Raw genomic sequence first — 114,173 nt, 5'->3', positions numbered from 1 at the left:
GTTAAAATATTCATTAATAAGGTCCAAGGCACCCTGCAGCGTATACTCATCTCGAACCACCTGATAGCCGCGGCCGATGCCGGCACGCTGAATATGCTCCACTTCATTGCGATTCAGCGGCTTCGCAAATTTGGCGTATTCTTCTTCCACCCGGCCCTCTGTCAGTTCTGCGTTGGCTAATCCGAGCAATTTGGTCCACCCCTGCATAATATCCAAGCCAAAATGGAAATTTTGCCCGCACAGCACGGTTTGATAGCCGTATTGGGCCAGCCTGCGCGCAAACGTCATATGTCCAGGCTGCAAATCTTGTCCCTGCACATCGCAGCCGCACGTACGGGGAAGCTGACCCGCCATCAAAGATTGCCGAGCAGGAACACATATGGGACTCGGGCAGTAAGCGTTCTGGAAGATAATGCCTGTTTCAGCCAGTTTGTCCAATGTCGGCGTCCTTACAACCGCATTGCCTGAATAGCCTGTTACATCCGCACGGTGCTGGTCGCTCATAAGATACAATATATTGGGACGGCGTGCCATCGCTTCTTCCCCCTTCCGCTAAGTTCTCCAAGAAAGATCAAATTCTTTGTAAATTTGAAAAGACTCATCATCGTTCATTTGCAGCAGCAGACAAACCGAACCGACGGTAAATTCCGTGAACGCGCCAAAAATTTGGTTAAGCTGAACGCTTAATTCGGCATATCGGCCACCGTTATATGGAGTGAGCAGCGTAAAATGCGGATGCCATTGGTCCAATATTTCTTTGTAATAAAACTTAAGCAGACGGTTTGCTGCAAACTGCTGACCTTCCGTTAAAACGGGATTTTGCAAATAACCTCTCAATTCCCGGGTGCCTGTTCCTAAAGGATTGAGACGGGCAATAACGAGTGTGTGAAACATTTTTAAGACATCATTTGCATCATAACGCAATACTGCGGATTGCCGGTTTTCTCCGAAAAAAGTAATAAAATTCTCTTCATTTTTTTGCAACTCGAAAGGAGTTTCAGGATTTAGACAGCCAATGATGTCTTGCAATTCGGTTTCAATGCGGTGAAGATCCCTCAAATGAAAATCAACGGCCGGTCCGATGGTAACATGCAGTCCGTATGGGCTTGAAAGCCGGGTCCAATTCGCATCAAAATCCTTTACGACGCTCTTTACTTCCTGTGCCAATTCTACGCTTGTGCCTGAGCGAACATCGTATCCTAACATGGACGAGCCCAACCGATAAAACAGTTCCTCTTGACGAGGAATAAAATAAACGGCAAATTTAGGCATGCGGTCCTCCTGAATCATGTCTTGTAACTTTGAGCGTCGTATTAAATGCATAAGCCGTCGTAAGCGACGGTAACGTTATAACCGGTTTGATGGAATGCCTCCTGCAGCTCATCATGCAAATAAGGCTGTTTGTGGTTTATATGTGTAGCATAAATTTTTGTATTTCCATCGATAAAACCGATAGCTGACATCTTGTCCAGCATCAGCACAAAATTGGGGATGTCCAAATGTTGATTGACATACAGCCCCCGGTCATCCCTTCCCCCATACGTGCATTCCATGATCAGAATATCCGTCTTTTTCCCTGTCAGAAACCCCCATGTTTGTTCTCCGTACCAACCCGTGTCACTTGCATAACACAAGTTCTTGCCATCATTTAATGTGATCAGATAGTTGTGGGCATATTCCCCAGCACCAAACGCGCGATGATTTCCTTTCAATGGCGTCACCGTCAAATCGCCGGCTTGAAAGGGTTGAAAAGGCTGCACTACTATGAAACGAAACATCTGCTCAACAGCTTTCTTATGCTCCGCCGTATAGTTAACGGAGTATCTCTCAAGCAGCGTTTCTGCCCAACCTGCGGCTTCCGGGCTTAAATAAATATTTAAAGGCTGCTCCTTCGTCTTAACAGCATATTCTTTCAGCAATATTTCCGCCAAATCAAAATGATCCTTATGCGTGTGTGTAATCAGAAGATGCTCGAGTTCGAATACGTCTAAGCCATGCTTCATCATTTGATAAAAGGAATCCGGACTGAAGTCGATCTGATGCTTGGCGTCAATCCGAAAAGAAGTGCGGCTGCGGATGTTTTTTCCACCGATCCTTCTCGCTTGCTGACAATAGTCACACCGGCAAAAAATACTGGGTATCGCCTCCCCGGCACTAGTGCCCAAGAACATAGATTTCACTCACTCATCCCCCCTTTTGTTAAAATGAAACGGCTGGCCCCCGCGCTCTCTGCATAATCAATCACTTCGACAAGCGCATTCTCATCATTACTTCGTACAGTGACCCACGCTGCCGCATTCTTCAATGTGGGATGGGCGTTACAGACCGCCACTCCGTGCCGAAGCATGCCGACCATCTCCAAATCGTTTAAATTGTCGCCGACAGCGATAAATTCATCGGGATTTCCATACACTAGATCAATGAGGTGAAGAAGAGCGATACCTTTGTTGATATTGGGCGGCAAAATTTCCAAATAGATCGGTTCTGACTGTACCGTATTGAGCTGCTCTGTATGCAGTTGAAACTGCGCTATCGCATCTGGCGGGCCAATGAGCATCAGTTTGTTCACCGCATCGGTAATTTCATAAAACCAGTTAAACGGTTTGACCGTGATTTCTACCTTATCTTTCATCATGTGGCGCTTTACCGCTTCGGACAATTCCGAACAATAAACGTGCTCCTTATAAAATACAAGCAGGTCCAGGCCAAGCGATTTTCCCAAGGACAAGTATATTTGCAATGCATGGGAGACCGATTCTGCAGGAAGAAAGTGTTCCATAATAAAAACATCTTTTACCGGGTCGTATATTTTGGCTCCATTGTACAAAATCAGCGGAGATGTCAGGTTGAGCGTGCGGATAAAAGGCAGCACTCCAGCTAAGGTTCTGCCGGTTGCGAAAGAGAAACGGCCCCCCCGCTGCGTAAATTGTTTGATGCGGCCAATTAAATCCTCTGAGATTTGCTGCTTTGAATCCAATAAGGTGCCATCGAGGTCGGAAAAAATCCAGCGGATTGGATTAGTCATCAAGCCTGCATTCTCCCTTTTTGAGGAAGGTCATCCCATTTAAGTTCACGATACAGGCTCTGTCCGGTTTCATAATCGAACAAATAACAGTTTCCGCTGACCTTGAACCAGACGTTCTGCCCCTCCCGTATTGCAGCATTTGCATCCGCATACCCTCTAACTACTGATTGTCCGACCTCAATATGAGCCATTTTTTCTCTTCCCGTGAACTCGGTAAAAATGACTTTCCCCTTTAGATATGCTTCTTGCGGATCAGGTTGTTCGGTGACAAGACGGACTTGATGGGGACGAAACGCCCAACGAATGCGCTGCTCTCTCTGAATAAATTCTCGATCCGTCCTCTCGCTCAAGGGCAGAGGTATGGTTTCACCGGTGTCCGTCAGTCTTATGCTCCGTCCGGTGGTCTCCCATTGGCACTGCAGCTCGTTCAGTACCGGCATGCCCAGAAATTGAGCAACAAACCAGTTCGCAGGAGCATTGTACAATTCCTCCGGAGTACCGAATTGCAGGAGCACGCCTGCGTTCATAACAGCGATTTTGTCTGACATCGTAAGAGCTTCTTCTTGATCATGGGTCACCATCACAGTAGTGATCCCCAGCTCCTTCTGCAGCCTGCGGATTTCTTCGCGCATGTTGATCCGCAAATTGGCGTCCAAACTGGAAAGCGGCTCATCCAGAAGCAGCAGCCCGGGCTTCTTGACGATCGCTCTGGCAATAGCGACACGCTGCTGCTGCCCACCTGACAGTTGGTTTGGTTTGCGTGTCAGGTATTCAGCCATTTGAACCCGCTTCGCGGCGTCCGCAGCATCGGCCAGTCTCTGCTTCTTTGGAACGCTTTTGTTCTTAAGAGGAAACGCGATGTTTTGCTGCACATTCATGTTCGGATAAAGGGCGGAGTTTTGAAAAACCATACCGATATTGCGGTCTTTGGGCGCTACGCCGTTCATAGGCTTTCCATCAAACAGTACCTCCCCTTCGCTCACCGGATAAATGCCCGCAATCATCAGCAGTGTGGTTGATTTACCGCAGCCGCTCGGTCCCAGAATGGTCACGAGCTCACCATCTGCGATGCTCAAATTCAATTGTTTTACTGTTGGCGTATCTATATCGTATTTCTTATATACATCGCGGAGCTCTACCCGCATCGATGTCACCTCTTACATTTTCATTTTCATTAATGCCTGCTGGGAGAACAAATAAAGAATAAGGCACGGAATCATATAAAATACGGCGAGAGCCATAACGATCCCGTAGCTGCCGGTGAATTCCTGCGTGAACAAACCTCTGAGAATGATGGACAGTGTATAGAAGCGATCGTCAAAAATGAACACCGACACCATTACATACTCACCCCAACCGCTTAAAAAAGCGAACAGCGAGATCGCTACAATTCCGGGCCAAACGTTTGGAATATAGATTTGAAAAAAAGCTTTCAGCCTGCCGCTGCCGTCGATGCTGGCTGCCCATTCCAACTGCTTTGGAACTTCATCAAAAAAACCTTTAATGATCCATGTCGACATCCCGATTCCGGCAAAAGCCTTGAGCAAAACGATTCCGATCAGGGTATTGAGCAACCCCACCGATTTCAAAATATAGAAAGCGGCGATCAGACCCGTAATCGCCGGGAAGGCATGCGTCAGCAAAGTGGATTGAAGCAAAAACTTGCTGCCCGGGAAATTTCCCCGCGACAGGACATAACCCGCCATCAAACTGGCTGTCACTTCAATGATCGACGTGCCCGCCGCAATGAGGAAGCTGTTTCCAAAAACATGCCATATGTTCGGATATTTGAAGCCGTTCACTTCAAAGTTGGACCAAAGAAAGCTCCAATTTTGTAAAGTAAAGCCTTTCGGAGTAATGCCCCCGGCCATCCCATCGCTAAACGAGATCAGCACCATCCATACGTAAAGAAACAATAACGGCAAGGAAGTGACCGTCATTAAGACGATGGACAAGGCGTTGGGCAAGCCCATCTTAAACCGGCTCATCCTGTTCAATGGATATACCTCTTTTCTTTCACCTATTTGATGCTGTTCATCAGCTTATGGAAGCCAAATACACGGTAAGCGAGGAACATAACGATAAACACGACAGGCAGTATAAACAAAGCAATGGCGGAACCATACCCGAAATCCGTGGTTGCAAATGCTTTATGAAATGCATATAACGCCCACGTCTCCGTCCGGTAGTTCGGACCGCCGTCCGTCAACAGAAGGATCGATTCGTAGCTCGTTAACAACGCAAGCCCCTGCCAAATCATCAAAAACATAATCGGCCAGCGTAAGAAAGGCACAATCAAATTTCGCAAAATACTCCATTCTGATGCACCGTCGACTTTAGCTACATAAAAATATGTTTTATCCACGGACTGCATAGCGGAAGAAAGCACGACCATCGATAAAGAAGAGCCCATAACTCCTGCCAACATGATATTGATCAGCAACGGGTACTTGTCCAGCCACGCCACAGGCGCTGAACCGTAGAACATATGCATTAGGCTGTTCAGCACACCGTATTCACTTGAGCTGAATATCCACGTCCACAATAATGCTTCTACCACGCCGGGCGAAACCCGGGGCAGCAGCCAAATCGTACGGAACCAGACTCCAAGCTTCTTGTTCTGAATATAGTAGGTCGTCGTAACGGCGATAATGAATCCCCATACCACTTTAAACAATAGCGTCATCACAACGAACAATGCTGTGTTCATTACTATGAGACCGATTTTGGGATCGATCAAGGCTTTGCGGAAATTGACAAGTCCATTGTAATTCCAGTTCATCGAAGCATCCATGGAAGTAAAAGCAATGACAATGACCATGACAGCCGTGGCGAGAAACAATACGTATTGATTAAACATGAATGGGATCAGCATGATCCCATTCATTCCGTGCTCTTTTATTTTGGTCCATAGTCCATTCATCGGTTATTTCACCGTAATCGTTCCAAGTTCAAGCTTCATCTGCTGTTCCATCCATTGCACGGCTTGCTCCGGCTGCATTGCGCCTGTTTCCACATTGCGGACAGCTTCTTTATATATTTTCTCTGTTTTCGGCTCATCCGGATGATTCGGAACGAACTGGGAATAATTTGTCATATAACTGACGGTATTTAACCAAGCGTTATCTTTAACAAGCTCCTGTCCTTCTTTCGTAAACGGAATATGAGAGCTTTGCACTGCATGTGCTTTTTGGAATTCCGGTGCGGAAACAGCAACCAAAAGACGTTTGGCTAAGTCAGGATGCTTGGTGCTCTTGCTGACCACGTAACTGTACGGACCGGAGACTGTGACTGGTTTGCCGCCATTTTTGCTTGGAGGCAGCAGCATAACGCCGATGTGCTGCATAATCCACTCGCTGGATACTTTACCGAGCTCTTTATGAAGGTCCTGTTGGCGCCATTTCGCCTCTTCCCAAATGCCTCCACCCATGAAAAGCGTCGTTCCATTCACCATCGCTTTAAGCCGGTCATCCGTGGAGATAGACATCATGGAAGACGGCAGTATTTTTTCATCAACCATCTGTTTTAATGATTGGAACGTAGCAAGTGTATTCGCTTTATCCAGGACATATTGATTTTTCTCAGCATCGTAAAACTGAGTGCCTTGGTTGAAAAATAGCATCGCCACATCGCGTTCTCCGGTATGATGCAAGAACCCATAAGTAACCAGCTTTTGATCCACGGCTTGTTTTGCAAGCTTGTTCATCTCTTCCAGCGTGAATTCTCCCGCTTCTACCTTTTTGGGGAGCTCGGCGATCTGCTGATCTTTCCAGCCCATTTTCTTGAGTACATCTTTGTTGTAGAATACAGGCCTTGCTTCCGTATCCTGAATCACACCCCAAATATGCTTGTCCCAAGTCACCGGATTCCAATAGCCGGGCATCAGGTTTTTAAACACGCTCTCCTTCTCAATGCCGTCCAACGGGAGAATGTAGCCGCTTTTTGCCAGCCAGCCGATATTTGTATATCCCACATCTACGATATCCGGTGCATTTCCGGACTTGGACGAGAAAGTGAAAAATTGGTTCAAGCTTTCGCTTGTCGGTTTGGAAACGGTGCTGACCTTGATGCGATATTTTGATTTTTCCTGCTCCAGCTGTTTATTCACATTGTCGGCGGCTTTTTCAATATTGCTTAAAGTGTACGGTGCAGTAGAAGCACGCCAGCCAGCGGCTTTAATGTCAACAGTCTCGATTGCAGAAGCTGTGTCCGCAGCTCCGGTCTTATCCTGGCTTTTTGAGCTTGCACAACCGGTCGTCGCGAGCGCCACCGCAACTACCAGTGAAAAGATCCCTTTGGTTTTACCAGAACGCATCATCTTTATCTCATCCACCTTATGTTAATTTTGGTTATTCAATAATTTCTTTATGTCATCGATACACCGGACCATATCCTGCTCATACCGAGGCTTAAGCTCAACCAAACAGATCACCGGCTTGCTCTCCATCTGGAATAGTTCGTCATACGGAATGGTTCCCCAGCCAACGGGCAGATGAAGGTCGCCTTCTCCATGATGATATTGGTCCATATACGAACGGTCCGTTTTGGAAACGACGCCGAAATTGTCATGAACGTGCAAATGATTCACTAAAGGCATAATTTGTCTGACCGACGACACGAAATCAAAGCCATTGTAGTTTGCGGATAAATAAGCATGGCCGTAATCGAGGCAGATTCCGACATTTGGATGGTTCACGCTTCTAACCTGTTCATACAACCGGTCCAGAAACATGCCGGAATTGTGTAATTGATCGGATTGGACATCCCTTAAAGTAGGATTCGAGTTTTCAACGGCAATGTTGACTCCCAGCTCTTTGGCCTTCTGCCCCAATCGGTATAACTCTTCGCGCTCTATTTCCAGTAGCTCATCCATAGGCCTGTGTTCATCCTGGGGCAAGCGGACGCCGGCATGATAGACCAGCACCTCCGCTCCGACCATATAAGCGAACTCCAAATTCCGGAGGAATATTTCACGCTGTTTGTCGAGTCCTTCCGTATCAAATAAATTCAGGTCGTTGAACGGATGAACCGCATAGTTGAAGTCGAACTTTTTTAAAATGTCCAATGTTTTGTCCAATCTGAACGAATTGAACTTTCCGTTTAAAATGATATCCAATCCGTGAGAGGGCAGTTCAACGTAATCGACTCCGATTTTTTGAAAATCGCTCAATCTTGCTTCAAATTTTTCAAGGTTTCCTTCCAAGCTCGGGCCGTGGCAGGTCATGCCGATGCCTTTAAACTCCACTAGAGCTCCATCCTTTCTGCTTCTGATGTTTCATCATTTTGTTCTCCGGACATAAAACCGGATCAAGTCGTTTCTCATATAGTCGTACGAAATGAAAATCGGATTCGCTTTGTCATCGTAATGCACTTGAATAAACTTCAGAAGCGGTGAACCGCTTTGTTTCAAACGGTACGGAAGCATATCCTCTTCCTGCACCGCTCGAATTTCCATTAGTGATTCGACAATACTGATGCCGTATTTGATTTCAAGGCATTTGGAAAGGGAGCCTGGCTCGAAACGGTCGGGAAAGTCTTGTCCCACGATACTCTGCGGCAAAATATTTTGCGAATACACAATCGATTCGCCGTCCGCCGTTCGGATCCGGTCAAGAATAAACACAGCATCCTGCTTATTAATATTCAACAAGCGGATCTCTTCCTCGTTCGGTCTTCTTTTAAAAATCTGAACCTCCAAATCCCCTTCATTCAAATTCGCGTTCCGGATCAGATCCGTAATGCTGGAATATTTATTTATCGTGCTTATCATATGAAAGCTGTCGCGGCGAACATAATAGCCCGAGCCCTGAACGCTGTTCACCTTGCCAATTTCGATCAGATGCTTAAGCGCTTTGCGAATGGTTTCACGGCTTACAAGAAAACGTGCTGCCAATTCTTTTTCCGTAGGCAATTTTTCTCCCTCAGCAAACACATTCTGATCAATTTCAGCCGCTATCGCTCTGCTGATCTCTTCATATTTGATCATTCAAACAACTTCAACACCTTTCAAAAGGTTTCTGTTCCATCGAGTTGATAATTTTATTGTAGGTGATATGTATTCGAACAATATTAATAAAAACGCAAAAAAAATCATTTGTACGTTAAAGTATTGTAAATTTGTCTAGTCAAATATTTAATTAGTTAGTGAATTGTAGTGGGGTATTGGTAAGAATTTCCCCTATTATCGTTGTAATCAGAGTCAAAACTACCTCATGTGCTGATTATTTTGTCTAGTTCAATTTAAGCAATGACTTTTTTTCTATAACAAATCAAAAAAAAAGGCTCCGCAGATGAACAGATCATCTTGAGAAGCCTTTTTTATATTTATGCAATAGGTTACGATTTGATAATGTCTGCAACGATTTCGTAGGAATCTCACCGCATTCAATTGCCGGAGCGCTCGTCTGTTTTAACTTTCGGCACGACAGGAAGTTTTATTCTGGTCTCTTAGGAAGATGAAGCCTCGTTAGCTGTAGCTCTTCACCTGCGCAATCGTTTGAATTGAATGCGGCTCCCGGAATCCGGATGCATCTTTATCCGGCCCATGGCAAGCCACGCGATGCAGGCGCTGCGATTATCGACTACCTGTTCGGCAGCAGAGAACAAGCCTCCATACCGATTATTGCCGTGACAGGAACGAACGGAAAAACCACAACGAGCCGACTCGTCGCACACTTTATGCGTCAGCCGGGAATCATTGTCGGCCAAACGGATTCGGACGGCGTGCGAATCGACGGCGAGTGGGTGGACCGTGGTGACTGCAGCGGCCCCAAGAGCGCCCGTAGGGTGCTGTCCGACCCGAGAGTCGACGTGGCCGTTTTGGAAACGGCCCGGGGCGGCATGTTGCGTGAAGGGCTGGCGTTCCAGCATTGCAATATTGGCATCGTGAATAATGTCAGTGATGACCATTTGGGTAAGGCCGAGGTCGAGAGTCTCGAGGATTTATGGCGGGTCAAACGTATCGTGGCAGAAGCGGTGCTGCCTGACGGCCATTGTATCCTCAATGCGGACGACCCCTGGTGCGTCCGAATGGCCTCGCACACGAAAGGAAAAGTCGTTTTCTTTTCTCTGAAAGCGGACAATCCGGTGATAAAGGAAGCCATCAGCAAAGGAAAGACAGTTTGGTTCATTTCTAATGGCGACATTGTTTGCCATCATAACGGATCCTTCACACGGTTCATGAAAGCGGCCGGCATTCCCATTACCCTTAATGGATTGGCCCAATATAATATTGCAAACGCGCTTGCTTCCCTTGCGGCAGCACATGCTGCCGGAAAGCCCCTTAAACAGCTGCGAACCGCCATCATGACCTTTCAACTTTCGGCGGAACAAAATAAAGGAAGGTTAAATGTGTATAGGAGTGAAGATCGTTGTGTCATCGTGGATTTTGCGCATAATCCGGCCGGGCTTCAAGCCATATATCAAACGCTTGCCCCGCTGGTTCGCAGACGGTTAATTACAGTGGCTTCCATGCCGGGAGACCGCCAGGATGATGCGATCCGGCAGTCGGCAAGAATAATGTCTCAATTCTCGGATGTTCTGGTGATCAAAGAAGACGCCGATTTAAGAGGCAGAAAACCCCGGGAGGTGGCTCATTTGATTCGGACTGAGGCCTTGGGCGCCGGACTTCCGGCAAGTTGGCTGCCCATTGTGTCCGAGGAATATGAGGCTTGCCGTAAAGCCTGGGAAATGAGCCAGCCGGGAGATATAGTGCTGTGTTTATATGATGAATTTGACAAAATCGAACAATTCTTGAAGGAAATCAACTGCAACACGACAGAGAAGGACTTAAGCAGCTTAATAGCAGAAGAGGGGAGAAACAAATGGGCTCAATGCTTGCCGTGGTTAAACGAGGAGCCGTCACAGAAAGCACGCATACAGGCTCCATAGTCATCGTGGACGCCCAGGGGAATTTGCTTTATAGCTATGACAATACGGAAGCCAAAGTTTTTACCCGCTCATCTCTGAAGCTTGTTCAGACCATTCCCCTCCTTCATTCGGGAATTACAAAGGGCAATGTACTTGCCAAGGCGGGGGCTGAAGGCGTATATGGAATGACTCCGTAAACAGGGAATAGGAATATGTATGCAGGTAGACGACGGCAATTCGAGGGCTGCCTATCCAGCGGCAGTGGAAATCCTGAAGCAGCTTGGCGTCTTGGAGAAAAACGAGTTGGCTGAGTTGGAATCATTCCGCCGCCCGGTGCAATACAACCATAGAGGAGAAGAGACAGGTGTAATAGAAACAACATTCGAGTTGATCAAACACTTTTAAAGCAGGCCTTCTTGAAAAAGTAAACCTATCATGTGATGATCATACTGGATAGCAAATAGGTGACCCGATTTGGTCTTTTTTGTTTGGTTGTCAATCAATTATAATTCAGATCAACAACGATATGCTGACATTGGTGAAAAATTTGACTCAAACTATTCACCAGTCACGCAGAACTCGGAAAATAAAAAGAAAGTGCCAGTTTCCCGGCACTTTCGCAAAATTCATTTGCATCACACTTTGATCTCCTTGATCTCAAATAGCCCTACATCATGTGTTAAAAGGACTTATTCCAAACTTTAATAACATTTGGTAAAGCAGGTTCAAAGGTAAACCCATAACACTATAAAAATCACCTTCGATTTTCTCAATAAAAAGAGCACCTAGCCCCTGTACGCCGTAACTTCCAGCTTTATCAAGTGGCTCGCCTGTATTTATATACGCCCTGATTTCTTCATCACTCATTGGTCTAAAAGTAACTTTACTTACAGTGTGTCCTACAATTACCTCGGGCATCCCGTTTTCCGACTCAGATAATACACGATACTGACCAATATCTCCAAGGTGCATTGTGGTGTCATAGTCCCCGGCTTTATCCATAGGTTCTCCGGTCTCAATATAGGCCTGTATTCGAGCAGGCGACAAAGCTCTCATATGTACGGTCGTTGCGCTGTGAGCCGTTTTCTCGATGCGCGATTCCACATCGATACAGCACACTCCCGTATATACGCTGTGGCTTCTTCCCTGCAGAGCGGACAGCATTATCACCGCATGCGCCCTGTCCTTCGGTTTGCCCAGCACCTCGCCGTCCAGCACGACAATGGTGTCCGAGCCGATCACCGCTCCCGGTTTGCCGAACCCGGCGGCTGCACCAAGAGAGGCTCTCGCCTTGCGCTGTGACAGCGTCTCCACAATTTGAGCGGGCTGAAGCGCTTCGCTGACCGTTTCATCCACATTCGAAGCCACCAATTCCACAGGCAGCTGGAAGGCACGGATCAATTCCCTGCGGCGGGGGGAGGCGGAAGCAAGATATAAAGTTGGGTTTACAGATTGGGATTCGTGCAACAAAGGGTTCCTCCAAGGAATTTTATTTGGGATAGACTGCCATCGCAGCTATACGTAGTTTGGCCTAAAACCAGAAAAAATCTCCAATGTTACAATATTTGCGGCACAGGCCGAAATAAGACCGAACACTACATTTTTCTATAAAGCCAGACAGCGATAACTATCCCCAGGATGGTGAGCAGATTCAGACGGATTTGCAAATCCACGTCATAATTGATGACTTGAAGGTCAGCCTTGGGATGCCAGGAAATTTGTGCGGAATGGGTAAGGAAAGAGACTGAGGGGACGGCAGCGAGCAGCTGGCCTGCAATAACGCCGGCTAACAATCCGATCAGGATAAAGATAATGAGCGTCAGGTTGGATTTTTTCATCGATGGGCCTCTCTGTTCTAAAACTTGGTTCCTCTCTCATTATACGGACTCGCAAAAACAGTTACAATCGAAAATGCTAGAAAATTGTCAAATGCTGCTAGAGTTTAAAGTTCCTGCAGTTTCCGCGGTGATTTTGCCTGTTCCTTGAAAGATAGTGAACGTTTGACAGCGGGCTTCGACAGCTTCTTTAGAGTAACCTTTGTACTATGAAACTAGGTTATGAAACTGTCATCCTGTCGCGCGGATTTCATTTTGATATAAGGAGGCACAATATGGCACGCAAGGTTGTGAATGAACACGAGCTAAAGGAACTGGTGTCCGCTGTTTGCCAAACGGAAGAGCAGGAAGAAGCAAGCAAAGGAAAACAAGCGGAGGAAGAAAAGGAGCAGCCGAACGAAGTGTCCAAAAAGCCGAAGCTTTCTTTGAAGCTCCATCAGCAGCTGATCGAAGAGCTCCGGCAGCAGAACCTTCAGCTTGCTGTGCGGGTGAATGAGCTGGAGCAGCAGCTGAATGAGCTGTATCAGGTGCGCGAGCAGGTAGCCATCGCCTCGGAGCTGCCGGATGAGGAAGATCAGGGTGCAGTGACCACAATGGCAACTGTCCCGCCCGCCGACTTGTCGCAGTATGTCCGAACCTCCCGCTCCCAGCGCCATCCGGCTTTGAAGAAGAAGCCCTTCTGGGCGGCATGGTTTCGGGTACCGTCACAAGCCGAGTAAAAGTGCAAACCGGATTTTCAAAGTGACTCTCCATTAGAAGTGTCAGGCTGCCTCAGGCGGCCTGTTTGCTTTTTCCAAGGTCTTGGAAGTATGTTCCCGTATACGGCCGTCTTTTTTCCTTGCCAAATTACAAATTGTGTACCAGAATAAAAGAAACTTACCCGAAAGAAGCGATCTTATGCCTGTCAACCTGTATTATTTCCTGTTCTTTTACGTGATTACTTATATGGGCAACGCAGTGTATTCGACATTCATCCCCGTTTATTTTCTGAATATCGGATTCAGCCCTTCTCAGATCGGTACTTTGCTCAGCCTCGGACCTTTAGTGGCAATTCTGGCGCAGCCAGTGTGGGGCGCTTTGGGGGACAGGGCCAGGACGAAAAACCGGATCCTGCAAATACTGATCGCCGGAAGCGGTGCTTCCATGCTGCTTTACCCGCTGTCCGACAGTTTTGCTTATTTGCTCGTGATGATCAGCGTCTTTACTTTTTTTCAAACGTCCGTTGCCGCCATCAGCGATGCGATTACACTGGAGGTGCTGGATAGACGGAAATCGGGGAATTACGGGACGATACGGCTCGGGGGAACGATTGGCTTCGCCATTATGTCCATCCTCTTCGGCATCATCGCAAAGCGGCATATCGATTTCATGTTCGTGGTCTACGCCTGCGTTATGGCGGCCAGCTTCATGCTCCTTTTGCGGTTTCCCGCCGTGGAGGGACATCAGTCGGAAGGCAGCAAAATGCGCATATGGGTGCTGTTCAAAAACCGCAAACTGGTGCTCTATCTGTCGATCAATTTCATCCTGCAGATTACGCTCGGGTACTATTACTCGTTTTTTCCATTATATTTCAAGGAGCTTGGCGGAGACAACGTGATGCTCGGCTGGTCTATGGTCATCTCGTCGCTGAGCGAAATTCCTTTCCTTCTGTTCTCGGGCAAAATTTTCAGCCGCTTCAAAATCCCCTACATCCTGCTGGGGGCGGCGATCGCTGCGGCATTGCGCTGGTACTTGTTCTCCGCCATCCACAATCCGTACTGGACACTTCCCATACAGGTCCTGCACGGCCTGATCTTCATCGTACTGTCCGTCACCATGGCGACTTTGATAAACAAGGAAGTGCCCAATGAGCTCAAAGCGAGCGGACAAACGCTGAACGGCCTGCTTAGCCTGGGAGCCGCCCGGATCATCGGGAGTTTTGCAGGCGGCATAGCCAGTCAAAGCTATGGGATGCGCACGGTATTTTTGTATAATTCAATGCTGACCATCGCCTGTATCGCCGTATTCGCCCTTGTCTTCTGGCTGCAAAAACAAAACAGCGCACAGCGGCACTCCCACACGGCTTGAACTGCAAAACAAAACAGAGCACAGCGGCACTCCCATCCGGCTTGAACTCATACGACACACATAAGGAGATAACAAAATGGCGCCAAACCGCAAACTAATCACCGACCGGGATTTTCAGGAAGCGATGGAGAAGCAAGTGAGTATCCGCGTGTTTCAGGACGACCATGTCGTCGATTCAGGGGGCACCATCATCCGTTTTGACGAACGGGACGTCGTGGTCCAAACCCGGGTCAGCCAGCTTGCTTATCACCGGAGAGAGCTGTGCGAGTTTTATGAAATGAGAAAACGCTGATCCGCCCGGTTAACGCAAAAGACTCGAACCCGCCAAGGACCGAGTCTTTTCATTGAGTGCATCGAACCGAAAGACTGAGGTAACAGTGTATTTCCCCAAGAGCGGTTCTGCCGGCGTGCGTTGCGCTCTTCACCTCGGGTGTTACGGCTGTACACTGCGGCTGGTCATATCCCACACTTCTTCTTACTGCGCCGCCGTTTTAAGCAGCTCTTTTTCGGCCAGCACATACTGGGTCAGCGATGCCTGCGCCTGCCACATGCCCGCTGTAGAAGGATTCTTTTTGTACTCATCCAGCGCACTCACCGCACCGTTCATTGATTGTTGGAGCTTGGGCAGCACCGCCTTCATCTCCTCGCCCGCCCCGTCGTTTACGGTGCCCTGGAGTGATGACCATGATTGATGCGCGGATTTTACCGCCTGCAGAAGCGCCGTATCCAGCGGGGTGGGCTTTGACTCTCTGAGGTGCATAACCGTGAGTCCGTCGATCATCTGCACCAGCTTAGCCCCTTGGGTAAAGTAAGACTGCATCGCATCCGTCTGCTTGCCGTTCCATTTCATCCTGCTGACGGCGGGAAGCTCCAGAGGCTTCACATACACCTCGACCTTCTTTTCCTTCAAAAGCTGGCTCACCTGCACCGCATCTTCCTTTTTTGAAGACATTCCTGCAAAAAGAACGAATTTGTCCGCGGATTCCAAAGCGGTGGGAAGGCCTTTTTTCTTCAAATTCGCCTGCTCCGCCTCGGCGCTGCTCTGAGTATTGAACACTCCCGCCTGCAGAAGGGAATAAGACCTCGCCGGCAGATTGACGGCAGCCGTCTGGCCGGTGACGTTGGCCGCGGCCGGAGCAGATTTGTTCGCTGCGGGTTCCTGTGCTTTCGCTTCGGCGGCGGATTTCACACCCGGAAGCTTGGCGTCTGCCGTCGCGTCCTGGGCCGCTTTGGTTTCTGCTTTTGGTGCGGTCACCGCTGTCGTCTCGGTCTTGCCCGAAGACTTTAAGCCGAACAAGTCCGGCGTGCCCGTGAACATGGTCAGCACCAAATACCCGCACCCTACGCCCGTTGCAATTGCCGCCGTTACGGAGGCCGCGACGCGCAGCCAAGGGGCGCGAGCCGATTTGGCATATCTGACCTCTGCGGAAGACGGTTCATGCCAAGGGACGATTGCACCGCGATGCTCCTGGAAACCTGTATCCTCATTGTCAAAATGCCCTGTTTCACCGTTTGACATGGACGGCTTGGCCGACGAGGAGCGAATCAATTCCTCCACTCTTTTCGTTTCAGCCTCGATCGGGCTGTTCCATGCCCCAAAATCACTCGTGTAATGATTCAAGGAACCGGTATCGAATAAAGACGGCTGAGCTTTGGGCGCGGTATCGCATAAAGGAGGCTGTGCGTTTGGCGCGGTATCGTAGAAAGAAGGCTGTGCGCCTGGCGAGTATTGTTTGTCGGATGGTTTTTTGGACTCTTCTCGCCCTGCTGCGACAATAGAACCATTCCACTCCGGAGCCTCGAGTTCCGCTCTTTCCTCCGGCTTATGGCGAGGACCGCTTTCCTGAACAGGGTTACGGCCGTTTTCGAATCTGTATGTGATTTTTGCTTTATTCATTGCTCCCTCTCCCTTGTCCGCTGATTTGTACTACCAGTGTATGAAAGAGGTATTTGAAATATGACTTCAGAAGCAGCATTCACTCTTCCCGCCCTAAACGCCCTCCACAGCAACGCAGAAAGAGCTGCCCCTGGTGGGTTCACCACTCAGGGCAGCTCTTTTATAACGTTTAAGAAACTTCGTTAAAGGCTTAAACCGAAAACTTTCTTTACCAAGAAACCCTACCTTTAAATCGCGGTCGCTCATCCTTGGACGTCCTCGGGTAGAGCTTTTCTTCTCGTCATGCGTACTTCTGTTCCAAAGCCTTGGCCAGACCGACGGCCGTCTTCCAGATGTCTCCGGCTCCCATCGTGATGACCAAGTCTCCGCTTTTGACATGGTCGGACAAATAAGCGAGCACTTCCTCTTTTGTGGGGATATATTCCACATTGGAGTTGCTGTTCTCGCGAATCATTTCGACCAGCCGCGCGGACGAGATGCCTTCAATTTGCTTTTCTCCGGCAGGGGAGTAGATATCGGTGATAATTACCGCATCGGCTTCGCCGAAAGCTTCGCTGAACTGGTCAAGCAGGAAAAAGGTCCTCGTATAACGCTGAGGCTGGAATACCGCGACGATTCTTTTTCCAGTCGCTTTGGCTGCGCTGATCGTCGCCTGAATCTCTGTCGGATGGTGGGCGTAATCGTCAATCACCAGAATGCCATTGACTTCGCCCTGCACCTGAAAGCGCCGCTTGGCGCCCCTGAATTCCTTGATCGCGCCTGCTACCTGCTGAAAGCTGAGTCCCGCCTCGAGACAGGTGATCAAGGTAGCCAAAGCGTTATACACATTATGCTTGCCTGGAATCGACAGCTCCATATTGCCCAGTTCCGCTCCATTATGGCGGACGATGAAAGATACCTTACGGTCTCCGAGCACGATATTCTCCGCCGTATAATCCGCCTGCCGGTCAATGCCGAACGTAACCACGTCGCTCTTCAGCCCAGGAAGCATTTCTCTCAAGTAAAGGTCGTCCATGCAGATGACGGCCTTGCCGTCTTCTTTCACCTGGCTGAGAAATTGGCTGTATGCCTTTTTCAAATTCTCGAAATTGCCGTCGTAATTTTCCAGGTGGTCCGCTTCTATATTGTTCACAATCGCAAGCTGCGGATGGTACTGGAGGAAGGAGCCGTCGCTTTCGTCGGCCTCCGCCACCACATACTCGCCTTTGCCCGCTTTGGCGTTGCTCCCCATATTCATGATTTCGCCGCCTATGATATAGGTCGGATCCAATTGGCAGCGTTCCATGACCAGAGCGATCATCGAAGAAGTCGTCGTCTTTCCGTGCGCTCCCGCCACCGCAATCCCTTTCTTGGCGTTCATCAGCCGGGCGAGCATTTGAGCACGGTGCAGAATCGGGATTTTCTGCTGTTCCGCCGCCAGCATTTCCACATTATCCTTTGAAAGCGCCGTCGAGTATACAACCAGATCCGCCCCGTTTACATTGCCGGCTTGATGCCCAATGTAGACGAGCGCGCCTTTGGCCGACAGCTTCTCGGTTAATTCCTGCTGTGCCAGATCGGATCCGGTTACCCGGTACCCCATTTCCAGCATAACTTTGGCAATAGCGCTCATGCCGTAGCCGCCTATACCTATAAAATGGACATGTTCAGATGTGTTCACTCGGTTTCTCACCAACCTTTTTCAGAATCGGATCCGTATAAAATCCAGGACCGGACATCAGAGATCAAGTATAACGTACCGGAAACGACCGCCAGATCCTCCTGCTCCGTACGGGATTTCAAGAGCTCCAGGGCAGTTTTCCAATCGGGTTCAACTATAACGTCAGCTTTATGTTCCGAATCTTTGAGAAGGCCGGATACAGCTTCGCCCAGCTTGGACGCATCGGCTTTTTTATGAAAATCGGGTTCCGTCAGAATCAAAGTATCCACTATTGGCAGTATATGCCTTAAATAGCCTGTATGATTCTTTGTCGACAGCATCCCCATCATCAGATGAAGCTTGCGGTACCGGTAAGTTTCCTTTAAAGCGGCCGCCAGAGCCTCCGCTCCCTCCGGATTGTGGGCCCCGTCAAGCAGGATCCGCGGACGCTCGGCCACCATCTCCAGCCTGCCCGCCCAGAACGTTTCCTTCATCCCTTGATAAAGATCCTCTTCCTCCACGATCAGCGCAAAATATTGGCGAAGCACCTCAATCGTCATTACAGCGGCTGCCGCATTCTGCAGCTGATGGGCGCCGTTCATGGAAATCTTCACATTGCGGATGCTCCGGAAAGGGTCTTCGAAATGGAACACCTGCTCATTCTCCCTGCTTGACACCGGCTCAACCATGAACTGACGGTTAACGGCATAAACAGAGCTTTTCTTTTCCTTCGCCTTATCCAAAAGCACTTCCAGCAGCTCCGGCTGATCGACGGTCGTGACCAAAGGAACCCCGGCTTTAATGATGCCGGCCTTCTCCAGAGCGACTTTCTCGAGGGAATTGCCCAGGATGTCCATATGGTCATGGCCGATATTCGTGATCACCGTCACTACCGGGTTGATGATATTCGTGCTGTCCAACCGCCCGCCCAAACCGGTTTCTAAAACGACATAGTCGGGAAAAGTAACTTTTGCAAAATACAGGATGGCGAGCGTCGTGCAAATTTCAAACATCGTCGGAGAGCCGAATTCCGTCTCTGCAATCTCATCTGCGAGCGGTTTGATCCGGTTCGCCAGCTGCAGCAGGTCGCCCTCCGGAATATCTTGCCCGTTATATTGGATCCGGTTGGTAAACCTGGTGATATAAGGAGACGTGAACGTCCCGACGTCATACCCGCATTTCAGCAGCACCTTAGTCAAATAAGCGCAGGTGGATCCCTTGCCGTTCGTGCCGGCCACATGGATGAATTTCAGCCTGCGATCCGGATGATCGAGCATATCCATCAGCATTTCCATCCGCTTCAGGCCCGGCTTGATTCCGAACGAAACCAGACCGACAATCCAATTTACCGCCTGTTCATAGGTTTGAAACGGCTGTACAGCCTCTTCTTCAATTTCCAGCATAGCGTCTCACCCTTATCCTTTCAGTTCAGCCAAACGGGCAACGACTTTATCGCGTTTTTCCGCATAGTCCGCGAGTTTCGCTTTTTCTTCCTCGATCACTTTAGCCGGCGCTTTGGCAACAAAGCCTTCGTTGGCCAGCTTCTTCTCAATCCGCTCCACCTCGCCGTGCAGCGTCTTGAGTTCCTTATCGAGCCGGGCAACCTCCTGAGCGATATCGATCAAGCCCGCCAGCGGCAGATACAGCTCGGCGCCCGTTACGATGGCCGTCATCGCTTTGTCCGGAACCGCAACAGCCGGATCGATTTCCAGTTTGGAGGTGTTGCAGAAGCGCGCGACATAGATTTCATTCTTCCGCAAAATTGCAAGCGCCTCGCCGCTGGCAGGCTTCACGAGCAGCTCGATCTTCTTGCTCATCGGCACGTTCACTTCAGCCCGGATATTGCGCACGGAACGGATGATATCCATGAGCAGCTCCATTTCGCGAACGGCGTCCGCCGCTTCCAGCTTCTCCTCGTACTCAGGCCACGGCGCCAAAGTGATAGTCTCGCCCTCGTGAGGCAGGTGCTGCCAGATTTCCTCGGAGATGAACGGCATGAAAGGATGGATTAACCGCAGCGTGCGGTCCAGTACATAAGCGATGACGGATTGCGTCTTGCTCTTGGCTTCGGCGTTGTCGCTGTAAAGGCTGAGCTTGCTGAACTCGATGTACCAGTCGCACAGGTCATCCCAGATGAAGTTATATAGAATCCGGCCGGTCTCGCCGAACTCATATTGATCGACCAGGCGCGTCACGTCGCGGACCGTCTCGTTCAGACGGTGCAGGATCCAGCGGTCGGCTGTACCTAGCGCTCCATTGATATCGATATCTTCCTTTGCCACGCCTTCCAGGTTCATAAGGGAAAACCGCGAAGCGTTCCATATTTTATTGGCAAAATTGCGTGCCTGCTCCACCCGCTCCCAACGGAACCGCAGATCCTGCCCCGGTGTGCTGGAAGTGGAAATCATATAGCGCATGGCGTCCGCCCCGTATTTCTCGATGACTTCCAGCGGATCGACGCCGTTGCCTAACGACTTGGACATTTTGCGCCCTTCGGAGTCGCGGACAAGACCGTGCATGAGGACATCCTTAAACGGAATCCGGCCGGTAAACTCAAGTCCTGTGAAGATCATCCGCGCTACCCAGAAGTATATAATGTCGTAGCCTGTGACCATTACATCGGTTGGATAGAAACGTTTCATGTCCTCCGTGTCGTCAGGCCAGCCGAGCGTAGAGAAAGGCCAGAGCGCCGAGGAGAACCAGGTGTCCAGGACATCGTTGTCCTGGTGGAGCGCCGCGCTTCCGCAGTGGGAGCAGGCCGATACGTCCTCCCTTGCCACGGTCAGTTCGCCGCACTCCTCGCAGTGCCAGGCAGGGATGCGATGCCCCCACCACAGCTGGCGGGAAATACACCAGTCACGGACGTTCTCGATCCATTGAAGATAAATTTTCTCAAAACGGTCAGGCACGAAGTTCACGCCTTTGCCGGTTTTCTGGGCTTCAATCGCTTTCTCCGCGAGCGGCTTCATCCGGACAAACCACTGCGTGGACAAATAAGGCTCGACTACGGCTCCGCTGCGTTCGCTGTGGCCCACTTGATGGACATGGTCCTCGATTTTGACAAGAACACCCTGCTCCTTCAAATCCGCGACAATCTGCTTTCTGCAGGCAAAACGGTCCATACCCTGGTATTTGCCCGCGTTGGCGTTCATCGTGCCGGACTCATCCATCACCAGAATTTGCGGCAGGTCATGGCGCTTGCCCACTTCAAAATCATTCGGATCGTGCGCCGGAGTAATCTTTACGACACCCGTCCCGAAATCTTTTTCCACATATTCGTCAGCAATTACGGGGATTTCCCTTCCGATGACAGGAAGCACGAGCGTTTTCCCGATCAGGTGCCGGTAACGCTCATCCTCCGGATGAACCGCAACGGCCGTATCCCCGAGCATCGTCTCAGGGCGGGTCGTGGCGACCACGATCGAATCTTCGCCGTCTTCAGTCGTATATTTAAGATGGTACAGGTGTCCCTGCACTTCCTTGTATTCCACTTCGATGTCGGATAACGCGGTTCTTGCCGCAGGATCCCAATTGATAATATAGCTGCCGCGATAGATCAGGCCTTTTTCATACAGGGAGACAAACACTTCCCGCACAGCCTTGGACAGTCCTTCATCCAGCGTAAAGCGTTCGCGGGAATAATCCAGCGAAAAACCCATTTTGGCCCACTGCTCGCGGATCGTTTTGGCATAAAGCTCCTTCCATTCCCATACTTTCTCCAGAAACTTCTCGCGTCCGAGATCGTAACGGGTCAGCCCTTCTTCACGAAGCTTTTGCTCCACTTTGGTTTGAGTAGCGATCCCCGCATGGTCCGAGCCCGGCAGCCACAGCGCGTCGTAACCCTGCATTCTTTTGGTGCGGACCAGAATATCCTGAAGGGTAAAATCAAGCGCATGCCCGATATGAAGCATCCCCGTCACGTTAGGCGGCGGAATGACGATCGTAAAAGTCTTTGCGTCTTTTCTTTGTCCCGCTTGAAAGTATTGGCCTTTCAGCCAGTAATCGTACCATTTCTTCTCGGCGTCGACCGGATTGTAAGTGGTAGGCATTGCTGTCGTCGTTTTCGTTTCGCTTGAATCTTGCATCGGTTGAGTTTCGCTTTGTTCGCTCATCCTATTGAAACCTCCTACTGTGTGGTGACTAACCCTAGGGACATCCCCGCCAAGTGTATGAACCTCCGGAGCTTACTCTCCGTACCTTGCGGCGAGCCCGAATAACCTATTTACCATGAAAAAAACAAAAAAATCCTTACGCCGCAAAGGACGAAAGGATCTGGCTTCCGTGGTACCACCTTCATTCCGCGCCTGGTAAAGGCACGGCACTCGAACAGATAACGGCTGCGGCCGGCGGCTGTCTCACAAGAAAAAACCGCAAACTCCGGGGCGACTTCGGCAATTACATCCTGCGGAACCTCACAGCGCTGTCGGCTCCACTCTCTGAAGGGCTCACTGCCTACTCCTCCCTTTCTACGCTTATTTTCTATTCAATTTTGGGGCAAAGTCCATATATCTCATCATATGATATAGCATATCGAGTTCCGCAGTCAATATTTTCAACCTATTCCCCTTTATTCTCAGCATATCCATGTCCATGCCTTTCATAAACTTGTATTAGCCTATTTTGAAAAAAAATTATGGCAAGGTGGTGTTACCATGCAGCGATGGTGGCTAAGCGTAAGGTACACGGTAAAAAACATGATGTTCCCCCTGCTGGTGATCCAGTTCGTCCGGACTCTGCTGCTTCCCAACCCGCTCGACGTGTTCATTCTGTTCGCACTGTTCCTCGTTTTTCTCGGCTTTTTGTTCGACGTGTATTGATAAAATCACCCTTCCCGCAGACCGTGAAAACTTAAAAGCCCCGGCTCCGTTGTTGAACGGGACCGGGGCTTTGGGGTTTCTTTTGAAGAGTAACGAAAGTATAAGCTTGGGGAGACTTAATCTATTTGCCCGCGATTAGCGGGGCAAATAGATGATCTGTCCTGCGCTGACATCCGAGCTTTCCAGCCGGTTATACAGCGCGATTTCACGGGGATTGAGCTGATAACGCTTCGCGATGCCGTCGAGTGTTTCATCTTTCTGGACGATGCACATCCTCAGCTTCTTGAACCCCTGCTCACCGGATTCCGACGAAAGGAACAGCTTCTTCCACTCAAGCACATCCAGCTTGTTTTCCGCCACAGCAGCAGCCGCCGTCGCAGACTCCGCCTTTTCCTTGCGGCCGCCGGACGGGACGGATTTGCCGGTCAGCTTATTCAGTAGGGACACGGAAGCGGCGGACTTGGCTTCTTCCTGCGCTTGCACGGTGCTGTCCCTGCCGGAAAAACCGATTTTCATATCAGCGGGCTCCGCAGCGGCTTCCGCTTCCTCCGCCTGTGAATTGCCGAACAAAGGAGCTTCGTTTAGCAGAGGAGGCGCTGCTTGCTGGGCTGCCTCAGGCTGCCGGTTCGCGGACTGCTGGGTGGCGGCCTCAGGTTCCTGCGGCTCTGCCTTAGGCTGCCGATAGACAGGCTCAGATATATTCCCGGGGTCTTCCTGAAAGAAAGCTCCTCTATTGAAGATCGGCTCTCTTACTGCATTCATTTGCGGCCCGGACAGGTCCCCATAAAATTGGCCGCTGTCCGGCGCTCGCTCAGGTTCATTGCCGGCTGGTTGCGCCTCAGGCAAGCCCTGGGGCTGCGCATACTGCGGACGGGCTTCCGGCTGGTTCTCGTGCACGAAGACGATCTCCTCTTCCTCCTGCCACTGCCCGCCGGGTGTCGAGATCATCTCCACACCGCTCAGGGAAAGGACACCGGTTACATTCAACCTTCTGGGCGATAAAACATCAATGTCAAAATTTTCGATTTCCACCGAGATTTCATCAATGCTCTGAATCCGGTTTAACGGAAGCGTTATTTCCACCGGAATGAAATGCTCCAGCGTACGGCTCCTATCCTCTCCTTCGGCCAGGTATGTACCCGCTAGCAGCAAATTTCCCCTAAGCACCGCCTGATCCTCCTGCGGATATACCTGGATATGGGGGAGCAGCTCGACTTCCTCCAATTCGCTGATGCTGACTGCCCCGTCCGCCAACTGCACTCTCTCATAGATATCGAATCTCAATCCCGTTTGCCGGTCCGTCATGGTGGTTCCTCCCTTCAAATCCATAGTCCAACCATCGGTAAGCTGCCTTGCCCAAGTATCTGTAAAATTATATGGATGTAAAGGAAGGTGCATGACTATATTTTTAGCAAACGGCCCGGTTTGCCGTTAATTCGCTTTCTGCGGAATAAATTCCGCCCGCCCGAAGCAGGCGGCACTGCTGCAGTACGTCCACTGATTCTTTCCAAGCTGTTCGTCGGCGTACCGGATCAATTGCTCCAAGTCGTTGCTGCAAACTTTTTGGATGGCGGTTCTTTTGCCCTTCATTTCTAGTCTTGAGCAGTTCACTTTATGGATCACATTGAGCTTGGGCTCGTTTCCGCGGAACAAATTCAGAATATAACCCTGTTTATTGCCGATGCACCAAATTTTATAGTAAAAATCAGCATTTTCGTTTTCCTTCTCATAGAAAATTTTCATTTTTTCACCTCATTGGCAATATATGGTATATATTGTTTCGTTGCGGGAACATAAAACCCTGCCCAAAACAAAAAACCGCAAAAATTTATTTGCGGTAGGATGCCGATAAACCATATGGGCTCGAGCGTTTCATATATGCTGCTCTCCCCCTGCCATGCAGCTAAGCTCTCAGCTTCTGCCAAAGGAGGGTGAGGTCTTCAGGCCAGGGAGCGTCGACGGTAATGCGCTCTCCGGTCCAAGGATGGATCCATTCCAGCGTCTCCCCATGGAGAGCCTGCCGGCTGAACAGCTTGACCGGCCCGCCATAAAGCTCGTCCCCCAGAATCGGATGGCCCAGATGACTCAGGTGCACCCGGATCTGGTGCGTTCTGCCGGTCTCCAGCCGCAGGCGCACCCATGACGCGTCCTCATAGCGCTCGATGACCTCGTAGTGCGTTATGGCCGGATCTCCGCCGGGAGATACACGGCGCCTCGATTTGTGGTGCCTGTCCTTTCCGATGGGAGCGTCGATCCGCCCCCTTTCGTCCTTCATGCGGCCCTTCACAAAAGCGATATAGGTCCGTTGAATCGCTTTTTCTCTCATCTGTTCATCCAGCAGAAGCTGGGCATATTCGTTTTTGGCGTAAAGCACCGGCCCGGTCGTATTCTCGTCCAGCCGGTGGATGTGCCGGACCCGCACCTGTTGTGAAGTCATCTCATAATAAAATGACACGGCGTTCGCCAAAGTGCCTGTCTGCCCTTCCGCCGCGGGGTGCACGGGCATTCCTGCCGGTTTGCTGACGGCAAGCGAGAAATCGTCTTCATAAAGCACGCCGATGTCATGCCACTGCGGAGGAAACTGCGCCGATTCCTTTGGGAACAGCTCGATCCGCAGGCGGTCCCCATGCTGCAGGATTCCACCACGGGACTTAAGCTTGTTGATCAACTTAGCCGGAAACCCCAGCTGTTCATGCATGTAGGCCTCGACGGCACTGTTGTCCACCGGACCCGTCAGAACCTCCATCCATTCGCCCTTGCGCCTGGCCGCCTTCATCGGTTTCTTCTGCCGTGACGATACAATATGACGATCAGCGCCGAACCGAAAAGAAATATGATAAACCACAATTCCACGGGTATGCCGTACAAATCGCTTGGAATTTTTTTCATTCGTATTCTCCTAATTAGAAGTAGATTCCCCTATTTTAACAAAAATGAAATACAAAAACCAAAGCTTCTATGGTAGAATAAGAATTGGCTTATTTTTCTATGTTTCCATCAAGTTAAGGAGAGGATTTTTTTTGACTGAAGCGGTACGACTGCTCAAAACGACAAGCAGCCAAATTCGCAACTGGGGCTGGATCAAGCGCATGCTGCTGGCTGCCGCCTTTATTCTGTTTCTCGCATCCAGCTTTTTTTATTTGACTCCTCCGGGCACAAACATCCGTGAAGCCCTCGCCAAATGGGTCATTATGACGCAGCACCGGGATTGGGCGTGGATCTTCGTAGGCGCTCAGCGAAGGGATGACCTGGTTGCGGCTATGCATGACACAATAAATTCGAACGGGCTTGAGAAAATCGACACCACTTTGATCAGCCATAATCAGACGAAGCGAAGCCGGGACAGTCTGATCAAGGTAGAAGATATTTCCGGCAAGCAGTGGAAAGGCAAGAAAATGACCGTGTACGACCCGAGGACGCTGAGAGTCGTGGTCCCTCACACCGCGGGACAAGGTGAAACGGTATCTTCGATGGTTAAGCGGACCGGAGCGGCTGCTGGAGTCAACGGAGGCGGCTTCGTCGATCCGGAAGGCCTGGGCAACGGCTTTGCGCCCATAGGTCCGATCATCTCCGGCGGCAAAATCCTGTACAATGACGAAGACGGTTCCGTACCTTTCCAAATGGTGGGCATAACCAAGGACGGCACGTTGATTATCGGCAAATACAGCATTACGGAATTAATGAAGCTGAACATATCCGAAGCGGTCATGTTCTACCCTCGCGTCATCGCCAACGGCAAGCCGCTGCCTGTCGTGGATGACGGGATGCAGCCGCGGACGGCTATTTGCCAGAAGCCGAACAGCGAGATCATTATCCTCGTCATTGACGGCCGCCAAACCCATAGCGTAGGCGCCAAAATCAAAGAAGTCCAGGATCTCTTCATGGAAGAGGGCTGTGTGAATGCCGGTTTCCTGGATGGAGGAGCTTCTTCGGAGATGGTCGTGGGCGATGAGGTCGTTACCAAACCGTCCAGCAGATACGGCGAAAGAAGATTGCCGTCGGCGTTTCTCGTTTTTGACGATCCGGCAAAAGTCAAGGTGGATGATGTATGGAACAACATTACCACGATCGACCCGGGCGGAAGCTATGACCATCCCGGATTCTTGAAGGAGCAGGAGCAGTTGAAGAGCAAGCCGAAGTCAACGCCTGTTTCGGCACCTGCCCCTAAGACTTCAGAGACGAAGACAGACACTGTCAGGGATAAACCAGCCTCGAGTAAAGAAAGCAGCTCGGACAAGAGCAGTCCGGACACTAAGTCAGGCTACGGCGATAAGGAACCGCCAGCCAAGCCTGCGACTGCTCCGGCAAGCAAGTCTTCCAAGCAGCCGGACGACTCCAGATCGGGCTCTTCCTCTGATAAGACCGCAGACAAACCCGCGGCTGAGAAGCCTGCTCCCGAGAAACCGCCCGCTGCTGATAAACCATCACAGCCTGCCAACACAAGTGCAGCCGGATCAGGCACTCCTGCACCTGCCCCGCAGCCGTCTCACAGCGCAGGTCAGGCGGCAACTCCGGCTCCTGTGACACAGCAAACGCCGGCTCAGCCTGAGCATCGTCCATCCGCTCCCGCTGCCGGTAGTGTATCTGTAGACGGATCGCTCAAAACTCCATAACCTCAAAAGAGCTCGGCCGAATCTGGATTCGGCCGAGCTCTTATTCTTTGACCGCAACATTGAACAACGTTTACAGCCGCTTCAAAGCATCGTGATGCGCTTCAATCGTCATCTCGATATCCTCTTCGGAATGAGCCGCCGAAACGAACATTCCTTCGAACTGGGACGGTGCAACGGAAACTCCCTGATCGAGCAGATTGGCAAAATAGCGGTTGAATTTCGTGAGATCGGAGGTTTTCGCGGTTTCATAGTTCACTACCCGCTCATCCGTGAAGAACGGACAGATCATAGAGCCGACACGGTTAATCGTCGAAGGGACTCCAGCTTCTTTGGCGTTTGCGGCAAAGCCTTCCTCCAACCTTGCCGACAGCTTCTCCACACGTTCGTACACACCTGGATGGCCGAGAAGCTGAAGCGTCGTATAGCCTGCCGCCATGGCAAGCGGATTGCCGGACAAGGTGCCCGCCTGATAGATCGGTCCGCTTGGAGCGATCTGCTCCATGATGTCTCTTCTGCCGCCGTATGCCCCTACAGGCAGTCCTCCGCCGATGACTTTGCCGAGACAGGTCAGGTCGGGTGTAATCCCGTAAAGGCCTTGGGCGCAATGATAGTGCACACGGAAGCCCGTCATCACTTCATCGAAAATAAGCAGGCTGCCGTATTTCGTCGTGATGTCTCTCAAGCCCTGCAGAAATCCCGGCTCCGGAGGAACGACGCCCATGTTGCCCGCCACAGGCTCCACGATAATAGCTGCCAGCTCTTCCCCGAACTTCTCGAAGGCAAGCTTGACGGCGTCCAGATCATTGTAAGGCACGGTGATGGTGTTCACCGCTACATTCTCGGGTACACCTGGGCTGTCGGGCAATCCCAGTGTAGCGACCCCGGAACCCGCTTTTATGAGCAGGGAATCCGCATGGCCGTGGTAAGAGCCCTCGAATTTCATAATTTTATTCCGTCCTGTAAAACCCCGCGCCAGCCTCAGAGCGCTCATAGTCGCTTCCGTTCCAGAGTTGACCATCCTGACCATTTCCATGGACGGGACCCGTTCGCAGACCAATTTGGCCATTTGCGTCTCGATTTCCGTCGGAGCGCCGAAGCTTGTCCCTTTTTCCGCTGCGGACTTTATCGCTTCCACCACCGCCGGATGGGCATGCCCCATAATCAGCGGGCCCCAGGAGCCGATATAGTCAAGGAAACGGTTGCCGTCAATATCATACACGTGCGAGCCTTCCCCGCTGGTAATGAATAACGGAGTCAGCCCCACCGATTTAAACGCTCTTACAGGACTATTCACCCCGCCCGGAATATACCTTTTGGCTTCCTCAAACGCCGCTTTGGATACACTGGATTTTCTGACATTGTCGATGTTCATTTTAGACCACACCCATCGTTTTATTTAAACGTTAAAGAAACTGTTCAGGAGTACAGCGCCTCCACTGCTTCTTTTCCTTGACGGATACAATCCGGCAGCCCCACTCCGTGGAAGCCGGATCCGGTGATATAGACGCCCGGCATTTGAGCAGAAAGTTGTTCCCTTAACCTCTTGACCTGCTGCAGATGGCCGACGGGGTACTGAGGCATGGAACGGGGCAGCCGGGTAACCTCGTAAAACAGCGGCTCTGCCGTAATAGCCATCAGATCCTTTACATCCCTGCGTACTTTCGCCACAATCTCCTCATCCGATAAAAGCATCCAGTCCTCTTCCCCAGAACGCCCGACATAGCAGCGGATCAGTTCCTTATCCTCAGGCGCGGTATGCAGCCATTTGGCTGAGGTCCAGGTGCATGCTGTAATAAATCGGCCTTCCTTGCGGGGAACCAGAAAGCCGGAGCCGTCAAGATGGGTGGAGATATCTTCACGGTTGAAAGCCATAATCACGTTGGCTACAGAAACGTAATTAATGCTGTTTAATTCGGCGGCCTCCGGCACGGAAGGAAAGAGCTTGGCCAGGACGTAGGAAGGCAGCGCAGCTATGACTTTATCCGCCTCCAGCAAGGTTCCGTCAGTCAGCCGAACGGAATAACCATTGTCGATTTTGCCCACCGAAGCCACCTTGCAGCCTGTCAGGATACCGCAATGTTTCAGTGATTCCTCCAACCGTTCAACCAGAGTGGACAGCCCGTTTTTGTAAGTTAAAAACACACTGCCGGCCGCCGCTTTCGGCAGCCCTACCTGCTTCTTTTCCGCCTGCTTGTTCAGCATCATCCCTTTGATCAGGGAGCCGAATTTGCGCTCTGTGGCCTGGAATTGAGGAAAGGTGGATTGCAGGCTGAGAGCGTACGTGTCCCCGGCGTAAATGCCCGCGAGCAAAGGCTCGGCTATATTGGTCAGCACTTCCTTGCCGAGGCGCCTCTCCAGGAAGTGGCCCAATGATTCGTCCTCGCCGTCCCTCTTGGCCGGGATAAACAGATCCATAGCCGCTCTGGCTTTACCTGCGGGCGATATGAGGCCGGTCTTCAAAAATGGCTTAAGCTGGGTCGGAATACCGAGCACCAGCCCTTTTGGCATACCGTGGAGCTTGTTGTTTCGCAGAATATACGTTTTCTTGGCTTCCGGGTTGGTGCCTGTGAATTCACCTTCCAGCCCCAATTCCCTGCTCAAATCAATGATTGGCAGCTTGCGGGCAAGAAAGGAATCGGGACCTTTTTCGATCACAAAGCCCTCTTTGCGAAGTGTATTGATCTTGCCGCCCAACCGCTCGCTTGCCTCTATGATCGTTATGTCCAGCGGAATACTCTGCTCTCTGCAGTGTTTTTGTGCATAATAAGCCGCACTCAGGCCGGTGATGCCGCCGCCGATCACTATGAGTCTTTGCCTGCCTTTTGCGCCGGTCACTGACTGTACTGCTTGTGCCATGCCGCATACACCTCATCGCTTAACACTTTCATATATAAAGGATCGGTATTTAACGACTCTGTCCGCTCCAGGTGCATTCCGAGCTCCCTGGCCGCCTTTTGGGCTTCGATATCAAGATCGTATAGCACTTCAAGATGGTCGGACACGAAGCCCGCCGGGCAGACGAGCACATTGGTCACTCCTTCTTCCGCCCGCACCTTCTTCAACACATCGAGTATGTCCGGTCCAAGCCAAGGCTGCGCGGTCCGGCCCGCGCTCTGCCAACCGAACTGCCAATTGCCGATTCCGGCCCGCTCCGCTACCGCTTGCGCGGTTTCCAGCAGCTGCTGCGGATAAGGGTCATTCATTTCGAGTATTTTTTCAGGCAGGCTGTGGGCCGTGAAAACCACCTTCAGCCCGTTGCGTTCCGCCTCAGTGAACTTCTCCAAAGCTTCTTCCACCCGTTCGGCTAAAGCCTGGATCAGCAGCGGATGCAGATGGTAGCTGCGTATAAAAGTGATGCGAAGCCCCAGATCATCCGCTTTTTCCTGCGCCCTCGCAATATATCCGCCCACGCTCATAGCCGAGTAGTGCGGGGCCAGAACGATTCCGACCGCTTCCCGCACACCGTCTTCCACCATTTTGGCGACACCGTCCTCGATGTAAGGCTCGGCGTGCTTCAAACCTTGATAGGTGACAAACTCCATATCCGAATGCTCGCGGTTAAGCGTTTCCTCCAAAGCGGCCACCTGCTTGTCCGTGTTTGCCCTGAGCGGAAAAAAACCGCCGACGATCGCCTCATAACGGGAAATCAGCTCGTTCAGCTGTTCAGGAGTCGGAGGGTGCCCTCTTCGGATATGCGTGTAGTAAGCCTCGATGCCGTCTATACTTGCGGGAGTACCGTAGGACATAACTAGTACGCCGATCTTTTTGGGGCGCTGTACGCCGTTTTGGGGAGTTGCTTGACTGGACATTATATACCACTTCTTTCGGGGGTTCTCGAAAACACAGCTGCCGAATATTCATGGATGTATTCCGTGAGCCTTGTCAATTTGTCAATCGATGCTTCAGGATACAGCCCATGGCCCAGGTTAAAAATATATCCGGGACGCTTCATCCCTTCATCCATCAATTCCTTCGCGAACCGCTCGATGACCGCCATCGGCGCTTCCAGAACATACGGGTCCAGGTTGCCCTGCACCGCGAATCTTTCTCCCACCCGCTCCCGGCCTTCCGTGATGGAGACTCTCCAATCCAAGCCGATCACATCGGTCGCAATGTCTTTCAGGCAGGGCAAAAGCTCGCCGGAAGCTACTCCGGGAAAATAAATTTTCGGCTGCTCCAAATGGGAAAGCTCATCAAAGATCCTCTTGATCGTCGGCTTAACAAAAACAGTGAAATCCTTCGGCGACAACGTCCCTACCCAGCTGTCGAACAGCTGAACCGCTTTGGCCCCGCTGGCGATATGCGCTTTCAAGTAGGTGATGACCATGTCCCCTAATTTATCCATAAGCAGATGCCACACCTCAGGCTCCCCGTACATTAAGGCCTTGGTTCTGATATAGCTTTTGGAAGGCTTCCCTTCGATCAGGTAGCTTGCAATTGTGAAAGGGGCCCCGGCAAAAGTGATCAAAGGCACTTCCAGCTCCCTGTCAAGGATTCTGATCGTTTCCAGAATATGGGGTAAATCCTGTTCCGCCTGAATGGGGCGAAGCTTCCGGACATCGGCCTCCGACCGTATCGGATTATCGATGACTGGACCGATATTCTTGACAATATCGAAATCAATGCCCAGAGGGGCAACGGGGTTCATAATATCGGAATATAAAATAGCCGCATCCACGCCGAGCTTTTTGACCGGCATGAGGGTAACCTCCGCCGCCAATTCCGGCTGTTTGCAGATTTCCAGCAGGCTGTATTTTTCTTTGATTTTACGGTAATCCGGATCGTAGCGGCCCGCCTGGCGCATATACCACACCGGAAGCCGATCCACTTCCCCCCGCTTGCAAGCCCTGAGAAAACGATCGTTGTAGGCCATGAAAAATACCCCTTTTCCGTATATCTCTCTATCCTCTCCATTATGCCCTTTTTCTGGCAGGGTCACAACCGTCCGCATTAAGGAGTTCTTACATTTCTTTGACAGAAAGAAACCCCTCGGTTGAGGGGAAAATGTTAAATCAGGTGCTGTACGCCGGTAACTTTACAGTCCGAGCCTCATTCGAGCCGGCATCTGAGCCAACGGCTGCTACCGCTGCTCCTTCAGCCAGCGGGCGGCGTCCTTGGAGAAGTAGGTGATGATCATATCGGCGCCGGCGCGTTTGAAACCAGTCAACGTTTCAAGCACGATCGCTCTTTCATTGATCCAACCGTTGCGGGCCGCCGCTTTGACCATCGAATATTCCGCGCTCACGTTATAAGCCGCAACAGGCAGGTCGAAGTTGTCCTTGACCGACTTGATGATATCCATATAAGCCAGCGCCGGCTTCACGATCAGTATGTCCGCCCCTTCGATCACATCGGATTCGGCTTCTCGCAGAGCTTCTCTTGCGTTGGCCGGGTCCATCTGGTACGTCTTGCGGTCGCCGAACTGAGGCGCGGAATGGGCCGCATCCCGGAAAGGGCCGTAATATGCGGATTCATACTTGACCGAGTATGACATGACGGGCACATGCTCGAAGCCCGCTTCGTCCAAACCGCTGCGAATGGCCTGGACAAAGCCGTCCATCATATTCGACGGAGCGATGATGTCCGCACCCGCTTCAGCCTGGGATACAGCCGTTTTGGCCAGCAGCTCCAACGAGGCGTCATTCTGCACGACGGCTTGTCCGGTTCTTTCATCCTGGTGAACCACACCGCAGTGGCCGTGGTCCGTAAATTGGCACAAGCAAGTGTCTGCAATAACGAGCAGATTCGGGTGTTTTTCCTTGATTGCCCGGGTCGCAAGCTGAACGATCCCGTTGTGGTCATAAGCGGAGCTGCCTTGGGAATCCTTCTCCGCAGGTACGCCAAACAGCAGAATCGCCTGAATTCCGAGGCCGACCACCTCCTGGATCTCCTGCTCCAGCCTGTCCAATGAAAAATGATACGCTCCCGGCATGGAAGGGATCTCTTCCTTCACATCGCTACCGTGCGTCACGAAAATCGGATAGATCAAATCATTTACAGTCAGCGTCGTTTCTCTGACCAAATTTCGGATATTCGCGGATCCGCGAAGCCTGCGGTGTCTGACTACAGGAAAACTCATCGTTTTTCCTCCTTTGGTTGTATAATTGCTCTGACCAGGGAAGCTACCGTCGCTTCCTGAGCCATATAATTTACGGGCAGCCCGAATTCGCGTGCCGTTGCGGCAGTCTTCGGCCCAATACAGGCAAACTCTGCGCTGGCCATAAGCTTTGCGGGATCTTCCGCGCCTGATAGCCGAAGCGCTTCGAAAAGATTTTTAACCGTTGAAGAACTGGTAAAAGTAATAATATCAATCGCGCCACGGCGAAGCAATTCTATGGTTTCGTCCCCATATTCGGCAGAGAGGACATTCTCGTAAACATCGATTTCGGTGACCTCGAGCCCCATTTCCGAAAGCATTCGCGGCAGCCCGCCGCCAGCCAAATCTCCGGTGGCCAGAAGCGCTTTTTGCCCGGGCTTTATGAGACCCGCCATAGCCTCGCCCAAAGCCTCGCCTTGAAAGCGTTCAGGCTGCACCTCCGCAATCAAGCCTCTTTGAGCGAGAGCTTCAGAGGTCTTCGAGCCGACAGCGGCGATCCGAGCTTTATGAAGCTTGCGCACGTCCATCTTTTTTTCAATCAATCTGTTAAAAAAGAATTCGACTCCATTGGCGCTGGTGAACACGGCCCAATCGAATACGTGAAGCGAGGCCAAAGCCTCGTCAAATTTGCCCAACGCTTCCCTGCTGCATGGAGCCTGGACCCGGATAACCGGGAATTCCACCGCTTCCCCGCCGTTATTTTCGATCAGCTCCACCAATTCGCTCGCTTGGCTTCTTGCCCGGGTTACGAGAATTCGTTTGCCGAACAGCGGCTGCTTCTCCACCCAGGCCAGCTTTTCCCTAAGCTTGACCACATCCCCCACAATAATTACGGCTGGAGACTGGAAATTCACTTCCTTCACCTGCGCGGCAATCGTGGAAAGCACACCGGTCAAAGTCTCCTGCTCCATCCATGTGCCCCAGCGGATCAGCGCAACCGGGGTGCCGGGAGCTTTGCCCCAATGAATCAGCTCGGATGCGATCTGTTCAATGTTGGCTACGCCCATTAGAAAAATCAGAGTGCCAGATGCCCCGGCCAAATTCCGCCAATTGACTTTACTGTATGTTTTATTCGGATATTCATGCCCGGTCACAATGGAAAAAGACGAAGTGAAATCCCTGTGCGTCACAGGAATTCCCGCGTAAGCCGGAACCGCGATTGCTGATGTGATGCCAGGGACAATCTCAAAAGGAATGCCGTTCTCCGCAAGCTCCTCGGCTTCCTCGCCCACTCTGCCGAAAACCGAGGGATCTCCGCCCTTCAGCCTGGCCACGCATTTGCCCTGCAAAGCCAGATCGACCAAAAGCCTGTTTATATCGTCCTGCTTCATCATATGCTTGTCCGGCAGCTTTCCGACAAAAATCTTCTCCGCCCCGGGCTTCATTTGACGCAGCAGACGCGGGCTGGCCAAACGGTCATACACCACGACATCGGCTTTTTGAATGGCCTGCAGCCCTTTTACGGTTATTAATCTGGGATCGCCCGGCCCCGCTCCAATGAGATAAACCTTGCCTCCGTTCAACCCGCCATCATCCCTTCAGTTCTTCCAAAATCGCATCCGCTCCCCGGCGGATCAAACGCTCGGCCAGCTCCAAACCGAGCGCCTCGGGTTCCGTACCGGTGCAGGTCTCCTTGAGCAAATTCTTCCCGTCAGGAGTGCCTACCATGCCGGTCACGGTGATGAGCGGTATTGTGTTCTCCGTTCCGTGCAGAACGCCCGCGTAAGCGCCGATCGGCACCTGGCAGCCGCCGTTCAGGCGGGCCAGGAAGCTGCGCTCCGTCCGTACCGCGAGCGCGGTCGGCTGATGCTGGTATCTGCCGAGCAGATCCAGCATGAAGGCGTCGTCCGCCCGGCACTCGATGCACAGCGCTCCCTGCCCCACGGCAGGGACGCACAGCTCGGGCGGCACATACTCCGTGATGCGATCGCTCCAACCGATGCGGTGCAAGCCCGCAGCGGCCAGTATGATCGCATCGAAGCCCTCCGATTCGAGCTTCTTCAGCCTCGAATCGATGTTGCCCCGGATCGGCTCGATCGCCAGATCCGGGCGCAAGTGTGCCAGCTGCGCGGACCTGCGCAGGCTGGACGTGCCGACACGAGCGCCTTCGGGCAGCTCGTGCAGGCTGCCGTGGCGGGCGGAGATGAGCGCATCCCGCGCGTCTTCGCGCTGCGGGATCGCGCCGGTGACAAGCCCGCCGGGCAGCTCCCACGGCATGTCCTTCATGCTGTGGACAGCCATGTCAATCTCCGCATCGAGCATAGCCTGCTCGATCTCTTTCACAAACAGTCCCTTACCTCCGACCTTGGACAGGGTCCTATCCAGAATCCGATCCCCTTTGGTGACGATCCTCCGGGTTTCGAAATGGGCCTCTATCCCTTCCGCCGCGCACAGCTCCCTCAGGTGATCAATGACCATATTCGTCTGGGTCAAGGCCAGAGCGCTCTGTCTGGTACCCACTATAATTTTGCGCAATGCAATCCCTCCATTCGCCGCCACTCTATGCATCACTATCCCCACACGGCAAAATCTTTGTTCCTTATATAGGGGGTAACACTGTATAATCCACGCCCGGATGAGCAGGTTTACCGTTTCACGCAAGCCCCTTCCGCTCGCCGAACCTGATGAGGGCTTCCGGCGAGAGGCCGGCGTCCAGGAGGCGGAACAGCTCTTCCGGCAATCCGCCGAACCGTCCTTCGGCAATAGCCGCTAATACTTTCCATTGTACCACAATTCCCATCATCTGTTGACGTTGCGCCGATTGATGCACCTTCTCGCGGAGCTTCCTCCTGACCTCATGCAAAAAATCCAGGTAAACCTCATATTCCTCGCCGAACATTTCCTCCACCCTGCTCTTGATCACAGCTGCCGCACCCGGACTGGCACCTCCGGTATAAATCGCTATCGTCAGCTTTCCTCGGCGCACGGCAGCCGGCAGGATCGTGTCGCCGGCCTCCGGCCGATCCGCCCGGTTGAGCAAAGCGCCCAGCCTTATGGCATCCTCGCCGACTTCGGCGTTGACTGCCTCGTCATTCGCCGCGGCTATAACCATAAACGCTCCAGCCGCATCACCGGGCCTGTATTCCCTCGACAGTCCGCGGATAAGCCCCGATCCGATCAATTGCCCAATTCGGTCCGTACATGCAGGACTGACCACCGTGACTTGCGCCCCGCACTCCAGCAGGGCAGCGATCTTCCGCTCCGCCACCGTTCCGCCGCCGACCACGACGCAGCGGCGCCCATGCAGATTGAGCATAATCGGAAAGTAAGTTTTCACACTCATCATCCTGTCCATCCGTGAAAATTGGAATAATAATTGGATACGACGAAATTGAGCACCACAATGCCAAAAGCCAGCAGATTCCACAAAGCGAGCTTTTTCCCGGTAATCCCCATCGCCGTCCGCTGGAACAGATAGAAGCCGTAAGCGCCAAGGACAAACACCGAATTCACAACTTTGGGATCGAACAACAGCTTCATGTTGTGCTCCAGAGAGATCCACACAATGCCAAGGGCCAGAGAGGTGAGCAGCAGCGGGGTTCCCGCCACCACCAGGTAATATGTATATCTGTCGGTGGTTTCCAGGCTGGGCAGCCTTCTCATGGTTGAAGACCACATCTTTTCTTTCAGCTGACGGTGCAGGAACAAATACATCCCCGAAAATACCGCAGCGGCGGTATAAGCCGCATAGCTGCCCATGGCCAAGGAAATGTGAATCAGCATCAGCTCGTCATTGATGGCCCAGCGGGAGTAGGTCGGAACCACATTCGGATTGCCGAAAAAATTCAGCGCCAGCACGCCGAACCCGAACACATTGACAAAAAAAACAAACAGCTCTATCCGAAAGAACCTCGCCGCCAGCAGGGATAAGGTCACGAGTGACCAGGAAAAAAAGAGCAGCGTCTCAAACATCGTAAAAGCGGTGGAGGAGCGGTGCTGAATAATGTTGAAAACCAAATAACAGGTCTGCAGCAGCCACACAAAAGAAAGCAGCCCCGTCCCCACTCTCTTGGCTTTTAAATTCCTGCCTATGAAATCGGAGAAATAGAACAGCAAGCTCAGCGCATAAATATAAATGATAAGATCATATAACCAGCTCTGTGTGACCATAAAATAGAATCTCCTAAATGCGCAAAGTCTTTAAAAAAGGCGAAACCGTCTCTTATCCGACAATTCCGCCTTCTTATATCCATATAATTTAAATCAATATCTCCGGTACGGGGTTTAACCTGCCGCCTGCGGGCTTATCCGTGTTCCACCCTGCGTCAATCTCTTTCTCCGCTGTACGCTGAGCCTTCCGGGCTTCTTCCTTCCGCTCTTGCTCCGCAAGCTGGTCCTCCAATGCAAACACCTGTGTAAAAAGCTCCAGAGCTTCGTCGCCTTTTCTCTCAACGGACATTTCCTTGATTTTGAGAATCGGATCTCTCAGCATCTGGTTCATCATGCTCTTCGTCAGCTTGCGGATCAGCTTCCGTTCATGGTCGCTGAGCTCCGGCAGACGGTTCAGCAGATTATCCAGGGTGTTCTCGTGGATCGCGTTCGCTTTCGTTTGCAGCGCCTGGATGACCGGACTGACCGCCAAAGTCTTCTTCCACTGCTCAAAAGCAGCCAGCTCCAGCGTGATCATCTCTTCGATCTTGACCGCTTCCTTGCGCCGTTCTTCCAGATTATGGTCGACAATCAGCTGCAAATCGTCAATGTCATAGAGAAACACGCCAGGCAGCTCGCTGATCGCAGGATCGATGTCCCGCGGCACGGCGATGTCTATCATGAACAATGGACGGGATTTGCGCTTCTGGATGACATGCTGTATCATGCCGTGGGTAAGCACGAGCTCCTTTGCCCCGGTTGAAGAAATAATGACATCCACATCCGGCAAATAATCGAACATCCGGTCCATCGGGCAGGCGATTCCATTGAACTTGTCCGCCAGCTCCTGCGCCCTCTCCAGCGTACGGTTTACCACGATCACTTTATGGGCTCCGTTCGAATACAGATGCTTGGCCGACAGCTCGCTCATTTTGCCCGCGCCGATCAGCATGATCGTCTTGTTGTCGTAGCTGCCGAAAATCCGCTTGCCCAGCTCCACAGCCGCATAGCTGACGGAAACCGGGTTCTCTCCGATGGAAGTTTCGGAATGGGCCCTTTTGGCCATCGTAACTGCTTGCTTGAATAATGTGTTAAAGAAAGTTCCGGTCGTCCCCAGGCTTTGCGCAAGCAGGAAGGAATCACGGATCTGGCCGAGGATCTGGGTTTCCCCGATCACCATGGAATCCAGTCCGCTCGCGACGCGGAACAAATGCTCCAGAGCTTGCTCTTCTTGATAAATATATAAATGAGGAGAAAATTGTTCTCTCGGAACGCCGAACCATTTCTCCATAAAGCTTTTGATATAGTGACCGCAAACATGCGCCCGATCTACAACTGCATAAATTTCCGTGCGGTTGCAGGTGCCCGCGATAACACATTCCAGTATGCTGTTCGTTTGCTTCAGCTCTGCGAGAGCTTCAGGCAAGTCCGCCTGGGCCACCGAAAATCTTTCGCGGATTTCCACAGGAGCGGTTCGGTAATTGAGGCCAACAACGATAATATGAATGTGAAGTCACCTGCCTTTCCCTAAACATGTTGTGGAGGTTGTTGAATTCAACATATATTATAGCATAAGAACCGGACAAGCCCAGCGACAATTTTGTACAATTTTTGAAGATCATACAGACTGTTTTGTCAGCGTACAACGCTATTCTTACCAAACGGCACCCAATCTAATCATAAGTTCCACCAATGATAAGCTTTGGTGCACAGCCGGCTTCGCACTACTGCAGCCATTTTTTCTTCAGCAGCTCTTTCAACGCCTTGTCTGCCTTGGCCATTTTATCATTCTGCGACGAAATCACGCTATCCCGGGAATCCAGCACCTTGCCATAGCCGTCGTACATCTGAGCGAACTGCTTGGCAGCTTCACCGAGCACCTGCAGCTCGTCGGGTTTCAACAGCCTTTCTCCACCCATCTGGAGCTTTTCGATATACTGCATGAGAGAGGACAGCGAGGCGAGAGGATTAAGTCCACCGTCTCCGGCCGCCAGCACAAGCCTTTCATGGGTATACATGACCGTGAACAACGCCTGCTTCGTATTGGTCAGCTCATGTGTCCCCTTCATCCTGGGAGCCTCCAGCAAATAGCTGTTCAGCATTTCCATTTGAAACATAGCGACCTGGTAAAGTAGCTGCGTAGAATCTTTCCTCTCAAAACGGTGCTGAACCGAGGAAAAAATCTGGTATAAAGGCCATACGACCAGAAGACCGACCAAAATCCACACAATCCCTTTTGCCGCCCGGCGCCTTGCCATTCGCTTTCCCCCCGTCTTTAAAGCGAGCTTCACAACCACTCGTCCTTTAAAATGTATGGGAGAAAGGATAGAATATATCCCTGTTTTTTTTTGCGGGCAAAAAGGATAATACAAGACTTAATGTTTCTTCACTCGTCAAAAACAAGTAACCGCGGCCAGAGGCCGCGGTTACTGCATACATCGATTTATTTTACGAGCTCTACCTGCTGCATTGCGGGTGTCTCTACCTTTAACTCGCCTAATCCGCGAATAAGCTTCTTAGCGTATACCGTTTCAGGCTTCAACACAGAAATCAAATGATCGATTGCCAGCTGAGGGTCAACGGTTTCACCACATGTGTAGCAATCCAATGCTGCGAATCCTCTCTCAGGATACGTGTGAATGGAGATGTGGCTTTCCGACAACATGACTAGAACTGTAGCTCCTTGTGGTTCAAACTGCTTCGCTTGAACAGATAAAACGGTGGCGCCGCAAACTTCAGCTGCTTCTACCATTTGAGCCTGCAACCATTCCGCATTGTTCAGCAGATCGAAGTCAGCTCCCCAAGTATCAACAGCAACGTGTCTTCCGAAAGTCGAGTATTCCATCTTTCGGTTCCCCCTTCCTAGGAATAAAATTGTTTTTATTTCATCCGCTAGGACCTACGTCATTCACTTCCCGAGGGAATAATCTCTCGCAACATTCAATGTCCTGAGTGAATCCTGGTTCCTATAATATTTTCAACGAAAATAAAAATAACATCTATTGGCCAGAAAAGCAACACTTTTTTTTGCCAACCGGTTCATAATTTTCAGTAATGGGAACACCACAATAAACACAATATGAATTTCTGCAAAAAAGGTTACAATTCCCATACTATTCTATGGAAGATCGGGTGCCCGTTTAAAACGCAATTCAGGGAACGCCGCACAAAAGAACGTCATTCGCTCAGGACAGGAAAGGCCTCAATAGGGCTGCCTTCGTTATTAACGAAAAAGACCCCTCCAGAGGGATCTTCATCACTATGTTCTAGGCTTCAAGCAAGAATAACCGGCGGCTCATCTTTTGAAGTCTTTCGTCGATTTGTTTGTGTATTTCAGGCTCTTGCACGGAGTTTCTCAAATCCAACAGATGATTGACCTGATCTTGTATGATCGCAATTTCCCGCTCAACCTGCCTTCTCTTGAACAGCTGCTCCAACTGGCCGACTCTGTTTCTGTACTCATAAATAATTTTCTCGGAGGCACCGATGACTTCGACGATCTTCACGACAGAACCATGGTGATAGTGATAAACCATTGTAAAGGTAGGATAAATCCGGTTGACCACTGCATCACCTTTAAAGATGGAGATGGCTTTGCGCATCAAGTTGGCCAGCTTCTGGGAACTGATTCTGCAGCTCCTTTCACAAACAAACTTGTTGAATTGACGTTCAAACGACAGTAAAACTTCTTCTCCCTCATCGTCTCTAAAGGCGATCTCTTGGTTGCCGTTCTCCACGACTTTCACGTGCAAAGTCACTTGATGGTCTTCGAACATTTGAATAAACTTCGACATTTGGGCTTCCGTTAACTCCAGGCAGGTTTTGACATATTCAGTCGCTAACCGTTGTGCCATAAAAATCCCTCAATTCTATTTTTTCAAACCGTATACCTTTACAAAAGTATTATACAACATTGAACAAGATGTTTCCTGCATTTAAACCACCCAAAAACCGCCGAAATCCAGAAAAAAACGCAGAGATTTCAGATTAGCGCAAAAGTTTGCATGTTTCCCTCGCTTTCCCTGCTTGATGTCCTCGGTTCCCTGCCGCATGTGATCGCACATTGTGTCATTTTCACACGACCTGTGATTTAAAGCATTCCTTGGCGTTAACCAAAAAGACCGCCTGGCATATAAACTATGCAGAACGGCCTTGTTCTATGCCCTATGACATTGTAGTCATTCCAACCCTTGTTCCGCCCGCTCTCCCGCACCGTTGCCGGAGGGATCCGCAGCATCCCGGATGATGGCTTGCTCAATCACAGCCCACAGTTCATCCTTTCCGAGCCCGAGCTCCGACGAGAAAAGAATCATCGGATCCGATTTGTTGAGCTGCAGGTCCTCCCGGATGATTCTCTGATGCTTGGTCCACTTCCCTTTCGGGATTTTGTCCGCTTTGGTCGTCACCACGCAGACCGGCGCACCGTAATGCTTGAGCCACTCATAAGTCGCGATGTCGTCCTTGGAAGGAGGGTGGCGCAGGTCGATGATCTGCAGTATCAGCTTGAGAGGCTCCCGGTTCAGCAGATATTCCTCGATAAACTTCCCCCACTGCTCGCGGAGCGACTTGGAAACCTGGGCATACCCATACCCCGGCAGATCGACAAAAAATAAATCGTTATTAATGCGGTAATAGTTCAAAGTCTGGGTCTTCCCGGGTTTGGAGCTTGTCCTGGCAAGGTTTTTTCGCGAAATCATGCGATTGATCAACGAAGACTTGCCGACATTTGAACGCCCTACCAGAGCAATTTCCGGTAAGGCATCCGTCGGGTACTGTTTCGGACCAACCGCGCTGATAACGAATTCAGCTTGATTGACCTTCATGTGTATTCACTCTTTCTCTCTATCTCACTTCTACAGGTTTTACAAGCGCTTGCTCCAGAACTTCGTCCATGTGGCCCACAGGCACGAAGGTCAAGTCATTGCGGACGCTGTCCGGAATCTCCTGAATGTCTTTCTCATTATCCTTGGGGAGCAGCACTTTGCGGATGCCGGCTCGGTGGGCGGCCAAAGTTTTCTCCTTCAGTCCGCCGATAGGCAGGACGCGGCCTCGCAACGTAATCTCGCCCGTCATAGCCACCTCCCGTGAAACCGGGATATTCGTCAGAGCGGAGATCAGCGCGGTCGCCATCGTAATCCCCGCGGAAGGACCGTCCTTCGGAATCGCTCCTTCCGGTATGTGAATATGGATGTCATTTTTCTCGTGGAAGTCCGGCGGTATATTGAGCTGCTGCGCTCTTGACCTCGTATAAGAGAAGGCTGCTTGCGCGGATTCCTTCATTACATCGCCGAGTTTGCCGGTCAAAGTGAGCTTGCCGGTGCCCGGCATGACGGTCACTTCAATGACCAGCGTGTCGCCTCCGACCTCCGTCCAGGCGAGTCCGGTAACGGCCCCCACCTGATCTTCCGCGTCTACCGTGCCGTAGCGGAATTTGCCCGGCCCGAGGTAATCTTTGAGATTGTCTTTATTGATGCTGACCTGGATCTCCTCCGGGCTCGTCACAATCTGCTTTGCGGCTTTACGGCACAACGCGGCAAGCTGCTGCTCCAGGTTCCGGACCCCGGATTCCCGGGTATATTCCCGGATCACCTTCATTAAAGTACCTTCCTCTGCCGTCAGCTGGTTCTCCTTCAACCCGTGCTCTTTCTCCTGCTTCGGAAGCAGGTGATTCCTCGCGATCTGCAGCTTCTCCAGCTCCGTGTAGCCCGGGATATACAGCACTTCCATACGGTCAAGCAGCGGGCGCGGAATGTTGTGGACCGCATTCGCCGTCGTAATAAACATCACCTTCGACAAATCGAAAGGCACTTCAATAAAATGATCGCTAAAAGTGCTGTTCTGCTCCGGATCCAGGACTTCAAGCAAAGCGGCCGAAGGGTCGCCGCGGAAATCGTTCGCCATCTTGTCGATTTCATCGAGCAGGAAAACGGGATTGCTCGTTCCCGCGTTCTTCATCCCCTGGATGATCCTTCCGGGCATTGCGCCCACATAAGTGCGGCGGTGGCCTCGGATCTCGGCCTCGTCCCGCACGCCGCCCAAGGAAATCCTGACGAATTCGCGCCCCAAGGATTTGGCGATCGACCGGGCGATAGAAGTTTTACCGACGCCGGGAGGACCCGCAAGGCAAAGAATGGGACCTTTCAGCTTCTGAACAAGCTTCTGGACAGCCAAATACTCCAGGACCCGCTCTTTGGGCTTCTCGAGCCCGTAGTGTTCCTTGCTGAGGATCTCTTCCGCCTTATTGATGTCAAGATCGTCCTCTGTCCTTTTGTTCCAGGGAAGCGTCAAGAGCCAATCGATGTAGTTGCGGATTACTCCGCTCTCCGCAGAGGTAGCAGGCATCTTTTCCAACCGGTCGATTTCCTTCTCGATCTTCTCTTTCACTTTCTCCGGCACGCCGGATTCCGCCAGCTGGTTGCGAAGCTCCTCCACCTCGCCGGCACGGCCTTCCTTCTCGCCGAGTTCCTTCTGGATCGCCTTCATCTGTTCGCGCAGATAATATTCCTTCTGCGTCTTCTCCATCTGCTTCTTGACGCGCTGGCTGATCTTTCTTTCCAGCTCCAGCACTTCCCGTTCGTTGCCCAGGATGTCCAGCAGCTTCTCGAGCCGCTCGCGGACATCGATGGTCTCCAGAATCTCCTGTTTGTCTTTGATCTTCAAAGTGAGATGGCTGCAGATCACATCCGCCAGCCTGCCCGGCTCGTCAATGTCGGACACCGCGGCTAACGTCTCGGGAGTTACCTTCTTGGATAAATTAATATAATGCTCAAACTGGTTGAGCACCGTTCTCATCAGAGCATCAATTTCGGGATCGGTCACTTCCTGCTCGTGCAGTTCTTTAACGTTAACCTCGTAATACTCGTCATTATTAAGAAAATCGATGACTTCGGCCCGAATGACGCCTTCCACCAGAACCCTGATCGTTCCGTTCGGCAGCTTCAGCATCTGTCTCACTTTCGCTATGGTACCGATCCGGTAAATATCCTCTTTGGACGGCTCCTCGATGTTAACCTCCGATTGCGAGCAGAGGAGAATCATACTGTCCTCGACCATGGCTTTGTCCAATGCCTTAACCGACTTTTCCCTGCCAACATCCAAATGGAGGACCATGCTCGGATATACAAGCAGGCCTCTCAGAGGGAGCAAAGGCAGTCTCCGTGTCTTATTCTTGTTAGGTCCCATCGTAAGCACCTCCATCGGAACTCTCCGTTTGCCGCACAACTATTTTATCAAAACTCGGGTCCAAATACCAATTACAGCCGAACAAGCTGCCTGCGGCGCGGTTACTCCGCCGGGACTACGCTATAAGGCGATTAACCGTCCAATACGTTCGGATTCGCATGCAGCATCGGTATGGTCGGCGGAACCGGCACATCGGGTTGTACAGCATTGTTTACAAGCGCGTCCTGCGTTTGCAGATTTAACACATGGTGAAACACCTCGTCGATCGTAGCCACCGGAATGACTTCAAGACCGTTCAGATTAGCGAAAATGTCCTGCCAGTTCTCTTGAGGTATGATAACCTTGCTTGCACCCGCTTGAAACGCGGCCTCCACTTTCGCCACGACGCCGCCGATCGGTTTCACATAGCCGTGGATGCTAACCTCGCCTGTCATGGCTACCCGGTTGTCCACCGGAATTCTCAACATTGCGGAAGTGATCGCGGTCGCCATGGAAATCCCCGCTGACGGCCCGTCGATAGGAATCCCTCCCGGAAAGTTGATATGAAGGTCGAAATCGTCCGGCTGGAGGCCAAACCTTTTTAATACGGTAAGGACATTATCCACGGATCCGCGGGCCATGCTTTTACGCCGCAGCGTTCTTGAACCGCCGCCCATTTCCTCTTCTTCCACTACGCCTGTGATCATCACTTTCCCTGTCCCCGGCAGCGCCGTGCGCTGTGCTGTCACTTCAATTTCGAGCAGCGTACCCAGGTTCGGGCCGTATACCGCCAGTCCGTTGACATACCCGATTTGCGGCTGGGAAGGAATTTTCTTCTCGGGCCTCGGAGACAGCTGCGAAGAGTTGACAACCCACTCAATGTCCCCGGCAGAAATTTCACTGCGTTTGTCCGTCAAAGCCAATCCTGCGGCAAGCTGGATAATGTTCACAGCCTCGCGGCCGTTCGTAGCATATTTCTTCACCACTTCGATGGCCCCTTTATTTACGGGAAAGCCGATTTTGTGAAGGGAGTTCTCCGCGATATCGGCAATCTCCCCCGGGAGCAGCGGGCGGAAGAAAATTTCCATGCAGCGGGAACGGATAGCCGGAGGAATCTCCTGCGGCGTGCGCGTAGTAGCTCCCACAAGTCTGAAATCGGCCGGCAGCCCATTCTGGAAAATATCGTGTATATAGCCCGGGATATTCGTGTCCTCGGAATTGTAATAGGCACTTTCCAAGAACACCTTACGGTCTTCCAGTACCTTTAATAATTTATTCATTTGGATCGGATGCAATTCGCCGATTTCGTCGATAAACAGTATGCCGCCATGAGCTTTGGTCACTGCACCCGGCTTTGGTTGGGGAATGCCCGCTACCCCCATCGCCCCCGCCCCTTGGTAAATAGGGTCGTGGACGGATCCGATCAGCGGGTCCGCTATCCCCCTCTCGTCAAAACGCGCTGTAGTGGCGTCAATCTCGGTAAACTTGGCGTCGAACCTGAAAGGGGAACCGGAATTTTTCTTTGCCTCCTCAAGCACTACTCTAGCGGCGGCCGTCTTCCCCACGCCCGGAGGCCCGTAAATGATCACATGCTGCGGGTTCGGTCCGCACAATGCGGCCTTCAGCGTGCGCAGACCTTCCTTTTGTCCGACGATGTCCGACATGGCGGAAGGCCTCGTCTTCTCGGCCAGCGGCTTGCTCAATGAGACGGAGCGCAGCTTGCGGAGCTTTTCCATCTCTTTTCTCGATTCTTTATCGACGGCAGACCGGTTCGTCTGCTGGTTGCGGAGCAAATTCCAGAAGTACAACCCTATGACAATAGCGAAAAAAACCTGAATCAGCATAAGTATCAAGCTTAAAGTCATCTTTACACTACCTCCTGCACATGGTCACTAAACATGCTAATACATGGTAGTATAACCGCTCCGCCCCCCTGTTAATCGAAGATTTGCCAACACGCAAAAAAAAGAAGTCACTCCGGGGTGTCTTACAAAGTAAAACCGGAACGCGATTACGTCCCGGTTTCTTGTTAAAGGATGCTTTTATTTATGCAGCTGCAAGGAAAGGAGCGCGCTCATGCTCAGCAGTTCATCGTTCTCTTCACTCAGCCGTTGATTTTCTTCCAAAAGCTCTTCTTTTTCATGAGTTAACGCGTTCAGCGCGGTCAGCAGCTCGGGCATCCATTTAAACGCCATCTCTTTGGCTATGGCACCGGACAAGCAGTCACTTTCAAGAATATCCAAGGCGTTCTGCACAGATTCAAGCTTTTTGGCGAATTGATCGACAGACATGGATCTTATCCCCCTTTAAAAAATATTACAGCAGCTTTTAGACATAAAGGAATGTATCACAGGGTTTACGAAAGTGTCAAGTATGTATTACAATTCTTTTGTTTTCATTTTTGCTTTCATATTGTAAGCTAGTATTTGACAAAAGGAGGAGTCCACCCGTGTCCGAGTTAGGCCGTTTACTAAGACAGCTTAGAGGTAAAGAGTCTTTGAGGGATATCAGCCGTAAAGCGGGACTGAGCCATACCTACCTGAACATTATCGAAAAAGGCGTCGACCCGCGGTCCGGAAATCCCATCAAGCCTACTCCCGAAACGCTCCGCATTTTATCCCAAACATACGGGTTCCCCTATGAAGAGCTGATGAAACTCTCAGGCTATCTTGACGATACAAGCGCGGAGGATGCCGGCGGACCGCTGTCTCCGCTTTCGGACGAACATACGCTGGAGCTGGAGAACGTTCTGCAAAGGGCGGATTTGGTTTTTAAAGGGAAGGGTCTGAACGAGGCCGAACGCCAAAGAATTATGGATATGCTGACGCTGCTGTTCCACGAATCTGTGGAGGACGAAAAAAAAGATTCCTGAATTTCGTGATACTTTTCGATCTCGGGGTGTCTTACTATATGAAACGAATTCCCCTGCAAAAACAAACCGTTGTTTGCGGAGCTGCGTACATATTTTTCTTTGTCAGGAGTGATAAAAGTGAATTATGAGGATAAGATTAAACACGTCTTTGACAGCTATGATACCTCTGATCCATTCGAGCTTGCGAGATATTTGAATATCAGGATCACTTATTTTGATTTTGAGAGTACAGTGTACGGCTACTATACTCCGCTGTTGTCGACAAACCACATTATCATCAGCGAGAGCCTCTCGCCGGAAGATCAGGAGAAGGTGTGCGATCACCTAGTGGCCCATCACATTCTTAACACAGGCACTGAATTTTGTCTGGATAAAAGCTGTTACGCCGGATTGGAGAGAGAAACGAAATTCTCCAGGTCTCTATTTCCCCGTAAAAGCAACTCTCTTTTCTGGTTGTAATTGCAGTTCTAACGGAAATCGTCCGGTACATTGGGTTCACTATGCGGTGTTGTCTTTCGTTCCTCCGCTATGCAATAATGGCTTAACCATATGACTTTGGCGTCCAACACAATATGCGCGGCCATCGGCAGCCATAAGCTGCCGGTTGACCAGTACAGCACGCTCAGCAGTAATCCCGACACCGTTTGAGGAAGCAAATTTTTGATGCCTTGGTCATAATGGGCTATACCGAATACGACGCTGCTGATGGCCAAGCTGTACAGCAGATTCAGATGAAGCGTCGAGACCAAATAAAAAGTCATAAAGGCACGGAAGACCACCTCTTCACCGATCCCCACTGAGAAGGCTACCGGCAAGAACAGAAGCTGCTCTCTTCGGGTGGTCGGATAGATGAACGACCGCTTATGATACGCCTGCAAAAATTCTTTTCGGAATGATTTGGAGCGGAGCAATAATAAGGGAGCAAACTCAGTGACCGCCAAATATAGAAGGACCGCTGCAGGATAGATGACAGCCTGGACGCCGCTTAAAGCCGGCCGTTCCAGATAGAGGATTTGTACGGGAGACATTGGCGTAAGCACAAGCAGCACTTGTCCCCACAGAAGAGCAATGACGAACAGGTATTTTCCAAATTTGGGAATTTCACTGTCCGTTTTTTGCATTCTGGGAGTAAGGAGCGGTTTTACAACAAATATAAACAATAGAAGTATGATCAGCACTATGTGTTCATCGGACAAGATCATCACCATCCACTGCGTTATTCGACACTGCATTCAAGGCCTGCAGATGCCGTGTAGCGGTCAAAACATATTAAGACAAAAGCGCGGGTTCTTCAAAAAAAGCTGTTGCTGCGACAGAATTGGATCTGCCGCAGCAACAGCCCAGAAATAATGGATTAATGCCTGCGCCCCGGAATAACTCCAGTTTCCTCATAACCTTCAACGATAATGTCAATTTCCTTCTTCAGCTCGTTCAGCAGCTCCGCTTCCGGCACTTTTCTCACCATCTCTCCATAGCGAAACAGCATTCCCTCGCCTCTCGCTCCGGCTATGCCGATGTCGGCTTCTCTGGCTTCCCCAGGCCCGTTCACCGCGCATCCCAGAACAGAAACTTTAATAGGTACCTTCAGTTTGGAGATATACTCCTCCACTTCATTGGCAATAGAGAACAGGTCGATGTCCAGCCGCCCGCAGGTTGGGCAGGATATGAGCGTTGCGGCATTTGTTATCAGTCCGAACGTCTTCAGCAGTTCTCTGGCTACCCTTACTTCTTCAACCGGATCCGCGCTTAGAGAGATTCTCACCGTGGAACCTAGCCCCATGCTTAGCAGCGCACCGATTCCGGCTGAGCTTTTCACCGTACCGGAGAACAGCGTTCCGGCTTCCGTGATCCCCAAATGGAGCGGATAGCGGAAGGCTTGGGCCGCTTTCGTATAAGCCTCGATAGCCATCGGAACATTGGAGGCTTTCAGAGAAACGATGATATCGCGGAAATCTAATTCCTCCAGGATTCCAATATGGTACAGGGCGCTTTCCACCATTGCATCCGCTGTCGGATAGCCGTATTTCTCCAGCAGATGGTTCTCCAAAGAACCGGCGTTAACTCCGATACGAATCGGAATACCGCGCTCTTTGCAGGCCTTAACAACGGCTTCCACTTTTTCGCGCCGTCCGATATTGCCCGGGTTAATGCGGACCTTGTCCACTCCGTTCTCGATCGCGGCCAGCGCGAGACGGTAATCGAAGTGAATATCCGCCACCAACGGAATCGAGATGCGCCTCTTGATTTCCTTAATGGCTTCCGCAGCCTCTTTATTGTTGACAGTGACTCGCACAATTTGGCAGCCCGCTTCTTCCAGGCGGTGAATCTCGGCCACGGTGGCCTCCACGTCGGCTGTCTTGGTCGTACACATGCTCTGGATAATCACTTCATTGCTTCCGCCGATGGTCAAGTTCCCCACCTTCACCGGAACCGTTTCTGTTCTCTGAAACATGCAAGTCTCTCCCCTGACACCAAACATCCTCCGCTCCTTGGCAGGTCTGGAAACCATGCCGAGGATTGGAGGTGTAAGGGTTGTATTCACTTATTAAGCACTTTCTTCTTTCTTCTTGCCTGACGGTTCTTCTTTAAGGATCAGTGTCGGAGTGACTTTCTCCTTCACCGTTTCTTCAGTGACCGTGCACGAAGTTATGTCGTTTCTGGATGGGACTTCGAACATCACGTCGAGCATTATGCTTTCAATAATGGCCCGTAATCCGCGGGCGCCCGTATTGCGCTTGATCGCCTCTTTGGCGATCGCGTCAAGCGCGCCTTGATTGAATTCCAGAGCTACATTATCCATATCAAGCATCTTCTGGTACTGCTTGACCAAAGCGTTCTTCGGTTCCGTCAGAATGCGGACCAAAGCATCCTCGTCGAGCGGCTCCAAAGTGGAGATAACCGGCAGACGGCCTACAAATTCGGGGATCAATCCGAATTTCAACAGGTCTTCCGGAAGCACCATGGAGAGATACTCGCCAGGTTTCAAATCCACTTTGTTCATATCGGCTCCGAAACCGATGACTTTCTTGCCGATCCGGCGTTTAATAATGGATTCAAGTCCATCAAACGCGCCGCCGCAGATAAAGAGAATGTTTGTCGTATCAATCTGGATAAATTCCTGATGCGGATGCTTTCGGCCGCCTTGCGGAGGTACCGAAGCTACAGTGCCTTCAAGTATTTTGAGCAGCGCCTGCTGTACCCCTTCTCCGGAGACGTCACGTGTAATGGACGGGTTCTCGGATTTGCGGGCCACCTTATCGATTTCATCAATATAGATAATGCCGCGCTCGGCTTTTTCCACATCATAATCAGCAGCCTGAATCAGCTTCAGAAGGATATTCTCTACGTCCTCGCCGACATAGCCTGCCTCCGTCAATGAAGTGGCGTCCGCAATGGCAAAAGGAACATTGAGGATTTTGGCCAGCGTTTGCGCAAGCAAGGTTTTCCCGCTTCCCGTAGGACCCAGCAGCATGATATTGCTCTTCTGCAGCTCGACATCCTCCAGCTTGTTTTGGGAGTTAATCCGCTTGTAGTGGTTGTACACCGCAACGGAGAGAGACTTCTTCGCCTGGTCTTGACCGATTACATACTGATCCAGAATCGTGCGGATTTCCTTCGGTTTCGGAACATCCTTCAGATCCAGCTCTTCATCATGGCCTAACTCTTCTTCGACGATTTCCGTGCACAATTCAATGCACTCGTCACAAATATATACACCCGGTCCGGCTACAAGCTTGCGCACCTGATCCTGGGATTTTCCGCAAAAAGAACACTTCAGCTGGCCCTTTTCATCGTTAAATTTAAACATTGGATCACTCCTCTTTATTTCAAATCGCTGCGAGTGATAACCTCGTCAATCAAGCCGTAGGCTTTGGCTTCCTCAGCGCTCATAAAGTTATCCCGGTCCGTATCCCTATCGATCTTCTCATAAGGCTGTCCGGTTCTCTCAACATAGATGTTATTCAACTTTTCCTTGGTCTTGAGTATCCAATCCGCGTGGATTTTAATATCCGCAGCTTGGCCGCGCACTCCTCCCAAAGGCTGATGAATCATCACTTCGCTGTTCGGCAGCGCGAAACGCTTCCCTTTGGCACCTGCGGTAAGAAGCAGCGAGCCCATACTTGCGGCCATTCCGACGCAGATGGTGGAAACGTCCGGCTTGATGAACTGCATCGTGTCATAGATGCCTAACCCTGCGGTGACGGACCCGCCCGGAGAGTTGATGTACAAGTGGATATCCTTCTCGGGATCCTGCGCCGCCAGGAACAGCAGTTGGGCAATGACCAGGTTGGCAACGTCGTCATCTATAGCACTACCGATAAAGATAATGCGATCTTTCAGTAAACGCGAGTAGATATCGTAGGAACGCTCCCCACGGTTTTCCTGCTCGACCACCATAGGTATAAGACTCATTGTTACAACCCCTTCTTTAATGTAAAGAATATGGCTTCCTCCGCAAAAGAATACCATGCGAATCGCAAAGTGCTTATTATTGATTTTACCACGTTTGAAAGGTAAAGTCATTTTTTCGCACAAGCACTTTCCATTTTTTAGGGTAAAACAAAGGCACGCAGTCCAGCACGTGCCCTTTTCTATCTTATGTTAGCTTCTTGTGATGGTTGTTATTTCGCGTTCTCGACCAGGAAGTCTACTGTTTTCTTAACCTTAAAGTCGTTTTTCAAAACGTCCAGGTTTCCGTTTGCGGCGAATATGCCGCGAAGTTCTTCGACGGAACGCTCTGTATTCTGTGTCATTTTCTCAAGCTCTGCATCCAGCTCTTCTTCGGAAAGCTCGATGTTTTCTTTCTCCGCGATGGTCTCAAGAACAAGATTGTTGCGCACACGCTTGGAAGCGTCGCCTCTCATCTGTTCTCTCAGAGCGGCTTCATCCTGGCCGGAGAACTGATAATACAACTCTACGTTCAGTCCTTGGGCCTGCAGCCGGTTGCCGAACTCCTGGACCATCTGGTCGATTTCGCTTTCGATCATTATGTCCGGAATTTCCACTTGTGCGTTCTCGGATACTTTCTCCACTACGGCATTTTCAAATTCTCTAAGGGCTTCCGCCTGCTTGCTTTCCTGGAGCTTCTTCTCAATATCTTTCTTGTACTCGTCCAAAGTTTCAAATTCGCTGACATCCAGTGCAAACTCGTCGTCCAATGCAGGAAGGTTTTTGCGCTTGATTTCATGAAGCTTCACTTTGAATATGGCGGCCTTGCCTTTCAGGTCCTCGGAGTGATAGTTCTCAGGGAAGGTGACTTCAACGTCCTTCTGATCCCCGGTCTCCATACCTACGACTTGCTCTTCGAAGCCTGGAATGAAGTTGCCGGACCCAAGCTCAAGAGAATATCTTTCAGCTTGTCCGCCTTCAAAAGCCTCGCCGTCCACAAAGCCTTCGAAATCGATAATGACTACGTCGCCGTCAGCCGCCGCGCCTTCTTCAACGACAACAAGCTCAGCGTGACGCTCCTGCATGCGCTTTAGTTCAGCTTCCACGTCTTCTGCGGTTACAGCAGCTTCTTTCTTCTCGACTTCCACGCCTTTGTATTCGCCTAAAGTGACTTCGGGCTTGACCATGACCTTCGCTTTGAATTTCAGCGGCTGTCCTTTGGCGAATTGCTCGATGTCCACTTCCGGACGATCCACAGGCTCGATCCCCGTTTCCTTTACGGCTTCGACATAAGCTTCAGGAAGAATGATATCCAGTGCGTCCTGATAAAGGCTTTCGACACCGAACTTCGCTTCGAATATCGGGCGTGGCACTTTTCCTTTACGGAAACCAGGCACGTTCAGCTTGGTCGCAACTTTCTTGAAAGCTTTGTCCAATGCTTGTGCGACTTGCTGCTCGTCCACTTCAATATCTAGAACCCCGAGGTTCTTCTCTATTTTTTCCCAGCTTGCTTTCATTTTATGCTTTCCCCTCCAGAAATTGTCCAAAACTTTCGAAGTTTTGTAACGTTTCACGTGCTCAGCTATACGGGTCGATACCCACCCTTGGGCAATTATAACCATTATATTATAACCAGACGACCGTCGCTTTTCAAGGCATGTTTTTGTTACGAATTCAGATTGTAGGCATGACAGTTTTCAGAAAATGTTTCATTGTGCGCGAGGCTTGCTCCCAATGGAACGACAATTCGGCCGTGATGCCGTACATTTGCTGTATTTCCTCAGGTTCGGCGGGCTGCTGCATCACTTCGAGCAATGCCAGATGAAGCGCCCCAGCCCAGGCGTCGGTGGCGTCTGTGGGCTGTTTTAGAATCTGATAATAAACCGTGGTCCCATAAATATAAGCCAGAAATTCATTCCACACCTGCCCGGCAAAATAACCCAGCGTGGGATTGTTGATTTCGCTGATTTCCTGGACGCGAGCCATGATTTCCGTAATCTGGGACGGGAATTCATCGAAGTGTGCCGGCACGTCCTGCAGGTCGATCGTCACTTGTCCGCCCGGTTTGGGAATTTGCAGCACCTCCGCCGCTCCTCTTGCTTTTAGCGTCTGGAGCACCTTGAATTGTAATAAGGGATGACGCGGCTGGGTCTGCACCCATTGTTCGAGGGACGCGTTTATAGAAGGATGCTTGACGTAAATCAGTTGTTCTAGGGCGAGCATCTGTTTTTCCGGCGAAGTCGGATCGCGAAGCATGGAAAGGAGTTTTTCGGCATACTTGTCGTCCTCTCCTTCTTTCTCATGCACAATTCCCCGGAACAAGTCGGCTTCGGACCAGTCTTCCTCCTCTTCTCCCGCCACAAAATGGCTTTCGGGAAACATGGTCTGCAGCCAATTGAGCAAAGCCTGCCATTCCTGCCCGGTCTCCACGTCCCCTCCGCTGCACTGAAGCAAAAAGTGAAGAAGCTTGATCGCTTCGAGGTATCTCTCCGTCTCCAGCATCCGGGTCAGTTCCACTTGGTAATATTCTATAGTTCTTGGGAGAAGTATGATCTTCTCTTCTGTGCGGCGCGATATAGGGATCACCTTCTTCCAGTAGAGGAGTCATTGCCCGCGAATGTTCTCCTGAGGTTCGTAACTGCAAGTGTACTTCATTGGGGAAAGGAAATCAAAACTATGGGCACAGCAAGTGAAAAAATGTCGGTAAAGGAGGACGAAGCCGCAGGATATGGATTGAAATATGTGGAGATAGAAGATTGGTGAAAAGAACAATCCGCATACGGGAATAGTACAGTCCGCGTATACGGCGGGTGTCTGACCAAATTTTCATAAAATTCGGTCTTTACTTTACCAGTTGCTTTTATGATTTCCCTGTGATAATATAACTCATGTTTCACTGCAAAAAATTGTGTCCCAGTAGCTCAGCTGGATAGAGCACTCGCCTTCTAAGCGAGTTGTCGGGGGTTCGAATCCCTCCTGGGACGTAAATGAGAAACGCAGGCCGTTTAGGTCTGCGTTTTTTGCGTTCCGGGAGCTGATGAGAACCCTCGACGACGGGGGACGTCGCAGCTCACCGGGCGGGCCGTTCATGCCTCGACCAAGCGGAGTCGCCAGCTCCATCGGACCCCTTGTCCGATGGCGACGCGTATCCCTCCGCAAACAAATTTCACCCTATAGATTGTATTTTCTACAATAGAATGAGTGGAAACTGGCACTGTCATTGGGCAGTACTGCAAAAAATACAACAATTTTGCCGAATGCGCGCTAAATCTTATTGGATTATCGAGTTCTATTTTTGCCTGAAAACAACGCCTCACTGCAAAAAACGATTCAATCGGACAGACATTAACTTATTCCGCAGCGCATAGTTTGGTATCATCATGTTTTGCCTGATTGAAAAGCAAGCCTGTAGAGGAGAAAAACTTCAGGAGAGGGATGAAGTCTATGTGTGGAATCACTGGATGGATCGACTGGCGTAAAGATTTGACTCAACATACATCCATTCTCGAAACGATGACGGAAACACTAACGGACCGCGGCCCAGACGCTTCCGGCACATGGATCACACAGCACTGCTCGCTCGGACACCGGAGGCTCAGCGTCATGGACCCGGAGAACGGCGCCCAGCCGATGACACGCAAATACGGTGATAACACTTTTTCACTTGTATATAACGGAGAGCTCTATAATGCGCCAGAACTGCGAAAAGAACTGGAGCAGCGGGGCCATATGTTCCGAACAAATTGCGATACAGAAGTGCTGCTGCTGGCTTTTATTGAATGGGGACGGTCGTGCGTTGACCGGTTTAACGGCATTTTTGCCTTTGCGCTGTGGGACGAGGAAGCGCAAACGCTGTTCATGGCCAGGGACCGGCTTGGCGTTAAACCGCTCTTTTACTCCATCAGCGACGGGATGCTACTGTTCGGTTCCGAGCCTAAATGCATCCTGCAGCATCCGAACTTCAAAGCGCAGATCGGCGCCGAAGGACTGGCGGAGATTTTCGCCGTGGGACCCGCGAGGACGCCCGGCCACGGCGTTTACCGCAATATGCACGAGCTTAAACCGGGCCACTGCATGGTGTATTCCAGAAACGGATTAAGCATTAGAGCTTATTGGAAGCTGGAAAGCCACGCACACCCTGATAACCTCGAAGATACAGCACAGCGAATCAGGGAGCTTCTGGTCGACACGGTCGAGCGCCAGCTGGCTTCGGATGTCCCCGTGTGCACTCTGCTTTCGGGAGGCCTCGATTCCAGCGCCTTGACGACCATTGCCTCCAACTACTATAAAGCCGCCAATCAGGGCACGCTCCATTCGTTTTCAATCGATTACGTGGATAATGACAAGCATTTTAAAGTGAGCGCCTTCCAGCCCAACGCCGATGCGCCCTGGATCAAAAGGATGACCGAGTACTTGGGCACGCAGCACCATTATATCGAATTCGACACTCCCGAGCTGGTAGAGGCGCTACGCGCTGCGGTATATGCAAGGGATTTGCCGGGCATGGCCGACGTCGACGCCTCCTTGTACCTGTTCTGCCGGGAGATCAAGAAGAATGCCACCGTAGCGATTTCCGGAGAGGCGGCGGACGAAATTTTTGGCGGATACCCGTGGTTCCACCGGGAAGAATCACTTAATGCGGATACTTTCCCTTGGTCGCTCGCAACGAGAGACAGGGTCAGTTTATTGTCCGACCATCTGCTGGACTGGATAAAACCCGAAGCCTATGTCAAAGAGAGATACGCTCAAGCTCTCCAAGAGGTGCCTCGCCTTGCAGGAGAGAACGTACAACAGAACCGGATGCGCGAAATTTCGTATTTGAACATTACCCGATTTATGCCGACGCTGCTGGACCGCAAGGATCGGATGAGCATGGCCGTGGGTCTGGAGGTTCGCGTGCCGTTCTGCGACCATCGTCTGGTTGAATACGTGTGGAATATCCCATGGGAAATGAAAACCGCCGGGGACCGTGAAAAAGGAATCCTCCGCCGGGCGCTGAGAGGCATTCTGCCGGAGGATGTGCTGACAAGAAAGAAGAGCCCTTACCCCAAAACCCACAATCCGGATTACTTAACCGCTGTAAAAGAGTGGATGCTGACTATTCTGAACGATTCGTCTTCGCCTTTGCTGCAGTTTATCAATGTAGCTAAAATCCGCAAACTGGCCGAAGGCGACGCCACTCAATTCAATCTTCCCTGGTTCGGGCAGCTGATGACGGGACCCCAGATGTTCGCGTATTTAATTCAGGTCGACCTGTGGCTGCGGAAGTACAAAGTCTCCATACGATAAAAAAATGACGGGCGGATGCTCGTCATTTTTGGCGTTTCGGACTATGTTCCCAGTTTGGTGTCAACCTATGTGCTTGGTTCGGCGTCTCGGACTATCCTAGTGTGGCGTCTGGCAATATGTACTGGTTTTGCGTCTCGGACTATCCTGGCTTTACGCATTGCCGCAAGTTTTGGCGTTCCGGGGTTAGTTCAATTTTGGCGTCTCTAGTTTATGCCCCGGTTCTTGCATCTGCGCGCATATGCTCATTCCGGCTCCCCGCCAAACAGCGGCAAAAACTGCTGCAGCGCCAAAGCCCTGTGGCTGATCCGGTTTTTGGTCTCGACAGGCAGCTCGGCCATCGTTTTGCGGAAGTGCGGCAGGTAAAAATAAGGGTCGTAGCCGAAGCCCTGGTCTCCCCGCGGTTCCCGGATAATGTAACCTTCACAGACGCCCTCCGCCTCCACGACGCGGTTCTGCACCGGATCGATGTAAGCCAAAGCGCAGACGAAGCGGGCTCTGCTCAACATTTGCGGCGGTTCCTGCGGAGCTTCCTCCACCGTGAAAGGCGCCAGCGCCAGCTCCGCTTCCGCAATATCCGCCAGAGGATTAAGTCCAGCCAGTTCGGAGATGAGCTTCGAGTTGTTCTCTTCATCCGTGGCTTGAAGTCCGGCAAAACGGGCGGAATAAATACCGGGCCTGCCGTCCAGCGCATCCACCATCAGTCCGGAGTCGTCGGCAAGCACCGGGACATGCAGATAATTGGCGATAGTCCTCGCTTTAATCAGCGCATTCTCGGCGAATGTGGCTCCGTTCTCAACGATCGCGGGCAGCTCGTCATAATCGGCCAGGCTGCTGATCTCAATACCCAAAGGCTCGAACCAGGCGGCGAATTCTTTCGCTTTCCCCTTATTCTGTGTCGCAATTATCACGCTTTTATTCTGTGCCTGCATGGATCCGCTCTCCTCCAATCAACTTGGCGGCCTCTCCCAGCACTTTGCGCTGCTCTTCGATCATCAATTGAATCCCGCTGTCCGCCAAAGCGAGCAGCTCGTCAAGCTCTTTTCTTGAAAACGGGGCTTCTTCCCCCGTGCCCTGAATTTCGACGAATTTCCCCTCGCCCGTCATGACCACATTCATATCAACCTTTGCCTGGGAATCTTCGTCGTAGTTCAGATCCAGACGCGGTTCGCTGCCGATAATCCCTACGCTGACCGAGGCCAGGAAATCGCGCACTGGAAATTTCGGCAGTTTTTTATCCGCGGCTACCTTTCGCAAAGCGAACACCATGGCGACAAAAGCGCCGGTGATCGATGTCGTTCTAGTGCCCCCATCCGCCTGGATCACATCGCAATCCAGTGTCAGCGTGCGCTCGCCCAGTGCTTCAAGATCGACAACCGAGCGAAGCGCGCGTCCGATCAAACGCTGAATCTCCATCGTGCGGCCGCCCAGCTTTCCTTTGTTAGCCTCCCTTTGATTGCGCACCTGGGTTGCTCTTGGCAACATTGAGTATTCAGCCGTGACCCAGCCTTTCCCTTGGCCTTTCATAAAAGGAGGCACCCGCTCCTCCACAGTCGCCGTGCAAATGACCTTCGTATCTCCGACCTCGATCAGGAGCGAGCCTTCCGCATGCTTGATATAATGGGGAGTAATCTTAATAGTCCGCGTTTGATCTGCCTGTCTTCCACCGATTCTCATGTACGTGCTTCCTCCTAGAAAAGATATCGCCGCAGGGCTTACCCCTTATTGTGTACCAATGTTTTCCCGATATCCGAAACTCTTAATCATTTTAACAAAGCGGCAGAAGAAAAGCATCCCGAACGTCGTAAAAAGGGTGAAATTCAAGGCAATCCAATAAAACTGCCGGGGAGCTGCTGCATTCGCATATGGGCCTCCAGCCGCTGTTGACATTCAGTTCCTTGATCGGATTTCACATCTTGATTTCATTTAAATGCACAGGCTTCATCACAGGTTTGCTGTAATTCTGGTTGTCGGTGGAAGCGATTTTGGCGTCTCCGTTCACTTCAATCTGGACTTTAGGCACTCCGGTGTTCTCGGTCAAAGAAAGAACCACGGCCTGCAGCGCTTCGGCAGGAGCCTTTTTATCCATACCCAGCACTTTATCCGAGAAATTCACTGTCACCAAATCATTGGTTTTGTTCACCTGGAGAACTTCCGTCGAAGGGGCGAATACGGGAGTCAAGCCTTTGCTTTGGTCCGGCCCCTTGATCAGCTCCTGAACCGCCGCTTGGGCAACATCGTCCGTCCGTTTCACCAGCCGGGTCACAGGCACATAATATTTGTATTGATCCGGGCCCTGGGCCAAAAAGTACAAGGTCACCGGAGTAGCCCTGCCGTATTCCACATTGTCGGGCTTCTCGATGTTGATTCCCATCGCTCTGGACAGCGAACCGTCAATCGGAGTGCCCGCCATCGGCATTTCCTTCAGGTCTTTGCCTTCCACACGAATTTTGACCTGCTCGATAGAAGGAAAGCTGGTCAGCGTCCAGGTGACGGCTTCCATGATTTTGCGTTCGTCCTGAACGTTGTACTCATTGAATGCCTTGCTGAAGTCTACGGTCGCCAGCTTGTTCCTGACATCGATCCCTTTCACTTGAGTGCCTTTCGGCAGCAGACCGATAAAGCCTTTGGGCAGCAGCTTCTGGCCGGGACCGTCCTCCACCATATACTGGAGAGCCGCTTTGGCTATCTCCACTTTGTCGGGCAGGCCCATGGAAATCGGCGAAACGAGTCCATTGGCGTCCTTAAAATACAATGTGGCCGAAGCCGGGCTCACCGATTTTTGCTGAGGCAGCGCGGCCATAGTCTCCGCCGAGGCCGGCGGCGGATCGATCGGTTGGGACTGGCGCTTTGACCCGAGCGAGCAGCCCGAAGTCAGCAGAACAACGACACTTCCTGCGGCAAGCCAACGGGTCCAATAGTAACGATTCATCGTTCTTCCTCCTGAATAAGTCGATTTATTGTTACTATGTATACGAACCGTGGCCTGTTTTATAACTGTTTTTGTCCGAAAAAAGGGGCAAGCTAATGAAAATATCCTTTTTGGGGAAAATTTAGGGGGCATATTAGGAGGGGTGAGAGAATGAAATACAATTTGGACAGCGACAAAGTGAAACAGGCCTCGGACGAATGGCTGCAAAAAAGGGGCGTGAAGGTGTCGGATATTTCTGAGCTCGTCTATTTTTTGCAGAAGGATTATCTGCAGGATTTGACAATTGAATTTTGTGAGATTAATGTACGCAAAGTGATGGAAAAAAGGGAGGTCCAGAACGCCATCCTGACTGGCATCCAGCTTGATATCCTGTCGGAACAGGGAAATCTGATCGCCCCGCTGCAGGATATGATCGAGAATGACGAGCCGCTTTACGGCTGCGATGAGATCTTGGCACTGTCCATCGTGAATGTGTTCGGGAGCATAGGTTTAACCAATTTCGGCTATATCGATAAAATGAAGCCGGGCATTCTGGAGGTGCTGAACGACAAGACGGGCAAGCAAAAAAATACCTTCCTCGACGACATCGTGGGAGCGATAGCGGCGTCCGCCAGTTCGAGAATCGCCCACCTCAGGCAGTCGGAGATGGAGCAGGCACAAACCGTGGGCCAGGTATAGCTTTAATATTAAAAAAGGGAAAGGAAAGGCACGGGCTTACGTCCGAATGCTGGCTCACGGTGTGTCTTCCTGCCCTCTCAGTCTATATAGAACGATAAACAAATACGCCGTTATCTTCTTTCCGCTCGGCGCGTCCTTCCGCATCCAAGTAGACGACATGAGCAAGCGTCTCGGCCATGGCAAAACGGAGCTGGTGCAGTGACAGCCTGTCGCCGAATAAAGCCTGACACAGCTGATAGCAGGTCATCGGCTGTTGCAGTTGTTCTTCCATAAGCTGCAGCCGCTGTTCATGGTGGCCGACCAGCTCCAGCGCCCGTTCGCGAAAAGCTGTAAACGGCTCGCGGTGGCCGGGATACGCTTGAACGACTTCATATTCGGCAATCCGCTGGAGATGGTCCAGATAAGATTGCAGAGGATTCGCGTCCATCCCGGGAATATAGCTGACATTAGGCGAAATCCGGGGCAGCACGTGGTCTCCGCAGAACATCACTTTGGCTTCAAAATTATATAAACACAGATGGCCGTCCGCATGGCCGGGAGTGTGGATCGTTTCGTACTCCCGGTCTCCCATCCGGATTTTATCCCCGGGATTCAGCAAAGTGACCTGCGGCTGCGGAGATACCTGATCAAGGAAGCTTTCCATATGCTCGTAAATATTTTCGCATTTGCCGGAATCCATCCCGTGCTGCCGAAACAGCTCGGTCATCTCTTCGCTCATGGTCCGCTCCGGGCCCCACAAAAGCCGGGCCTGGACCAATCCTTGAGTGGACAAATAAACCGGCGCGGACGTCTGTTCCTGGAACCAGCCGGCGAGCCCGTAATGATCCGGATGGTGATGCGTCAGGATGATCCTGTCGATGTCGCCATAACCGATCCCGCACTGCTCGAGCGCCGATTGCCAGGCGGCCTCGGATTCGGCAGTGCGGATTCCGGGATCCACCAAAGTGTAACGGCCGCTGCCCCGGATCAAATAGGAGTTGACCCATCTAAGCGGAAACGGCAGCGGAACCTTGACGCGCAGGATGCCTCCATCGTGCTGCGAAAACTCGCTCATTCCGTGTCCCCCTTTCTGTCGCAATGTTACGTATAGTTTCATTGTATCGCTGGTCCTATGAGAGAAGCAATTTATTTGCTGGAACATTTTCGCGCAGGCTTGTAAAAACACTGGTGAACGGGCAGGTATGTTACAATGAGAAAAAACAGAACAGGTGATGCATGTGCAGTTACATGTAGAGCACACAGAGCCCAAAAGACTTCTGAACCCTGCAGGAGGGTATTTGACCGGGTACACTCACACATTGAATCCTTACGCCGGCTGTTCGTTCGCTTGTTCTTATTGCTATGTACGGCGGATGCCTGTCGCTCTATTTCAGCCTGAGCCTTGGGGAAGCTGGATTAAAGTAAAAGAGGGCGCAGCCGGACTGCTTCGTAAAGAACTGGCGAAAGCGAAGCGCAAAGGGCCCGTTACCGTTTTTATGTCCTCGAGCACCGATCCTTACCAGCCGATTGAACATGAGCTGCGGATCACCCGGTCGCTTCTTTCCGTAATGACGGAGGAGAAGCCGGATTTTTTACTGGTCCAGACACGAAGCCCGTTGATTATGAGGGACCTGGATTTGCTGTCCGCCCTGCGGGGCCGGGTTCGGGTAAGCATGACCATTGAGACGGATCTGGAGGCGGTGAGAAAAGCTTTTACTCCTTCCGCTCCCCCGCTTGCGGCAAGGTTCAAAGCATTAAAAGCGATTTATGAAGCGGGAATCCCGGCGCAAGCGGCGGTTTCTCCCCTGCTGCCCTGCTCGGAGGAATTTCCTGAAAAGCTGGCTGCCAGCGTGGGACGGATTGTGCTGGACGATTTTTTCATGGGGGACGGCAGCAGCGGCAAACGTACGGAAAAGCTTGGAATGCGGCAGCGTTTCGAGCAGCTTGGACTGGGGGAATGGTATAATCCCGATGCATACCTGCGCGTCCTTAATCGGCTGCAAAAGTTCTATGGAGACGATCGGCTGTTCGTCAGCCAGGCGGGATTTCTGCCGTAGAACGGAGGTGCCCAAACCGAACGACTGCAGATGGATTGCGGGCTGGAAAATCTCCTAAAGTATTATGGCTCAGGGCATCAGCCCATGGGGTTACACCTTAAGCCGCCTCATTCTCTCCAGAATCAGGCGGTCGAACCGTACCCTCCCAAACACAATGAGTGTCCGGTTCTAGTCAAACCAAACGGTTTTATCCTCAACAGCAGCTCTTTTGCGCATCGGCACCTTGATATCCGGGTATCCCACATAAATGAAACCGGCCATGGCTTCCCTGTCAGACAAGCCGAAAATCTGCTTCACAAAGGGATGGTAAGCGGCGTCCCCCGTCCTCCATACCGCTCCAAGTCCCAGTGCGTGCGCCGTGAGCAGCATGTTCTGGATCGCCGCGTGCACTGCGGCATATTCCTCAACCTCCACCGCATGCTTATTGTCCGGCGGAGAGACCGCGACGCCGATTACAACCGGCGATCGTTCCGCTTTTAACGACGCCTTATCCATGGCTTCTTGTCTTTGTTCCGCGGTTACATCCCCCAAACCCTCTGCAGCCAGATTAGCCCACACCTGGCCCAGCTTTTTCCTTCCCTCGCCAGTCATCACAAAAAATTTCCACGGCTGGGTTAAATAGTGATTCGGCGCCCAGGTGCCGGCCTCCAGGATACGATGGATCAAAACGGGCTCAACCGGGTCCGGCTTTACTTTGCCGATGCTTCTTCTTGTCCTTATCGCTTCATGGATGTCCATTTCCACCAACTCCCCCCCATACGCTATAGCTTTGTTAAACGGACTGTGAACCGTTTTTCTTTATTACTATTGTAACGAAAAAGGCCCGCGGAGCAAAATCAGCTCTGGTGCCGCTTGCGGTACTGCAGGGGGGATTCCCCCGCCAGCTGCTTGAACACGCGCCCGAAATGCGCCACATTGTCAAAGCCCGACTCCTCAGCCACTTCGATGATCTTCCATCTTGTTTCCCTCAGAAGCCTTCTTGCTTCCTTGATCCTCACCGCCTGCAAATATTCCACAAAGGAGAAACCCGTCACCTGTTTGAAAATACGGCTAAGATAAAACGTGCTGAGATAAAATTCATTCGAAATCCTCGTCAAAGTGAGAGGCTGCTTATAATTTGCGTTGATGTACTCCACCAATTCGTCGATTTTGCGGTGAAGCGGACTGCTCAGCTCCGCCGGCGAAAAACAGCTGTCATCCGCCGCCTGCTCCCTTCGCGCACGGAACAAGAGCAGCTGCCAAAGTAAAGAGCGGGTCGCGATTTCCCACCCTGCCGGCTGCTTTGTATACTCCGTCAGGGCCCGTGACAACAGCTCCTCCACATAACCCTGTTCCTTCACGTTCAGACGCACCGCTTTCCCCTCCATCCGGAAAGACTGTGTCAGCACTTGTCTTTCTTCGGGGGAGAGAGTTCCGAGCAGCCAGTTCTCTTCCACATTGACTAGAATCCTTTCATGGTCCGCTCTCCCCGTGTCCGCAGTCCTGTGCAGGTCAAACCGGTTGATGAAGACAAGATCCCCTTTGCTCAGCCGGTACGTCCGGTCATTTATGAAATAGTCCCGCTCGCCCTCGAGCAAATAATAGATCTCATAAAATTCGTGGACATGGTCCGATTCCATATTGAACAGATGAGTCCGCTTTAATTTTTCGATAAAAAAGGGGGATTTCATCCGAATTTCCTCCCAATCCGCTATATCTGTCTCTACTTCAGTTTACAACAAAATAAGCAAAGAAACACATTTTTCAGCAATAAATGAATAGAATTTTTGCGGTCAGACGGGTATGCTGGTTGCGGATACATTTTTGAAGGGAGATCGAGACCCAATGGCCAAAACCAGATACGCGCTCATAGGAACCGGCGGAAGAGCCGCATTCTTCTACAACGCTTTAGTCCGTGATTACAGGGAGACGTCCGAGCTGGTCGCTTTTTGCGATGTGAACCGGACGCGGATGAATTTTGCCAACAAACAAATATACGAAAAATTCCAGCATGAGCCCGTTCCCGCCTATAAAGCGGACCAATTCAAGCAGATGATCGAGGAACAGCGCCCGGATACGATCATTGTAACCACAATCGACCGCACGCACCATACGTATATTATCCGCGCTATGGAGATGGGCTGTGACGTCATTTCAGAGAAGCCGATGACCGTCGACGAGAGCAAATGCCAGGAGATCCTCGACGCCATAAACCGCACGGGCCGCAAGCTAAGGGTCACCTTTAACTATCGCTACGCTCCGCATAACACGAAGATCAGGGAGCTCATCATGAACGATACGATCGGCAAGGTCACCTCCGTCCATTTCGAATGGATGCTGAACAACAAGCACGGCGCGGACTATTTCAGACGCTGGCACCGTGACAAGCGCAACAGCGGAGGCCTTCTTGTACATAAATCCACTCATCACTTCGATCTGGTCAACTTCTGGCTGGGCGCGAGGCCCCGTACGGTTTATGCAATGGGAGACCTCATGTTCTACGGAAGGGAAAATGCCGAGAAGCGCGGAGTCACCGAGTTTTACCAAAGAGCCCACGGCAGCGAAGCGGCCGCCAAGGACCCTTTTGCCCTCCATATGAAGGATAATGAGAATTTGAAAGCGATGTACCTAGACGCGGAGCATGAAGACGGGTATCAGCGCGACCAGAGCGTATTCGGCGACGGCATCTCGATCGAGGATACAATGGGCGTAATGGTCCGCTATGACAGCCAGGCTATCCTCACTTATTCCTTGAACGCTTATCTTCCTGTCGAAGGCTATAATATCTCTTTCAACGGGACAAAAGGACGCATGGAGGTGAGAGTCGTCGAAGCTTCCTATGTCAATTCCGGAGGCGCGCAGGAGATGGAAGGGGCGATCAAAGGAAAAAGCATCCGGATCTTCCCGATGTTCGAGGCTCCTTACAATGTCGAAGTGGAAGAGCAGCAGGGCGGGCATGGCGGCGGAGACCCTGTTCTACTGAACGATATTTTCGGCGTGCCAGAGGAGGATCCTTTCAAGAGAGCGGCTTCTCACGTGGACGGCGCCATGTCGATCCTGACGGGAATCGCAGGCAACATTTCCATCAGAACCGGACTGCCGGTTCAGGTGGACAAACTGGTCAAGTTCCATTAGTCTGATATTTGCAAAAGGAAGGGAGCCGGTTGTTGAAAGGCCCTTCCTTTTTTTATGGCTTCACGCCAGCAAAAGCTTGATTCCGCCCAACACCAGCCCGATGAGGAAGCCGCATAACGCCCCGTTCACCCGGATCCACTGGAGGTCTTTGCCTACTTTATCCTCAATCATTTCCGTAAGAGTCTCGTTATCGAGCTTGTCCAGATTTTCTTTGATCAGCTTGCCGATTCTGGAGTGGTTCTCTTCCACGAGCTGAATCAGCTTGCCGTTGATCCAGGTTTGCAGCTTGCCATACATGTCCGCATCGTTTCTGATCCGCCCCAGCGCGCCTTCCAGAAAAGGCAGCAGCATGCCCTCCGCAAAAGAGCCGTTCCCGACATAGTCCAGCAGCTTTTGCCGATATTGAGTAAGGATATCCGTGAGCCGGGAGGAAAAATCCAATTCCTCAAGTTCTCTGGTCTTCCAGCTTTCCACCGCTTCAAGCAGCTTCTCGTTCGTGCTGATGCCTGAGAGCTCATCCCTGATCACGCCCAGCAGGTTGAGCCGGGTCGGATTGTCGGCATGGCTTAACTCCACCAGATTGGTCAGGATGAAGTTCTGCGCGATATCCCCGAGCTTCTCCTCCGTCATGAAGCCGATGAAAGCATTGATTGCAAAAGACATCAGGCCGCCCGCCTCCAGCTTTTTCAGCGCTTCCATCGCCATTTCGCCGATTTTGTCCCTTGTTTCCGGCCTTGCCGCATATTCCGCAGCTTTCACAAGCACGACGTTGAATGCCTTTTCCTCCAAACCGCGCGCCTGCGCCTGTTCAACGAGAAACTGCAGGACGGCGGAAGTATTTAACGAGCGTATGTAGGTTTTGGCTTCCTTTTGCAAAAGTGCAGCCGTTTGTTCAAGCGGGATCTGCAGAATCAGCTCTCTTGCGAGCAGCTGCAGCCCCTGCCTGACCGAATCGGAATGAAGCTCCTTGGCGCTCATATCCATTACGTAATCTGTGACGTTCAGCTCTCCGATTTTTTGCACGATCATCTCTTTGCTCAGCAGGTCGTTTTCCACCGTCGAAATCAACGCTTTGGATACCCTCTCCCTGTTCTTGGGAAGAAGCGCCGTGTGCGGAATTGGCAGCCCCAGAGGATGCCGGAAAAGCGCGGTAACCGCAAACCAATCCGCCAACCCTCCTACCACTCCCGCCTCAAATCCCGCCTGCAGCAGAGCCCCCGTATATGTGCCGGTAACCGGAAGTGTCGCGATAAATCCCGTTGCCATCGCCGCCAAGGATAGATTGCCTAATTGCTTGTTTCTTTTGTCCATTTTGAATGACCCTCTCGCTATATGTTTTCAATTATTAGAGCCGCAGGATGGATTCTACTATTTTACCTTATTAAACACCATTCTACACAGTTTATCGTTTTCGCGCTCCTTCCTATCTCTTTACCCAGAAACCTTCGAAGATTACTCCCGCTGCCGTGGGGAGGCTGGAATCAAACCACAAAGCGATGCACGAGCTTCGAGGATTATGCCTGTTTCTTTGCGGGGAACCCCGTGTAAAGCCGTTTCATCTGCGGCGCCGAAGGGTATTGGGTAAAAGAATCGATAATACAAGGAGGAAGCGGCATGATGGACAAAAAAGCTCCACTGGTTTTGTGCTTGGCATTCGGCCTGGCTCTCGGCGGCTGTGGAAATGCGAATAAGCATTCGACGGCCGGCGAACAGAACACGGGGAATCCAAGCAACAGCTCCCAGAGCGGCGCAAGCCAGGGAGGAGCGGGAGCCTCGAACGGGGCACAAACCCAAGGCTCTGCGCAAGGCGGCATAGGCTCCCAGAGCGGCGCACAAGGCTCTGCGCAAGGAACGGGGCCGTCGAACGCGCCACAGAGCTCCACTCAAGGAGCCGCCTCGGTCACCGTCGATATGCTTAATACGCAGATGAACAAGGCAGGAACCGCCGAGCTCAAATCCCAGGGCGACACTGTCAGCATTACTCTGAATGTAAGCGGCTTGACTCCAGGACAGCACGGGATCCATATTCATGAAGCCGGAGCATGCCAAGGCCCGGATTTCAAGTCCGCCGGAGGCCATTTGAACCCTGATTCGAAGAAGCACGGCATGGATAACCCGGAGGGGATGCACGCCGGCGACTTGCCTAACGTGGAAGCGGACAAGGACGGCAATGTAAAAACAACGATCACATCCAAATCCGTTACGCTTGGTCCCGGCAAAAACATCTCCCTCCTCGACGGGGCAGGCCGAGCCCTGGTTATACATGCCAAGCCGGACGACGGCAAGACCGATCCCTCCGGAAATTCCGGCGACCGTGTCGTCTGCGGAGTGATCAAGAACAACTAAAGCTACACCGCTGCATGGCACAGCAGGATGTTTTGTGTTATAATGCAGGCATGCCGAAAAAAGTGGTGACCTCAATGTGTATAAACTTGCCGTTATATGGAATTTTATATAGAAGAACCACGCGAAAACTCTTGACCGAATGGTCAAGGGTTTTTGTTTCCTTTAGGCAATAAACATGGTGAGGGGAAGAAAAAATGAGTCTGGAAAAAAGCAGGTCCGCGGCTGCTGCAGCCATCAGTTTGATAAGCAATGTGCTGCTGACGGGGATCAAAATTGTCGCAGGGATTTCATTCAACAGCGGAGTGCTGATCGCCGACGGCATCCATAACGCGGGAGATGTTATCGCCTCGGCCACCACGTACGGGGCCATGAAAATATCCAACCAGCCGGCCGACGACGATCATCCTTACGGACATGGAAAAGCCGAAGTCGTGGGAGCCGGAATCGTCGCCTTCATCCTTAGCCTGGCTGCCTTATTCATCGGATACAGCTCAATCCAAGCCTTGTTTCAGCCGGCCCATCAGGCCCATTTGCTCGCACTTATCGCCGCGTTTATCTCTTTGGTTTGGAAGCAGTGGCTGTACATTTACACGCTGAGAATCGGCCGTGAAGCCGCCAGTAAAGGCCTGATCGCCACCGCGTACGACCACTTGGCGGATGTGTACGCTTCCCTTGCCGCCGTGGTAGGGATCGGTCTTTCACTCACCGGCGAAAGATTCGGTATTCCGCTGCTCTCTTATGGCGATCCTCTGGCGGGCATAGTTGTCTCTGTGCTGGTGATGAAACTCGCATATGAGATCGGCCGCGACTCCGTTGATATTTTGATGGAGAAGAATGTCGACCAGGAAAAGATCAATGCATTCGCCGAGCTGATCCTGAAAGTACCTCACGTAAAAAGGCTGGACCGTCTGCGCGCGAGAGAACACGGCCAATATATACTCGTAGATGTCAGAGTCAGCGTCCCCGCTTCCTTGAGCATTCAGGAGGGGCATGACATTTCCCGACAGATCAAAAGCTCCATCATGAATCTGCATACCAATGTGGATGAAGTGCTGATTCATCTCAACCCCTGGTATGAGGAAGAACGCTGACCGCCGCCGCATGTCAAAAGCCTTCCGTTTCGCTGTCGCGAGCGAATGAAAGGCTTATTGTTCGTCCGGATTCTTTTTTCTCCAAATCAAAATATACAATACCGCCGCAGCTATGACCACAACGAAAATCAGCAGCGGCCAGCGAACGTAATGTCGGAACATATGGTAGTAATGCTTCCATTTTTCCTCAAGATAATAGCCCGTCGTCACAAACGTCAGCACCCACATAGCAGCCCCATACACCGCGTAATGAAGGAAGCTGTGATATTTCCATTTGCCTATCCCGCACAAGTAAGCCGTAAGGTGACGCACCCCCGGAATAAAATAACCGAATACCAGCACCGTTTTCCCGTATTTGACAAACCATCTCTCCACCCGTTCCAGCCTTTTGAGGCTGATGTGGATCTTCGGACCGTATTTGTGCAGCAGAGGATAACCGAATTTGGAGCCGATGAGATAAGAGATGGACATTCCGCTCAAGCTGCCGGTTATGGAAACCAGTACAGTCACCAGGTAATTCAGCTGCCCTTTGGACACGATAAACCCCGCAAAAAGCATCAGCACGTCATCCGGCACAGGCAGGCCTACAATGCCCAAAACCAACGCGATGAATAGCGCGACATACCCATAATGGGATATAAGCTGTAAAATTTGATGTTCGATGCCGGCCACTGCCCCTTTGTATAAGATCGCTTTAAACTCCAGTTGATTAGAGTATAGCATGGAAAGGGCAATTTCTTCCAATCCGCACAGCGGAATCGGCTCGAAGGTTGTGTGCGAAACGGCCGATGGCGCATGCTGTCAATAAAGCTGCTGCAGCGGAAGGAGCGATGTGATCTTAACGAAGCGCACTGTGCTCGGGGTGCTGCTTTCGGCCGTTTTCTTGAGAGCGTCAGCCGTGACCAATCCGCCCACACCGACATGGCCGATCGCGACACAAGTGCCTTTTTCCTCCGCTTTCCGCTTGACCCGGTTCAGCTGTTTCATCACGTGGACGGGGGTTTGGATATCGTCGAGGAACAGCTCATTGTCAATCGTCGGCACGCCGAGCTGCTTGGCCATCGCTCCCGCAACCGTACGCGGATCCGTGTGGCTGTCAACGAAAAACAAATGCCTCGAAGCGCATACTTCCATCACAATACGCATAATCCGGGGATCCGAGGTCACTTTCGAGCCCATGTGGTTATTCATCCCGATCGCGTGCGGCACATCGTCTATAGCTTTCTCTACCGTTTCGCGGATTTCGGCATCCGTCATGCTCGATCTTATGGCCCCGGGGCCTAACCAGCTCGCTTTTCCCCTTTTCGGTTCCATCGGCATATGTACGATCACTTCATAACCGGCTTTGTAAGCCGTCTCGGCGTCCTGCTTCGTAGTGGAAAGGAACGGCATAACCGCCACAGTGATGGGCATGGGAAGCTTGAGCATTTCCTCTGTGCCCTTCATGCCGTTGCCGAAGTCATCTATTATTATCGCGGCCCTCGGATCTCCGGGCTGTTCTCCTTCAGCGAAAGCGGTTTTACCCAAAGCTAGTACTGCCAAAGCCAAAAGCAGAGCCAGCGGAGCCAGCCTTTGTGTCCGGCGTGCCTTGTGCGTTCCTCCATGACTGCCCATGTCATTACACCCTTCCCGTATCCTGTAGTTTGAAGATTCTGCTTATCAGTATTTGGAAAGCCGGGTCAGCTATACTTGGTAATTGATGTAAAAACATAAAAGCCGGATTTAAGGGAAAGCTATCCTGTACGGTCTGAAAGGGGAGGTTTACCATTTACAATTTTCGTGTGTGGTTGCGCGCAATCATTGCTGCACTATGCTTGCTGACAGCTCTGCCGGATTCTATACATGCCGAGGCACCGAAAAACAGCCGCCGCTATTACGAGTCTACGGGAGAAGTGGTATGGGAAGTGCGGACAAAGGAAAAAGTGATTGCCTTGACTTTCGATGACGGCCCCGATCCTGAAGATACTCCGAAAATATTGGATTTACTGAAGCAGTATCACGCACATGCGACGTTTTTCGTCGTGGGGAACAAAGTCGTACGCAATCCGGACATTCTCAAACGGGAAGCGGCCGAGGGGCACGAATTGGCCAACCATACCTACTCCCATCCTTATTTCAGGAAAAACACGCCCAAAGAGTCCATCCTGCAGCAGTTGAATCAAACCCAGGAAACGATCTACAACATTGCTGGTGTTAAAACCAACTTATTCCGTCCGCCCGGCGGCTTTTATTCGGCAAACCTGGTAAAAACAGCGAGCGAAGCGGGATATACGGTCGTTTTGTGGTCTTGGCATCAAGACACGGGGGACTGGAGCTCGCCTGGGGTAAAAAAAATAACATCGAAAGTTTTAAAGAATACCAGGAACGGGGACATCGTGCTTTTCCATGACTGGGTCGAAGGGAAATCCGATACGGTAGAAGCACTTAAACAGATTCTGCCGGAGCTTGAACAAAGGGGATACCGGTTTGTGACGGTGAGCGAACTGTTAAAATACAGGAACCCGAGCCCTGTTCAAACCAAAAAATAACTCCCCATCTGCGAGTGTGGGGACGGCTAAAAGCGAGGCGGCAAGGGAGAGGTTCTTTCAGCAGTATCGGCAGTGCATTGCAGAGGCGGCTGTCCTTTTTGGGGTCAAAGAAAAAATGGACAGCTTCTTCCTAATTCGAGATTTATTGGTTGATCAGCTTTAACGTTCTAATTGCCGAGCTTTGGTGTAATACGGTAATCGCCAGTTCGCCCAAAGCCGCTTCTTGCCTTTCCTGGCCTGCCTTTAAATCTTTCACATCAAATGCTGATATTAGCAGATTTTCAATCGGATAGAAAAAAACAAACCTCTTTTTCCGTGTCATTCGTCGGTTTTCTTATTTGCCGTTCTTTCTCAACCAAAACCTCCAGATGCGCAATGGCGTCCTTCATCTCCACTTGTTTGTCTTTCAATATTTGAAGATTCCTCAGTATTTTATTCAACGCCTCGTCATCCACAACATATTAGCTCCTTCCAATTTTATAGATACCGGTCCGTGAAATGTTATGTCTTGGTTTAGTCTTTACCATAGTGTTCGAATGAAACTCTTGATTTCATGGTGTCGCTATCTTATATAGCGGAATTCCGAGCGTTCAATTCAAAAAGCCTTCCTATGCGATACTCCCCTGAGAGAGGCTGCATTGAAGGCTTAGCGGAGTGGTGCCAAAGAGCTATTTCAAATCGTCAATTCCCCAAGCTTGATCAGCTCGACAACCGCTTGTGAACGACCTTTTACATTGAGTTTCTGCATTACGTTAGAGATGTGGTTCCTGACTGTCTTTTCGCTGATAAACAGTTGCTGTGCGATATCCTTGGTTGTTTTGTCCTGGACCAGAAGCTCGAATACTTCCCGTTCACGGTTAGTCAGTAAAAATTTGTTTTTGTGGTCGTTGCCCTTCATTTAGTGTCACCCCTCCTTGCCCGGGTTAATTTGTTCAAGGTAAAGGGATACAGTCAAATTCATATTATGAAAGGCGCCTGCTTATGGTGCGGTTTTCCCGGAAAATGGGCTGTGCAAAACAAAAAGGAGCACCCCTCACAGGATACTCCTTTTTGCCGAGTTTGCTATTGTTTTACGAATAATTTATTCCGCGGAAAGGTCCAGCCACTTCAGTTCTTCCGCAGTCAACCGGATGCCAGCCCCTTCATTGCAGGACTCCAGCTCCTCCGCCGTTTGCGGTCCGATGAGCGCGCAGGTCGGGAACGGCTGGTTCAGCACGTAAGCCAATGCGATCTGGATCGGGGTAACGCCTTTTTCTTTGGCGAGCTGTTCCGCGCGGCGCAGTCTCTCCCAGTTGGCGTCGCTGTAGTAGACGCGCACCATCTCTGCGTTGTCCTGCACATCCGGCGAGAATCGTCCGGAGAAGAAGCCTCCCGCTTGCGAGGACCAGGACAGCAGCGGCAGCTGCTTGGCTTCGTGCCAGCGCTGGGTTTCGAAATCGGCGGAAACGCAGCCGGCCCAGCGGGGTTCGTTCGGCTTGGCGAGGCTCAGGTTCGGAGAGCTGAAGGTGAATCCCGCGAGCCCGTTGGCCGCAGCATAGTCATTCGCTTCCTGCAGGCGCTGCCAGGTCCAGTTGGAGGCTCCCAGAGCCCCGATCCGGCCGGCTTGCTTGTGCTCGTTAAGCGCTTCCATGATGTGCGCAACCGGAATATTCACGTCGTCGCGGTGCAGCGCATACAGCTCTACATGGTCTGTCTGCAGCCGATCCAGACTGGTCGTCAGTTCCTCGTCGATCGCCTGCTTGTTCACCCGGGGGCCGTCTTTGTTGTGATGGGCTCCCTTTGTCAGAACAACGACATCATTGCGGTTGCCGCGCTCCTGCATCCATCTGCCGATCATCTTCTCGCTCTCCCCGCCGCAGTAGATATAAGCGGTGTCAATCGCGTTTCCGCCAATGGCGAAATAATCGTCCAGCATTTTGGAGAAACGCTCGTATGTATCCGGCCTGAACCAGTCGGAACCCATGACCAGATTGGACACCTGCTTCTCGGTACCTTGAATGGATATGTATTGCATTGTTCATCCCTCCATGTATTAAGTTTGTTTTTTACAATGTGACGCGAATATGTTCCCTTGCCGATAACAGGCAGGCGTCAATCACTTTCATATTGCGGACTGCGTCGTCGGGAACAAATTTCTGATCCGCTTCGCCGAACACGCTGCGGGCAAAATCGTCCGCCTGACACGAATACTGGTTCAAGGCTTCCTCTTTGAACTCCCTGCTTTCCCCGCGTGCATGCAGGATATAGCTGGTGGAGCCGGCAGGCGGCGTCACGAAAGCGGAAGGCAGCTCAATGCGTCCGTCTGTGCCGAGAATCTCCAGTACATTCCTTCCGGCGGCCCACATTCCGCAATCGAAGGTCAAGCCCACTTGGCCTGGAAATTCGATCAAACCGGAAGCCATCATATCGACATGGTCATGTTCCGAAGAAAAGAAAGCCTGCACTGTAACCGCTTCGGGTTCTTTGCCGGTGATCAGCCTGGCTGCCGAAATCGGATAACAGCCCACATCGTAGATCGAGCCGCCGCCCATCCATTGATGGAACCGGACGTTGGAGGGCGCTTTCGAATTGTTGAACGTAAATGCGCCCCGAATGCCGCGCAGCTCCCCGATCTCACCTGCCGCGATCAACTGCCGCACAGCGTCGTATCTAGGGTGATGGCGGTACATGAACGCTTCCGCCAGCTTCACTCCGGCTTGCTCGCATGCTTGCGCCATCTCGCTTGCTTCCTGCGCGTTCAGGGCGATCGGTTTCTCGCAGAGCACATGCTTGCCCGCTTCAGCGGCGCGGATCGTCCATTCTTTGTGAAGGTGGTTGGGCAGCGGGATGTAAACGGCTTCAATCGACGGGTCCGCAAGGAGCTCTTCATAGCTGCCGTATGCTTGCGGGATTTGCGCCTTCTCGGCGGTAGTTTTGGCATTCTCCAAATCACGGCTCGCTATGGCCGCAACTTCCCCTAATGCGGATTGCTGGATTCCGGGGATCACGGCGCGTACCGCAATGCCTGCGCAGCCGATGACTCCCCAACGAAGCTTTCTGCCCATGTGATCAAGCTCCTTTTCATCAAAATCGTAATATGATATTGTCATTATAAAACGTACCGAACCAGATGAAAATAAAATTTTTTTAATCAATGATACAACAATATTGACTTTAGAGGTGCCGTATGGACAAACAAAGCCTGCTCCCTACCCTGAAGGACCATCCTTATTTTATCCTGCCGGAATCGGTTGGAATGTATATAGAAAACAGCCATCACAGCGTGCACCGTCCTTTGAATTCGAGCGATGATTTTAATATGCATTTGGTGCTGAAAGGCAAAGGGTATGTGGAGATTGACGGCACCGTCCATACTCTGCAAAAAGGGGACGCCTTCCTCTACTTTCCGTACGAGAGGCAGCGGTATTACAACTCCGAAGACGATCCGTGGAGCATACGATGGACGCATTTTTACGGAGGTATGCTGAAGGCTTTTCTGGTTGAAAGAGGATTTCACCGCTCCAATCTGTGGACCGTGAAACAGCCGAAAGAATTGGAGGAAGCAATGAGCGCGCTGCAGGAAGAAGCGGAGGAATACAAGCTGCTGAGGATCGACCGGCTGTCTACTCTCACGTATGCCGTATTAACGGTGTTCATGCTCCACGCAGTTCCCTTGACGGCCAAACGCGCTGAATCCACCGACAGGATCGTCAAGCTTTTGCCCGCCATCCAGGAGCAGGCCTGTCTGCCTTTTGAACTGGACAAGTGGGCGGAGAAAGCCGGCGTTACCTCCTACTACTTCTGCAAATTGTTCCGCAAAGCGACGCAGATGACCCCGCTCATGTTCGTCACTTTGTGCAGGGTGCAGTACGCGAAGCAGCGGTTGATCGAGACCCAGATGACTGTCAAGGAGATCGCCGAACAAGCCGGTTACCCGAGCGCAAGCTATTTCAACAAAAAGTTTCTGGAGCACGAAGGGCTGACCCCAACCGAGTTCCGGATGCTTCACATGAAGTAGGTTTTTTTCGGCAAACCATCATTTCGGTGGAACGTCGTTCAAGTAGTCCTGTTCCCGGAATAGGTTGTCCTTCTGCTGACTGCTTTGCTTACTTGGTGGCTGGATCAAGCCCAGGTTCGCCAAAATAAGCTCGAGTTCGCCGACCGTAACCGGTTTGGCGTCCCTCACAAGCTCGTAACCGAGCTGGCCGCTCATTTCTATCGTGGCGCTTTTTACATCCGAGAGAGAAGAAATGGCGTTTTCCCTTAACCTGGCTTCAAGCTGGTCCACCGACATCCGCAGCTTTCTCAGGTTCGCGGAGATGACCCGGCCATCCCGGATAACAGGCGTCGCTTTGCCCATAAACAGTTTTTCTATGAGGTTATATTTCAGAGATAAATACTGGACCGTAACAAGCAGGGCTATAAAAGCGCACAAGGTCACAAACGTTTCCCAGAACCCGTTCTCCGACACCGCATGTCCGATGACCGAGGCGATCGATAACAGCGTAATGATCTCCAGGCCGGTCATTTCCGACACCGTTTTTTTGCCGGCTATCCTGAGCAAGATGAACCCGATAAATAAAATGAGTTAAGCTTCCCATACAAAATTCATTCCCGAAGTGTCCTTTCCGCGAAAATCCGTTAAGCCAAATCCTTTGTTAGCATACCCAAAAACCGGAAAGTTTCTCCATCACAGCTTTTCTTGTGATATAATCTTTGAAAACGCAATCATTCAATAGGGGGGCTCTCGATGAATCTGTATGAAATTGCCGTTATTCCGGGTGACGGCATCGGTAAAGAAGTGGTCCCGTCTGCCCTGCGCGTATTGGAAGCGGCAGCGGAAATCCATGGCGGACTGTCTTTTCAATGGACGAATTTCCCATGGAACTGCGAGTATTATTTGCAGCACGGACAGATGATGCACGAAGACGGCATAGAGACGCTGCGCAATTTTAACCATATTTTTCTCGGCGCTGTAGGAATGCCCCAACTGGTGCCGGACCATGTCTCCTTGTGGGGGCTCTTGATCAAAATCCGCCGGGAAATGAAGCAAGCGGTCAACCTAAGGCCGGCCAAATTGCTGCGCGGCCTGCAGTCTCCGCTGCGGGAGCCCGGAGATTTCGATTTCATTGTAGTACGCGAAAACTCAGAGGGGGAGTATTCTGAAATCGGCGGCCGTATCCACAGCGGTTCTGACCAGATGGCCATTCAGAACGCGGTATTCACCCGAAAAGGGACGGAGCGTGCTATGCGCTATGCGTTCGAGCTGGCAAAGAACCGCCGCAATCACGTAACAAGCGCGACCAAATCAAACGGCATCTCCCACAGCATGCCTTTCTGGGACGACGTATTCAGAGAGATCAGGGCGGAATATCCGGAAGCCTCTTTCGCCAGCACCCATATCGATGCGTTGGCGGCTTTCTTCGTGATGAGACCGCACATCTTCGATGTTATCGTCGCCTCTAACCTGTTCGGAGATATATTAACCGATCTGGGCGGCGCGATCATGGGCAGCATCGGGATCGCCCCCGCCGCCAATCTGAACGTCGAGCGGGAGTACCCTTCCATGTTCGAGCCTGTGCATGGATCCGCTCCAGACATCGCAGGACAAGGAATTGCCAATCCAATCGGCCAGATCTGGACCGGCAAAATGATGCTCGACTTCATGGGATACCATGACATCGGGCAGCTTATTCTGGATGCGATAGAAGATACGCTCTCCAAGGGCGTAAAGACGCCGGATCTTGGAGGCAGCGCGACGACGCAGGAAGTGACCGATTCGATTCTCGATCATTTACGCAGACGGTAGCAGCTCTGACAGAGTTTGGGGAAAAAAGGCGAGAGCGCGGACATGCTGTATAAAAGGTGCTTGACGATTGCGATCAGCTGCCCCGTGGCCAAGTTGAAGAGGGTGCAGGTTGGGGCCTATTGCGCTGTCCGGCATGGATAGCGGATTTTCGGGGCGTTATTATTAATTTCCAAGCAAGGTTCAAAAGAATTACGGACTTACGCGGCCTTATTTGAGCGAACAAGGCGGGATAAACGAAAACTAAACCATATAAAGCCTCCAAAGGGCGTTACATGGTTTAGTTGTATTGGGTCAGGCGGCATAACGCCCTCGAAATCCGCTATCGCCCGACAAATCGGTGTGCTGTTATTAGTCGAAACTGCTCAGAGCCGGCAGAGCCCGAGGGTTGCAAGAAGTACGTTCGACGCTGTTATTCAGCTCAGCAACGCTCACCGCAAGCCTACGCTTCAATGCCCATTTGGCGAAGGTTGTTAAAGCTGGTCCGCAGACAGTGAAAAGGATTGCCCCCATAGCACTGGTCCTGCTCTACAGGCGCCCATTCCACGCCAATCTCTCTGCATGCGTCCAGAATGCGCGGGAAGTTCATATTCCCTTCCCCCACTTCCGCAAAACGCTGCTCCCTGCCGGTCGTCACAGCCATATCTTTCAGATGGACCACTTTCATGCGGCCGTCCACTTTGCGGATCCACTCTGCCGGGTCTCCGCCGCCCGCTTGAATCCAGAACACATCGATTTCAAAATCAAAAGTGTCCGGATCGGATTGTTCGATGAGGATATCGAGGCCGGTTGTTCCGTCAAATTTGGCGAGTTCGAAATTGTGGTTATGGTAAATGAACTTTAATCCCGCTTCGCTCAGGCTGCGGCCGATTTCAGATGCTTTTTTGGCAAAGGCCGCATACCCGTCGCCGGAAGACCGGTATTCTTCAGGCATTCCGCCTAAACCCACATATTTGCAGCCCCAGTGATGGTGCTTTTCAATGACCTCATCCAGCTTTTCCGTCAAATCCCCGTATCCAACGTGGGTCGCGCAAATGGCCAAACCTTCCCGGTCCGTCAACTCCTTGAGCGCTTTGGCGTCGATCGGCCCTAGACCGGAGACCTGCACCGCATTATAACCGATTTCCTTCACTTTTTTTAAAGCGTTTGCTATCTCTTCGGGAGTTTTCAGAAAATCTCTCAGTGTGTACAGCTGCGCGGCGAGTTTCATAGGTTCAATCCTCCGAATCATTATGTAATTAATAATATCCATAAAAATGAATGCGATTACAAATTAAGTATAATTGGAATCGCATTCATTTTACAAGCGATCCGCCCCAAAAAACGCCGTACATCATTATTGCTCACCTGCTGTGTGAAGGGGCAAGCTGACCGTAAAAGCAGCGTGGACTTGACCAGGCCTTGGAAGCCGAGCAGAACTTTGCTGAGCAGAATTGTAGTGTGGTCTCCACTGGATGCGAAAGTTTACTCTAAATATACCATATTAACCACGCCTGGTGACGGTTTTCTTTACCCCGCAAAGAGAAGTAAATGATTGGAAGCTTACTGAAGAAGTGCTCAGCGGGGAACTAAAGAAAGAACAAAGGGGGGCCCCTGAAGGCCCCTCCCTTTGTGCACCTGTCCGGATATGAGTATTAGCCAATTATTGGTATCAGTTGTTGCGAGCGCGTGCTTCTCCGCCTTTGCGGCCGGCTTCTTCACGGCTCATTTTGCCGTCACCGCCGTCGGAGTTTCCGCGTGCCTCTCCGCCTTTGCGCCCGATTTCCTCATAGAAATCTTTATCGTGCGATTCGGAGGTAGCTTCTCCGCCTTTACGCCCGATTTCCTGATAGAATTCTTTGTCGTGCGATTCGGAGGTAGCTTCTCCGCCTTTACGCCCGATTTCCTGATAAAATTCTTTGTCGTGCGATTCAGCCGTAGCTTCTCCGCCTTTGCGGCCGATTTCCTCGTAAAACTCTTTGCCGTGTGATTCAGAAGTAGCCTCTCCGCCTTTGCGGCCGATTTCCTGGTAGAATTCTTTGTCATGCGATTCAGCGGTAGCTTCTCCGCCTTTGCGCCCGATTTCCTGGAAGAACTCTTTGTCCTGGCTGCGGGAAACGGCTTCTCCACCTTTGCGACCTGCTTCTTCACGACTCATTTTACCATTATTTTCGTTACGTGCCATTCTAAATCACTCCTTCTGTTTTAGTTGGTCTGGTTGACCGTACTCTTCTTTAACCTGTACCCCCCTCTATGAAACAAGCACAGTTATTCTTGCATCAAGCATAGGAGCCTGTAAAATAAAAAAAAACACAAACATATGTCTGTGTTTTGATCCCGTCCAATTCTAATCGTCGGTATTATGAAAGGCACGACAAATCTCGCAATAGGCACCGCTAATGGCGTTGCGGCCGCTGTTTATTATCCTTTTTCATTCAAAAATGCCGCCTTGTACCTCACGATTTCCGCTTTTTCCGCCTTGAGCGCCGACCTTGACGGCCCAAGCATGCTCAGCAGTAAACTGGGTAAAGCTTCCAATCTGCTTCGGGAGCTTGTCCTGTGGGCGGGTGTCCTGCTTGCCGCTTGTCTTGGCTATACTTTGTAAAACCAGGCTATCTACCCTACGATTTCCATTGCTGCGTGCTGTGGAGAGCGATCGTATGGGGGCTCGAGAAGCAGCTGCAACAACCTGTTATCAAGCCTTCAGTTATCCCGCTTCGCGTTATTTATATTTACGCCAGTCGAGGCTGCTGTTGTCAAGCAAATGCTCAAAATTATTGTCCAGCCGTTTGCGCTCGGCTTTGAAGGCTTCAGCCGCCTGCTGTCTGCTTTCTTCCTTCCTCTTTTCTTCCTCGGCTTTCATGCGGTCCGCCTGCGCCTTGAGCTTGTCGACAATGTCGGGATTCAACAAATCCTTCAGGGTGGCGGGCTTGTCTTGAGGGGCGGGAGCCGAAGCTGAGGGCTTTCTTTTCTTCGCCATACATATCACCTCTTTTTAGAAAACTATTATAGCAGTTTACTCTGATATATTGTGCGAAAAAGAAAATTTGGGATAAGAAACTAAGGATATATACAAAATAAATATCGCATGCCTATTGATTTATGACTTGATTTGGTTTACATTTTTAGTACCAGATACTAATATCTAGTACCAAAAAAAGCGAGGTGATCGTAGTGCCTGTCTCTTACTCCCGTATGACCGCAATTGGAAGCTACGTTCCGGAACGGATTTTGACCAACAAAGACCTCGAAGCCATGGTGGACACTTCGGACGAATGGATTGTCCAGCGGACAGGAATCAGGGAAAGGCGAATCAGTACGGCCGAGCAGTTCACAAGCCACTTATGTATAGAAGCGGTCCGCAATATGGCCGATCGGTGGGGAACACCGCTGGACGACGTGGAAATGATCATCGTATCGACTTCCACCCCCGACTACACTTTCCCGAATACCGCGAGCAGGGTTCAAGCGCACCTGGGCATTCCTTCTGCCGGCACAATGGATCTTTCCGCAGCATGCGCCGGCTTCGTCTACGGACTGCATATCGCCAACGGCTTGATCACCTCAGGGCTGCACCGTAAAGTTCTGGTGATCGGAGCCGATACGCTTTCCAAAATCACCGACTACACCGACCGCACCACCTGCATCTTGTTCGGAGACGCGGCCGGAGCGGTTATGGTGGAAAGAGACGACAGCGGAGGGGCTTTCCTGGCGCACCACTTCGAAACGGATGGCACCGGCGGCCGGCTGCTGTACAGAAACGGCTTGTCCGCCGAATGGGACGAGAAGAAGGACTCGGCATTCATCGTGCAGAACGGCAGGGAGGTTTACCGTTTTGCCGTCCAGTCCGTTCCGTCGGGTATCCGCAAGCTGCTTGAAGCTGCAGGTGACGACCCTCACTCCATCGACTGGTTTATTCCTCACAGCGCCAATATGAGAATCATCGATTCCCTCTGCGAAAAAACGGGCATAACTCCGGAGCGCACCTTGAGCAGTCTGGAATTCAACGGAAACACTTCCGCCGCCTCCATCCCGCTCGCACTGGACCAGGCCGTGAGGGAAGGCACTGTGAAAGCCGGCGACCGCCTGCTGGTGTACGGTTTCGGCGGAGGATTGACGCATGGGGGCGTTATCGCCCGGTGGGGTTGACGGCTCTCCCGCAATACGCGGCGATGCTTGGTTTGCAGCCTGCAGCGTTTCAACCAGGCCCCAGCGAGGCGGGGTTTATGGCGGCTTTCAGCTCCCCGGGGCAGTGACGGATTCACGGTAAGCCCATTCGTGGCCTGCTTCAAGCCCTTTGGTGTAGCCTTCATTAAAGCCTTTGCCGTAGCCCCAATCGTACCCTTTATTGTACTGCTTTGCCAATCTGCGGCGGTCTAGGTGGGAGCGGTCTCTGAGGGAGCTGTGTCTGCCGGCCGCTTTGGCTTTACGCGTTTTACGCGCGCCGGCTCCACGGGCTCCTACCGCACTGGCTTCACGGGCTGCACGCCCGCTGCCGCCGGCCTTTGTTTTCGCCCGGGTTTTATCCGGCTTTGCCCCGGGCTTCGGCAATAGTTTACGGCTTCGTGCCTTGGTCCCGGCTTTTATAGATGTGGCCGGTTTCTGGGTTTTGCTCATGAGTGAAACCTCCTATGGAATAGACCTGGAGTTCGCCCTGCACAGCGATTCGGGGGTTGATCCACGGCGGAGCGGGCACACCCCTTCTCCTCTTCTTTATCCTTAATCCCATAATTTGAAGGGTTAGTACCTTTTGATACCGGCCTATGACTTCCAAATGGTCTGCGAACTGCCTCGAAAGAGGCCTGCTGGCTTCCAAGGAGTCCGCCATGCTTTCGAGCATTCTCGTCAAAGCCCGCTGGCTGCGGGCCAAGGATCGAAGCAGATCGAGCTTCACTATGTCCTGCTGGTCATGGACACTCATCCTTTTGGGCCTCCGCCCATCGGGAAAAACTCGCCCATCCCGCCTCCAATCTCTTTTGAACCGCCGTCCGCATCGGACAGAAGGGCGTGAAGGCTTTTGACCAACGCGTTCTCCATTCTTGTCAGGCTTTCGATCTCTTCAATTAAAGACTCGTGGACAGCAAGAGTCTCTTTCACATGAGCTTCGTTGTTCTCATATACGGAGGGCGAAAGATGATTGCATATCCACTGCGCCGACTTTTCCGCTTCTTTTGCCTTTGCCTCAAGCACATCGGCGATATATTCCTGCATTTTTGCCGTCGCCTTCATCATTTCCATAAACGCCTCTGACCTCTTCATGCGGTTCCTCCTGACCACGGTTATTCCTCTCCTTCGTCTTCCTTTAATTCCTTCACTATGAGGGCCAGGTTATCCGCCAATGCCTCTTCGAGACCCGCCAGCCCGTTTAAATAAGTCGTTACACTCCTGTTCAAGTCCATCGCGTGCTCAATCAAGCTCTCCAGATCGCCAAAGGAAGGGTCGACGGCGGGAAGATGCCCGATCATGGATGACATTTGCTTCACCACTCGCCGCTCCGTTTCAAATATATCAGCCAACCGGTGCTTGGATCTCGCCATATGATGGATAATCCTTGTCATGTTTTCCTGCATGGCCTGACCTCCGTTATAAATACTGGTTTCTTCTCAGCATATGCAGTCCTGCGCTGCTTGGATTCGCCGGAGCAGGCCCTGCCTGCGTAATTTCTCCCGTCCTATAAATTATCCGATCGAAGCTGTACTGGTGACAGAATCGGCAGCCCGGGAGGAAACGCCGACAGCTCTTCCCAGGAAATTCCTGTCCGGCGCCAATGCTGCATTTGCCAGTCCGCTATGCTTTTCTCCGTGTGGAATCTGCGCACTTTTCCCCGGTCAATTTGATAAACTCCGCCGTCGGGAGCCTGAACCAGCACTCCATTCGCAATACTTTCGCGCCCCGTGGATTGAATGCTGGATTGAGCCGTGGATGGAGCCGAATATTGCGAGGCAGTGTGCAGTTCAGCACAGGCGGCGGCCAGATCGACGTGTTCGTCCACAGGCCAGCTCCACAGGTCGATCTGTGAAACGCGGATCACCGGCAGAGCTTCCGGCCAAGCCTCGGAGACGATGGGGTGCCTAACCCCATGCTTCAGCCAATAGACAGCGGGTCCTGGTCCTTTCACCAAAGCGAAGGCAGGATAGAACTGTCCCATACCGCGTTCCTGTAAGCTAATACCTGTGGACTGGTAGACGTCCTCCGTCTCCTTCAGCAGCCTGCCGATATCTCCCCATTTATTGGTATAAAAGCGTTGATTGTGTGCGTAAACCTCTTTAAACTCGGCCTTGCCGAGGCTTTTCATGGAGGCGCTGCCCACGTGATGGATGAAGGTATCGCCCGCGATGGCAAGGCGGTACCCGAGCAGTCTAACCCTCAGGGCAAAATCCTCATCCTCGCAGTTTCCAAGCTTGAAGCCTTCATCCATGTATCCCAGCTTGCGGAAAAGCTCCCTTTTCAGAAGCAGGCAAAATCCGACAATCCGCGAAGTCTCCACCCACTTGCCCGGATCGGAACGGTTAAAGCCTTTGGCGAATTTATGCATCTCCGTTAAAGTGCGGTACGACGTGTCCAGCTTTTGAATCCCGCTGATATAGTTGGTCATCGGCCCTGCAAGGCCATTGCTGTCCGAGCTGTGGAGGCAGGCAAGAAGATTGCGCAGCCACCCTCTGGTTACGACCGTATCGTTATTAAGCAGCAAAAGAGTTCGTCCGCGCGCCATTCTAAGTCCTTGATTGATGCCCCCGGCAAATCCCAAATTTACCGGAGACAGCCATATTCGCAGCTTTCCCGCCATCGATTTCAAATAAGGGACGGTACCGTCATTAGATCCGTTATCCACGACAATAATTTCGTGAGGCTCCGGAGTATATCGCCGGATGCTGTCAATGCACTGCTGCAGCAGCCTCCGCTGGTTATAGGTTGGAATGATGATGCTCGTTCCCTCGACAGGTTCGCTGAAAATCCGCTTCCCCGCGCTCCATCCGCTGGAATAGCCATCCGCCCGGCCCCAAAGAAATCCGTCACGCCTGCCGCGCATGTAAGCCGCCGATGCGCCGGAGCTCTTCTTCACGGCCAGCTTCCTCAGCTTCCTTTTGCCTGCTTTGCCTGCCTGTGCGGCTTTTTGTAAAACCGGCAGCAGGGCGGATCCTGTCAGTGGCTTCCTCATGGACGTGCTCCTTTCTTTCTCCAAACTGTGCAATTATATCAGTGCCTCCTTTCCGGCGGCCAACGAATCCGCCAAATGTCCGAAATCGACCGCCACTTTCCCGAGCTCCGACGCGATTCTCTGGACGATGATCACCGCAGCGATTCCCGCCGATACAAGAGCGATGTCAAAAGCAGCCGAGTGCGCCTCCGATATAACGCGTTCCACATCTTTCACTCCCTGTACAGGGGAAATGATTCCCGACACCTGAATGCCTTTTTCCGACAAAATCTTCGCCAAATCATGAGCGGCATTGCCGATCAGCAGCACCTGCCGTCCCCGCAAAATAGAGCCCAGCCGCTGCTCTGTGCACAGGTAGTAATTGACTAGCGAATGCGTCAGCCTCAGCTGCCTGAAATCCAACCCGTAGGTCTGAAACACAGAAAAAGCCAGCAGCTGAAAGTTCTCTTTGCGTAACCTCGGGATACCGACCGCATTCGCCTGGCGGACTGCGGCCAGCAGCCGGTCCCTTGTATCCGGATCAGGAATATTGACTCCGGCGGAGCTTAGAAACCTGCCGTCCTTTCGGATCCTGTCCATGGGCAGCACATGCTCCTGGGCCAAGGCAAGAAGCTCCCCGTCGCCTAATCTTACCAGTGAGTAAGGAGTCCCCGTGTTCAGCGCCCCCGTCAGTTCATCGGCAATCTGCCCTGCATTCAGGAGAAGGATACCGTGCGGCTTCCAGACCTCCACCCCGGACGCTACGATCTGTTCGATAGAAACGGCGGGCAGCACAAGGTCAAAGGGCAGTACAGTGTCGACTATGCCGTTCCCTCCGGCATAATAGCCGTTCCTGTAGGCATCCTCATACGCTCGGCCATCCTCTTGATCCCGGTTTTTTGCAGCCTTGCGCTTCAACCTCCGGACTTGGGATCGGAGCCTCCTGAGCTTCTTCCGCAGCAGTTTTTTTTCCTTTTCTCGCTTCTTCCATTCTTTGCGCCTTCTTCTCTTTGCCCGGTCCGGGTCCATCACTGGTTCACCCCCGCTTCTTAAAAACAACTTCATTGAAACAGGCTTACTCCAAAATAATGCCGAGCATCTCCGACAATCTCGAGGCATAAGTATGATCCCGGAGCGTACGGCGCAAGCCTCTCAAGGCCATTTCCTGACGAAGATCTTCGTGCTTCATGTAGAAACGGATTTTTTCGACCAGCTGTTGTGCCGAGGCATATACGTCGAGCTCCGATCCGACCTCGTACAGGCCCGGCAGATTAAGCCGCTCATCCGTCAGCTGCAGGGCCCCGCAGGAGGAGATCTCAAAAGTGCGGGGATTCACGGAGTGGGCAGCGATCTTATGCCGATTCCGGTTGAACGTGTCCTCATGCACCGAACGGTGGACATTAATCGCGATTTTGGCGCCGTGGTAGTACCTTGCCGTTTTATCTGGGGACAACCAGTGCGGGACAATCTTGTCTTTTAACAGCTTGTAATTGCGCAGCCGATACCACCAGTAGCCCACGATTTTTACATTGATTTCGGAAAAAAACGGCGCCAAGGCGTCGAACAGCGGGACCCGGTTCCAAAAAGCGCTGCCGATAAAGCATACATCGCTGCGGTATTCACTGCTTGCCAGCTTGGGCAGAAACTCCTCAGGATTCACCGCGAGCGGGAGATAATGAACGTTTGGACAGCCAAGGGAGCGGTAGAACGGCACACAATTGGATTCCAGCGTAAAAACGTGGTCGTATCGAACGGAGATCAGCTCCGTCAAGTCGGTGTAATAGGGATCGTCGGCGAACCAGACAGCGGTTTTCACACCCATCTCCCTAACCTGCCTGACAACCTCCTCGCCCAGCACCGTTCCATTCAAATTGATCAGTGCCGCAGGCCGGTGCAAAGCAGCCAGAGCCGCGATGTCTTCGCCCGGACGCGCAAAAACAAGCTCCCTCGCGATGCCCCGGAAGCCTTGGACAATGGCCGAGTCGATCGCCTTGTAAGGAGGTCCTTCGATCCCCGAGGTAACATACAAAATTTTGGCATCATAAAAGGGCAGATTTCGCTGACTCAATATCACCTTCCGCACCGATTCGCATCGCCCTAAATGGTAACCGTGGCTGAAGCCGGTATCGTGTCCGGCTTTCCTTCCTCTGCGGCGGTGCCGGTTAAAAAGGCGGCGCCGTTTCTCCTGCAGCCTATTTCCCGGCGTGTTTTTTATGCGGACGATTGATTTTGCATACATGGCAGCCCTCTCTTTTCACATTGCAAAAATTGGCGGGGTTCCGGTTCACTTCAACGGTGTTTGGTGCCCCAATCGAAACCGATCGAAGGATCGTCGTATGGGATCCGGAATTCATCCGGCGCTGTTGCCTGGTACGGCTCGTTCGTGAAATAGACGATATAGGCCGGCTTGTGCCCCAGCACGCGGTATCCATGGGCGACTCCTCGCGGAATCAGCAGAAGGTAAGGGTTCTCTTCTCCCATATAAAAGGTTTCCGTGCGGCCGGAAGTCGGAGAATCCGCCCTCATGTCGTGCAGCACAATCTGCGCATTGCCGAAAGGAAAGTACCAAATGTCGTCCTGCCTCTGATGATAATGAAAGGCCTTAATGACTCCCGGGTAAGACATGGAGATGGAGGCCTGCCCGAAAGACCTGAATATGGCATCGTCGTCCCGCAGAATTTCCATAAAAAATCCGCGGTCATCACAGTGTTTCACGAGAGTTTTCTTCATGAGTCCCTCGATCAACTTCTATCCCCTCCTTCGTTCAAATCATTGCGGATAAAATCCCGCAGCGCATCCTGCCAAGGCCTGAGCCTGGCAATGCCGGCGGCCCTTACGGCTTCGTCGTCCAAACCCGAATGCGCGGGGCGGGGAGCGGCGAGCTGGAAAAAGTCGGAAGACACCGGCACAGCGCGTATATGAGAAAAACCGGCTTCGTCCAATATCGTTTGGACAAATTCATGACGGGAGCAGACTCCGCGGCCCGCGCCGTGGTAAACCCCGTAACGCTCCGTGTCAATCAGCTCGCCTATAAGCCGGGCAAGGTCCAGAGTGCAGGTGGGGGAGCCATAGACGTCATCCGCCGCATGGATATCGCGCCCCATGCGGGCCAGAGTGATCATTTTTTTGACAAAGTTGTCTCCATATCTGCCATACAGCCAAGCGGTCCGTACGATAAAATGCTTCTCGGAGCAGGCCGCCACGAAGTTCTCCCCCAGCAGCTTGGAGCGCCCATAAACGCTTATCGGATTGGCGGGATCCCGCTCGGTGTACGGAGCGCCTTTCAAGCCGTCAAAAACGTAATCCGTGCTTACATAGACCAGCTTGGCCTGCTCGCTCTCCGCTGCCTCCGCTATGTTCCTGGCTCCGAAGCCGTTCACATGGTAGGCCGCCGCGGCTTTCGTCTCGGCAAGGTCCACCTTGGTGTAGGCAGCGGCATGCACTATAACGTCAGGCTTATAGCTTTGAACGGCATCATGCACTTTGTCCGCATCGGTGACATCCAACCCGGATCTCGCAACCGCCCACAGTTCGTGCCGGGCAGAGAGCACGCGCTGAAGGTCGCCTCCAAGCCGGCCGCCCGCGCCGGTGATCATCACTTTCACGGCAGTTCCCCCTCCTCCGCTGACAGATGTTGACCGGGGAGGCAGACAAGCCTTTCCCACCAAACCCGGTTGCTTTCGTACCACTGCACCGTTCTTTTTATCCCGGTGTCCAAATCGTACGATGGCTGCCAACCAAGCTCTTGTCTCGCTCTCGATGAGTCAATCGCATATCTGCGGTCATGGCCGGGGCGGTCCGGAACATGCCGGATCAGCTTCTCGCTCTTGCCCATCTCGGCAAGGATTGTGCGGATAATGTCAAGATTGGTCCGCTCCTCGCTCCCGCCGATGTTGTAAACCCGGCCCGGAGCCCCTCTTTGCAGCACCGCGTCTATAGCGGAGCAATGATCCTCGACGTACAGCCAGTCCCGCACATTCAAGCCGTCTCCGTAGACAGGGATCGGAAGGTCCCGGATCGCCCGGGTGATGACCATCGGAATGAGTTTTTCCGGAAACTGACGGGGACCGTAATTGTTCGAGCACCTGGTAATGATGACGGGCATCCCGAAGGTATGGAAATAGGAACGAGCCAAGAGATCGGAGCCTGCCTTGCTGGCGGAATAGGGACTGTTCGGGGAGAGGGGGGACTGTTCGGTGAAAAGACCGCGGGAGCCCAGGCTGCCGTACACCTCATCCGTAGATATATGGATAAACCTTCGGATTCCGTGCTGTTTGGCTGCGTCCAACAGGTTGAGCGTGCCGAGGATATTCGTATGGACAAACGGGCGGCTGTCCTGAATGCTCCGATCGACATGGGACTCAGCCGCAAAATGGACAACGGCCTCAATCCCTTCCGCCATGATATGCCGGACGGCGCTTTTATCAGTGATATCCCCGCGGATAAAGCTGTATCGGGGAGAATTCTCCGCCTCCCGCACGTTATCCATGCAGCCGGCATAGGTAAGAGCGTCGTAGTTCACAATGTGCAGATCAGGGTAGCGGTTCAGCATATAATGAATGAAGCTGCTGCCGATGAACCCCATTCCTCCGGTCACTAAAAGCTTCATGAGGGATCCGCCCCCAATAAGCGGGCACTCGCTTCATGCAGCGATCGGAACGTCCCGGCGTCGGTCCACCAACCGCCTGCGATGTCGTATTCCAATTTGCCCGCAGCCGCGTAGGCGTTATTTACGTCGGTGATTTCCAGTTCCCCCCTGGCGGAAGGCCGGATGCCTTTAATGATCCGGAATATGTCCCCGTCATAGAGGTAGAATCCCGTAACACAGTAATTTGACTTGGGGTAAGCGGGTTTTTCGTCAATGCGCACGATCCGGTTCCCCTCGAATTCGGGTACACCGTAACGGGCAGGGTCCGGCACTTCTTTTAAAAGGACTCTGGCACCTTCCCGCTGCTTCAAAAAGTTCTGTACATGGCCTTTGAGGCTGTTTTCGAATAAATTGTCGCCAAGCATCAGCGCGAACCGCTCGCCGGAGCCGGCATAGCCTTCGGCTAATGCCAGCGCGTGCGCGATACCCCCCGCTTCCTCCTGAATGCGGTAGGTCAGGCTCACATCCCAAGCCCTGCCGCTTCCGAGCAGCTGGATCAGCAATCCGGCGGATGAAACACCCGTGATGATAAGGATGTCAACCAAACCGGCGTCTTTAAGCTTCTCGATCCCATGAACGATCATCGGCAGTTTGCCGACAAGCAGCAGTTGTTTGTTGACAACTTTAGTCAGCGGAAATAAACGGGTGCCTGTACCGCCTGCAAGCAGAACTGCTTTCAATCTCAACCTCTCCTTCCGTATCCTTCAGATCAGTGTGCGGGGGTCGAAACCCCATTTGTTTATAAATTTGTTTAAATTGGTCTCCAGCAGCGCTTTGACGGCGCCCTCGCCCTGCTGGTTGAAGCTGGAGCTGCCGTGATGGAAAATAAACGAATCCCCCGCGACCATCAGCCGGAAAGCCTGCAGACGGGCTCTGTAGCAGTAATCGTCGTCTTCAAAATGCCCCGGAGTGAACAGTTCGTCCAGCAGTCCCACTTTGTTCAGCACTTCTCTCTTGAAAAGGAAGCAAAGTCCGACAATCCGCTGCACCTCTACCCATTTGGCCGGGTCAGGGCCTCTGAATTTTTGTGATACTTCATTGAGATTAGTGTACGGTTCCTGTATCTGCTGCTTTCCGCTCACATAGTTGGACATCGGCCCGACAATGCCTATATCCTCCGAGCTGTACAGGCAGCGCAGCATATTGTCCAGCCAGTGCTCGATCACAAGAACGTCATTGTTTAACAAAAGTATGGCGTCGCCGCTGGCGATTTTTAAACCCAAATTGCAGGCGGCCGGAAAGCCTCTGTTAAAAGGGAGGGAAACGAGGCGGATTCCTTTTTTCACACAGAAATCCGTCGACCCGTCCTTCGATCCGTTATCCACTACAATAATTTCATATGGCTGTGCGGTATGCTGCTCAATGGAGGAGATGCACGGCTCCAGCCACTGCCTGCCGTTAAAATTCGGGATAATGATGCTTGTCATCTGCATTAGGGAGCCCTCCTGGCTTGATCACGCCGGCGTATCGAATCGTGATAGAAAAGCCTTTCACCCTTGTGCCTCATCCAATACCTCACGGCTTCGATATGGTCCCCTATGATGAGGTCGGCCACCTGGTTTTTTGACCCGTGATTGTGTTCCTTCACTTTGTTTTTGCGGATCACGTTTACGCTGGCAGGAGCATCGATTTTTAAGCCTTCTTCTATCGCAATCACCATCGCTTTGGGGGGGACGGTCAGCGCCTGCGGTCCGAGCAGCTCGTATGCTTTTCTGGATAAGGCGTGAGGTACAGCCGTCAAAGAGTTGGAGCCCAGTTCGGAACGTCCAAGCGTTCGGTTTAAAAATTGCTTCATCAAGGTGATGGTATCTATCTCTTTAAAAAGTCCGACATAAGGGCGAATATCGTTGAGCGCCAGATCGTTCCCCTTTTCGATGGCATGAATGAAAGGAACCAGCTTCTCCGCTTTCACCGTGAAATCACCGTCGAGAAAAAGCAGAATTTCTGCGCTGCTTACCATCGCTCCAACCGCTCTTCCGACATCGTATCCCAGGGGGGCGGGGTAATAGACAATGGTGGCGTGGGACAGCTCCCTGGCTTTTTGAAAGCTGCCGTCCCCCGAACCGTTCACGACAATGATGATTTCGTCCAGAGGGAGACGATGCAGATGCTTGATGATATCCGGCAGGCTTTTCTCCTCGTTCATGACGGTCAGAATTGCCGCCACGGTTCTATTGGTAGGAATGAGCATCCAGTCGTGATCACGCTGGCGCGCCGCTTTGAAGAAACCTTCCTTATATCCCTTCGCCGCAGCCAGATACCCATCCCATCCCATTCGGGAGATCGGCGTGGAGCCGAGTGCCTTCACCCATAAAGTGTTAAGGGCGCGCTTGCGGTATGCGGCGTCCTGAATGCTGTGGATGCGGCCGTCCTTTTTGCCTTCCGCATACCCCCATTTCCGCCAGAACAGAATATTTTTTGTCCGGCTCGATGTTGGTTCCCGCTTTGCTTGGGCAGTTCTCGTCGATCTCACCACCTGCCCCGAGTCCTTGGCGAGCCGTTTCACCAGACGCAAATTTTTGTTATCGGATTTTCGCGCGGTCCTCATGCTTTCACCTCACGATCCCTCTCATTCTTTTCAAATCGGTCTTGCCGGCTCTATCGTCCGTTTGCTCTGTGATCCATGCGATGGCCTCCAGATGGTCTCCTACGATAAGGCTCTCGAGCGGATCTTTCTTGCCTACCATTCTGCTCCTGCGGATCGGATTCTTCGCTCCGACATTGATAAATGTGACCGCATCTACCTTGAGCCCGGAATGAATGGCTATAGCGTGAGCTTTTGGGGGGACCGCCAGGTTCTCCGCCCCGATCGAATCGAGCGCTTTTCGGCTTATGGCGTGGGGTACGGTGGTCATCGAGGCGCCTTTTAAATCCGGACGGGCAAGCACAGCATTCAGCGTATATTTGGCCAGCACCACGCTGTGAACCTTTTCTGTATCCACCGAGCCGGAGTAACTGTTGAGCGCCACATCCGTTCCATTTGACACGGCGTCGATCAGAGGCTTGAAATCTTCAGCAGGCAGAACGATATCGCCGTCCATGAACAAAAGAATATCCCCTTTGGCGGCTGAGGCTCCTACACTTCTCCCCACGTCATGCCCCAATTGGTCAGGAAACGAGATGACTCTGGCTCCAACCTTCTCAGCCAGCTCTTTGGAACCGTCCACCGAGCCGTTGGCGACCACAATGATCTCCATTTTTGGATGGACACGGGAGATCTCGCGAAGTACTTTCTCGAGTGTTTTTTTTTCGTTGCTGACCGGAATGATCACAGATACCTTAGGAGTGTGGCTGTTACGAATAGCCAAGGAATCTCTTGAAGTGCGCTGTTTTCTGTTAGGTTTGCCGTGGTGTGTCAAATTGTTCTCAACTCCTGTTTCGCCTGCTGCCTGCACCCCCTGAGTGGCTCAGCAGCAGCCAAGGTAAATGCTTGCTTGCTTCTACTATTGTATGTATTCGTTTTATCAAAGGCAGGGCATCTGACGGGAAGGCTTGGAAAACAGGCATATACCTTGCGCCGTCGGTGTTAGCGTAAAAAAGCACAAAGAGCCTCTTCGCAGAGACTCTTTGTAAAGGAATGTTATGCTTTGGTTCCTACAGCCAACCAGTTGATGATTCCGTATGGTTCGGGAGAAAATTTGCTTCTGACTACCTGCAGGGTGACAAAGTCGGGAGCTTTCTGTTTTACCACGGTGTAGCACGCCGTATGGTTAGTCATCGCGACGACGACATAGAAGGCATCCGCGAACGGTTGTTCAAACGGGATCTGAATTTCCACCGATTCATCCTGCACTTCAAAATGGAACGGATGCAGCCCGAACTGCTGAAGCTGCCGACTCTTCGAATTCACGGTCTGCAGCGCAGTAAAGGAGAGCTTTGCTTCACTTACCGCGCCCTTGGCCAACTGCATTTCGCCTACGCTTCCCTCTGCCAGCTTAGCTCCGCTTACTGCACTGTCCGCCAGATGCATCTCGCACACGCTGCCCTCTGCCAGCTTCGCTCCGCTCACTGCACCTTCCGCCAGATGCATTTCGCTCACGCTGCCCTCTGCCAGCTTCGCTCCGCTTACTGCACCTTCCGCCAGATGCATCTCGTTCACGCTGCCCTTTGCCAGCTTCGCTCCGCTTACCGCGTCGTCCGCCAGATGCATCTCGCTCACGCTGCCCTCTGCCAGCTTTGCTCCGCTTACCGCGCCGTCCGCCAGATGCATCTCGTTCACGCTGCCCTCTGCCAGCTTCACTCCACTCACTGCGCTGTCCGCCAGATGCATCTCGCCCACACTGCCCTCTGCCAGCTTCACTCCGCTTACCGCGCCGTCCGCCAGATGCATCTCGTTCACGCTGCCCTCTGCCAGCTTCGCTCCGCTCACTGAGCTGTCCGCCAGATGCATCTCGTTCACGCTGCCCTCTGCCAGCTTTGCTCCGCTCACTGCGCTGTCCGCCAGATGCATCTCGCCCACGCTGCCCTCTGCCAGCTTCGCTGCGTTCACTGCACCGTCCGCCAGATGCATCTCGTTCACGCTGCCCTCTGCCAGCTTCGCTGCATTCACTGCGCTGTCCGCCAGATGCATCTCGCCTACGCTGCCCTCTGCCAGCTTCGCTCCGCTCACTGCACTGTCCGCCAGATGCATCTCGTTCACGCTGCCCTCTGCCAGCTTCGCTGCATTCACTGCGCTGTCCGCCAGATGCATCTCGCCTACGCTGCCCTCTGCCAGCTTCGCTCCGCTCACTGCGCTGTCCGCCAGATGCGCCTCGCCTACGCTCCCCGCTGCCAGCGCCTCCGAGGTCACCGCGCCTGCCTGCAGATGACGGCTCTCTACCGCTCCGTCCGCCAGCTCCTCGCTACCCACACTCGCCTCCCGCAGCTGATCACGGCCTACACTGCCTAAGGACAGCTTCGCTCCGCTTACCGCGCCGTCAGCCAGCTGCGCCTCGCCCACGCTTCCCGCCGCCAGCGCCTCCGCTATTACCACACCGGCCTGCAAGTGTCGGCTTTCCACAGCTCCGTCCGCCAGTTCCTCGCCGCCTACACTCGCTAAACGCAGCTGATCACGACCCACGCTGCCTACGGCGAGCTTCGCTCCACTCACCGCACCGTCGGCCAACTGCGTCTCGCCCACGCTCCCCGCTGCCAGCGCCTCCACTGTCACCGCGCCTGCCTGCAGGTGACGGCTCTCTACCGCTCCGTCCGCCAGCTCCTCGCCGCTTACGCTCGCCTGCCGCAGCTGCTCACGGCCTACACTGCCTAAGGACAGCTTCGCTCCGCTTACCGCGCCGTCGGCCAGCTGCGCCTCGCCCACGCTTCCCGCCGCCAGCGCCTCCGCTATTACCGCACCGGCCTGCAAGTGCCGGCTCTCCACCGCTCCGTTCGCCAGCTCCTCGCTGCCTACGCTCGCCTCCCGCAGCTGCTCACGGCTCACACTGCCTGCTGCCAGCTTTGCTCCACTCACCGCGCCGTCCGCCAACTGCGTCTCGCCAACGCTCCCCGCTGCCAGCTTCACTCCGCTCAACGCGCCCGCCTGCAGGTGCCGGCTCTCCACCGCTCCGTCCGCCAGCTCCGCGCTGCCTACGCTCGCCTCCCGCAGCTGCTCACGGCTCACGCTGCCTGCTGCCAGCTTCGCTCCACTCACCGCGCCGTCCGCCAGCTGCGTCTCGCCAACGCTCCCCGCTGCCAGCGCCTCCACTGTCACCGCGCCTGCCTGCAGATGCCGGCTCTCTACCACTCCGTTCGCCAGCTCCTCGCTGCCCACACTCGCCTCCCGCAGCTGCTCACGGCCCACGCTGTCTGCTGCCAGCTTCGCTCCACTCACCGCGCCGTCCGCCAGCTGCGTCTCGCCCACACTCCCCGCTGCCAGCTTCGCCCCGCTTACCGCGCCGTCCGCCAGTTGCGTCTCGCCGACGCTGCCCGCTGCCAGCCTCACTCCGCTCAACGCGCCCGCCTGCAGATGCCGGCTCTCCACCGCTCCGTCCGCCAGCTCCTCACTGCCTACGCTCGCCTGCCGCAGCTGCTCACGGCCTACACTGCCTAAGGACAGCTTCGCTCCGCTTACCGCGCCGTCGGCCAGCTGCGCCTCGCCCACGCTTCCCGCCGCCAGCGCCTCCGCTATTACCGCACCGGCCTGCAAGTGCCGGCTCTCCACCGCTCCGTCCGCCAGCTCCGCGCTGCCTACGCTCGCCTCCCGCAGCTGCTCACGGCTCACGCTGCCTGCTGCCAGCTTCGCTCCACTCACCGCGCCGTCCGCCAGCTGCGTCTCGCCCACACTCCCCGCTGCCAGCACCTCCGCTGTCACCGCGCCTGCCTGCAGGTGCCGGCTCTCTACCGCTGCATCCGCCAGCTCCTCGCTGCCTACGCTCGCCTCCCGCAGCTGCTTACGGCCCACGCTGTCTGCTGCCAGCTTCGCTCCGATCACTGCGCCGTCCGCCAGCTGCGTCTCGCCGACGCTGCCCGCTGCCAGCTTCACTCCGCTCAACGCGCCCGCCTGCAGGTGCCGGCTCTCCACCGCCCCGTCCGCCAGCTCCGCGCTGCCTACGCTCGCCTCCCGCAGCTGCTTACGGCCCACGCTGTCTGCTGCCAGCTTCGCTCCACTCACCGCGCCGTCCGCCAGCTGCGTCTCGCCGACGCTGCCCGCTGCCAGCTTCACTCCGCTCAACGCGCCCGCCTGCAGGTGCCGGCTCTCCACCGCTCCGTCCGCCAACTCCGCGCTGCCTACGCTCGCCTCCCGCAGCTGCTTACGGCTCACGCTGCCTGCTGCCAGCTTCGCTCCACTCACCGCGCCGTCCGCCAGCTGCGTCTCGCCAACGCTCCCCGCTGCCAGCGCCTCCGCTGTCACCGCGCCTGCCTGCAGATGCCGGCTCTCTACCACTCCGTTCGCCAGCTCCTCGCTGCCCACACTCGCCTCCCGCAGCTGTTCACGGCCCACGCTGTCTGCTGCCAGCTTCGCTCCACTCACCGCGCAGTCCGCCAGCTGCGTCTCGCCGACGCTGCCCGCTGCCAGCTTCACTCCGCTCAACGCGCCCGCCTGCAGGTGCCGGCTCTCTACCGCTCCGTCCGCCAGCTCCGCGCTGCCTACGCTCGCCTCCCGCAGCTGCTCACGGCTCACGCTGCCTGCTGCCAGCTTCGCTCCGCTCACCGCGCCGTCCGCCAACTGCGTCTCGCCCACACTCCCCGCTGCCAGCTTCACTCCGCTCAACGCGCCCGCCTGCAGGTGCCGGCTCTCCACCGCTCCGTCCGCCAGCTCCGCGCTGCCTACGCTCGCCTCCCGCAGCTGCTCACGGCTCACGCTGCCTGCTGCCAGCTTCGCTCCACTCACCGCGCCATCCGCCAGCTGCGTCTCACCGACGCTCCCCGCTGCCAGCGCCTCCGCTGTCACCGCGCCCGCCTGCAGGTGCCGGCTCTCCACCGCTCCTTCCGCCAGCTCCGCACTGCCTACGCTCGCCTCCCGCAGCTGCTCACGGCTCACGCTGCCTGCTGCCAGCTTCGCTCCGCTCACCGCGCCGTCCGCCAGCTGCGTCTCACCGACGCTGCCCGCTGCCAGCCTCACTCCGCTCAACGCGCCCGCCTGCAGATGCCGGCTCTCCACCGCTCCTTCCGCCAGCTCCTCGCTGCCTACGCTCGCCTCCCGCAGCTGCTCACGGCCCACGCTGTCTGCTGCCAGCTTCGCTCCACTCACCGCGCCGTCGATTAGTTGCTCTTCTCCTACGCTTCCCGCAGCCAACTTCGAGCCGCTCACTGCACCGTCGATCAGTTGTTCCTGCCCTACACTTTCTGCCGCAAGCTTCTCCCGTGTCACAGCTCCCTGCTGAAGATGCCTACTCCCTACCGATCTTTCCGACATTTGCTCACTGCCGACGCTCGACTTACAAAGATGCTGCTGACCTATACTTTCACTCTCCAGATGTTCTCCTCTTACCGAATCCAACTGCAGATGCCTACTCCTTACCGCTCCTTCCGCCAACTGCTCTTGTGTCACCGCTCCCGGCTGCAGATGCCAACTCCCTACCGCTCCTTTCTCCAACTGCACACTGCCTACGCTATCCTCGCGAAGGTGCTCCTGCCCTATACTTTCCATCTCCAGATGCTCTCCACTTACCGAACCCGGCCGCAAATGTAGACCTTCTATCGCATCTTCCGCAAGCTTATCCCCTGTCACCGCTCCTGGCTGCAGGTGGCAACTCCTTACCGCTCCTTCCGTCAAATGCGCACTGCCTACGCTATCCTCGCGGAGGTGCTCCTGCCCTATACTTTCTATCACCAGATGATCTCCGCTTACCGAACCCGGCTGCAGATGCCAGCTCCATACCGCTCCTTCCGCCAAATGCTCTCCACCGATTGAGCCATGAGCGAAGGATTGCCCCGTCAAGGCACCCTTCTCTATGTGGCGTTCCGTAATCACAGCGTCCCCGATTTTATTGCCTTCGATGCTTCCGTCTGTGATCTGCTCAATGGTCAGCGAACCTTCGCTCAAATGATGAGGCTTGATCACTCCCGCACCGATGTGGTAGCTTTCCACCGTATTAGCCTGCAAATGTCTGGCTTTAATCGAATTGTTGGCAATTTTCTCAGAAACAATGGCACCATAAGCAATTTTCTCGGAAGTGACCGCTTCGTCCTGCAACTTCGAAGTGGAAATCGCTTCATCCTGCACAATTTCTTCTGACACCACACTAGGCTTAAGATGAACGAAATCGATTACTCCAGGAGCCAGATGCTCCGTTTTCACGGCCCTCGCAGCCAGCTTCGTCGATACCACGCTTCCGTCAGCCAAATGCTCCGATGTTACATTTCCGTACTGCATCTGCTCCGCTCCTACCGATCCGGCCGCCAAATGCTGCTGCTGCACAGCCGATGATACCAACTTATCTGAAGTAACGGAACCATTCGCAAGCTTAGCCGCCGTCACTGAAAGGTCGTTCAACTTATCAGTGGATACCGATTCCGAAGCCAGCTTGGAGGTGATCACCGCATGATCCGCCAAATGATAGGTATATAAGGAGCCGTGCTTTACATGCAATCCGTTAACGGCTTCCTCGGCGATTTTGTCCCCTGTCACCGCGTTGTCAGTCAAATATTCCCCGCTCACGGTACCTTTCTGAAGATGCTTGGCAGAAATCGACCCGGGTGCGACATGATGCCCTTGAACAGCTTCATCCGCAATGTTATCCCCCGTCACTGAAGAACGCTGCAAATGCCATTGGGAAACCGAATCCAAAGCAATTTTGGCCGATGTGATCGAGCAATCCTCAATAATTCCCTCCGTGACGGCAAAAGGCTCCAACTGCTTGGTGCCTACACTCCTCAGCGCCAGCTTGCTCTGTTCCACTGAACCGTTGTCCAAATGACGGGCGAGTACAGAGCCTTCTTGAAGGTTTCCGCTACCAACGGAATTTTCCTTCAAATGCTCAAATCCAATCGATCTCGGATTCAGCTTCTCGGTAGTCACCGCCCCGTCAACAAGCTGCTCAGTACGCACAGAATCCTTCGCCAAATGAATGAACGTAATTTGCTCTTGAGCGATATGATTTCCCTTCACCGCTCCCTTAACGAAATGCTGAGATTGAATCTGTCCACTGCCCACATGCCTGCTTTGGACCGAATCATCGGATAAATGCTCCTGACCTACCAGTCCCGGCTGCAAATGCTGCGAAGCCACACTCTGCAGTCCCAGTTTTTCCCCCGTCACAGACAAGGCTCTTAATTTTTCTGTCGTGACCGCTTCATTAGCCAGTTTTGCGGTATTGATTATACCGTTAGCTAGGTTTGCCGTTTGTATCGTTCCGCTTTTCAGCTTTCTGGAGGTAACCGCCTGATCTTGAATGATCTCAGTTGTAATAGACTGTTCCGACAAATGCTTGGATTCGATCGAACTGTCCGCGATTTTAATAGAATCTATCGTTTTGTCGGCCAGCTTATCCGATGTAATGCTGGAATCCTGCAGCTTGCTGCCCGGAATCGTACGGTCTTTAATATGGTCCCCAAGAACCGATTGAACTCCCAAATGCGACGAGTCAATGGTGCCCGGAGCAATTTTGGATGAAATAACCGCCCCGTCCGCGAGCTTCGTGTAGTCAACGACAAAATCAGCTAAAGCTTTCGTACCCACGCTGCCAGGCTTAATTTTTTGTTCGTTTATCGCCCAATTGGCGATCTTCTCGCTGGTGACGGCCTCATTTTCCAAATCGTCCGTATACACAACGATTCCCTGCCTCTGACCGTTCCGGTTAGATAAAAGCTGTTGCGGATTGATCGTATCCGTTTTCGGTTCTTTTGGTGATTTTTCCGCCTGCTCACGGATCTTCCCAATAACTGAATCATTAGCGGCTTTTAGAATCTCCTCTTTCTTATTTTCTTTCTCTTTTACGGCCGAAGCCGCTTTGCTGACCGGCATCTCGTCCTCTGCTGGAACTTCGGACTTTTCTTTACCCGATTCCTTGCTCACTTTTTGGATCAATTCAAGCTCGTTCATATAAGAATAAATTCGCGATCCGCGCCTGACCTCGCCTTCCCGGCTGGTTTTCCTTTTTTTCATTCCCTCACCCCATTTACCTAGTCATTTGCAACATATGTATTCATCCAGCCCACGGTCACCTTTCCCGACAAAAAAGTTACTTAAAAACCATAATTTTTCTGTAAAACTGACTTTCCGGAGCATACTTAAATGGATTAAAGAAGGCGCAAATCCGAATGTGATAATAACGCCAAAACTAAGTAATGATCTGCTAAATTTACTTACAGTTATTGAGGAACCATTTGGCAGGAAAGGAACGATATTAAGGAGTTCATCGATCTGGTTATTTACCAGGACGTTCCACTGGAAGTAACATTGGGGAGAAGAATACACAATTTTTTACAATCAAAGCAGCTTCGAAATGATCCTGAGGAGTTAGTCACCTTACTGGTTGACGGAACTTGTAGTATACAGGAAATTATTGAAACGATTATAAGGAAAATAACGGGATACATTTAATCTGGCCGAGGTAATCACTAAACAAAGCCCCTTCAGCGCTAGAATTAGCAGAAGGGGCTCTTCCAGTTCAATCCATTTCGTAAATCGTTCCGCTTTTGCTGGCGTACAGCTCGGCGTGCACCTTTTCCGCATAAGGGTCCGTCATGCCCGAAACATAGTCGGCGACAAAACGGGGCCAGCTCCACTTATTCTTGTGCCGTTCATAATTATCCATCCAATCAGGCGGGATAATGAGCCGTCCGTACTCCGGGACCTTAAAGCTGTCCCACAAGCGGCGCAGCATGACTTCGCTCCGCTTTTGCAGTCTTTGTACGCGAAAATCCTTCACCAACGTCACCCAGGCCAGCTTTTTCAAAATTTCCATCGTCCTCAGCAGCTCCAGGTCCTGCCGGCCGTCGCGCATGAACGTGACCTTTTTCCACCCTTTTGCGGGATCGTCGATTATGCCTACCTTTTCCGCGAAAGTGCTCACCCAACGGGCCTTCATCTCCCTCCGCGTGCGCGAGGATTCCTGGTCGCATTTGGCGTAAATGGACTCCCATTGCTCGAGGTAGTTGGCTAGAACGCTTTTTACCATCGCCCTGATATCGATCTGCTCCCAGGCCACTTCCACATTGCCATGATCGGCCAGTATTTCCTGCACGACAAGCTCCACAAGACGGTCGCTCTCGAAGAAGGTGGAGTTCATCTGGATTTTGCCGGCTCGGATCCCGTCCTCTATATCATGAGTGGAATAGGCGATATCATCGCTTAAATCCATCAGCTGGGCTTCCAGTGTCGAGCAGCCTTCCGGCATTCTCCATTTGTCGCGCAGTTGGCTGATGCCTTCCCATTCATCGCTGTATACTCCTTTAATCCGGTTAGGCTCATCGAGGCAAAAAGGGTATTTATTGATCGCAAGCAGCACCGCGGCTGTCAGATCGAGTCCGCTATCGCTGCCCGCCCGTTTTTCGAGAAACATAAGGATCCGGAAATTCTGCGCGTTCCCCTCATAAGAGAGGCCGTGCTCTTCCGTCAAAAGGCTGTTCAGCACCGCTTCGCCCTTGTGCCCGAAAGGAGGATGACCCAAGTCATGGGCCAGCGCCGCGCATTCGACCACGTCGGGATCGAGCATCAGACCGGGATGTTCCTGGCGGATGATGAATGTATATTGTTTGCCTATCCTCCTGGCTATCTCGCGGGCAATTTGCGAAACCTCGAGGGAATGGGTCAGCCTCGTCCTGTAGTAATCTCCGGTGCCGGCGCCGAATACTTGCGATTTGCCCTGCAGCCTGCGGAAGGCGGGAGATTGAATCAGCCGCGCATAATCCCGTTCGTATTCATCCCTCTCCTCGCTGAAAGTATTCAGCCTGGGTTCCACCAAGCGAAGCTTCCGCAGATCCATTGTTGTGTCCTCCCCGTTGTCTGTTTTTATTCGTTTCAGTTAAGGCTTATATTTCTGCTCAAAGACGATGCGTTCCTCTAAAGTCGGGTGACTGCCAAGGAAGAATCTGACCAGCTCCGGCGGACGGGTCTCGCTCAAATTGTATTTGGCCAGCTTCTGGAAGGAGGATACACCTGCGTCCGGGTTCTTCATCATGGCGATACTGTATTCGTCCGCCTGCCTTTCCATCACTCTGGATACTGCGCTTTGGACCGGAGAGGAGAAGAACAGCAGCATGGATGCGAGCAGCGCGAGAACCGGCAGCGAGCTGAGTTCGTGAGGCTTCCTTTCAGCTCCGCCAAGCCGCCGCAGCGTCCGCCCGTACAGCTTGTTCAGCAGATAAAAGAATACCAGATTCCCCGCTGCACCGAGCACCGTTCCCCAGATCACATGCTTCTTCACGTAGTGTCCCATCTCATGGGCCATAATGCTGAGAATCTCGTCGCGGTTCAATTTCGCGAGCGTCGTGTCCCACAAAACGATGCGCGCTGTTTTTCCGATCCCGTTCACGTAGGCGTTGAGCGCGGTGGTCTGTTTCGACATATCGACTTCATATACATCGTTCGCCGGAATGCCCGCTTTTTGGGCCAGCGACAGAATATCCTGCTTAAGCGCCGCATCCTGCAAAGATTTAAAATCGTTAAACACCGGATCGATGACCACCGGAGCAATAAACACGAACAGGAAAGTGAACGGGATGCTCCACAGCCACAGGCTCAGCCACCAGCGCCCGGCGTTCTTGCGTATGTAATACAGCAGAGTGAGCACGACCGGAATGTAAATGGCCGTATCCACGAGAAAAGACTTGGCCGTATCCCAAAGCCAGGACGGCCAGGGCTGCCGGGTGAGCCCATATTTATGCTTCAGGGCAAACAGCAGGATACCGACCGGCAGGCTGAGCAAAGTAAGGGTGAGAGACAGGATCGCGACAAATACGGCCGTCTGCAGAAAAAAGCCGCGAAATCGACCGGACACCTTCTGTCTAATCCGGTCGGCAAACCCGCTGAGAAACAGGATCAGCAGCAGCAGCCACTGGTACGGCGAACTGAGAAAATAGGCCAGATAACGGATCGTGGCATATTGATGGATTTTCAGAATCTCCGAATCGCTCATGAACGTCCTCGGATCCGCCGCAGTACCTTGCAGCTCGGGCGGAGTATGGCAGGCAGGCTGCATCAGAAAATACACAGTAATGAGCACGCAATAAACGGCGATAAACAGTAGAATGGCCGTGAACTTTCTTTTCATATGGATACCTCTCTCCTCACATACTCTTTTTTTCCACGTTTCCCGCCTCATTATTCTTATCCCTGACAATTAGCGGATACTATTATTATACGGCGTTCGAACATGTCATTCCTCTAGCAGTATGAGCGCTGCGGCGTTGCACGGCGGGTGGGCAGACCTCAGAGCGGAACCTCCATACCTTGACCACCGGGCTCTGTCTTGCCGAGGTCCCCTCTCCCCAGGCTCTCTTCCGCCAGCTTCAACCAGCGCTCAGCCACCGCTTCCCAAGTAAAATGCTCTCTCACCCGCCGGGCGCTCTGTTCCCCGTAAACCTGCAGCAGCTCCGCATCGTTCAGCAGCCTGATTGTGGATTCGGCGAGTTCGTCCGCGGTCTTCCTGGCGGGTATGAGCAATCCGGTCAGTCCGTGCCGGATGATCTCGCTCATCCCTCCGGCACGGGTGGCAATGACAGGCACCCCGCACGACATTGCCTCCACATTGACGAGCCCGAACGCTTCCCTGTTATCGGAAGGGACCAGAACGACATCCGCTATGCCAAACCAGTCTTGAATCCGGTCATGCGGAACGTAGGGGACAAACCTTACCGTCTCACCCATCGTTTTTCCCAGCCGGTGCAGCTTCCTTACATAGGGAGTCGTCCGGTTGGAACCATAGAAAGCCGCTCCCACTACCACAAGCAGCGCATCCGGCACCTTGTCCGTAATACGGGGCATAGCCTTAAGGATATGGTGGACGCCTTTCATCTCTATTAAACGCCCCACATACAAAATAACTTTTTTGCCGCTGCAGTCCATCTGCTTGATAAGGCTCTCTCTTCTTGCCAGTCCCTCCGGCGTCCACCTGGATACAAATGCCGCCGAATCGACGCCCAAATGGTTGACAGCAATGGCCGCTTCCTTTTCCGGGATGGTCTGAAGCAGCTGTTCCTTAAGGAAGAGGCTGTTCACAATGATTTTATCTGCGCAGCGCAGGCACGCTTTCAACTCTTCGGGGGAAATGCGGTTAGTGGATATAAATGTCGTGGAATGCAGGAATAGCCAGATCGGCAGCTTTGGAAACCTTCGGCGCAGGTACCGGACAAAACGGGGCCTGTTCTCCACTTGAATCAGGTCCGGCTTGTGCCTGCTCAGCCGTTCCGCCACTTTGCGGATGTAAACCGCTCCAGGACGGGACGAAGGCCTGCGGTAGGTGATGCCGGAGAGGATCTCGCGCCTCGGATGCGCCTCTCCCCTTCTCCCGTACACGGTGACATCCAATCGCTCCTTGAGCCTTAGAGCCACCTGCTCGACTACAGTCTCGACGGAGGAGCTGCCGGCCGAGGGAATGTGAAACGTTCCGGGCGTGATCACTGCCAGCTTCAATTTGCCCATAAGTGTCCCCCTATAAAATTTTTTTCCCTTCAACATATGCGCCTGTGCCCGAAAAAGCTATCGTTTTTCCACCAACACCCTCCTGCACTCGTCCATGCCCTTTCAGTTAAAATTCATAAAATATAAATAAAGCGATAACCGCCCCTAACCGACTAAGCCAGAGGAAGTGAACACGATATGGAACGTCCCTGCGTGGGGATTCTGGTCAACAATTGGCTGTACCGAAAAATTCCGGCGGGTATGACGCTTTACGAGAATGTCGATTTATATATCGAAGGGGGAGAGCGGCATGATTTGTCCGTTTGCTTCCTTCGTATCAAAGACTTGTACCCGTACCGGTCCCATGTTAAGGCTCTCGTTAAAACATCCACAGGATTCGTAGAACAACGGGTGCCGACTCCGAGGGTCATCCACAACCGGGCCATTTATTCCAATCTGGCGTATCAACGGGAGCTTGCGGAACTGGCAGCATCCGGATTGCAAATTTTCAACGGCTGGAACCGTTACGGAAAGCACTGTATCCATGAGCTGCTGATGCGGCAAATCGAGCTTCGCCCTCATCTGCCGGCTACGAACAAAGCGACTTTGTCGAATCTTCAGAAAATGATGCAAAGGTTCGACTCCCTGATGATCAAGCCGGATATCGGCAGTTTGGGCGCCGGCATCATGAAGATGGACCGCACCGACCGCGGCTGGCGGTTGGTTTCCCCCCGTGCCGCGTCCTCCGCAAACAGGAAATGGCGCATCCGGAATATTACTGCGCGCATTCCCCATTTTCTGATCGACGCCATACAAAAGAAGCCTTATCTCATCCAGCAAAGCCTCCCGCTCGCCACGTTCGAAGGCAGGCCGTTCGACCTGCGGGTAGCGGTGCAGAGAGGACTTGACGGAGACTGGCAGGTCACCGGGATAGCAGCCAAAGTGGCCGCCAAGCACGAATTTCTCACCAATGTAGCCCAAGGGGCAAGCGTTCATCCGCTCCAGGACATTTTGACGCACCATCCTGGGTTGGCTTACGATAAGGTGGAACGGGATATCAAGGATTTCTCACTGAAAACGGCCGAGCACCTGGGCACGCATCTGCCGCATTTGGCGGACATCGGGCTGGACATCGGCCTCACGGCCGAAGGCTACCCTTTGTTCATCGAGTGCAACTCCAAAGATCAGCGTTACTCGTTTAAGGAAGCGGGCCTGACGGAGGAATGGCGGCGGACTTATTGGAATCCGATGGCGTATGCCAAATATTTGCTGCAGCAATCGGATTCTTGACGGAAGACCGTTTACAGTATGCTTATGGCCGTCCGATAAAAAGCTTGCGGGCTTCAACAGTCCCTTCAAACACGTTTGAAATATTCGGCGCTTTCGATCATGGGCGTACAATCGTTGTGCGGTTCTTTCAAGCCGATTTCAAAGATAAACGGTTTGTTGTACACATAGGGTTTCACCATAGACCAATCAATCCGGCCCCTTCCAAGGGGAAGGCCGTCGTGGGTCTTTCCCATGCTGTCCACAACGTGAAAATATTTGGCGTACTCCTTTGTATTGTCCAAAACCTGCTTCAATCTTTCATTCGAGCCCCGGAGGGATATAAACGCGTGGCTGATATCGACGTTGACGTCCAGCTGCAGCGGTTTAATGATCTCGTCAATCAAATGAACATCTCCGTATGAAAACAATCCCTCGATGGTGTCCTCCCACAAAAAATGTTCCCCGCCGGGTAAATTATTGATTTTTTCGATTTCCTCGCGCATGTTCCTCAAGGCTTCCATGTCCAAATTTTTGGAGCTCTCCGTCTTGGCATAGTGAGCATGAATCACGCACCGGACCTGCTCGTCCCTGCATATTTGCGCAAGCAGACGGCTTGATTCCACATAATATGATTTCACTTCCGGATCTTCGCTTAGAATGTCCAGGTATTTGCCGTTGATTTTGGAAGGATGGTGAAGGTAAACGTCGATTCCTCTATCTTTTAAAAGCCTGATCGTACTGATCAGCCGAGCCGGTTCTTTTAACGAACGTTCTTCCAAATGCAATTCAACGATTTCAGGGTCGTACTGCAGCCTGTCCTGGGTGCAAACCGGATCCAGCGACGTCTTGACTCTTATGAAATTCAAAAGATCACCTTCCATTCGCTTTCCTTGTATGCTTTCTCAACACCTGATTCCTTTACTCTTTTCCTGGACACTGCCTTATATTCGACTATGGTATGCAATAATTAGAAGTCCTATAGATCATTTTATCCGCTGCGAAAAGGAGACGCAAACGGACGCAAACGGACGTTTGCGGGCGGTTTTTTTCTTGATTTATGGGAGGTTCTATGTCAAGATTACTGTTTAAGAGCATCTAATAACCATCGACAAGGATCAGGTGAAACAGATCAATGAAACCTTTGTTCCGACTTATGACCGAGCTTTCTTCCCGCAAATGGGTTTCACGGATAACCGGCAGGTTCGCCAAATCCGCAGTCAGCCGGGGATTGATCCCGCGTTTTGCCAAAACGTACGGAATCCGCATCGAGGATGCGGAGAAGCATGTAAGCGAATACGCGTCATTGAACGATTTTTTTACGAGACGTTTGAAAAAGGGGCTTCGTCCCATTGACCCCGACCAGTCTGTCGTGATCAGCCCCGTCGACGCTCTTATTACGGGAATCGGGCCCATTGTGGAAGGCGAAATGATGAATATAAAGGGCCAGGATTATACGGTCCAAGAACTGCTGAATCAATCGCCCAGGACGGTGAACTACAGGAACGGCACCTACATCGTACTTTACCTCAGCCCCACAGATTATCATCGGATTCACGCGCCGGTGACCGGGCAAATCATCGAGAAAGAGCTTATTTCAGGCAAGGTGTACCCTGTCAATGAATTCGGCCTGACGCAGATGACAAGAGTGCTGAGCCGCAATGTGCGATTGGTCACGTATGTGCAGCAGGAGTTCGGCGAATTGGCGATTGTCAAGGTGGGGGCGCTGAACGTCAGTTCCATCTCGTATGTGGAGCCTCTGGGCAGCCGCATCGAAAGAGGGCAGGAGCTGGCTTATTTTGAGTTTGGTTCCACAGTGGTGCTGCTGATGGAAAGCGGTATTTTCGCCCCGCGGCCGGACCTCAAGGCGGGCAGCAAGGTGAAAGTGGGCGAAGGATTGGGGCTCATTCACCCGAAAGCGTAGCACTGCACATATTATTTCACGCCCTTTGGTCCCATATGAACTGCATGGATCGCGTTCGCCCGAGAGCCTGGCACCGTACATCTTATAGCAGCCTGGAACCATACATCTTATTGCAGCATGGATCTATTCATATACATGAATTACTGCGACCTAAACAGCCGGAAAGGAGATTGCCCGATGCAGACGTCCGTCACGCGACCCATTGCGGTAAACCCAACGCTTTTTTCCATTCTATTTGCGGTGTCCTTTGTACATCTGTGCAACGATTCTTTGCAGTCGGCGATCCCGGCGCTCAATCCTCTGCTCATGAAATCGATGAACCTGAGCTATACGCAAATCGGGTGGATCCTTTTTGCGCTCAACCTTACCTCGTCGATTATGCAGCCTTTGGTCGGACTGTATACGGATAAAAAGCCCTCCCCATACCTGCTCCCGCTGGGCATGGCTTCCTCCCTGATCGGGATGGTAGGGCTTGCGTTCGCGCCGAATTATGTGTTCGTCGTCCTGTCCGTTATTTTCGTGGGACTCGGTTCCGCCGTATTCCATCCCGAAGCGTCCCGTGTGGCTTATATGGCCGCAGGGCCGAGGAGGGGGCTGGCGCAGAGCATTTTCCAGGTAGGCGGCAACACCGGCCAGGCGCTGCAGTCCATCCTGACTTTGATTATCTTCATCCCTTTCGGGCAGTTCGGAGCGATCTGGTTTACGGTCATTGCGGGCCTGGCTTTGATCATGCAGTTCATAATCGCCCGCTGGTACAACAATGTGCTTGCTTCCGCACCGCCGCGTCCCGCCAAAAAGTCCGCAGCCAACGTCGGGACCCGTCCCGCGGGCGCTTTGCGGATCGCTATTCTGCTCATCGTGTTCCTGGTGTTCGTACGGTCCTGGTACAGTGCGGGGATTACAAATTTCTACCAATACCATGTCGTGCACGAGTTTGGAATGACCTTGGAGAAGGCTCAATCGTACATTCTCTTGTTCATGATGGCCGGCGTGGCGGGCACCTTCCTGGGCGGGCCGCTGGCTGACCGGTTCGGCAAAAGCAGCATGATCTGGTTCTCGATGCTCGGCTCCGCGCCTTTTGCCCTGCTGCTTCCTTATGCAGATCCTTTCTGGTCTTATGTGCTGTGCTTGTTTAACGGCTTCATTCTGATGTCCGGCTTCTCCGTGATGGTCGTCTATGCCCAAGAGCTGTTTCCCGGCAAAATCGGCACCGTTTCCGGCCTTACGATCGGCCTGGCTTTTGGCATGGGGGCGGTGGGCTCGGTTGCCCTGGGTAAATTGATCGACACGTATAATGTCAAACTGGTGATGGAGTTTCTGTCCTTCCTGCCCTTGCTCGGCATTGTGACCGTCTTCCTGCCGTCGGATAAAAAGATCAGGCAGTGGTCGGAAAATTCGGAAGCGATTTCGGCCGGGTAGGCCTATTGTTCGCCGTGCTGAACAGACCGGCCAGGCCGGCGGTCTCATATGGGGGAGACTGGCTGGCCGGCCGCTCCGCCTTGGCGAGGCAGGCCGCACACTCACTCATTAGAAGGACAAGCCGCCTACTCCTGCCTGGCTGGCCAGCACTGACTGGTGGAAAAGCCGTGCTCCAGCCGTGTACAAGAGCAGCAGGGACGCGCTATCGGTGGAAGAACGCCAAGTGGATGCACAATTCACTATTTCCATTGTATTTTATACAGAAGATTAAGAGATATGGTGCCATTACATTACAGAGTCTCAATGCAAATAGTGCAATATTTCCGCGCAAAATCCCCTTTTCCCACCGTTATGTATGTATCGGATCTAACGGCAATTTCTCCGTGTAATTCGGCACTTTGAGCATGCAGGAGACATTTTCTGCAACATTAACGGGAGCTTTCTCCTAGGCCCCCTAATTAAACTGGAGTCCGAGCCCCCAATAAATTAGACTGAAGGTAATGGGAGGCGGGACAAAATGCGTTCGAAAAAAGTATTTGAAGAGACTCGGTTAAAGATCGTTCGAGAGGCCCTCTCAGGGATCAAGATTGCGGTATTAGCTAGAAAATACGAGATTCATCCCGAGACCATCCGTAACTGGCTTAGGGAGTACCGAGATCAAGTGGGTACCGACGAAATCCCTTCGACTGATGAACAAATTCAGGAGCTGAAAAGGCTTCAAGAGGTCGAAGAGAAATATGAGAAAGCAGTCAAAATTCTTGGTGAAAAAGAGCTTGAGATTGAAATACTGCGTGAACTCTTAAAAAAGAAGAACCCCGCTTATCCGAAAAATACGAAATAGCAGACCGGTTTATTAAGCGGGGTGAACAAGCAGCGCTAGTTCTGCGAATCATAGGTCTGTCAGAGTCAACTTACTACGATCGGAGGAAGCGAGCGGCTACAGAGACAGTTCACGCGTCTAACGGCCAGAAAGGTAGGCCCTGCCCCGGTTATTCATTGACAACCGAAGGGAAGAAAATAAGCGATGAACAGATTAAAGAATGGCTCTTGGAGCTTGTAGAAGGCGAGGAACATGTGTATGGGTATAAGCTCCTCGCCCAATCTCTCCGAAATGAGCGCGCATTGGTGCTGGATAAAAAGAAGTCCTATCGACTTTGTAAGGAACTCGGTATCCTGCAGAAACAGCGGGAGAAGCACACCAAGCACCCTCGCAGACTGCCTAAGAACCGCACAGTGACTGGACCGAACCAGCTGTGGCAAATGGATATTAAATACGGCTATGTTCCTGGTCGTGAACGCTTCTTTTTTGTACTCAGCATCATTGATGTGTTCGACCGTGTCGTCGTCGACTATTATAGAGGTCCTGTATGCGAAGCCAAACATGCCTGTCAAACGTTATGGCGAGCGCTACAGAAGCGAATCCATGCGGGAGAAACGCTACCCGTGATTCGCACGGACAACGGGCCTCAATTCGTCAGCACACTTTTCGGAGATACTTGTGAAAGTCTCGAAATGGTTCATGAGCGGATCCCGCCGCGAACCCCAAACATGAATGCATATATTGAATCCTTCCATAGCTTGCTGGAACGTGACCTCTTTTCAAAGATGGACTTCATGTCCTTTGAGGAGGCTTACGCCGAGATCGATCGTTACATGGACTTTTACAATAATCGAAAAATGCACGGCAGCTTAAAACGAATGCCGCCTGCTAAATTTTCAGAGTGGGTCATGCAACTGGAAGACCGTTCGATCTTCCACAAAGCCCTGTAAAATCTCGAGAAATAGAGCTATTCTGATAAACTACGGTTTTAATTGGTGCGGACTCCGGATTTAGGGGGCCTAGCCGCTTTTCCCGCAAACTATCCGAAAGAGCGTATCAGGGCAAGTTTAGCAGGAGCTTTTCCTTTTCCTCTTCGTCTTGTCCGGTGCTGTGCACTGACGTGGGTGCTGTGCCAGTGCTGCGCCGATGGCTGCAGAGTCATCCATATTTCACAAGGAGGCGTCCATCTATGAATATTCAACCGATAAAGTTAACAGGCACCAGAGTTAACCTTATCCCTTACGAGGAGTCCCATGCTCCCGCCCTATTCCAGGCACTGCAGGAACCGGCTGTCTGGGCGTACTCTGCGCCGATAAAGTGCGAAAACGATATGAGAAGCTACATGGCCTCAACTCTCGAAGAGTCCGCAAAAGGACTCGCTCTGCCCTTCAGTATCTGGGACCTGCGTTTAAATAAATTCGTCGGTACGACCCGTTTAGCAGATATTTCCGCTGCTCATCGCCAACTGGAGATCGGCTGGACGGCCCTCTCCCCCGAAATCTGGAGGACACGGGTGAACACCGAATGCAAATACATGCTGCTGCGGCACTGCTTCGAGGAGTTAGGGCTGATCCGTGTCCAGCTAAAAGCCGACAGCCGCAATACCCGCTCCTTGAACGCGATGGAACGGATCGGCGCCGTACGCGAAGGGGTGCTGCGCAGGCATCGGGTTCTGACGGACGGTTATGTGCGCGATACCGTCTATTACAGCTTCATCGACACGGAATGGCCCGAATCGAAAGCGCATTTAGAGCGGCTTCTGGCCAAAAACTATAATGAAGGGCAGAGTGCTCTCCCCGGTCTTTCCCGGTAGCCTGCATAAGTTGCCTAAACTCCCGCCCAAAAAAACAGGCGCAGCAGAGGCCTGCCTAATGGCCTCTGTTGCGCCAACTTTAGTTCCTGCCCCAAATTTTCTTTGAAGAGAAAAACAGACCACTGTGCGTGAACTGCACCCCAATTGTTAGACACCACTAACAGTTGGAGGTGCAGTTTTTTTATGGGTAAATTTAGTGCGGAAGAGAAGCTCCAAGCAGTACAAGCTTATTTGACAGGGAAAGAATCGTATAGGGAAATTGGAGCACGTATAGGCGTGGATCACAAATCTGTTGCAAAATGGGTGTCCCTTTATCAAGCGCATGGCATGGAAGGCTTGGTCACAAGGTATACAACCTATTCAAAAGAGTTTAAAATGGACGTACTGAATTTTATGAACGAATCAGGGACGTCTCTTTTAGAAACCGCCGCGACTTATAACATTCCAGCGCCTGCGACCATTCTACAGTGGAAAAGAGTTCTGGAAGAACGAGGTGAAGACGCCCTAGAACCAAAGAAAAAGGGGCGTCCATCCATGAAAAAAGAAACAAAGAAATCGACTCAAGTTGAAGGTTCGGTCGAAGCACTACAAGCAGAATTAGAGCGTCTTCGAATGGAGAACGCCTACCTAAAAAAGTTGAATGCCTTAGTTCAAAACAAGGAAAAATCACGAAGCAAGACAAAGCGCAAGTAATATTTGAACTAAGGCTAGAATTCCCCATTACTTCACTCATTCAACTGGCTCAGATTCCACGTAGCACGTATTATTACTGGGTAAGTACACTTGGTCGACGAGATAAAGATGCAGACTTAAAAGCCCGCATTACAGCCATCTATCATGAACACAAGGGTCGTTATGGTTATCGTCGTATTACAGATGAACTGCACAATGAAGGGCACCTAGTAAACCATAAAAAGGTGCAGCGCATTATGCGTGAACTTGGGTTGAAATGTACAGTTCGAATGAAAAAATATCGTTCATATAAAGGGAACGTCGGTAAAATCGCACCTAATATACTAAATCGAGATTTTCATGCAACAAAACCAAATCGGAAATGGGTAACGGACATTACTGAATTCCATCTATTTGGCGAGAAGCTATATCTCTCACCTATGTTGGATTTATTCAACGGGGAAATTATTACGTATACCATTGATTCTCGCCCAGTCTATTCTCTTGTGTCCAGGATGCTGGACCAAGCGTTTGAACGTTTGAATGAAGCCGATACACTTCTGATTCATTCCGATCAGGGCTGGCATTACCAAATGCGTAAGTATCAACAGGCGTTAAAGGAACGAGGGATTACTCAAAGTATGTCACGCAAAGGAAATTGTTACGATAATGCCGTTGTCGAAAATTTCTTTGGCATCTTAAAATCCGAATTCTTATATACACAGGAATTCGAGAGTATTGAAGAGTTCAAAGTGGAACTAGAAAAATACATCAACTACTATAATCACAAACGAATTAAGACAAAACTAAAAGGCATGAGCCCAGTGCAGTACCGAACTCATGCCTTGAAGGCAGCATAACTAAATAGTGTCTAACTTTTTGGGGTCACTTCACGTACAGTGGTTCGTTTTTCCAGTTTAGATTCCATATATCTTGGTATCGCTGATTATAGTCATTGTTTGATATGATCAACACAGGTCTTCTTTTTTGCGAAGTCAGGTCACTGAAGGGGATGGGAATCAGTACGATATCACCTTGATTAAGCATCGTTCCATACCTTATCGTCAATGTCGTTATGCCAAAAGTCCAAGCTGCTTTCAGCAGCTTGACTAAGCTCTTTTAGCATGCTGTTTTCCCGCTTCCTGACGAAATAACTCATTCACATCCGCCGTATTCACATGGAGGGAGACACAGTCGGGGTTAATCTCCTGATCCGTTAGATGCAGCATGATTTGCGATTCGCCCAGCTTAAAAAAATACATCCCTTCATGTCCATGCATATACTTATTTTATATAGCATTAAAAGGAAAAATCAAAATGAAGGCCTGGCCTCGCCGGAGAATTT

108 protein-coding genes, 1 tRNA gene and 1 other annotated feature (1 of these 110 running past the window's edge) are annotated in these 114,173 nt (G+C 52.1%); of the genes, 29 read left to right on the top strand and 80 right to left on the bottom strand.

From position 1 onward, the window contains the following. The 10 genes in view from ACZ5N7_RS00545 to ACZ5N7_RS00500 are tightly spaced (at most 41 nt apart) and all read right to left on the bottom strand, a layout consistent with a single transcriptional unit that may run on beyond the window. On the bottom strand, positions 1 to 534 hold the start of the coding sequence (locus ACZ5N7_RS00545; RefSeq protein ID WP_464656428.1) for a sulfatase-like hydrolase/transferase. 801 nt of this gene lie to the left of the window's left edge; 534 of the gene's 1,335 nt are visible here — the first part of the coding sequence; the start codon lies at positions 532 to 534; the stop codon falls past the left edge of the window. An 18-nt stretch (positions 535 to 552) separates the two neighbouring features. Next, positions 553 to 1,272 (bottom strand): hypothetical protein, encoded by a 720-nt coding sequence (locus ACZ5N7_RS00540; RefSeq protein ID WP_464656426.1) that lies wholly within the window; start codon positions 1,270 to 1,272, stop codon positions 553 to 555. Between the two features lie 41 nt (positions 1,273 to 1,313). Continuing rightward, positions 1,314 to 2,171 (bottom strand): MBL fold metallo-hydrolase, encoded by an 858-nt coding sequence (locus ACZ5N7_RS00535; protein ID WP_464659078.1) that lies wholly within the window; start codon positions 2,169 to 2,171, stop codon positions 1,314 to 1,316. A gap of 5 nt (positions 2,172 to 2,176) precedes the next feature. Beyond that, positions 2,177 to 3,025 (bottom strand): HAD family hydrolase, encoded by an 849-nt coding sequence (locus ACZ5N7_RS00530; RefSeq protein WP_464659077.1) that lies wholly within the window; start codon positions 3,023 to 3,025, stop codon positions 2,177 to 2,179. Continuing rightward, positions 3,025 to 4,170: an ABC transporter ATP-binding protein gene (locus tag ACZ5N7_RS00525; RefSeq protein WP_464656424.1), complete on the bottom strand. Its 1,146-nt coding sequence runs from the start codon at positions 4,168 to 4,170 to the stop codon at positions 3,025 to 3,027. The genes ACZ5N7_RS00530 and ACZ5N7_RS00525 overlap by 1 nt, the downstream gene beginning before the upstream one ends. 12 nt (positions 4,171 to 4,182) lie before the next feature. Then, positions 4,183 to 5,013: a carbohydrate ABC transporter permease gene (locus tag ACZ5N7_RS00520; protein ID WP_464659076.1), complete on the bottom strand. Its 831-nt coding sequence runs from the start codon at positions 5,011 to 5,013 to the stop codon at positions 4,183 to 4,185. Positions 5,014 to 5,045: 32 nt separating this feature from the next. Then, positions 5,046 to 5,948, bottom strand: coding sequence for a carbohydrate ABC transporter permease (locus ACZ5N7_RS00515; RefSeq protein WP_464656422.1), 903 nt, complete (start codon positions 5,946 to 5,948; stop codon positions 5,046 to 5,048). A gap of 3 nt (positions 5,949 to 5,951) precedes the next feature. Beyond that, complete coding sequence (locus ACZ5N7_RS00510) at positions 5,952 to 7,343, bottom strand: sugar ABC transporter substrate-binding protein (RefSeq protein WP_464656420.1); 1,392 nt, start codon at positions 7,341 to 7,343, stop codon at positions 5,952 to 5,954. A 21-nt stretch (positions 7,344 to 7,364) separates the two neighbouring features. After that, a complete protein-coding gene (locus tag ACZ5N7_RS00505) occupies positions 7,365 to 8,270 on the bottom strand; it encodes a sugar phosphate isomerase/epimerase family protein (RefSeq protein WP_464656418.1) in 906 nt (301 codons plus the stop codon). 33 nt (positions 8,271 to 8,303) lie between these two features. Then, positions 8,304 to 9,011: a GntR family transcriptional regulator gene (locus tag ACZ5N7_RS00500; RefSeq protein ID WP_464656416.1), complete on the bottom strand. Its 708-nt coding sequence runs from the start codon at positions 9,009 to 9,011 to the stop codon at positions 8,304 to 8,306. A 539-nt stretch (positions 9,012 to 9,550) separates the two neighbouring features. Here ACZ5N7_RS00500 and ACZ5N7_RS00495 point away from each other — a divergent pair. The 3 genes from ACZ5N7_RS00495 to ACZ5N7_RS00485 are packed head-to-tail and all read left to right on the top strand — an operon-like array spanning position 9,551 to position 11,299. Then, the gene (locus ACZ5N7_RS00495) at positions 9,551 to 10,915 is read left to right on the top strand and encodes a Mur ligase family protein (protein ID WP_464656414.1); all 1,365 of its coding nucleotides are present in this window, start codon (positions 9,551 to 9,553) and stop codon (positions 10,913 to 10,915) included. Beyond that, positions 10,849 to 11,091, top strand: coding sequence for an asparaginase (locus tag ACZ5N7_RS00490; protein WP_464656412.1), 243 nt, complete (start codon positions 10,849 to 10,851; stop codon positions 11,089 to 11,091). The genes ACZ5N7_RS00495 and ACZ5N7_RS00490 overlap by 67 nt, the downstream gene beginning before the upstream one ends. A 7-nt stretch (positions 11,092 to 11,098) precedes the next feature. Next, a complete protein-coding gene (locus tag ACZ5N7_RS00485) occupies positions 11,099 to 11,299 on the top strand; it encodes an asparaginase (protein ID WP_464659074.1) in 201 nt (66 codons plus the stop codon). A 267-nt stretch (positions 11,300 to 11,566) separates the two neighbouring features. On the opposite strand, the gene ACZ5N7_RS00480 is transcribed toward ACZ5N7_RS00485, so the two are convergent. Together ACZ5N7_RS00480 and ACZ5N7_RS00475 are read right to left on the bottom strand one after the other, a co-directional pair. Further along, a complete protein-coding gene (locus tag ACZ5N7_RS00480; RefSeq protein WP_464656410.1) occupies positions 11,567 to 12,364 on the bottom strand; it encodes a Maf family protein in 798 nt (265 codons plus the stop codon). A 125-nt stretch (positions 12,365 to 12,489) separates the two neighbouring features. Next, positions 12,490 to 12,732, bottom strand: coding sequence for a DUF4321 domain-containing protein (locus ACZ5N7_RS00475; protein ID WP_464656408.1), 243 nt, complete (start codon positions 12,730 to 12,732; stop codon positions 12,490 to 12,492). Positions 12,733 to 13,004: 272 nt separating this feature from the next. Between ACZ5N7_RS00475 and ACZ5N7_RS00470 the strand changes: the two genes are divergently transcribed. From ACZ5N7_RS00470 to ACZ5N7_RS00460, 3 genes are all read left to right on the top strand, one after another. Continuing rightward, positions 13,005 to 13,448: a hypothetical protein gene (locus tag ACZ5N7_RS00470; protein ID WP_464656406.1), complete on the top strand. Its 444-nt coding sequence runs from the start codon at positions 13,005 to 13,007 to the stop codon at positions 13,446 to 13,448. 178 nt (positions 13,449 to 13,626) lie between these two features. Then, entirely contained in the window at positions 13,627 to 14,796 is a 1,170-nt protein-coding gene (locus ACZ5N7_RS00465) for an MFS transporter (protein WP_464656404.1), read from the top strand. 76 nt (positions 14,797 to 14,872) lie between these two features. Beyond that, entirely contained in the window at positions 14,873 to 15,088 is a 216-nt protein-coding gene (locus ACZ5N7_RS00460; RefSeq protein ID WP_464656402.1) for a hypothetical protein, read from the top strand. A gap of 183 nt (positions 15,089 to 15,271) precedes the next feature. Here the strand turns inward: ACZ5N7_RS00460 and ACZ5N7_RS00455 are convergent, their stop codons facing one another. The 4 genes from ACZ5N7_RS00455 to ACZ5N7_RS00440 all read right to left on the bottom strand — a co-directional run bounded on the left by ACZ5N7_RS00455 (position 15,272) and on the right by ACZ5N7_RS00440 (position 22,417). Further along, on the bottom strand, positions 15,272 to 16,693 hold the full coding sequence (locus ACZ5N7_RS00455) for an SPOR domain-containing protein (protein WP_464656400.1): 1,422 nt from the start codon (positions 16,691 to 16,693) through the stop codon (positions 15,272 to 15,274). 280 nt (positions 16,694 to 16,973) lie between these two features. Then, positions 16,974 to 18,353 (bottom strand): UDP-N-acetylmuramate--L-alanine ligase, encoded by a 1,380-nt coding sequence (murC, locus tag ACZ5N7_RS00450; RefSeq protein ID WP_464656398.1) that lies wholly within the window; start codon positions 18,351 to 18,353, stop codon positions 16,974 to 16,976. Between the two features lie 8 nt (positions 18,354 to 18,361). Then, a complete protein-coding gene (locus tag ACZ5N7_RS00445) occupies positions 18,362 to 19,735 on the bottom strand; it encodes a bifunctional folylpolyglutamate synthase/dihydrofolate synthase (protein WP_464656396.1) in 1,374 nt (457 codons plus the stop codon). 12 nt (positions 19,736 to 19,747) lie between these two features. Continuing rightward, positions 19,748 to 22,417, bottom strand: coding sequence for a valine--tRNA ligase (locus tag ACZ5N7_RS00440; RefSeq protein ID WP_464659072.1), 2,670 nt, complete (start codon positions 22,415 to 22,417; stop codon positions 19,748 to 19,750). 170 nt (positions 22,418 to 22,587) lie between these two features. Then, positions 22,588 to 22,810, bottom strand: a binding site (T-box leader). 174 nt (positions 22,811 to 22,984) lie between these two features. Here ACZ5N7_RS00440 and ACZ5N7_RS00435 point away from each other — a divergent pair. Continuing rightward, positions 22,985 to 23,149: a hypothetical protein gene (locus ACZ5N7_RS00435; protein ID WP_464656394.1), complete on the top strand. Its 165-nt coding sequence runs from the start codon at positions 22,985 to 22,987 to the stop codon at positions 23,147 to 23,149. Positions 23,150 to 23,284: 135 nt separating this feature from the next. Here ACZ5N7_RS00435 and ACZ5N7_RS00430 read toward each other — a convergent pair whose 3' ends face one another. The 3 genes from ACZ5N7_RS00430 to ACZ5N7_RS00420 form a co-directional block, all read right to left on the bottom strand. Next, positions 23,285 to 24,454 (bottom strand): LysM peptidoglycan-binding domain-containing protein, encoded by a 1,170-nt coding sequence (locus tag ACZ5N7_RS00430; protein ID WP_464656392.1) that lies wholly within the window; start codon positions 24,452 to 24,454, stop codon positions 23,285 to 23,287. A gap of 126 nt (positions 24,455 to 24,580) precedes the next feature. Next, positions 24,581 to 24,892: a hypothetical protein gene (locus ACZ5N7_RS00425; protein WP_464656390.1), complete on the bottom strand. Its 312-nt coding sequence runs from the start codon at positions 24,890 to 24,892 to the stop codon at positions 24,581 to 24,583. A 160-nt stretch (positions 24,893 to 25,052) separates the two neighbouring features. After that, positions 25,053 to 25,925, bottom strand: a complete 873-nt coding sequence (locus ACZ5N7_RS00420) for an RluA family pseudouridine synthase (protein WP_464656388.1) — start codon at positions 25,923 to 25,925, stop codon at positions 25,053 to 25,055. Positions 25,926 to 26,169: 244 nt separating this feature from the next. Between ACZ5N7_RS00420 and ACZ5N7_RS00415 the strand changes: the two genes are divergently transcribed. Then, positions 26,170 to 27,762 (top strand): phosphodiester glycosidase family protein, encoded by a 1,593-nt coding sequence (locus ACZ5N7_RS00415; protein WP_464656386.1) that lies wholly within the window; start codon positions 26,170 to 26,172, stop codon positions 27,760 to 27,762. A 70-nt stretch (positions 27,763 to 27,832) separates the two neighbouring features. Here ACZ5N7_RS00415 and hemL read toward each other — a convergent pair whose 3' ends face one another. The 17 genes from hemL to ACZ5N7_RS00330 form a co-directional block, all read right to left on the bottom strand. Then, positions 27,833 to 29,134, bottom strand: coding sequence for a glutamate-1-semialdehyde 2,1-aminomutase (gene hemL, locus ACZ5N7_RS00410; RefSeq protein ID WP_464656384.1), 1,302 nt, complete (start codon positions 29,132 to 29,134; stop codon positions 27,833 to 27,835). A gap of 44 nt (positions 29,135 to 29,178) precedes the next feature. After that, on the bottom strand, positions 29,179 to 30,618 hold the full coding sequence (hemY, locus tag ACZ5N7_RS00405; protein WP_464656382.1) for a protoporphyrinogen oxidase: 1,440 nt from the start codon (positions 30,616 to 30,618) through the stop codon (positions 29,179 to 29,181). Beyond that, positions 30,594 to 31,571, bottom strand: a complete 978-nt coding sequence (gene hemH, locus ACZ5N7_RS00400) for a ferrochelatase (protein WP_464656381.1) — start codon at positions 31,569 to 31,571, stop codon at positions 30,594 to 30,596. The genes hemY and hemH overlap by 25 nt, the downstream gene beginning before the upstream one ends. Next, positions 31,571 to 32,635, bottom strand: a complete 1,065-nt coding sequence (gene hemE, locus ACZ5N7_RS00395; RefSeq protein WP_464656380.1) for a uroporphyrinogen decarboxylase — start codon at positions 32,633 to 32,635, stop codon at positions 31,571 to 31,573. The genes hemH and hemE overlap by 1 nt, the downstream gene beginning before the upstream one ends. A 207-nt stretch (positions 32,636 to 32,842) precedes the next feature. Further along, positions 32,843 to 33,841 (bottom strand): porphobilinogen synthase, encoded by a 999-nt coding sequence (hemB, locus tag ACZ5N7_RS00390; protein WP_464656379.1) that lies wholly within the window; start codon positions 33,839 to 33,841, stop codon positions 32,843 to 32,845. Then, a complete protein-coding gene (cobA, locus tag ACZ5N7_RS00385) occupies positions 33,838 to 35,382 on the bottom strand; it encodes a uroporphyrinogen-III C-methyltransferase (RefSeq protein WP_464656377.1) in 1,545 nt (514 codons plus the stop codon). Before cobA ends, hemB begins: the two co-directional genes overlap by 4 nt. A gap of 7 nt (positions 35,383 to 35,389) precedes the next feature. Beyond that, positions 35,390 to 36,334, bottom strand: coding sequence for a hydroxymethylbilane synthase (gene hemC, locus ACZ5N7_RS00380; RefSeq protein WP_464656375.1), 945 nt, complete (start codon positions 36,332 to 36,334; stop codon positions 35,390 to 35,392). A 118-nt stretch (positions 36,335 to 36,452) separates the two neighbouring features. Continuing rightward, positions 36,453 to 37,136 carry a precorrin-2 dehydrogenase/sirohydrochlorin ferrochelatase family protein gene (locus ACZ5N7_RS00375; protein ID WP_464656373.1) on the bottom strand — a complete coding sequence of 228 codons (684 nt, stop codon included), beginning with the start codon at positions 37,134 to 37,136 and terminating at the stop codon, positions 36,453 to 36,455. 5 nt (positions 37,137 to 37,141) lie between these two features. After that, positions 37,142 to 37,969 (bottom strand): cytochrome C assembly family protein, encoded by an 828-nt coding sequence (locus ACZ5N7_RS00370; RefSeq protein ID WP_464656371.1) that lies wholly within the window; start codon positions 37,967 to 37,969, stop codon positions 37,142 to 37,144. An 88-nt stretch (positions 37,970 to 38,057) separates the two neighbouring features. Continuing rightward, positions 38,058 to 39,455: a glutamyl-tRNA reductase gene (gene hemA / locus ACZ5N7_RS00365; RefSeq protein ID WP_464659377.1), complete on the bottom strand. Its 1,398-nt coding sequence runs from the start codon at positions 39,453 to 39,455 to the stop codon at positions 38,058 to 38,060. Between the two features lie 217 nt (positions 39,456 to 39,672). Continuing rightward, complete coding sequence (locus tag ACZ5N7_RS00360; protein WP_464656369.1) at positions 39,673 to 40,206, bottom strand: hypothetical protein; 534 nt, start codon at positions 40,204 to 40,206, stop codon at positions 39,673 to 39,675. Positions 40,207 to 40,391: 185 nt separating this feature from the next. Beyond that, a complete protein-coding gene (gene speD / locus ACZ5N7_RS00355; protein ID WP_464656367.1) occupies positions 40,392 to 40,793 on the bottom strand; it encodes an adenosylmethionine decarboxylase in 402 nt (133 codons plus the stop codon). Positions 40,794 to 41,214: 421 nt separating this feature from the next. Continuing rightward, positions 41,215 to 41,802: a non-ribosomal peptide synthetase module gene (locus ACZ5N7_RS00350; protein ID WP_464656365.1), complete on the bottom strand. Its 588-nt coding sequence runs from the start codon at positions 41,800 to 41,802 to the stop codon at positions 41,215 to 41,217. Positions 41,803 to 42,126: 324 nt separating this feature from the next. Continuing rightward, positions 42,127 to 42,771 (bottom strand): ribosome biogenesis GTP-binding protein YihA/YsxC, encoded by a 645-nt coding sequence (yihA, locus tag ACZ5N7_RS00345; protein ID WP_464656364.1) that lies wholly within the window; start codon positions 42,769 to 42,771, stop codon positions 42,127 to 42,129. A gap of 19 nt (positions 42,772 to 42,790) precedes the next feature. Further along, positions 42,791 to 45,130: an endopeptidase La gene (lon, locus tag ACZ5N7_RS00340; protein ID WP_464656362.1), complete on the bottom strand. Its 2,340-nt coding sequence runs from the start codon at positions 45,128 to 45,130 to the stop codon at positions 42,791 to 42,793. A 131-nt stretch (positions 45,131 to 45,261) separates the two neighbouring features. Then, positions 45,262 to 46,974, bottom strand: a complete 1,713-nt coding sequence (gene lonB, locus ACZ5N7_RS00335; protein WP_464656361.1) for an ATP-dependent protease LonB — start codon at positions 46,972 to 46,974, stop codon at positions 45,262 to 45,264. 177 nt (positions 46,975 to 47,151) lie between these two features. Continuing rightward, a complete protein-coding gene (locus ACZ5N7_RS00330; protein WP_464656359.1) occupies positions 47,152 to 47,400 on the bottom strand; it encodes a hypothetical protein in 249 nt (82 codons plus the stop codon). A 158-nt stretch (positions 47,401 to 47,558) separates the two neighbouring features. On the opposite strand from ACZ5N7_RS00330, the gene ACZ5N7_RS00325 reads away from it, so the two are divergent. Beyond that, positions 47,559 to 47,981 carry a helix-turn-helix domain-containing protein gene (locus ACZ5N7_RS00325; protein WP_464656357.1) on the top strand — a complete coding sequence of 141 codons (423 nt, stop codon included), beginning with the start codon at positions 47,559 to 47,561 and terminating at the stop codon, positions 47,979 to 47,981. 117 nt (positions 47,982 to 48,098) lie between these two features. Continuing rightward, positions 48,099 to 48,440 carry a M78 family metallopeptidase domain-containing protein gene (locus ACZ5N7_RS00320; RefSeq protein WP_464656355.1) on the top strand — a complete coding sequence of 114 codons (342 nt, stop codon included), beginning with the start codon at positions 48,099 to 48,101 and terminating at the stop codon, positions 48,438 to 48,440. Positions 48,441 to 48,448: 8 nt separating this feature from the next. Here the strand turns inward: ACZ5N7_RS00320 and ACZ5N7_RS00315 are convergent, their stop codons facing one another. The 6 genes from ACZ5N7_RS00315 to ACZ5N7_RS00290 form a co-directional block, all read right to left on the bottom strand. Next, positions 48,449 to 49,213 (bottom strand): CPBP family intramembrane glutamic endopeptidase, encoded by a 765-nt coding sequence (locus tag ACZ5N7_RS00315; protein WP_464656353.1) that lies wholly within the window; start codon positions 49,211 to 49,213, stop codon positions 48,449 to 48,451. Between the two features lie 122 nt (positions 49,214 to 49,335). Continuing rightward, positions 49,336 to 50,433: a flavodoxin-dependent (E)-4-hydroxy-3-methylbut-2-enyl-diphosphate synthase gene (gene ispG / locus ACZ5N7_RS00310; RefSeq protein ID WP_464656351.1), complete on the bottom strand. Its 1,098-nt coding sequence runs from the start codon at positions 50,431 to 50,433 to the stop codon at positions 49,336 to 49,338. A 93-nt stretch (positions 50,434 to 50,526) separates the two neighbouring features. Further along, positions 50,527 to 51,789 (bottom strand): ATP-dependent protease ATP-binding subunit ClpX, encoded by a 1,263-nt coding sequence (clpX, locus tag ACZ5N7_RS00305; RefSeq protein ID WP_464656350.1) that lies wholly within the window; start codon positions 51,787 to 51,789, stop codon positions 50,527 to 50,529. Positions 51,790 to 51,803: 14 nt separating this feature from the next. Next, positions 51,804 to 52,394, bottom strand: a complete 591-nt coding sequence (gene clpP / locus ACZ5N7_RS00300; protein ID WP_464656348.1) for an ATP-dependent Clp endopeptidase proteolytic subunit ClpP — start codon at positions 52,392 to 52,394, stop codon at positions 51,804 to 51,806. 209 nt (positions 52,395 to 52,603) lie between these two features. Next, positions 52,604 to 53,887, bottom strand: a complete 1,284-nt coding sequence (gene tig, locus ACZ5N7_RS00295) for a trigger factor (RefSeq protein WP_464656347.1) — start codon at positions 53,885 to 53,887, stop codon at positions 52,604 to 52,606. Positions 53,888 to 54,044: 157 nt separating this feature from the next. Next, on the bottom strand, positions 54,045 to 54,956 hold the full coding sequence (locus tag ACZ5N7_RS00290) for a HEAT repeat domain-containing protein (protein WP_464656346.1): 912 nt from the start codon (positions 54,954 to 54,956) through the stop codon (positions 54,045 to 54,047). A 324-nt stretch (positions 54,957 to 55,280) separates the two neighbouring features. On the opposite strand from ACZ5N7_RS00290, the gene ACZ5N7_RS00285 reads away from it, so the two are divergent. Together ACZ5N7_RS00285 and asnB are read left to right on the top strand one after the other, a co-directional pair. After that, positions 55,281 to 55,354, top strand: a tRNA-Arg gene (locus ACZ5N7_RS00285). A 460-nt stretch (positions 55,355 to 55,814) separates the two neighbouring features. After that, a complete protein-coding gene (asnB, locus tag ACZ5N7_RS00280; RefSeq protein WP_464656344.1) occupies positions 55,815 to 57,659 on the top strand; it encodes an asparagine synthase (glutamine-hydrolyzing) in 1,845 nt (614 codons plus the stop codon). A gap of 242 nt (positions 57,660 to 57,901) precedes the next feature. Here the strand turns inward: asnB and ACZ5N7_RS00275 are convergent, their stop codons facing one another. From ACZ5N7_RS00275 to ACZ5N7_RS00265, 3 genes are all read right to left on the bottom strand, one after another. Beyond that, positions 57,902 to 58,588: a non-canonical purine NTP pyrophosphatase gene (locus tag ACZ5N7_RS00275; RefSeq protein ID WP_464656342.1), complete on the bottom strand. Its 687-nt coding sequence runs from the start codon at positions 58,586 to 58,588 to the stop codon at positions 57,902 to 57,904. Further along, a complete protein-coding gene (gene rph, locus ACZ5N7_RS00270; protein WP_464656340.1) occupies positions 58,572 to 59,333 on the bottom strand; it encodes a ribonuclease PH in 762 nt (253 codons plus the stop codon). Before rph ends, ACZ5N7_RS00275 begins: the two co-directional genes overlap by 17 nt. A 232-nt stretch (positions 59,334 to 59,565) precedes the next feature. After that, positions 59,566 to 60,588, bottom strand: a complete 1,023-nt coding sequence (locus ACZ5N7_RS00265) for a GerMN domain-containing protein (protein ID WP_464656338.1) — start codon at positions 60,586 to 60,588, stop codon at positions 59,566 to 59,568. Positions 60,589 to 60,738: 150 nt separating this feature from the next. Here ACZ5N7_RS00265 and ACZ5N7_RS00260 point away from each other — a divergent pair, with 150 nt between their 5' ends. Beyond that, complete coding sequence (locus ACZ5N7_RS00260) at positions 60,739 to 61,266, top strand: phosphatidylglycerophosphatase A family protein (protein ID WP_464656336.1); 528 nt, start codon at positions 60,739 to 60,741, stop codon at positions 61,264 to 61,266. Between the two features lie 82 nt (positions 61,267 to 61,348). Here ACZ5N7_RS00260 and ACZ5N7_RS00255 read toward each other — a convergent pair whose 3' ends face one another. Next, positions 61,349 to 62,320 (bottom strand): MBL fold metallo-hydrolase, encoded by a 972-nt coding sequence (locus tag ACZ5N7_RS00255; RefSeq protein ID WP_464656334.1) that lies wholly within the window; start codon positions 62,318 to 62,320, stop codon positions 61,349 to 61,351. Between the two features lie 157 nt (positions 62,321 to 62,477). On the opposite strand from ACZ5N7_RS00255, the gene ACZ5N7_RS00250 reads away from it, so the two are divergent. After that, complete coding sequence (locus ACZ5N7_RS00250) at positions 62,478 to 63,302, top strand: SPL family radical SAM protein (protein ID WP_464656332.1); 825 nt, start codon at positions 62,478 to 62,480, stop codon at positions 63,300 to 63,302. Between the two features lie 168 nt (positions 63,303 to 63,470). Here ACZ5N7_RS00250 and ACZ5N7_RS00245 read toward each other — a convergent pair whose 3' ends face one another. Together ACZ5N7_RS00245 and ACZ5N7_RS00240 are read right to left on the bottom strand one after the other, a co-directional pair. Beyond that, complete coding sequence (locus ACZ5N7_RS00245; protein ID WP_464659375.1) at positions 63,471 to 64,040, bottom strand: nitroreductase family protein; 570 nt, start codon at positions 64,038 to 64,040, stop codon at positions 63,471 to 63,473. 98 nt (positions 64,041 to 64,138) lie between these two features. Further along, positions 64,139 to 64,972 carry a helix-turn-helix domain-containing protein gene (locus ACZ5N7_RS00240; RefSeq protein WP_464656331.1) on the bottom strand — a complete coding sequence of 278 codons (834 nt, stop codon included), beginning with the start codon at positions 64,970 to 64,972 and terminating at the stop codon, positions 64,139 to 64,141. Between the two features lie 154 nt (positions 64,973 to 65,126). On the opposite strand from ACZ5N7_RS00240, the gene ACZ5N7_RS00235 reads away from it, so the two are divergent. Continuing rightward, positions 65,127 to 66,416: a Gfo/Idh/MocA family protein gene (locus ACZ5N7_RS00235; protein WP_464656329.1), complete on the top strand. Its 1,290-nt coding sequence runs from the start codon at positions 65,127 to 65,129 to the stop codon at positions 66,414 to 66,416. Positions 66,417 to 66,476: 60 nt separating this feature from the next. Here ACZ5N7_RS00235 and ACZ5N7_RS00230 read toward each other — a convergent pair whose 3' ends face one another. Further along, on the bottom strand, positions 66,477 to 67,727 hold the full coding sequence (locus ACZ5N7_RS00230; protein WP_464656327.1) for a DUF445 domain-containing protein: 1,251 nt from the start codon (positions 67,725 to 67,727) through the stop codon (positions 66,477 to 66,479). Positions 67,728 to 68,030: 303 nt separating this feature from the next. Here ACZ5N7_RS00230 and ACZ5N7_RS00225 point away from each other — a divergent pair, with 303 nt between their 5' ends. After that, complete coding sequence (locus ACZ5N7_RS00225) at positions 68,031 to 68,762, top strand: superoxide dismutase family protein (RefSeq protein ID WP_464656325.1); 732 nt, start codon at positions 68,031 to 68,033, stop codon at positions 68,760 to 68,762. A 194-nt stretch (positions 68,763 to 68,956) separates the two neighbouring features. Beyond that, positions 68,957 to 69,853 (top strand): cation diffusion facilitator family transporter, encoded by an 897-nt coding sequence (locus ACZ5N7_RS00220; RefSeq protein ID WP_464656323.1) that lies wholly within the window; start codon positions 68,957 to 68,959, stop codon positions 69,851 to 69,853. 54 nt (positions 69,854 to 69,907) lie between these two features. On the opposite strand, the gene ACZ5N7_RS00215 is transcribed toward ACZ5N7_RS00220, so the two are convergent. Continuing rightward, positions 69,908 to 70,576 (bottom strand): DedA family protein, encoded by a 669-nt coding sequence (locus ACZ5N7_RS00215; RefSeq protein ID WP_464656321.1) that lies wholly within the window; start codon positions 70,574 to 70,576, stop codon positions 69,908 to 69,910. A 78-nt stretch (positions 70,577 to 70,654) separates the two neighbouring features. Further along, positions 70,655 to 71,467 carry a divergent polysaccharide deacetylase family protein gene (locus ACZ5N7_RS00210; RefSeq protein ID WP_464656319.1) on the bottom strand — a complete coding sequence of 271 codons (813 nt, stop codon included), beginning with the start codon at positions 71,465 to 71,467 and terminating at the stop codon, positions 70,655 to 70,657. A 152-nt stretch (positions 71,468 to 71,619) separates the two neighbouring features. Here ACZ5N7_RS00210 and ACZ5N7_RS00205 point away from each other — a divergent pair, with 152 nt between their 5' ends. Then, positions 71,620 to 72,381 (top strand): polysaccharide deacetylase family protein, encoded by a 762-nt coding sequence (locus ACZ5N7_RS00205; protein ID WP_464659373.1) that lies wholly within the window; start codon positions 71,620 to 71,622, stop codon positions 72,379 to 72,381. 142 nt (positions 72,382 to 72,523) lie between these two features. Here ACZ5N7_RS00205 and ACZ5N7_RS00200 read toward each other — a convergent pair whose 3' ends face one another. The 4 genes from ACZ5N7_RS00200 to ACZ5N7_RS00185 all read right to left on the bottom strand — a co-directional run bounded on the left by ACZ5N7_RS00200 (position 72,524) and on the right by ACZ5N7_RS00185 (position 75,425). Beyond that, positions 72,524 to 72,703 (bottom strand): hypothetical protein, encoded by a 180-nt coding sequence (locus ACZ5N7_RS00200; protein ID WP_464656317.1) that lies wholly within the window; start codon positions 72,701 to 72,703, stop codon positions 72,524 to 72,526. Positions 72,704 to 73,054: 351 nt separating this feature from the next. Beyond that, the gene (locus tag ACZ5N7_RS00195; RefSeq protein ID WP_464656315.1) at positions 73,055 to 73,279 is read right to left on the bottom strand and encodes a helix-turn-helix domain-containing protein; all 225 of its coding nucleotides are present in this window, start codon (positions 73,277 to 73,279) and stop codon (positions 73,055 to 73,057) included. Between the two features lie 183 nt (positions 73,280 to 73,462). After that, positions 73,463 to 74,395 carry an aldo/keto reductase gene (locus ACZ5N7_RS00190; RefSeq protein ID WP_464656313.1) on the bottom strand — a complete coding sequence of 311 codons (933 nt, stop codon included), beginning with the start codon at positions 74,393 to 74,395 and terminating at the stop codon, positions 73,463 to 73,465. Positions 74,396 to 74,426: 31 nt separating this feature from the next. Then, positions 74,427 to 75,425, bottom strand: coding sequence for a Gfo/Idh/MocA family protein (locus ACZ5N7_RS00185; RefSeq protein WP_464656311.1), 999 nt, complete (start codon positions 75,423 to 75,425; stop codon positions 74,427 to 74,429). 122 nt (positions 75,426 to 75,547) lie between these two features. Between ACZ5N7_RS00185 and ACZ5N7_RS00180 the strand changes: the two genes are divergently transcribed. Next, positions 75,548 to 76,378 carry a helix-turn-helix transcriptional regulator gene (locus ACZ5N7_RS00180; protein ID WP_464656309.1) on the top strand — a complete coding sequence of 277 codons (831 nt, stop codon included), beginning with the start codon at positions 75,548 to 75,550 and terminating at the stop codon, positions 76,376 to 76,378. Between the two features lie 18 nt (positions 76,379 to 76,396). On the opposite strand, the gene ACZ5N7_RS00175 is transcribed toward ACZ5N7_RS00180, so the two are convergent. Further along, positions 76,397 to 76,924, bottom strand: coding sequence for a DUF421 domain-containing protein (locus tag ACZ5N7_RS00175; protein ID WP_464656307.1), 528 nt, complete (start codon positions 76,922 to 76,924; stop codon positions 76,397 to 76,399). Positions 76,925 to 77,110: 186 nt separating this feature from the next. Between ACZ5N7_RS00175 and ACZ5N7_RS00170 the strand changes: the two genes are divergently transcribed. Continuing rightward, entirely contained in the window at positions 77,111 to 78,169 is a 1,059-nt protein-coding gene (locus ACZ5N7_RS00170) for a tartrate dehydrogenase (RefSeq protein WP_464656305.1), read from the top strand. 439 nt (positions 78,170 to 78,608) lie between these two features. On the opposite strand, the gene ACZ5N7_RS00165 is transcribed toward ACZ5N7_RS00170, so the two are convergent. Then, positions 78,609 to 79,376: a sugar phosphate isomerase/epimerase family protein gene (locus ACZ5N7_RS00165; protein WP_464656303.1), complete on the bottom strand. Its 768-nt coding sequence runs from the start codon at positions 79,374 to 79,376 to the stop codon at positions 78,609 to 78,611. A 441-nt stretch (positions 79,377 to 79,817) separates the two neighbouring features. Continuing rightward, positions 79,818 to 80,330 carry a KGG domain-containing protein gene (locus ACZ5N7_RS00160; protein ID WP_464656301.1) on the bottom strand — a complete coding sequence of 171 codons (513 nt, stop codon included), beginning with the start codon at positions 80,328 to 80,330 and terminating at the stop codon, positions 79,818 to 79,820. 177 nt (positions 80,331 to 80,507) lie between these two features. Here ACZ5N7_RS00160 and ACZ5N7_RS00155 point away from each other — a divergent pair, with 177 nt between their 5' ends. Next, positions 80,508 to 80,750: a hypothetical protein gene (locus ACZ5N7_RS00155; RefSeq protein WP_464656299.1), complete on the top strand. Its 243-nt coding sequence runs from the start codon at positions 80,508 to 80,510 to the stop codon at positions 80,748 to 80,750. A gap of 117 nt (positions 80,751 to 80,867) precedes the next feature. On the opposite strand, the gene ACZ5N7_RS00150 is transcribed toward ACZ5N7_RS00155, so the two are convergent. Next, on the bottom strand, positions 80,868 to 81,125 hold the full coding sequence (locus ACZ5N7_RS00150; RefSeq protein WP_464656297.1) for a YqkE family protein: 258 nt from the start codon (positions 81,123 to 81,125) through the stop codon (positions 80,868 to 80,870). 215 nt (positions 81,126 to 81,340) lie between these two features. Here ACZ5N7_RS00150 and ACZ5N7_RS00145 point away from each other — a divergent pair, with 215 nt between their 5' ends. Then, complete coding sequence (locus tag ACZ5N7_RS00145) at positions 81,341 to 82,294, top strand: beta-ketoacyl-ACP synthase 3 (protein ID WP_464659372.1); 954 nt, start codon at positions 81,341 to 81,343, stop codon at positions 82,292 to 82,294. Positions 82,295 to 82,381: 87 nt separating this feature from the next. Here ACZ5N7_RS00145 and ACZ5N7_RS00140 read toward each other — a convergent pair whose 3' ends face one another. The 18 genes from ACZ5N7_RS00140 to ACZ5N7_RS00055 form a co-directional block, all read right to left on the bottom strand. Next, on the bottom strand, positions 82,382 to 82,762 hold the full coding sequence (locus ACZ5N7_RS00140) for a hypothetical protein (protein WP_464656295.1): 381 nt from the start codon (positions 82,760 to 82,762) through the stop codon (positions 82,382 to 82,384). Then, complete coding sequence (locus ACZ5N7_RS00135; protein WP_464656294.1) at positions 82,701 to 83,066, bottom strand: hypothetical protein; 366 nt, start codon at positions 83,064 to 83,066, stop codon at positions 82,701 to 82,703. Before ACZ5N7_RS00135 ends, ACZ5N7_RS00140 begins: the two co-directional genes overlap by 62 nt. Continuing rightward, a complete protein-coding gene (locus ACZ5N7_RS00130) occupies positions 83,063 to 83,404 on the bottom strand; it encodes a restriction endonuclease subunit S (RefSeq protein WP_464656292.1) in 342 nt (113 codons plus the stop codon). Before ACZ5N7_RS00130 ends, ACZ5N7_RS00135 begins: the two co-directional genes overlap by 4 nt. A 20-nt stretch (positions 83,405 to 83,424) precedes the next feature. Continuing rightward, positions 83,425 to 83,715, bottom strand: a complete 291-nt coding sequence (locus ACZ5N7_RS00125; protein WP_464656290.1) for a nucleoside-diphosphate sugar epimerase — start codon at positions 83,713 to 83,715, stop codon at positions 83,425 to 83,427. Between the two features lie 101 nt (positions 83,716 to 83,816). Further along, positions 83,817 to 85,304, bottom strand: a complete 1,488-nt coding sequence (locus tag ACZ5N7_RS00120; protein ID WP_464656288.1) for a glycosyltransferase family 2 protein — start codon at positions 85,302 to 85,304, stop codon at positions 83,817 to 83,819. Positions 85,305 to 85,337: 33 nt separating this feature from the next. After that, positions 85,338 to 86,348, bottom strand: coding sequence for a GT-D fold domain-containing protein (locus ACZ5N7_RS00115; protein WP_464656286.1), 1,011 nt, complete (start codon positions 86,346 to 86,348; stop codon positions 85,338 to 85,340). A gap of 10 nt (positions 86,349 to 86,358) precedes the next feature. After that, a complete protein-coding gene (locus ACZ5N7_RS00110; protein ID WP_464656284.1) occupies positions 86,359 to 87,522 on the bottom strand; it encodes a CgeB family protein in 1,164 nt (387 codons plus the stop codon). 50 nt (positions 87,523 to 87,572) lie between these two features. Then, positions 87,573 to 88,028: a dTDP-4-dehydrorhamnose 3,5-epimerase family protein gene (locus ACZ5N7_RS00105; protein ID WP_464656282.1), complete on the bottom strand. Its 456-nt coding sequence runs from the start codon at positions 88,026 to 88,028 to the stop codon at positions 87,573 to 87,575. Further along, positions 88,025 to 88,879, bottom strand: a complete 855-nt coding sequence (rfbD, locus tag ACZ5N7_RS00100) for a dTDP-4-dehydrorhamnose reductase (protein ID WP_464659370.1) — start codon at positions 88,877 to 88,879, stop codon at positions 88,025 to 88,027. The genes ACZ5N7_RS00105 and rfbD overlap by 4 nt, the downstream gene beginning before the upstream one ends. A 5-nt stretch (positions 88,880 to 88,884) precedes the next feature. Then, positions 88,885 to 89,892 carry a dTDP-glucose 4,6-dehydratase gene (gene rfbB / locus ACZ5N7_RS00095; protein WP_464656280.1) on the bottom strand — a complete coding sequence of 336 codons (1,008 nt, stop codon included), beginning with the start codon at positions 89,890 to 89,892 and terminating at the stop codon, positions 88,885 to 88,887. Then, a complete protein-coding gene (locus tag ACZ5N7_RS00090) occupies positions 89,889 to 90,611 on the bottom strand; it encodes a sugar phosphate nucleotidyltransferase (RefSeq protein WP_464656278.1) in 723 nt (240 codons plus the stop codon). The genes rfbB and ACZ5N7_RS00090 overlap by 4 nt, the downstream gene beginning before the upstream one ends. Positions 90,612 to 90,635: 24 nt before the next feature. Continuing rightward, positions 90,636 to 91,364: a glycosyltransferase family 2 protein gene (locus tag ACZ5N7_RS00085; protein ID WP_464656276.1), complete on the bottom strand. Its 729-nt coding sequence runs from the start codon at positions 91,362 to 91,364 to the stop codon at positions 90,636 to 90,638. Beyond that, a complete protein-coding gene (locus ACZ5N7_RS00080) occupies positions 91,364 to 92,479 on the bottom strand; it encodes a glycosyltransferase family 2 protein (RefSeq protein ID WP_464656274.1) in 1,116 nt (371 codons plus the stop codon). The genes ACZ5N7_RS00085 and ACZ5N7_RS00080 overlap by 1 nt, the downstream gene beginning before the upstream one ends. A 4-nt stretch (positions 92,480 to 92,483) precedes the next feature. Next, positions 92,484 to 93,239, bottom strand: coding sequence for a glycosyltransferase family 2 protein (locus tag ACZ5N7_RS00075; RefSeq protein WP_464656272.1), 756 nt, complete (start codon positions 93,237 to 93,239; stop codon positions 92,484 to 92,486). 272 nt (positions 93,240 to 93,511) lie between these two features. Beyond that, positions 93,512 to 100,456: a WIAG-tail domain gene (locus ACZ5N7_RS00070; RefSeq protein ID WP_464656271.1), complete on the bottom strand. Its 6,945-nt coding sequence runs from the start codon at positions 100,454 to 100,456 to the stop codon at positions 93,512 to 93,514. A 505-nt stretch (positions 100,457 to 100,961) separates the two neighbouring features. Next, positions 100,962 to 102,278, bottom strand: a complete 1,317-nt coding sequence (locus tag ACZ5N7_RS00065) for a deoxyguanosinetriphosphate triphosphohydrolase family protein (protein WP_464656269.1) — start codon at positions 102,276 to 102,278, stop codon at positions 100,962 to 100,964. A gap of 39 nt (positions 102,279 to 102,317) precedes the next feature. Continuing rightward, entirely contained in the window at positions 102,318 to 103,565 is a 1,248-nt protein-coding gene (locus tag ACZ5N7_RS00060; protein WP_464656267.1) for a M48 family metallopeptidase, read from the bottom strand. 158 nt (positions 103,566 to 103,723) lie between these two features. Further along, on the bottom strand, positions 103,724 to 104,935 hold the full coding sequence (locus tag ACZ5N7_RS00055) for a glycosyltransferase family 4 protein (protein ID WP_464656266.1): 1,212 nt from the start codon (positions 104,933 to 104,935) through the stop codon (positions 103,724 to 103,726). A 177-nt stretch (positions 104,936 to 105,112) separates the two neighbouring features. Here ACZ5N7_RS00055 and ACZ5N7_RS00050 point away from each other — a divergent pair, with 177 nt between their 5' ends. Beyond that, a complete protein-coding gene (locus ACZ5N7_RS00050; protein WP_464656264.1) occupies positions 105,113 to 106,204 on the top strand; it encodes a YheC/YheD family endospore coat-associated protein in 1,092 nt (363 codons plus the stop codon). A gap of 65 nt (positions 106,205 to 106,269) precedes the next feature. On the opposite strand, the gene ACZ5N7_RS00045 is transcribed toward ACZ5N7_RS00050, so the two are convergent. Continuing rightward, positions 106,270 to 107,049: a TIM barrel protein gene (locus tag ACZ5N7_RS00045; protein ID WP_464656262.1), complete on the bottom strand. Its 780-nt coding sequence runs from the start codon at positions 107,047 to 107,049 to the stop codon at positions 106,270 to 106,272. A 266-nt stretch (positions 107,050 to 107,315) separates the two neighbouring features. On the opposite strand from ACZ5N7_RS00045, the gene asd reads away from it, so the two are divergent. The 6 genes from asd (at position 107,316) to ACZ5N7_RS00015 (ending at position 113,688) form a co-directional block, all read left to right on the top strand. Next, the gene (gene asd / locus ACZ5N7_RS00040; RefSeq protein WP_464656260.1) at positions 107,316 to 108,104 is read left to right on the top strand and encodes an archaetidylserine decarboxylase; all 789 of its coding nucleotides are present in this window, start codon (positions 107,316 to 107,318) and stop codon (positions 108,102 to 108,104) included. Positions 108,105 to 108,281: 177 nt separating this feature from the next. After that, positions 108,282 to 109,523, top strand: a complete 1,242-nt coding sequence (locus ACZ5N7_RS00035) for an MFS transporter (protein WP_464656258.1) — start codon at positions 108,282 to 108,284, stop codon at positions 109,521 to 109,523. A 517-nt stretch (positions 109,524 to 110,040) separates the two neighbouring features. Continuing rightward, positions 110,041 to 110,364 (top strand): transposase, encoded by a 324-nt coding sequence (locus tag ACZ5N7_RS00030; RefSeq protein ID WP_464656153.1) that lies wholly within the window; start codon positions 110,041 to 110,043, stop codon positions 110,362 to 110,364. Further along, the gene (locus ACZ5N7_RS00025) at positions 110,361 to 111,293 is read left to right on the top strand and encodes an IS3 family transposase (RefSeq protein ID WP_464659363.1); all 933 of its coding nucleotides are present in this window, start codon (positions 110,361 to 110,363) and stop codon (positions 111,291 to 111,293) included. Before ACZ5N7_RS00030 ends, ACZ5N7_RS00025 begins: the two co-directional genes overlap by 4 nt. 239 nt (positions 111,294 to 111,532) lie before the next feature. After that, entirely contained in the window at positions 111,533 to 112,156 is a 624-nt protein-coding gene (locus tag ACZ5N7_RS00020; RefSeq protein ID WP_464656256.1) for a GNAT family N-acetyltransferase, read from the top strand. A 183-nt stretch (positions 112,157 to 112,339) separates the two neighbouring features. After that, a protein-coding gene (locus tag ACZ5N7_RS00015; protein WP_464654521.1) for an IS3 family transposase occupies positions 112,340 to 113,688 on the top strand; the annotation gives its coding sequence in 2 pieces (ribosomal slippage) (positions 112,340 to 112,784 and positions 112,784 to 113,688; 1,350 coding nt in all). 25 nt (positions 113,689 to 113,713) lie between these two features. On the opposite strand, the gene ACZ5N7_RS00010 is transcribed toward ACZ5N7_RS00015, so the two are convergent. Both ACZ5N7_RS00010 and ACZ5N7_RS00005 read right to left on the bottom strand, forming a co-directional pair. After that, positions 113,714 to 113,875 (bottom strand): type II toxin-antitoxin system PemK/MazF family toxin, encoded by a 162-nt coding sequence (locus tag ACZ5N7_RS00010; RefSeq protein WP_464656254.1) that lies wholly within the window; start codon positions 113,873 to 113,875, stop codon positions 113,714 to 113,716. Between the two features lie 62 nt (positions 113,876 to 113,937). Beyond that, a complete protein-coding gene (locus tag ACZ5N7_RS00005) occupies positions 113,938 to 114,090 on the bottom strand; it encodes a hypothetical protein (protein WP_464656252.1) in 153 nt (50 codons plus the stop codon). Positions 114,091 to 114,173: the final 83 nt, after the last annotated feature.

Source organism: Paenibacillus sp. JCM 18996 (genome assembly GCF_055392555.1).
This window is presented reverse-complemented; position numbering and strand designations above follow the sequence as displayed.

Excerpts from the sequence above, each read along its gene's own strand:
- lonB (WP_464656361.1), bottom strand. The coding sequence starts at position 46,974 with ATGACTTTAAGCTTGATACTTATGCTGATTCAGGTTTTTTTCGCTATT.
- ACZ5N7_RS00420 (WP_464656388.1), bottom strand. The coding sequence starts at position 25,925 with ATGAAGGCGGCCAGGCGCAAGGGCGAATGGATGGAGGTTCTGACGGGT.
- rfbB (WP_464656280.1), bottom strand. The coding sequence starts at position 89,892 with ATGAAGCTTTTAGTGACCGGAGGAATGGGGTTCATCGGCAGCAGCTTC.
- ACZ5N7_RS00010 (WP_464656254.1), bottom strand. The coding sequence starts at position 113,875 with ATGCTTAATCAAGGTGATATCGTACTGATTCCCATCCCCTTCAGTGAC.
- ACZ5N7_RS00210 (WP_464656319.1), bottom strand. The coding sequence starts at position 71,467 with ATGGGCAGTCATGGAGGAACGCACAAGGCACGCCGGACACAAAGGCTG.
- ACZ5N7_RS00150 (WP_464656297.1), bottom strand. The coding sequence starts at position 81,125 with ATGGCGAAGAAAAGAAAGCCCTCAGCTTCGGCTCCCGCCCCTCAAGAC.
- ACZ5N7_RS00185 (WP_464656311.1), bottom strand. The coding sequence starts at position 75,425 with ATGGGCAGAAAGCTTCGTTGGGGAGTCATCGGCTGCGCAGGCATTGCG.
- ACZ5N7_RS00220 (WP_464656323.1), top strand. The coding sequence starts at position 68,957 with ATGAGTCTGGAAAAAAGCAGGTCCGCGGCTGCTGCAGCCATCAGTTTG.
- ACZ5N7_RS00535 (WP_464659078.1), bottom strand. The coding sequence starts at position 2,171 with ATGTTCTTGGGCACTAGTGCCGGGGAGGCGATACCCAGTATTTTTTGC.
- ACZ5N7_RS00085 (WP_464656276.1), bottom strand. The coding sequence starts at position 91,364 with ATGCAGATGACAAGCATCATTATCCCGAATTTTAACGGCAGGCAGTGG.
- hemL (WP_464656384.1), bottom strand. The coding sequence starts at position 29,134 with ATGAACATCGACAATGTCAGAAAATCCAGTGTATCCAAAGCGGCGTTT.
- ACZ5N7_RS00455 (WP_464656400.1), bottom strand. The coding sequence starts at position 16,693 with ATGAATAAAGCAAAAATCACATACAGATTCGAAAACGGCCGTAACCCT.
- ACZ5N7_RS00315 (WP_464656353.1), bottom strand. The coding sequence starts at position 49,213 with ATGCAGTGTCGAATAACGCAGTGGATGGTGATGATCTTGTCCGATGAA.
- ACZ5N7_RS00135 (WP_464656294.1), bottom strand. The coding sequence starts at position 83,066 with ATGAGTGTCCATGACCAGCAGGACATAGTGAAGCTCGATCTGCTTCGA.
- ACZ5N7_RS00360 (WP_464656369.1), bottom strand. The coding sequence starts at position 40,206 with ATGGCAAGGCGCCGGGCGGCAAAAGGGATTGTGTGGATTTTGGTCGGT.
- ACZ5N7_RS00490 (WP_464656412.1), top strand. The coding sequence starts at position 10,849 with ATGGGCTCAATGCTTGCCGTGGTTAAACGAGGAGCCGTCACAGAAAGC.
- ACZ5N7_RS00035 (WP_464656258.1), top strand. The coding sequence starts at position 108,282 with ATGCAGACGTCCGTCACGCGACCCATTGCGGTAAACCCAACGCTTTTT.
- ACZ5N7_RS00495 (WP_464656414.1), top strand. The coding sequence starts at position 9,551 with ATGCATCTTTATCCGGCCCATGGCAAGCCACGCGATGCAGGCGCTGCG.
- ACZ5N7_RS00330 (WP_464656359.1), bottom strand. The coding sequence starts at position 47,400 with ATGTCTGTCGATCAATTCGCCAAAAAGCTTGAATCTGTGCAGAACGCC.
- ACZ5N7_RS00165 (WP_464656303.1), bottom strand. The coding sequence starts at position 79,376 with ATGAAACTCGCCGCGCAGCTGTACACACTGAGAGATTTTCTGAAAACT.
- ACZ5N7_RS00265 (WP_464656338.1), bottom strand. The coding sequence starts at position 60,588 with ATGAATCGTTACTATTGGACCCGTTGGCTTGCCGCAGGAAGTGTCGTT.
- rfbD (WP_464659370.1), bottom strand. The coding sequence starts at position 88,879 with ATGATCACCGGCGCGGGCGGCCGGCTTGGAGGCGACCTTCAGCGCGTG.
- ACZ5N7_RS00155 (WP_464656299.1), top strand. The coding sequence starts at position 80,508 with ATGAAAGGCACGACAAATCTCGCAATAGGCACCGCTAATGGCGTTGCG.
- ACZ5N7_RS00230 (WP_464656327.1), bottom strand. The coding sequence starts at position 67,727 with ATGGACAAAAGAAACAAGCAATTAGGCAATCTATCCTTGGCGGCGATG.
- ACZ5N7_RS00465 (WP_464656404.1), top strand. The coding sequence starts at position 13,627 with ATGCCTGTCAACCTGTATTATTTCCTGTTCTTTTACGTGATTACTTAT.
- ACZ5N7_RS00120 (WP_464656288.1), bottom strand. The coding sequence starts at position 85,304 with ATGAGGAAGCCACTGACAGGATCCGCCCTGCTGCCGGTTTTACAAAAA.
- ACZ5N7_RS00240 (WP_464656331.1), bottom strand. The coding sequence starts at position 64,972 with ATGAAATCCCCCTTTTTTATCGAAAAATTAAAGCGGACTCATCTGTTC.
- speD (WP_464656367.1), bottom strand. The coding sequence starts at position 40,793 with ATGGAATACTCGACTTTCGGAAGACACGTTGCTGTTGATACTTGGGGA.
- ACZ5N7_RS00530 (WP_464659077.1), bottom strand. The coding sequence starts at position 3,025 with ATGACTAATCCAATCCGCTGGATTTTTTCCGACCTCGATGGCACCTTA.
- ACZ5N7_RS00445 (WP_464656396.1), bottom strand. The coding sequence starts at position 19,735 with ATGCTGGAAATTGAAGAAGAGGCTGTACAGCCGTTTCAAACCTATGAA.
- ACZ5N7_RS00070 (WP_464656271.1), bottom strand. The coding sequence starts at position 100,456 with ATGAAAAAAAGGAAAACCAGCCGGGAAGGCGAGGTCAGGCGCGGATCG.
- ACZ5N7_RS00055 (WP_464656266.1), bottom strand. The coding sequence starts at position 104,935 with ATGGGCAAATTGAAGCTGGCAGTGATCACGCCCGGAACGTTTCACATT.
- ACZ5N7_RS00470 (WP_464656406.1), top strand. The coding sequence starts at position 13,005 with ATGGCACGCAAGGTTGTGAATGAACACGAGCTAAAGGAACTGGTGTCC.
- ACZ5N7_RS00130 (WP_464656292.1), bottom strand. The coding sequence starts at position 83,404 with ATGAAGAGGTCAGAGGCGTTTATGGAAATGATGAAGGCGACGGCAAAA.
- ACZ5N7_RS00370 (WP_464656371.1), bottom strand. The coding sequence starts at position 37,969 with ATGGTCACACAGAGCTGGTTATATGATCTTATCATTTATATTTATGCG.
- ACZ5N7_RS00245 (WP_464659375.1), bottom strand. The coding sequence starts at position 64,040 with ATGGACATCCATGAAGCGATAAGGACAAGAAGAAGCATCGGCAAAGTA.
- ACZ5N7_RS00475 (WP_464656408.1), bottom strand. The coding sequence starts at position 12,732 with ATGAAAAAATCCAACCTGACGCTCATTATCTTTATCCTGATCGGATTG.
- ACZ5N7_RS00225 (WP_464656325.1), top strand. The coding sequence starts at position 68,031 with ATGATGGACAAAAAAGCTCCACTGGTTTTGTGCTTGGCATTCGGCCTG.
- ACZ5N7_RS00255 (WP_464656334.1), bottom strand. The coding sequence starts at position 62,320 with ATGAGCGAGTTTTCGCAGCACGATGGAGGCATCCTGCGCGTCAAGGTT.
- hemH (WP_464656381.1), bottom strand. The coding sequence starts at position 31,571 with ATGTCCAGTCAAGCAACTCCCCAAAACGGCGTACAGCGCCCCAAAAAG.
- asd (WP_464656260.1), top strand. The coding sequence starts at position 107,316 with ATGAAACCTTTGTTCCGACTTATGACCGAGCTTTCTTCCCGCAAATGG.
- ACZ5N7_RS00170 (WP_464656305.1), top strand. The coding sequence starts at position 77,111 with ATGAATCTGTATGAAATTGCCGTTATTCCGGGTGACGGCATCGGTAAA.
- ACZ5N7_RS00160 (WP_464656301.1), bottom strand. The coding sequence starts at position 80,330 with ATGGCACGTAACGAAAATAATGGTAAAATGAGTCGTGAAGAAGCAGGT.
- ACZ5N7_RS00065 (WP_464656269.1), bottom strand. The coding sequence starts at position 102,278 with ATGGATCTGCGGAAGCTTCGCTTGGTGGAACCCAGGCTGAATACTTTC.
- ACZ5N7_RS00515 (WP_464656422.1), bottom strand. The coding sequence starts at position 5,948 with ATGAATGGACTATGGACCAAAATAAAAGAGCACGGAATGAATGGGATC.
- tig (WP_464656347.1), bottom strand. The coding sequence starts at position 53,887 with ATGAAAGCAAGCTGGGAAAAAATAGAGAAGAACCTCGGGGTTCTAGAT.
- clpX (WP_464656350.1), bottom strand. The coding sequence starts at position 51,789 with ATGTTTAAATTTAACGATGAAAAGGGCCAGCTGAAGTGTTCTTTTTGC.
- ACZ5N7_RS00125 (WP_464656290.1), bottom strand. The coding sequence starts at position 83,715 with ATGCAGGAAAACATGACAAGGATTATCCATCATATGGCGAGATCCAAG.
- ACZ5N7_RS00250 (WP_464656332.1), top strand. The coding sequence starts at position 62,478 with ATGCATGTGCAGTTACATGTAGAGCACACAGAGCCCAAAAGACTTCTG.
- asnB (WP_464656344.1), top strand. The coding sequence starts at position 55,815 with ATGTGTGGAATCACTGGATGGATCGACTGGCGTAAAGATTTGACTCAA.
- ACZ5N7_RS00060 (WP_464656267.1), bottom strand. The coding sequence starts at position 103,565 with ATGAAAAGAAAGTTCACGGCCATTCTACTGTTTATCGCCGTTTATTGC.
- ACZ5N7_RS00050 (WP_464656264.1), top strand. The coding sequence starts at position 105,113 with ATGGAACGTCCCTGCGTGGGGATTCTGGTCAACAATTGGCTGTACCGA.
- hemY (WP_464656382.1), bottom strand. The coding sequence starts at position 30,618 with ATGGCACAAGCAGTACAGTCAGTGACCGGCGCAAAAGGCAGGCAAAGA.
- ACZ5N7_RS00215 (WP_464656321.1), bottom strand. The coding sequence starts at position 70,576 with ATGCTATACTCTAATCAACTGGAGTTTAAAGCGATCTTATACAAAGGG.
- ACZ5N7_RS00260 (WP_464656336.1), top strand. The coding sequence starts at position 60,739 with ATGAAATACAATTTGGACAGCGACAAAGTGAAACAGGCCTCGGACGAA.
- ACZ5N7_RS00500 (WP_464656416.1), bottom strand. The coding sequence starts at position 9,011 with ATGATCAAATATGAAGAGATCAGCAGAGCGATAGCGGCTGAAATTGAT.
- hemB (WP_464656379.1), bottom strand. The coding sequence starts at position 33,841 with ATGAGTTTTCCTGTAGTCAGACACCGCAGGCTTCGCGGATCCGCGAAT.
- ACZ5N7_RS00200 (WP_464656317.1), bottom strand. The coding sequence starts at position 72,703 with ATGACACGGAAAAAGAGGTTTGTTTTTTTCTATCCGATTGAAAATCTG.
- ACZ5N7_RS00440 (WP_464659072.1), bottom strand. The coding sequence starts at position 22,417 with ATGCAAGATTCAAGCGAAACGAAAACGACGACAGCAATGCCTACCACT.
- lon (WP_464656362.1), bottom strand. The coding sequence starts at position 45,130 with ATGGGACCTAACAAGAATAAGACACGGAGACTGCCTTTGCTCCCTCTG.
- hemE (WP_464656380.1), bottom strand. The coding sequence starts at position 32,635 with ATGGCCTACAACGATCGTTTTCTCAGGGCTTGCAAGCGGGGGGAAGTG.
- ACZ5N7_RS00235 (WP_464656329.1), top strand. The coding sequence starts at position 65,127 with ATGGCCAAAACCAGATACGCGCTCATAGGAACCGGCGGAAGAGCCGCA.
- ACZ5N7_RS00005 (WP_464656252.1), bottom strand. The coding sequence starts at position 114,090 with ATGTATTTTTTTAAGCTGGGCGAATCGCAAATCATGCTGCATCTAACG.
- ACZ5N7_RS00525 (WP_464656424.1), bottom strand. The coding sequence starts at position 4,170 with ATGCGGGTAGAGCTCCGCGATGTATATAAGAAATACGATATAGATACG.
- ACZ5N7_RS00195 (WP_464656315.1), bottom strand. The coding sequence starts at position 73,279 with ATGAAGGGCAACGACCACAAAAACAAATTTTTACTGACTAACCGTGAA.
- ACZ5N7_RS00180 (WP_464656309.1), top strand. The coding sequence starts at position 75,548 with ATGGACAAACAAAGCCTGCTCCCTACCCTGAAGGACCATCCTTATTTT.
- ACZ5N7_RS00190 (WP_464656313.1), bottom strand. The coding sequence starts at position 74,395 with ATGCAATACATATCCATTCAAGGTACCGAGAAGCAGGTGTCCAATCTG.
- ACZ5N7_RS00140 (WP_464656295.1), bottom strand. The coding sequence starts at position 82,762 with ATGAGCAAAACCCAGAAACCGGCCACATCTATAAAAGCCGGGACCAAG.
- ACZ5N7_RS00350 (WP_464656365.1), bottom strand. The coding sequence starts at position 41,802 with ATGGCACAACGGTTAGCGACTGAATATGTCAAAACCTGCCTGGAGTTA.
- yihA (WP_464656364.1), bottom strand. The coding sequence starts at position 42,771 with ATGAAGGTCAATCAAGCTGAATTCGTTATCAGCGCGGTTGGTCCGAAA.
- ACZ5N7_RS00115 (WP_464656286.1), bottom strand. The coding sequence starts at position 86,348 with ATGAAGTTGTTTTTAAGAAGCGGGGGTGAACCAGTGATGGACCCGGAC.
- ACZ5N7_RS00425 (WP_464656390.1), bottom strand. The coding sequence starts at position 24,892 with ATGAAAATTTTCTATGAGAAGGAAAACGAAAATGCTGATTTTTACTAT.
- ACZ5N7_RS00110 (WP_464656284.1), bottom strand. The coding sequence starts at position 87,522 with ATGTATGCAAAATCAATCGTCCGCATAAAAAACACGCCGGGAAATAGG.
- ACZ5N7_RS00080 (WP_464656274.1), bottom strand. The coding sequence starts at position 92,479 with ATGAGGACCGCGCGAAAATCCGATAACAAAAATTTGCGTCTGGTGAAA.
- ACZ5N7_RS00145 (WP_464659372.1), top strand. The coding sequence starts at position 81,341 with ATGACCGCAATTGGAAGCTACGTTCCGGAACGGATTTTGACCAACAAA.
- ACZ5N7_RS00540 (WP_464656426.1), bottom strand. The coding sequence starts at position 1,272 with ATGCCTAAATTTGCCGTTTATTTTATTCCTCGTCAAGAGGAACTGTTT.
- ACZ5N7_RS00510 (WP_464656420.1), bottom strand. The coding sequence starts at position 7,343 with ATGATGCGTTCTGGTAAAACCAAAGGGATCTTTTCACTGGTAGTTGCG.
- ACZ5N7_RS00020 (WP_464656256.1), top strand. The coding sequence starts at position 111,533 with ATGAATATTCAACCGATAAAGTTAACAGGCACCAGAGTTAACCTTATC.
- ACZ5N7_RS00435 (WP_464656394.1), top strand. The coding sequence starts at position 22,985 with ATGCAGCGATGGTGGCTAAGCGTAAGGTACACGGTAAAAAACATGATG.
- ACZ5N7_RS00460 (WP_464656402.1), top strand. The coding sequence starts at position 14,873 with ATGGCGCCAAACCGCAAACTAATCACCGACCGGGATTTTCAGGAAGCG.
- ACZ5N7_RS00430 (WP_464656392.1), bottom strand. The coding sequence starts at position 24,454 with ATGACGGACCGGCAAACGGGATTGAGATTCGATATCTATGAGAGAGTG.
- ACZ5N7_RS00030 (WP_464656153.1), top strand. The coding sequence starts at position 110,041 with ATGCGTTCGAAAAAAGTATTTGAAGAGACTCGGTTAAAGATCGTTCGA.
- ispG (WP_464656351.1), bottom strand. The coding sequence starts at position 50,433 with ATGTTTCAGAGAACAGAAACGGTTCCGGTGAAGGTGGGGAACTTGACC.
- rph (WP_464656340.1), bottom strand. The coding sequence starts at position 59,333 with ATGAGAATCGGTGGAAGACAGGCAGATCAAACGCGGACTATTAAGATT.
- ACZ5N7_RS00520 (WP_464659076.1), bottom strand. The coding sequence starts at position 5,013 with ATGAGCCGGTTTAAGATGGGCTTGCCCAACGCCTTGTCCATCGTCTTA.
- clpP (WP_464656348.1), bottom strand. The coding sequence starts at position 52,394 with ATGAGTCTTATACCTATGGTGGTCGAGCAGGAAAACCGTGGGGAGCGT.
- ACZ5N7_RS00275 (WP_464656342.1), bottom strand. The coding sequence starts at position 58,588 with ATGCAGGCACAGAATAAAAGCGTGATAATTGCGACACAGAATAAGGGG.